Here is a 111,196-nt window from a genome sequence, read left to right as displayed (position 1 = left end):
GTGCGCATAAGCCTCTGTGTACCTGTTAATCGTTACTGAACATCACGTCGTTCTGTGAGCGACGCTGAAAACCAATGTTCGTCATTACGCTTCTTGGCTGCTGCAATGGCTATGGCTGGGCCGTCACAGCATCAACCAATTTCTTTCAAAAAATCATTGTTAGGGGAAATTATGAGGCATTTTTGACGCGCAAAGGCCGAGTTCGGACCGTTATTTCGTCCTTTTCGACCACATTTTGCTCAAATATGTTTTGAATAAGTCGAATTCGCCTCATTTGCGGCGACATGCAAGCGTGACTATGGCGGAGGTAGGTTCAACCTGTGGTGGCGCGCCGGCGGATTCTGGCCCCGTCCCGCCCCCGCCGGGCCTAGCGCCTTGCACGCGCGCGCATTACTTTGATGTTCATGGCCCGTTCTCCCGCGAAACCGACCAAGCCCGTTCACACGCCCAATCCCGGCATGGCCGAGGCGCCGGTCGCCTTCGACCACGGCCGCGCGCCGATGTTCGCGCCCGTGAACGGCCCGCGCCTGACGCCGGAGGAGGCGCCCGCCGCCCCCGCCGACTGGGTCCCCCACCGCCCCGACCGGCCGACCAACAAGAAGCGCATCCCCTTCCGGCTGGAGACCAAGTACCAGCCCGCCGGCGACCAGCCCTCGGCCATCGCCGAGCTTGTGGCTCAGGCCGAGGCGGGCGATCGCGAACAGGTGCTGCTGGGCGTCACCGGCTCGGGCAAGACCTTCACCATGGCCAAGGTGATCGAACAGACCCAACGCCCGGCCCTAATCCTGGCCCACAACAAGACCCTGGCGGCCCAGCTCTATTCCGAGTTCAAGGCCTTCTTCCCCGACAATGCGGTCGAGTATTTCGTCAGCTACTACGACTACTACCAGCCCGAGGCCTACGTCCCGCGCACCGACACCTACATCGAGAAGGACAGCTCGATTAACGAGCAGATCGACCGGATGCGCCACGCCGCCACCCGTGCGATCCTTGAGCGGGACGACGTCATCGTCGTCGCCTCGGTCAGCTGCATCTACGGCATCGGCTCGGTCGAGACCTATACCGCCATGACCTTCAACCTGAAGGTCGGGGACCAGATCGACGAGGCCAAGCTGCGAGCCGACCTGATCGCCCTGCAGTACAAGCGCAACGATGTCCATTTCGAGCGCGGCATGTTCCGCAAGCGCGGCGACACGCTCGAAATCTTCCCCGTCCACCTCGAGGACCGCGCCTGGCGCATCAGCCTGTTCGGCGACGAGATCGAGGCCATCGACGAGTTCGACCCCCTGACCGGCAAGAAGACCAATGCGCTCGACGAAGTCACCGTCTACGCCGCCAGCCACTACGTCACCCCGCGCCCGACGCTGAATCAGGCCGTCAACGGCATCAAGGCCGAGCTGAAGGAGACGCTCGACTGGATGGTCGAGAACGGCAAGCTGCTGGAGGCCCAGCGCCTCGAACAACGCACCCGCTTCGATCTTGAGATGATGGAGGCCACCGGCTCCTGCGCCGGCATCGAGAACTACAGCCGCTGGCTGACCGGCCGCGCGCCCGGCGAGCCGCCGCCGACCTTCTTCGAATACATCCCCGACAACGCCCTGCTGTTCGTCGACGAGAGCCACGTCACCGTCGGCCAGATCGGCGCCATGTTCCGCGGCGACTACCGCCGCAAGTCGACCCTGGCCGAATACGGCTTCCGCCTCCCCTCCGCCATCGACAACCGCCCGCTGAAGTTCGAGGAATGGGACGCCATGCGGCCCCAGACCGTCTTCGTCTCGGCCACCCCCGGCGCCTGGGAGCTGGACAAGACCGGCGGCGTCTTCACCGAACAGGTCATCCGCCCCACCGGCCTGATCGACCCCCCGGTCGAGATCCGCCCCGTCTCCGGCGCGACCCGCAACCAGGTCGACGACGTCATCGACGAGGTGAAGGCCACCGCCCGCGCCGGCTACCGCTCCCTGGTCACCACCCTGACCAAGAAGATGGCCGAAGACCTGACCGAATACATGCATGAGCAAGGGGTGCGCGTCCGCTACATGCACTCCGACGTCGACACCCTGGAGCGGATCGAGATCCTGCGCGACCTGCGCCTCGGTTCATTCGACGTGCTGATCGGCATCAACCTGCTGCGCGAGGGGCTCGACATTCCCGAGTGCGGCCTGGTCGCCATCCTCGACGCGGACAAGGAGGGCTTCCTGCGCTCGGAAACCTCCCTGATCCAGACCATCGGCCGCGCGGCGCGCAACGTCGACGGCCGCGTCATCCTCTACGCCGACCGCATGACCGGCTCGATGGAGCGCGCCATCGCCGAGACCGACCGCCGCCGCGAGAAGCAGCAGGCCTACAACCTCGAACACGGCATCACGCCCGAGACGGTCAAGCGCGACATCAAGGAGATCCTCGAAAGCCCCTATGAGTCCCGCGACCTGGACCGCCTGACCCGCCCCGGCGTCGCCGAAGAGGCCAAGCCCTTCGTCGGCTCCAACTTCCAGGCCGCCCTCAAGGATCTGGAAGGCCGCATGCGCGACGCCGCCGCCAACCTCGAGTTCGAGGAAGCCGCCCGCCTGCGCGACGAGATCAAGAAAATGAAGCTCCTCGACCTCGAATTCGCCAACGAAGCCCTGACGGGCGCGGGGGAAGAGGTCGACAGGTCAGCCCCCAAACGCTGGCGCAAGGAGGCTGCGGCCGAAAAGGCGGAGGCGTTCAGAAAGGGGCGGTAAACCTTCCCTTCTCCCCTTGCGGGAGAAGGTGGCGGCCGAAGGCCGACGGATGAGGGGTCTCGCTGCGGGTGGATTTCGCAACCTTCATCACCGTCCAGAAACCCCTCATCCGACCTCGCTCCGCTCGGCCACCTTCTCCCGCAAGGGGAGAAGGAATAACGTTGTCCTATGAACGACTGGCTGCACTCTCGCGCCAAGGCGATGCGTCGCGAACCCGCCCTCTATGAGCGGCGGCTGTGGGCCATTCTGCGGGACCGGCGGCTGGAGGGTCTGAAATTCCGGCGACAGGTCGTGATCGGGCGCTATGTCGCCGATTTCGTCTGTCTGCGTCATCGCCTGGTCGTCGAGGCCGACGGCCCGCACCACGACGACCGCGCCGAGGACGCCGCCCGCGACAACTTCCTGCGCGGAGAAGGCTTCCGCGTGCTGCGCTTTCCCAACCCGCAGATCGAGAACCGCCCCCACGAGGTGCTGACGGCGATCATCGCCGCGACAAACGCCAAGCTGACGCGCGACTGATCCTTCTCCCCTTGCGGGAGAAGGTGGCCGAGCGGAGCGAGGTCGGATGAGGGGTCGCGCTGTGATTGGCCGATCGCCTTCGTCCTCGGGTGAGAAACCCCTCATCCGTCGGCCTTCGGCCGCCACCTTCTCCCACAAGGGGAGAAGGACGAACCCGCCAACCTCCTCGCCCCAACCCCAGCAATTTCCCGCCCTTCCCCCTCCGCCATCCCCTTTCAGCCCGCCCTGCCTCGCCGCCATGCCACCCTGCCCTCGTTCCGTCGCATGGAGGGCTCGTGAGGCCTGCGACCTTGCGGGCGGCGGGAGCGGATGGAGCGGGGTTCTTGTCGAACCGTGCGGCGTCCGTCGCGGCGGCCGGTCGAGGGCGGGAGCCCAGCGGCGCGTCGGGCGGAGCGCGCCGGGCGGTCCAGGATGCGAAGGGCGGCGACGCGGGCGAACGCCGGCGCCGGCGCCCGGCTTGCCACAACCTGACGGCTGCCGGCTGCTTTCGCGGCCTCAAGCAGCCCGAAGGGCGGTAGGCCAGGCATCAAGACAAGAAGCCGACGGAGCCTGGTGACGGGGCGTTCGACCCGTCCGTCAGAGAGGTTCCGGCCAGGGTCGCGGGGGTTACGCGGACCGTTCCGGGAGGCCTGTCGCAAGCAGGCCCCCGCCCGCCGCGGGTGCCGGGGGTAGCCGATAAGACCGGCGCCTGCCCCGAGCTCGTGGAAGCCCGTCCGCGCGGAGCGTCTGTCGGCGTCGAAACGGTAACACACATCACACTCCGGGCGTCGGCCCGGCGCTCCGCCCAGCCCTCCCACCGCCCGCCGAAAGGCGCGGCGGCCATCCGTGTTCCTTCTCCCGCAAGGGGAGAAGGAAGACCCGCGCCCAGCCCTCAGCAAGGAAAGCCCCCATGACCCGTCCCCGACCGCCGCGCGCCGCTGCGTCTCCGCCTGTTCCCGATGACGACGACCGCCCCCTGCATCCGGCCGAGGAGCGCCGGCTGCGACGCGAGCTGGCCAGCCGCATCGATCACCTGTGGGCCATCGCCGAGCGGCGTCGCGTGCGCTGGGCGACGCCGCCCTTCATCCCCGATTCATGAGGCCCTGTTCATGAGGCTTACAGGCAACATGGCCGCGCGCCGTCGAGCTTGGCCGCAAAATGGGATGCGACCTTGCGGCGAAAATGCGGCATGGTGCGTTCAGGAGAGACTCGATGACCAAGTCCAGCAATGAATCCGACGCCCGCGCCGCCCTGCGCGTGGTCTCCTCGCCGGAAGCCGAGGTCTATGACCTGATGCGCGCGCCCGAAACCACCGCCGAACGGGTCAAGCGCCTGCAGGCCGAAGCCCGCGCCCTGGCGCTCGAACAGGTCGAGGCCCTCGAAGCCGCCCTGTGCAAGGCCGCCGACATGGCCAAGGAGATCGCCGACGGCGGCGACGCCTATCCCGTCGGCGCCCGCGAACTGGCCGCCCGCCTGGTCCAGGATCTGCCCGCCAAGGCCGAGACCATGAAGGCCATCGTGGCGAAGAGTCATCCTTGATCGGCCGCGGTCAGAAGGCTCCGCCTTCTCGACCCGACGCGGCCTGTGCGCTTCGCGCCGCGCCTCCCTTCAACGCCGTCATCCTCGGGCTTGACCCGTGGATCCAGCAGGCGCGCCGCTACGACCCCACCACGTCCTCGTACTCGGGATGGCGCTTCAGCCACGCCACCGCATAGCTGCAATGCGGGATCAGGGTCAGCCCCTCGGCGCGGGCGTGCTCTGCCAGGGCCTGCATGAAGCGGCCCGCCGCCCCCGCGCCGCGCAGGGCCGGGTGCGCCTCGACGTGCAGGATGACGCGGGCGTGGCCGCGCACCGCATACTCGGCCCAGACGGGATGCTCGGTCCCGTCCGCGTCGGCGAACATCTGCTGGAAGCGGCGGTCGGCGGCGTGGTCTTTGAAGGCGGGCACGGCGGCTCCTCCCGAATGGATCAGTTCAGGCCGGCCGGTCGGTCAGCAGGGCCATCAGACCCAGAACGCTTTTCACCGTGAACCAGATCGACACCAGCAGCAAAAGAAGCCCGAACAGCAGAAGGAACGGAATCCCGATCAGCAGAACGGAAGCCACCGCACTGACCGCCACCAGCACCCACAGGACGGCGCTGATCCAGAACACCGACCAGAACAGACTGATCTGGGCCTCGACGTGCTGGGCCGCCAGCCCGGTCGCCGAGCCCCGGTTCATATAGGCCAGCGCCAGGCCGACCAGCACCAGCAGGTTCGCGCTGGGGATCGACAGGATATAGAGAATCCACGCCACCACGGCGCCGTCTCGGCCCGCGACCGGCGCGGCGGTGTTCTGATCGCTCATGACGCAGGGCCTTTCAGTAGAAGAGACGACGCGGCTCGGCGATGGGCCGCCCGGTCAGCAGATCCTTCAGGCCCAGGGCGCCGCGCACGATGGTCCACACCGCCATGACGAACAGGACGAAGACCCCGACGTTGACCAGAATCAGCACCGCCCCGGCGATGATGGCGACCACCGCCGCCAGCAGGGTTCGCTGCTGGAAGATGAAGTGGCTGCGCAGAATCGGATCGGCGGGCGCGGGCCGACGCCACACGCGCAGAAGGCCGATCGCAGCCGCCGCGCCGAAGGTCGGCGCCGCCAGCAGGATCAGGGCGTAACCCGCATAGAGGCCCGTCAGATCGGCCGAGGCCTCGCCGCCGCTGTTGCTGCTGTAGTCGCCGGACTGGACCATCGGAACCTCTTGTCAGGCCGGGATGATGGCGGGACGAACGGCCCCGCGCAACCGGCCTCAGCGCGAATAGGCGACTTCGCAGGCGGCGGCGGCCGCATCGGGAATGGCGCCGGGCTTCTCGACCCGCACGACGACGCTCAGCACCCGCGGATCGGCCAGGCAGGCGACGGCCGCGCGCTCGGCGAAGGTCTCGATCAGGGCGATGTGCGGCCCCGCCGCCAGTTCGCGCACGATGCGGGCCACGCCGTCATAGTCCAGCGTATCGGCCAGCCGCTCGACCGGGGCGGCGCCCAGGCCCAGTTCGACGTCCACCACCAGGGGCTGCAGCCGCCCATGCTCATGATCATAGAAGCCGATGGAGGCCTCGACCTTCAGGGCGCGGACCATGACCTTCAGGCCCAGGCGGCGCGGTTCGACGGACGGCAGGGGGGTGACGACGGCGCTCAAGACCAGGTCTCCGGCGGCAGAAGATCATTGATGCTGAAATCGGCCCGATCGCACCAGGCGCCCAACTCCCAGGCCCGCTCCGCCTCGGTCAGGCCGCGCGTCAGGACGGTGTTGGTCGGCGTCTCCTCGATGGCCAGTTCGGCCAAGCGGAACGGCAGGCCCTCGGCGGCCAGGATGGCTTCCAGCTTGCGCCACAGGGCGATGACCAGGGCCTCGGTCGTCGGATCGCCGTCCACGGTCAGCACCTGGTTCAGGCGGTGCGGCTCGTGCTGCTGGAACCAGGCCAGCAGGGGGTCGGCGCGGTTCAGCTGGAAGGCGTGGTCCAGGCTGCGGTCGACGAAACCGTGCCAGCGCGCCTTCAGCCGCTCGAACGAGGCCGCGTGATTGGAGCCGCCGAAGGCGATCTCGGCCGTCGGCTCCAGCGTCACCGTCACGAACTCATTGTGCCCATGCGGCACGGCGCATTTCGACCCCGCATCGGCGATCAGCCGGTGCGCCATCGAGAAGCGGCGAGTGAAACGGACAGCGGGCATGAAGGTCTCAGGATGAATGGCGGCAGCTAAAGCACCAACCTATCGGCAAATAAAGGTCATGTGACGACGAACGCCTTCAGGCGAATTCCAGATCGCGATCGCGGCGGGTCAGGCCGGCGCCGGCGTCCACCACCAGGTTCTGCCCCGTCAGGCTGCGCGCCGTCAGGATGAAGGTCAGAGCGGCCGCCAGATCCTCGACCGCCACCGGCCGCTTCAGCGGCGTGGCCTCAGCCCCCGCCTGATAGTCGGCCTCGGGCCAGCCGGCCGAGGGCAGGGTCAGACCCGGCGCGATGCCGCAGACGCGGATGCGCGGCGCCAGGGCCAGCGCCAAGGCTCCGGTCATATGGGCGATGCCCACGCGGCTGACGGTATAGGAGAAGAAGTCGGGGTTCGGCGCCGTGACCTTATAGTCCAGCATATTGACCACCACGCCCTCATCCCCGTCAGGCAGGCGCGCGGCGAAGTCCCGGATCAGGGCCAGGGGCGCCAGGACGTTGACCTCGTGGTGAAGACGCAGGTCCGCCTCCTGGAAGGTCTCCAACTGGTCATAGACGAACAGGGACGCGTTGTTGACCAACACCCGTAACGGCCCGAAGGCGGCGGCCTGATCGATCAGGGCGGTCCGCGCCCCGGCGTTCGTCAGCTCGGCCTGGACGGCGACGGCGCGCCGTCCCATGGCCTCGATGGCCTGGACCACGGCCTGCGCGCCTTGCGCGTCCGAGCGATAGTGGACGACGACGTCATGGCCCGCCTGGGCCGCCGCCTTCGCCAACACCGCCCCGATCCGGCGCGAGGCGGCCGTGACCAGCGCCACGCCCCTCGAAGGGGCGTCAGCCGACCTAGGCTCAGTCAACCCGGCCGAACTCGAAGTAGTTGAAGGCGGCGACGACGGCGATGAAGGCGAAGATGGTGGCGATGGCCAGCATGATGGGTCTCCTGTTCCGCCCCCGAATAGGGGCAAGCGCGCCCCTGTTCAAGCCATGGCTCAGTCGTCAACGACCATGCCGGGCGGAGGCGGCGACAAGGTCTGCGGACATTGCGGCTGACTTTCAAAGTGCGCGCGATAGTCGGCGAAGGGGACGGGGAAGGCCATCTCCTCGCGGCGAGTCTCCAAGTCTTCGACACTCTCGATCGGATAGGGCCGCCATTTGCCGTTGTCGCAACGAAACTGCGTCCCATAGCGCTGGGGCCGTCCCTCGGATGTCGCCAAGCGATCAAACATCATGGCGTAGCTCTGACCGTCGATTTCGCCCGTCGCGACCAGCGGCTCCAGTACGGGAAGGAAACGCCGCCACAGACCCTCGTCCGAGTGCTGGATAATGTGGAAAGCGGCCGCAGAGGCTTTGTCGCCATATCGACTTTTCAGAAACCAGCCTTCGGGCGGCGTCATCGCCAGAAGCGCCTGCTGATTTTCCTGGTCCACCGCTTCGATCACTGCTCCCGCAGCTCGAACCGCCGCCATGCGCTCCGTGTCCGGTATGCGCGAGAAATCCAAGCGGGTAATGACCTGCCGTCCCGCCTGATCCAACTCCCCCATCCGCTCCAAGCGCGCCCTGTCGTCAAGCGCCGTCCCAAGGACGGCGTGCCGCGCGCGCACCTCTTCAATCGCCATGCTCACTGGCGCGATGATCTCCTGCGTCTCAGGCGAAAGCGCCTGAAGTTGAAGCCCCAACATGACCGCCGCCAGCAACATCGTCGTCCCCCGTTCCTCTTCACAGCAGCCTACCACAAGCCATGGTGCGCCCTACCATCCGCCATGCCATGCTTGCCGAATGACCACCTGGCGCACTCGCATAGAACCCTTCACCCGGCCGCTGTTCTTCGCCTGGTCGCGGATGAGCCGGGGCATGACGCTGGGCGTGCGCGGCGTCGCGGTCGACGCAGAAGGTCGCGTCCTGCTGGTCAAACACACCTATCTGGCGGGCTGGTGGCTGCCCGGCGGCGGGGTGGACAAGGGCGAGACGACGCATGGCGCCGCCATCCGCGAACTGCGCGAGGAGGCCGGGCTGATCGTCAGGGGCGAGCCGCGCCTCTTGTCGGTTCACTCCAACGAACGCTTCTTTCCCGGGGATCACGTTCTGGTCTTCCGCGTCGACGCTTTCGACCTGACCGAGCGAACCAGCCATGGCGAGATCGCCGAGATCGGCTGGTTTCACCCCGACGCCCTGCCCGAAGACACGACCCGCGCCACCCGCGACCGCCTGGCCGAGGTCTTCGGCGGCGCCGCGCCCGATCCGAACTGGTGAGACCGCCGATGCAGCTTCCCGTCCTCGCCCTGCTGGCCATGATCCTGGGCGGCGCCGCCACCGCCCTGCAGGGACCGACCAATGCGCGGCTGGCCAGCGCCGTCGGCTCGCCGGTCAATGCGGCGCTCGTCTCCTTCTTCGTGGGAACCGTCGCCCTGGCCCTCGTCGCCGTGACGCTGCAGGCGCGGCCAGACGTGCAGGCGATGAAGGCCCTGCCCGCCTGGGCCTGGCTGGGCGGCCTGTACGGCTGCGTCTTCGTGGTGGCCGCCGCCTGGGGCGTGCCCAAGATCGGCGTGGCGCTGACCATCACCCTGATGGTGGCGGGCCAGCTGGCGCTCAGCCTCATACTCGACCACTTCGGCGTCATGGGCGTGCCGCAGCAGCCGATCAGCCTGACCCGCGTCGCCGGGGTGCTGCTGGTGATCGGCGGGGTGCTTCTGGTCCGGCGCGGCTGAGCCTATATCCCGCCTGATGACCGACCCAACGCCCGACATCCCGGAGACGCCCCTCCTTCCCCTTCAGGCCGCCGAACTGATCGCGGACGAGGCCCGGCGCGCGCCCGACAAGCCCGGCGTCTATCGCATGTACGGCGAGGACGGCGCCTGCCTCTACGTCGGCAAGGCCAAGTCGCTGAAGAAGCGCGTGGTCCAATATGCGCAAGGGCGTTTCCACACCCAGCGCATCGGCCTGATGGTGTCGCTGACCCGCTCGATGGAGCTGGTGGTCACGGCGTCCGAAACCGAGGCCCTGCTGCTCGAATCGAACTTCATCAAAAAGCTGAAGCCGCGCTTCAACGTCCTGCTGCGTGACGACAAGTCCTTCGCCGAGCTGATGATCCGCCGCGACCACCGCGCGCCCCAGGTCCGCAAGCATCGCGGCGCCCATACGATTCCCGGCGACTATTTCGGCCCCTTCGCCTCGACCTGGGCGGTCAACCACACGCTGAACACCCTGCAGAAAGCCTTCCTGCTGCGGTCCTGTTCGGACAGCGTCTATGAGACGCGCACCCGCCCCTGCATGCTGCACCAGATCAAGCGCTGCTCGGCGCCCTGCACCGGCCTGATCTCGCTGGAGGACTACGGCGATCTGGTCACGGAGGCGGAACAGTTCCTGCGCGGCAAGTCGCGCGCCGTCATCGGCCGCCTGTCGCAGGAGATGCAGGCCGCGTCCGACGATCTCGATTTCGAGACCGCCGCGCGGGTGCGCGACCGCATCCGCGCCCTGTCGGCCATCGCCATGGAGAACAGCGTCAACGCCGAGGGCGTGGCCGAGGCCGACGTCTTCGCCCTGCACGCCGAGGGCGGTCAGGCCTGCGTTCAGGTCTTCTTCTATCGTGCGGGCCAGAACTGGGGCGGCCGCGCCTATTTCCCGCGCGTGGACAAGACCGACAGCGACCCGGAAATCCTCGCCGCCTTCCTGGGCCAATTCTATGAGGACAAGCCGGTCCCGCGCCTGATCCTGTCCAACGTCCGCCCGCATGAGCTGGAGCTGCTGGAAGAAGCCTTCAGCATGAAGGCCGAGCACAGGGTCGAGATCGCCCGGCCCCAACGCGGCGGCAAGGCCAGTCTGGTCGACCACGCCCTGACCAACGCCCGCGAGGCGCTGGGCCGCAAGCTGGCCGAGAACTCGGCCCAGTCGAAGATTCTGGACGAGGTGTGCGAGGCCTTCGGTCTGGACGCCCGGCCCGAGCGGATCGAGGTCTATGACAACGCCCATATTCAGGGGACCAACGCCGTCGGCGGCATGGTCGTCGCGGGGCCCGAGGGCTTCCGCAAGAACCAGTACCGCAAGTTCAACATCCGCGGCGAAGACCTGACGCCCGGCGACGACTACGGCATGATGCGCCAGGTCATGCGTCGCCGCTTCGGCAAGATGGTCAAGGACGAGGAGGCCGGAGAGGCGGTCGAGCGCCCCGACCTGCTGCTGGTCGACGGCGGAGCGGGCCAGTTGGCCGAGGTGCTGGCCGTCATGGCCGATCTGGGCGTGGACGACATCGCCGTGGTCGGCGTGGCCAAGGGGCCGGACCGCGACGCGGGCAAGGAGCATTTCTTCATGCCCGGCAAGCCGCCCTTCATGCTGCCGCTGAAGAGCCCGGCCCTCTACTACATCCAGAGGCTGCGGGACGAGGCGCACCGCTTCGCCAACGGCGCCCACGCCAAGCGCCGCTCCATGGACATCAAGAAGAACCCGCTGGACGAAATCGAAGGCGTCGGGCCGGGACGCAAGAAGGCCCTGCTGCACGCCTTCGGCTCGGCCAAGGGGGTCAGCCGCGCCTCGGTCGCCGATCTGGTCAAGGTGGACGGCGTCAATCAGTCGCTGGCCGAGCGCATCCACGGCTTCTTTCACAAGTCGTGAAACACATGCATTTGCGGTTGAGCGACCAACCGTCGCGGGTTTAGGAAGCGCCTCATGACCAACGAATTGACCAAGGGCTATCACCGCTTCCGCCAGAATCGGTGGCCGTCCGAACGCGCCGAATACGAAGCCCTGGCCGCCAACGGTCAGAAGCCGCACACCCTGGTCGTGGCCTGTTCCGACAGCCGCGCCGACCCGGCCCTGATCTTCGACACGGCGCCGGGCGAGCTGTTCGTGGTGCGCAACGTCGCCAACCTGGTCCCCCCCTATGAGCCGGACGGCAAGCTGCACGGCGTCTCGGCGGCGCTGGAGTTCGGCGTCAATGTGCTGAAGGTCAAACATGTCGTCGTCATGGGCCACGCCTCGTGCGGCGGGGTGAACGCCATGCTGAACGGCGCCCCCGCCAACTGTCAGGACTTCGTCGCCCCCTGGGTCGAGCAGGCCGCCCCCAGCGTGCGCCGCGCGGTCGAGACCCTGCCCGCCGAACAGGTCGAGTGCGCGGCCGAAGAAGCCGTAGTGCGCCTGTCGCTGGACAATCTGCGCACCTTCCCCTGGATCGCGGAAAAGGAGGCGGCGGGCGAACTGAAGCTCAGCGGCCTGCATTTCGGCATCGCGCTGGGCATCCTGTCCAAGCTGACGGGACCGGGACGGTTCGAGCGGCTGGACTGAGGCGTTCGGTCCGGCGCGGCGCCCTCGCCTCTGGCCGCGAACCGTGGCACACCCGGCGTGTTGCAACGGAAGACGTCATGGCCCCTGCCTACAAAGCCATCCCCAACATCCTGACCAGCCTGCGCCTGGCGGCCGGGATCGTCATGTTCCTGCTGCTGGCGGGCGCGACCAGCGGCTTCCCCTTCGTCTCGGCCTGGCTGAGCCCTGACGACCAGTTCGCCATGTACCGGACGGGCTTCTGGATCTTCGTCATCGCCGCCTCGACGGACTGGATCGACGGCTATCTGGCCCGTCGCTGGAACGCCACGACGCGCTGGGGCGCCATCCTTGACCCGATCGCCGACAAGATCCTGGTCACCGGCGCCGTGCTGGGCGTACTGACCAGCGGCTCGGTGCAGCAGATCATCATCCCCTGCGGCCTGATCCTGTTCCGCGAGTTCGCGGTCTCGGCCCTGCGCGAGACCATGGCGGGGCGCATCAACCTGCCCGTTACCCTGGCCGCCAAGTGGAAGACGACGCTGCAGATGGTGGCGCTGGGCTGCCAGCTGTTCGCCCGCAACTGGGACGGCTGGGGTCTGCCGTTCGACTACCTGCCCGCCTTCCAGCTGTTCTCCGACGCCCTGATCTGGCTGGCCGCCATCGTCACCCTATGGACCGGCTGGCAGTATTTCAGCGCGGCGCAAAAGCAGATGCGCGATCTCTAAAACCTTCTCCCCTTGTGGGAGAAGGTGGTCCGTCAGGACCGGATGAGGGGTGTGAGCGCGACGGCATGAAAAAGGGGCGCAGGCTGCGGAGGCTGAAATCCAACCCGCGCCGCCGACACCCCTCATCCGTCAGGGTCCGCCTGCCACCTTCTCCCACAAGGGGAGAAGGACGTTAGAGCGCCTTCTCGAGCACCACGAACTCCAGCTCACGCGTCTGAGGCAGGCCGAAGCGTTCGTCGTCCAGCGGGAAGGGCCGCGTCTCGCCGGTCAGACGATAGCCGCGCCGCTCGTACCAGGCGATCAGTTCGACGCGTTGGCGGATGACCGTCATCTCCATGCGCGTCGCGCCGAAACGATCGATCGCCTCGGCTTCGGCGGCGGCGATCAGCCAACGACCAAGACCGCCCGCCTGGCGCCGCGGATCAACGGTCAGCAGGCCGAGATAGGCCGGGCCTTCGCCCTGTTTGGCCACCTGGACGCAGCCGGTCAGGACGCCGTCGATCTCGGCCAGCAGCAGCACCCGAGACGCATCGGCCAGGATGTCGCGCAGCTCCGTTTCATCCGTGCGCTGGCCGCCCAGAAGATCGGCTTCATGGGTCCAGCCCGCCTTGGCGCTGTCGCCGCGATAGGCGCTCTCGATCAGACGGTGCAGCGCCGGAACATCGTCCGGCGCGGCGGGACGGAAGGTCGCTTCGCTCACTGGACGCCCAGCTCGCTGAGCAGGTGATCCATGTCGTAGACGTCGCGCAGGGCCGTGGTCACGGCCTGGGTGGTGACGATGACGCTGCGGTTGACGTTGCGGTCATAGCCGTAGGCGTTGCGCTGGGTCAGGACAGTGGAGTCGAAGTTGGCGCCGATGATCTCGCCCTTGGCGTTGACGGCGGGCGAACCCGACGAGCCCCCGATGGTGTCGGACGAAACAGCCATGTTCATCACCGCATTGGGGTCGATGCGGTCCTTGGCGGCCAGCAGTTTGGGCGCGACGTTGAAAGGCTCGGCGCCCGTCGCCCGGTCCCACAGGCCCGCGAAGGTGGTGAAGGCAGGGATACGCTGGCCCGGAACATCCGTGCCCTCGACCCGGCCGTAGGTCAGGCGCAGGGTGCCGGTGGCGTCTGGATAAACCGCGTCGCCGAAGACGGCGAAGCGGGCGGCGGCCAGTTGCGCGGAGGCGCGGTCGGTCGGCGCCTTGACCTTATCATCCCACTCGGTGCGGATGGCGCGGGCGTCGGCGTCGATGGCCAGGACATACTGGATCAGCGGATCGGTCGAAGCCTGGACGGCGGGCAGGCCGCCTTCCCACAGGGCGCGGCGCACGGCGGGGTCAGCTAGCCTGGTGCCCGCGATCAGGCGCGCCGACAGGGCCTCGGGGCTTTCCTTGCCCAACAGGGTGCGGGCGTATGGGCTGTCGACCGTCAGCCATTCGCGGGTCTTGGACAGCCACCACTCCAGACGGATCTGCTCAAGTTCCGGATAGGTCGGGCGCTCGGCGAACAGGCTGGACTGCACGCCCGGCAGACGGCTCTCGGCGAACTCGGGCAGACGCTGGTCCGACGGCTTGGCGCGTTCCTGCGCCCCGCGCACGATGGCCCGCGCCCAGCTGAACAGCGGCGAGCCGCCCGCGACCGAGGTCGTGCCCATGCCCGTGCCGCCTTCCAGCAGGGCCATCGGGGCGTAGAGCTCGCGCGCAATCGGTTGCACCTCGGCCAGCGCCGCCCAGGGATCGCCGACTTCGGCCGACAGGGCTTCATTCTCGGCGACGCGGCGGTGGAAGACGGTCTCCTGACCGGCCAACTGGTCCATGAAGGCCGGGTCGATCAGGGCCGCCATGCGCCCACGGCCGCGCTTGTAGGTGTTCTCCACGCCGACGATGGGGTCCATGGCGATGAAGGCCTGTTCCTCGCCCTCTTCCGAATAGCGGATCAGACGGCCGCGCAGCTCCGAGGCGATCAGCTGATCCAGCGGCAGCACCACGTCGCGGATGGTCATCAGCTGGGCCTGGGTCAGCAGGCGCTGGGTCGAGCCGGGGTTGCCGGTGACGAAGACGGGCTCGCCCTCGGTCGGCTTGTTCGGGTTCCAGGTGAAGTGGGTCGGCGTCGCGGCGGGCTTGCCGTCTTCATACAGACGAATGAAGGCCGCATCGATGGCGAAGCGCGGGAAGGAGAAGTTGTCCAGGTCGCCGCCGAAGGTCGCGGCGCGGTCTTCCGGCGCCCAGGCCAGACGCACGTCGGAGTATTTGCGGAACTTGTAGAGCTTGAACTGACCGCCGCGATACAGGCTGACGACCTGACAGCGGATCTTGGGATCGTTCCCGCAGGCCTCGGTCTCAATACGGCCGGCCTCGGCCTCACGCGCCTGAGTATAAGCCTGGCCGTCCAGGCCCTCGCCGGCCTTCTGCACCCGTGCGGTGACGTCGGTGATGTCGGTCAGGATCTCGGCCGAGCCGCCGGGGCATTTCAGCTCCTCCTCGCGGCTCTTGGGCGTGAAGCCCGTCTCGGCGTATTGCAGCTGAGGCGTGGACAGGTTCGCGACGCAGGTGGCGACGCAGTGGTTGTTGGTCATCACCAGCCCCTCGGCCGAGATGACGCCCGCCGAGCACCCGCCGAACTTCACCGAGGACTGGCGGACGCGGTCCAGCCAGGCCTGGTCGATGCTGGTGCCCAGCGTCTGGTTGGCGCGGGCGATCGGGAAGTTGTCATAGGTCCACATGCCCTCCTCAGCCTGGGCCGACGAAGCGGCGGCGAAGGCCAGGACGGCGGCCGAGGCGAAAAGCGAAAGGGTGTGAGCAGGGCGCATGAAGTATCCTCGGCGTCGCCGCCTCGACCGTCGTCGAGGCCCAGGTTGCGGCTTCTGGAAGCCAGAGCCGTCTTGCGGTCAGTCTGAACAGAACCTGGAGTGAAACCGCAACCCCTGCCGAGCGCATTCACAGGGCGCGTTCGCAGGTCTAGATTCGGCGAATGGCGAAACGAGACAGGGTTGAGGCGATGGCCGACGACTTCCCCCAGGGCGTGGCGCATCTGGTCCCGGACGACATGCGGGCGCGACTGTCCTCCGATCCTGCAAGCCTGGAGCTGTGGCGGAGCCTGACGCCGCTGGGCCGCAATGAATTCATCTGCTGGGTCGAAGACGCCAAACAGGCCGCCACCCGCCAGAAACGGATCGAGCGTGCGGTCGAGGAACTGCACGAAGGCAAGCGCCGCCCCTGCTGCTGGGCGGGCTGCATCCACCGCACCGACAAGGCGCCCAGCCGCTGGCAGCAGGCCGTGCTCATCGAGAAGAAGGGCAAGCCGCAGTAGTCCTGAGCGGACAAAGAAAAAGGGGCGCCCGAAGACGCCCCTCAAATCCCGGACCTGAATCCGACAGGCTTAGCGACGCACGCCCAGTTCGCGCAGCAGGCGCGGCTGGTTGTAGACGGTGCGCAGGGCCTCGGTGACGGCGGCGGTCGAGACCGTCACCGTGCGGTTCAGCTCGCCGTCATAGCCGAACGAGCCGCCCAGGGAGTGGATGTTGCCGTCGAAGGCGGCGCCGATCACTTCACCCTTGGCGTTGATCACCGGCGAGCCGGAGTTGCCGCCGATGATGTCGTTGGTCGAGACGAAGTCGTAAACGACGTCCTTGTTGATCCGGTCCTGCGCCGCGACGAAACGTTCGGAGGCGTTGAACGGCTCGGCGCCCGTGGCGCGCTCGTACAGACCGCCCATGTAGGTGAAGGACGGCACGGTCACGCCGCGATAGGTCCAGCCCTTCACCTGGCCGTAGGACAGGCGCAAGGAGAAGGTCGCGTCGGGGTAGAGGTTGTCGCCATAGACGGCGAAGCGAGCCTGGGCGACCTTTTCCGCGGCGCGGGCGGTCGGGGCGTTGACGCCGGCGTCCCACTGGGTGCGGATCGCTTGCGCCGCATTGTCGTTGGCCAGGACGAAGGCGATCATCGGGTCGCCCGAGGCGGCCAGCTGCTCCGGCGTCATGGCCAGGGCCTCGGCGCGGAAGGCCGGGTCGATCAGGCGGCTCTGCACCAGGCGGGCGGCGATGACTTCGGGGCTTTCGGCGCCCAGCATGGCCTTCACGTCGGCGCTGTCGACCGTCAGATACTCGCGGGTCTTCAGCATCCAGTGCGACAGCTGGATCTCCTCGACGCCCAGCGGGATCGGCGCTTCCGAGGCCAGGCGACGGCCCAGGGCGGCGATGTCGCTGTCGGCGTAGCCGGCGCGGCGCTCAGCTGCGGGCTTGGCGCGCTCCTTCGACGCGCGGACGATCGACCGGGCGTAGGAATAGAGGGTCGAGCCGCCGCCGGCGTTCGCCTCAAGCTGGCGATAGGGCAGGTAGAGGTCGCGGGCCGTGACCTGCACCTTCTCCAGATCGCCCCACGGGTCGCCGATGCGCTCGGCCACGGCCGGGTCGGCGGCGACGCGTTGACGCAGTTCAGCCTCTTCCTGGCGCTTCTTGCCCATGAAAGTCGGGTCCGTCAGGGCGCCCTGCTGGCCGTAGTAGACCTTGAAACTGTTCTCCAGACCGAAGATGGGGTCGAGGGCGACCCGCTTCTCTTCCTCGCCGGTCGTCGAATATTCGACCAGACGGCCGCGCAGTTCGGCGCTCTGGATCAGGGTGATCGGAATCTGCTGGTCGCGCAGACGCTCCAGCTGGCTGATGGTCAGCAGACGCGAGGTCGAGCCGGGGTTGCCCGCGACGAAGGTGACTTCGCCGTCGACCGGGGCGTTGGGATTCCACTTCAGGTGGTTGGGCGAGGCGACCGGCTTGCCGTCCTCATAGGCGCGCAGGAAGGCGGCATCGAGGGCGTAGCGCGGGAAGTTGAAGTTGTCCGGGTCGCCGCCGAAGAAGGCCGCCTGGAACTCCGGCGCGAAGGCCAGACGCACGTCTTCATACTTGCGGAACTGATAGAGGGCGTATTTGCCACCGCGATAGAAGCTGATGACCTGGCAGGTCAGCTTGCGGTCGTCGCCGCAGGCTTCCTTCTGGATGGCGTCGATCTCGGCCGAACGGGCGGCGACGAAGGCGGCGCCTTCCAGACCCGAGCCGGCGCCCAGGACGCGCTCGGTCACGTCGGTGATGTCGGTCAGAACCTCGGCCGTCTGACCGGGGCAGGTCTTCTCTTCCTCACGCGTGGCGGGCATCCAGCCGTTCTTGACGTAGTCGTTCTGGGCCGTCGACAGATCCTGGACGCAGGAGATGACGCAGTGGTGGTTGGTCAGGATCAGGCCTTCGCCCGACACGAACGACGCCGAGCAGCCCTGCAGGCGCACCGCCGCGTTCCGCACGCGATCCAGCCACGACTGGTCGATGCGCGTGCCGTATTTGTCGTTCACCGTCTGGATGGGGAAGTTGTCGAAGGTCCACATGCCCTCGTCGGCGCGAGCAGCCGAAGCGGGGGCGTTGACCACCACGACGGCCATGCCGAGGGCGGCCAGGGAAGCCGTGAACGAAAGAGTGCGGCGAAGCGACATAGGCGTCTCCGAATAGGCGGGACACCACGCCACGCCTTGCTGTTGCGCGTCACTAGCCTTGCCGGGGGCGCTTCCTCAAGCCCCGTGACAAATCCGGCAGAGCCAGCCTTACCCCGATTTAACTTGGCCCGGGGGCGAGGCGCGGTCAGATAACAGCGCAAGTCAGGGGAATGAATACGCGTCATGTCGCTCGCGCTATCCACGCTGCTCTTCGAGTGGCGCCGCTATATGGCCGCCGTCATGGCGCTGGCCCTTTCGGGTCTGCTCGTGCTGGCCATGACCGGTGTCTTCATCGGCATCGGCAAGGGCTTCACCGCCCAGATCGAACGGTCCGGTGCGGACATCATGATCCTTCAACCGGGCGCCAAGAGCCTTATCAACGGGCCGTCGGGCGTGCCGCGTCGCTTCATCCCGCTGGCCTACAACCATCCCGAGGTGGTCGAGGTTCAGCCCCTGGACGGCGCCGGCGGCACCTTCCAGTCGGTCAATGAAGTCGACCCCACCCGCAGCCAAGCCGACAACGCCAAGCAGGGCGCTCCGCGTCTGAAATTCGTCCAGTCCAGCATCATCGACACCACGCCCGGCTCGGTCACCATTCCGACCGACTATTCACGCGAACTGGTCGACGCCCTGCGCCAGCCCTACACCGTCGCGGTCGATGAAACGGCGCTGACGACCCTGGGCGTCAAGCTGGGCGACAAGGCCCTGTACAACGGTCAGACCGTCACGGTCGTCGGCGTCACCCGCGGCTATCCCAACATGATGCAGCCCGGCGTGGTCATGTCGCGCGACACCCTGCGCATGCTGGGTCAGGCCGACACCGGCCCGCGCGTCGGCCCCCTGATGATCAAGATCAAGGATCCTGCCCGCGCCGCGATCGTGGTCGCCCAACTGAACACCATGGGCAACGGCCAGTGGAAGGCCTGGACCCGCCAGGATCTGGCCGACGCCAACGCCGGCGCCATGTTCGAAGAAGGCATCCTGGTCATCATCATCGGCGGCTGCGTGGTGCTGGGCATCATCATCGGCGTGGCCATCACCTGGCAGACCCTGCGCGGCGCCATCATGGCCAACATCAAGGAGTTCGCCTCGCTGCGCGCCCTGGGCGTGGGCATGGGATCCTTGCGCCGCATCGTCATGGAGCTGAGCTTCTGGGTCGGGGTGGTCGGCGTGGCCGCCGCCATCGGCCTGACCTGGCTGCTGTCCCTGTTCGCCATGTCCAAGGCGGTCATCATCGCCCTGCCCCTGCCGCTGCTGATCGTGGTGGGCGGCGGTCTGATCGCCATCGCCATGCTCTCGGGCTTCCTGTCCATGGGCATCCTGAAGAAAAGCCAGCCTGCGGACCTGCTGCGATGAACACTATGGCTTTTGGGCACACGAAAGTTCACGGCAAACATGGCGAGTTCGCCATCGAGGCCAAGGGGCTGATCAAGCGGTTCAAGTCCGGCAAGAACTACGTCGAAGTTCTGAAGGGCGTGGATTTCGACGCCCGCCACGGCGACCTGACCATGGTCATGGGGCCGTCGGGATCAGGCAAGTCGACGCTGATCGCCGCCCTGTCCGGTCTGCTGCGCCCCGAGGAAGGTCGCGTCGACGCGCTGGACGTGGACGACATGTGGAAGCTGTCGTCAGGCCGGATCGACAAGTTCCGTCTGGATCACTGCGGCTTCATCTTCCAGGGCTTCAACCTCTTCCCCTCGCTCAGCGCCCTGCAGCAGGTGACGACGGTGCTGAAGTTCCAAGGCCTGACGTCCGATCAGGCCAGGAAGCGCGCGACCCTGGCGCTGGAGGAGGTCGGCCTCGGCCATCGCCTGCACCAACGTCCGGCCGCCCTGTCCGGCGGCGAGAAGCAGCGCGTCGCTATCGCCCGCGCCCTGGCCAAGGATCCTCAGATCCTGTTCGCCGACGAGCCGACCTCGGCCCTGGACGGCGAGAACGGCCAGGTCGTGATCCGCCTGTTGCGACGGGCGGCGACCGAGCACGGCGCCGCCGTCATCTGCGTGACCCACGACCCGCGCCTCGAGGCCTGGGCCGACCGGGTCATCCACATCGAAGACGGCGTGATCATCGACGATCAGCGCCGCACCCCCAATCCCGACGCCGTTCTGGCCTCGCACTGACACCGATCCTCTGAGGACGCCTCACATGCCCGCTTTCCTGAAAAACAAATGGCTCTGGATCGGCCTCGCGCTGCTGATCGTGCTGCTCGTCGGCTTCACCATGGTCCGCTCCGCCGGCGCCGCCAAGAAGGCGGAAGCCGCCGCCGAGGCCGAGAAGAAGGTCGAAAGCCCCTATGCCGCCATCGCCAACGGCAAGGTCGACGTCGAGGGCGGCATCATCCAGATCGCCGCGCGCCGCGGCGGCGTGGTGCGCGAAGTCCTGGTGCAGGAAGGCGACCGCGTGACCGCCGGCCAGATCCTGGCCCGCCAAGAAGACGACGAGCCGCGCCTGGCGCTGCAGACCGCCGCCGCCAATCTGTCGGAAGCCGAGAGCCAGCTGCGCCTGATCAACGTCGACATCGCCACGGCCCAGCGCGAGTACGACCGCCTGCAGAAGCTGGTCTCGACCAACTTCGTCGCCGCCCAGCGCCTGGACCAGGCCCGCGACGCCATCGCCTCGGCCCAGGCGCGGCTCGGCTCGCAGCAGTCGGCTGTGCAGACCGCCCGCGCCCGCCGCGACGAGGCCGCCTACAACGTCGAGCTGACGGTCATTCGCGCCCCCGCTGACGGCCGCATCGTGCGCCGCTACGCCAACCCCGGCGCCGGCGCCTCGACCCTGAACGTGTCGAACATGTTCGATCTGGAGCCCGACGCCCCCCGCATCGCCCGCGCCGAGATCGTCGAGGCCGACATTCCGAACATCACCGCCGATCAAGCCGTAGAGATCACCCCGGAAGGCGACCCGTCGAAGGTCTATGTCGGCAAGGTTCTGCGCCGCGCCGCCGTCTTCGGCGCCCGCAAGCTGGCGTCGGACGACCCGTCGCAACGCACCGACGAGCGCGTGGTCGAGGTGGTGGTCGCCGTCGACGAGGCCCCGCTGCTGATCGGCCAGCGCGTTCTGGTCAAGTTCATGAAACCGGGCGAGACGGCCGGCGCCAAGCGCGACACCAGCATCGCCGGCGTCCCCGCCAACCGCTCGATGCAGACCCCGGCCCGCCGCTAAGCGGCCCGACGGACTGAAACGGAAAGGGGCCTCGCGAGAGGCCCCTTTTTTTACTGTCCAGTCCTCTCCCGTCCGTCCCGACGGCGAAGGGCCTTAATGGATCATGCGCCCGTAAATTCCCCCGACCTCTTCTCCAGCACCGCCGTCACGCCTTCGATGTGGTCGTCTGTCAGATGGGCAAGGGCCTGCATGGCGGCCGACAATTCCAACATCTGATCGAAATTCATGTCGCGGCCCTGACGCAGCAGGGTCTTGGCCATGCGCAGGGCCTGGGGGGGCTGGGCGGCGATCTGACCGGCCGTCTCCATCGCCTCGTCCATCAGGGTCTCATGCGGAACGACGCGGTTGACCAGCCCCCATTTCTCGGCCGTCTCGGCGTCGATGGAGCGGGCGGTGAACAGCAGTTCGGCGGCGCGGTTGTAGCCGATGTTCCGCGGCAGCAGCCACGAACCGCCGTCGCCGGGAATGATGCCCAGCTTCATGAAGGGCACGCCGAAGCTGGCGCGGTCCGAGGCGATGCGGATGTCGCCCAGCCCGGCGATGTCGCAGCCTAACCCCATGGCCGGGCCGTTGACCGCCGTCACCAGCGGAACCTCAAGCCCGTAGAGGGCGCGCACGATACGGTGAACGACGCGGCGATAGCGTTCGCGGATGGCGGCGCCCGAGCCTTCGAACAGATCGCGGCGGTCCTTCATCGCCTTCAGGTCGCCGCCTGCCGAAAAGGCGCGCCCGGCCCCCGTCATCACCACGCAGCGGATGGAGGGATCGGCGTTGACGGCGGCGCAGGCGGCGGCGAAGGCCTCGCCGTCCTCCAGGTCCGGCAGGGCGTTCAGACGGTCCGGCCGATCCAGGGTCCAGACCATGACCGCGCCTTTGCGCTCTTCGACGATCAGACCCATGCCGCGCTTCCTCTTCTCCAATGGAGCTGTCGGTGTCGGCCAGGGCGTGGCGGGATGGCAAGGGCGGAATTGAAAAACCCCGGTCGTTCTGACCGGGGCTTCTGGTTGGATCATCCAGTCTCGCGACTACGCGCGCGGCCGTTTGATCGTTATGGGCACGAAGTTGGACGGATGGCTGACCACGCGGTCGCCTGCGCCGTTCATCTGCTTCGTGTTCACCAGCATCCCGCCGAATAGGGCGAAGGACAGCATGGCGTGCTGGAGATTGCGCTCTTTGTTTTCGTTCATTTTTGGCGTCTCCTTTCGCTGAACGATGAAAGAAGACACGTCGTGCTTATTGGGACTCTCACCCTGTCAGTCGTTTCGCGTCGACGATGAAGATAGCGAAGCTGTGGAAAAAGTCAAGAATTATAGTCCGTTCTCGGACTCATTGTAGCGATAGCGTCACGAATCATGACCGAAGCCCCCGCCCCTCGCCCGCCGCGCCCCGTCGCCAGCCCATGCGTCATGGTCTGCACCGTCGACGGCGCATCGGGCCTGTGCCTGGGCTGTTTCCGCACGCTTCAGGAGATCGCCACCTGGAGCCGGATGACGGACGAGGCCCGCGCCGCCGTCATGACCGACCTGTCGGCCGCAAGGGGCGGATCGATCCTCGCCTGCTGGGCGAATGAAGACCTTGGGTCGTCAACCTTTCGTTCGCCACGTCGCTTCACCGCATGGGAAGACCAAGCCGGCATAGTCCGCTTCATGATCCGCTTTGACCCGCGCTCCGCTGTCGTTTTCGCCGCCGCCCTGGCGTCGGCGTCGGCGTGCATCGGCGCCCTGATGTGGTGGGAAGGCCCGGCCCAGGCCTATGCCGCCGTGGCCGTGAAGGAGGCGCCGTCGGTGACGCGTGCGGCCGACGGCCACTACTGGGCCGAGGCGACCGTCGAGGGGCGGCCGATGCGGATGCTGGTCGACACCGGCGCCAGCGTGGTGACGCTGAGCCGCGCCGACGCCGAACGGCTGGGCGTGCAGCTGAAACCGCATGACTTCAACCAGACGCTGAACACCGCCTCAGGCCAGGTGCCCGCCGCGCGGGTGCTGCTGACCTCCCTGTCGGTGGCGGGGGTCGAAATGACTTCGGTCGAGGCCCTGATCGTCGATCGCGACATGCCCGCGGCCCTGCTGGGCATGAGCTTCCTAGGCCGGCTGTCGGCCTTCGAGGCGCGGCCCGACGGCCTGATCCTGAGGGGCTGAACGCGCCTCAGCCGCGCCGACCGAAGGGCACGACCTTGTTGTCCCGATCATGGCCGATATCGGCGTCGCCCAGATAGGCGATGCCGGAGCGCACGCACCAGTAACGCACGATCTCCTCCGCCGTCAGACCGAAGTCGGGATCATTCGCCGTCACGTCCGACACCCGGCCCAGACGGATGCCCGCGACACGGCGGATCGAGGCCTGGCCGGTCAGGTGGAACATCATCCGGTCGACTCGATAGAGGGCCTCGGACACCTCTTCCAGCATCAGGACGTGGCCGGTCAGATCCGGCTCGATCGCCGTGCCGACCAGTTCATTGAGGATGGTCAGGTTGAAGCCGACGGCGGGCCGGGCGTCGGTCAACAGGGACGGCTCCAGCGACGCCGCGTCGCCGCTCCGCAGCCAGTTCACCGCCCGCAGGCCCGTGGCGTCATGGCGCGATCCGTCCGAGGCCATCGGCCCGTGCGCGACATGGGGGAAGCCCGCGCGATACAGCGCCGCCAGCAGGCTGCCCGCATCGGAATAGCCGAGGTAACGCTTGGCGTAGGCGTGGGCGGTCAGTTCGGGAATCACCGCCTCGGCGATACGACAGGCGCCGTAACCGCCGCGCGCGAACCAGACGGCGTCGATCTCGGGGTCGTTGGCGGTCTCGACGAAGGCGCGGGCGCGGGTGGCGTCGTCGCCGCCGAAGTGGCCGTGCGCCTCGAACAGGGCCGGATGCAGCACCAGCTCGACCTCGCCGCTCGGCCAGGTCGCCGCCGCCCAGGCTCGGATCGCCTCGCCCCGCGCGGGGTCCAGGCGGGAGCTGGCGTTGACGACGCCGATTCGGAACGGTCTGGTCTGCATGGACGGGGTGGCCTCGGGCGCCTCACGTGCTAGTCAGGCCGCCGGACATTCCCCGGTTTCCAGCCCTGAAATCAAGCCGATGAACAAAGACTATTTCTTCTGCGGCGTCGGCGGCTCCGGCATGCTGCCCCTGGCGATGATCGTTCAGGCGCAAGGCAACCGCATCGCCGGCTCTGACCGCGCCCTGGATCAGGGCCGCACGCCGGACAAGTTCGACTGGCTGCGCGCCCACGGCGTGACCCTGCACCCGCAGGACGGCTCGGGCGTGGTCAGCAAGGATCAGGTGGTCGTCGCCACCGGCGCCGTCGAGGGCACCGTGCCCGACATCGGCGCGGCCAAGCGCGTCGGCGCCCTCATCAAGACCCGTCCCCAGCTGCTCAGCGAACTGTTCAACGCGGCTCCGACCTCGATCGGCGTGGCGGGCACCAGCGGCAAGTCGACCATCACCGGCATGATCGCCTGGATCCTGGATCAGGCGGGCCGCGCGCCGACCGTGGTCAACGGCGCCGTAATGAAGAACTTCGCCGACGCCGACCACCCGTTCGCCAGCGCCCTGATCGGCGAACCCGATCTGTTCGTGGCCGAGGTGGACGAGAGCGACGGCTCCATCGCCCGCTATGAGCCGACGGTGGCGGTCGTCTCCAACATCTCGCTGGACCACAAGTCGATGGAGGAGCTGCGCGACCTGTTCGGCGGCTTCGTCGGCCGGGCGACGACGGCGGTGCTGAACCTCGACAACCCCGAGACGGCGGCGCTGGCGCAAACGCTGGAGACGGGCAAGGCGATCACCTTCGCCCTGGGCGAGGAAGAGGCCGATCTGTCGGCGCACGACCTGCAACCGCTGCCGACCGGCATGACCTTCGAACTGCGCGTGCGCGGCGAGGCGGCGCGGGCCGCGCGGCTGAACGTGCCGGGCGCGCACAATGTCGCCAACGCCCTGGCGGCGCTGGGCGCAGTCAGGGCGCTGGGCGTCGGCATGGATCAGGCGGTCGCGGCGCTGGAGACCTTCAGCGGCATCCGGCGGCGGCTGGAGGTGGTGGGCGCGCGAAACGGCGTCACCGTCATCGACGACTTCGCCCACAACCCGGACAAGATCGCCGCCACCCTGAAGACCCTGCACGCCTTTGACGGGCGGTTGCTGATCCTGTTCCAGCCGCACGGCTTCGGCCCGCTGAAGCTGATGCAGCGCGAGTTCATCGAAGGCTTCGCCGGTCTGATGCGCCGTGACGACGTGCTGCTGATGCCCGAGCCGGTCTACTACGGCGGCACCACCGACCGCAGCGTCGGCAGCGAGGACATCGCGGCCGGCGTGCGCGCGGCAGGTCGTCAGGCGCAGGCCCTGGCCACCCGCGCCGACTGCGGCGACCGCATCGTCGAGATCGCCCAGCCCGGCGACCGGATCGTGGTGATGGGCGCGCGCGACGACAGCCTGTCGACCTTCGCGGCCGAACTGCTGGCGCGCCTCTGATCATCCGCTCTCGGATCATCTGTCAGATTAGCCTTGCAAAACATTCACTTCCGGCAAAGCGCCTGTTAAGCGCCCTGGCCTAACCCTGCTCTCGCAAGAAGCAGGAGACGGCTGGAAATGGCCAGGATCGGAGACTTCGTGGACGCCTCGGCGCCCATGGCGCCGGACGCGCCGGGGGCCGACGCCCTGGCCCGTTTCGAGGCCGAGCCCGAGACCCTGGTCATCGCCGTGGCCGATGCTGACGGGCGGCCCATCGGCTTGATCGAGCGCAACGCCTTCACCCTGAAGCTGGCCGCCGAGTTCGGCCGCGCCCTCTACGCCCGGCGCCCGGTCTCGGCGCTGATGGACCCGGCGCCCATGATCGTCGAGGCCGACGCCTCGGCCGACGTCCTGTTCGCCTCGATGGACACGGCGGGGCTGGGCGCCTTGCTGAAGGGGTTCATCGTCGTCTCGCGCGGCCGCTATGTCGGGGTCGGCGCCGGGCTGCACGTGCTTCAGGCCGGGGTAGCGATCCACAAGCGCCGCGCCGAAGCCATGGCCGAGCTGGCCCAGAACCTGGTCCGCGCCGAGGCCGAGGCGCGCGCCTCCAGCCGGGCCAAGTCCGAATTCCTGGCCGTCATGAGCCATGAGATCCGCACGCCTTTGAACGGGGTGCTGGGGGTGGCCGCCTTGATGGAGCGCCAGCTGACGCAGGAGGATCTGCGCCCCCATGTCCGCACCATCCTGGACTCCGGAAACAGCCTGTTGCGCCTGCTGACCGATGCGCTGGACATGTCCCGCGCCGAAGCCGGGATGCTGACGTTGGAGCCCGCTCCTCTGGACCTTCAGGCGGTGACGGCGGACCTGTCGGCCCTATGGAGCCCCCGCGCCGAAGAGAAGGCGCTGGACCTGCGCGTCCACGGAGATCTGCGCGCCGCGCGCTGGATCATCGGCGACGAGATGCGGCTGAAGCAGCTGCTCAACAATCTGATCGGCAACGCCCTGAAGTTCACGGAAGGCGGCGCCGTCGAGGTGCGCGTGGACACGGCGCTAGAGGACGGACAGGTGTGTCTGTCGGCGACGGTCGACGACAGCGGCCCCGGCGTCAGCGAGGACGCCGCGCGCGCCATCTTTGAACCCTTCAACACCGGCGAAGCGGGCCGCCAGGGCGCGGGCGCGGGGCTGGTCTGGCCATCTGCCGCCAGATCATAGACCGCATGGACGGACGCCTGGCGGTCGAACGATCACCCCAGGGCGGGGCGCGCTTCCGCTTCGAGCTGCGCCTGCCGCTGGCAGAGGCGATGGACGCCGCAACGACGGCGCCATGGCCGATCCCACCGCCCACCCGACCCTGCACGTCCTGGTGGTGGACGACAACGCCGCCAATCGCTTCGTGGCAGGCAAGGTGCTGGAATTGTTCGGCTGCACCCACGAAACGGCCAAGAACGGTCGTCAGGCGGTCGAGTGCGCGACGACGGCGCCCTTCGACCTGATCCTGATGGACGTGAAGATGCCGGTGATGGACGGGGTCGCCGCCACCCGCGCCATCCGCGCCCTGCCCGGCCCCGCGTCCGCCCTGCCGATCCTTGCGCTGACGGCCAACGCCGACCCGCGCGACGAGGCGGACTATCTGGCGGCGGGAATGGACGGGGTGGCGCAGAAGCCGATCCAGCCCGAGGCCCTGCTGAACGCCATCCGCCTGGTCCTGTCGCGCGAACAGACCGCTCAGGCCGCCTGACCGGATCAGCGGCGCCGATAGTCGCAGTTGCAAGTCATTTGCATTTCGTGGCAAGGCCAGGGCGTGACCGACGCCGCCGCCTCTTCTGCAAAGCCCGCCGCCCAGCCGAAGGCCAAGGCCGCACGGCCGCCCGCGCGCGCCTTCTGGTTGAGACAGTTGCAAAGCTGGCACTGGATTTCGGCGGCGGTCAGCATGATCGGCCTGCTGCTGTTCGCCGCGACGGGCGTTACCTTGAACCACGCCGCCCAGATCCCGGCCGAGGCCGTGGTGCGCGAACAGACGGCCGTCCTGCCCGCCCCCCTGCTGGCGCGGCTGGCCGAGTTTCCGCAGGAGACGACCGAACCCGCGCCCGACGCCGTGGCGCGCTGGGCGGACGCGGCCTTCGACGTCCGCATCGCCGGAAAGCCGACCGAGACGACGGCCGAGGAAATCTATGTCGCCCTGCCCATGCCCGGCGGGGACGCCTGGCTGACCATCGACCGGGCGACGGGCGAGGCCCTGCACGAAAAGACCACGCGCGGCTGGGTCGCCTGGCTCAACGACATGCACAAGGGCCGCAACACAGGCGCGGCCTGGTTCTGGTTCATCGACGCCTTCGCCGTCGCCTGCATCGTCTTCACCCTGACGGGGCTGGGCCTGTTGTGGCTGCACGCCTGGCGGCGGCCCCTGACCTGGCCGCTGGTCGGGCTGGGGCTGCTGATCCCCGTCGTGCTCGCCCTGTTCTTCATCCATTGAGGAGCCGCCTCATGCGTCCGCTTCCCCTGATCCTGACCGCTGCGGGTCTTTCAGCGGCCGCCGCGCCCGCCCTGGCCGCCGACCTGTCGGTGTTGATCGAGCTGCCGCGCATCAACAGCGCCGCCTATCACCGCCCCTATGTCGCCGTGTGGATCGAAAAGCCGGATCAGAGCGCGGTCCAGACCCCGGCCGTCTGGTATCACCCCGGCAGCCGCAACAGTCAGGGCGACGGCACAGACTGGCTGAGGGATTTGCGCGCCTGGTGGCGCAAGGGCGGCCGGGCCATGGCCATGCCCGCCGACGGAATCTCCGGCCCGACCAAGGCCCCCGGCCGCCATGTCGTCAACGTGCCCGGCGCGCGCCTGCGGAACCTGCCCGCCGGGCAGTACACGCTGGTCGTCGAGGCGGCGCGCGAGATGGCGGGCGCGAGTCCGTGCGCGTGCCCTTCCACTGGGGCGCGGCCAATACGGCCGCCGGGACCGGGTCGTCCGAACTGCGCGCCGTGCGCGTCGCCGTGACCCGCTGAACGATCCCGGTCATAAGGGGCCTTCGTCTCTTTCAGCCAGACCGTTGCGCCGCCCATGAAACGATCCGCCTTCGCCCCTTCGCCGATCCTGATCGGAGGGCCGGACGACAGCCGACGCGACGACCGCGTTCTGATCCCGCCCATGACCGGCGCGCCCGAACGGCCGCCCAGCGACCTGATCTGGTCCCTGTCGGGCGAGACCATGGGCACGACCTGGTCGGTGCGGCTGGTTCCGCCGCCGGGCGCCGCCCAGGGCGATTTCGCGGCGGCGGTCGAGGAAGAACTGGCCCGCATCGTCGCCGTCTTCAGCCCGTGGGAGGTCGACAGCGAGATCTGCCGTTTCAACGCCGCCCCGGCCGGAACCTGGGCTCTGTCGGACGACTTCTGGGCCCTGTTGACCCAGGCGCTGGATCTGGCCGACGACGTCAACGGCGCGGTCGATCCCAGCCTGGGCGCCCTGGTCGACCTGTGGGGCTTCGGCCCGCCGGGACCGCGCTCGGTCCTGCTGCCCCTGCCGTCCGACGAAGAGGTCGAGGCGGCGCGCGCCGTCTCGGGCTGGCAGAAGCTGCGGCTGCACCGCGAGGCCCAGGCGGCGATCCAGATCGGCGGCATGAAGCTGGACTTCTCGGGCATCGCCAAGGGCCATGCGGTCGATCGCGTCTCGGACCGGCTGAGCGCCCTGGGCGCGACCTCGCACCTGGTTGAGATCGGCGGCGAACTGAAGGGACGCGGCGTCAAGCCCGACGCCCAACCCTGGTGGGTCGAGATCGAGGCCGTCGCCGGATCGCCCGAGCCGCGCACGGTGGCGGCTCTGGTCGACCTGGCCATGGCGACTTCGGGCGACGGGCGCCGCGCCTTCACCCATGGGGGGCGGCTCTATTCGCACACCCTGGACGGCGCGACGGGGCGGCCCGTCGACAACGGCCTGGCGCAGGTCACGGTCTTCGACGCCTCGGCCATGCGCGCCGACGCCCTGGCCACGGCGTTGACCGTGCTGGGCCCGATCGAGGGGCCTGAGATGGCCGAGGCCTTGGGCCTGGCCGCTCATTTCACGGAACGCACGCCCGACGGCCTGATCGAGCGCATGACCCCCGCCTCCGCCGCCATGCTGGACGACGCCTGAAGGAGCGTCAGACCTCCGACCAACGCCGCAGCAGGTTGTGATAGACGCCGGTCAGCTCGATCACCGCCGCGTCCTTCGGTCCCTTGTCCAGATTGACCCGCTGGATCGCCACGTCGAGGCGGAACAGGGTCTCGCGATCGGCGTCGTCGCGGATCAGGCTCTGCAGCCACATGAAGCTGGAGACGCGCGCCCCGCGCGTCACGGGCGTCACCCGGTGCAGGCTCTTGGACGGATAGAGAACCAGATCGCCCGCCGGCAGCTTGACCGACTGGGCGCCGTACATCTCCTCGATGATCAGTTCGCCGCCGTCATAGTCCTCAGGCTCCGACAGGAAGAGGGTGGCCGACAGATCGCTGCGAATGCGATGGCCGTCGCGTTGGCGGATGGCGTTGTCGACGTGGGCGCCGAACTCGCCGCCGCCCTCATAACGATTGAACAGGGGCGGAAAGATCGTGTGCGGCAGGGCCGCCGAGACGAACATCGGATTGGCGTTCAGCGCCTGGACGACCAGAGCCGACACCTCGCGCGCCTGGGCGCTGTCCTCGGGCAGTTGCTGATTGCGCTTGGCCGTCGCCGACTGATGGCCCGAGGTCATGTTGCCGTCAGCCCAGGGTCCGGCGTCCAGCGTCCGACGCAGGGCCTTCACCTCGGCCTTGGTGAAGACTTCGGGGATGTGCAGCAGCATGGCTCTCTCACCGTCTGGAAACGCATCGGCCCCGCCGCTCGAAGGAACGACGGGGCCGACATGATGGCGCGAAACGCGGCCTCTTAGTAGCGGACGTTCAGCGTCAGGATAGCCTGACGCGCCGGGGCCACGTCGGCGTGGTGCACGCCGTTGGTGCGGATGATGTACTCCTCATCCCCGGCGTTCTGGACGTTCAGCTGCACCGAGGCGCGGTCGCTGATGTCGTAGGAGGCGAACAGGTCGACGCGGGTGTATTCCGGCGCATAGACGCGGTTGGCGCCGCCGCCGGCCCCGCCCTGGTTTCCGCCCCAGGACTTGGAGACGTAATAGACGCCACCGCCCAGGCTCAACTTCGGCAGGACGCGATAGGTGGTGAACAGGCTGGCGCTGTGCTCGGGCGTATTGGCCAGCGGATCGCCCAGGTTGACGCTGCTATAGGCGCCGCGCACCAGTTCGGAGTCCATCCAGGTGTAGCCGCCGAAGACCTGCCACTTGTCGGTGATGTTGCCCGACACGCCCAGCTCCACGCCCTGCACCCTGGTCTCGCCCGCCTGCTCGAACAGGCCCGGCTCCACTTCGATGGCCGCGTCCTTGCGCGTCAGGTGAAACAGGGCGCCGCTGAGCGCCAGACGGTCGTCGAACAGATTGGCCTTGGCGCCGATTTCGAAGCTCTCGGTCTGCTCCGGATCCAGCACCGTGCTGGCCAGGTTGCCGCTGCCTACGCCGCCGACGCCGTTCTGATCGCCCGCCGAGATCGTGGGCGGCGTCGAAGCGGTCGAGAAGGAGGCGTAGACGCTGCTGCTCGCCGTCGGCTTGTAGACCAGACCCACCTGATAGTTGACGAAGTCCCAGTCCGCCTCGCGCATGACGGGCTCGACGGCGCCGCGCGGGAGCTCCGTGCCTTCGACGTCATAACGGTCGTAGCGCAGGCCCAGGTTCAGCTTCCACCGCTCGCCCAGGCTGATGGAATCAAAGGCGTAAACTCCCAGCGCATCCGTGTCCGAATAGGTCTCGGTCCCGCGCGTGTTCGTACCCGTCCACGGGTCGTTCGGGTTCGGCGCATAGACCTGGGTGCAGTCCAGGCCCGTCAACGGCGCCGGGCAGGCCGTGCCGGTCAGGGTCGTGACCGTATAGGAGGCGTTGCGGTTCTTCTCGCGCGACAGCTCCAGACCGACGTCGAAGTCATGCTTGATCGAACCGGTCAGGAAGGAGCCGTGCAGGTCGGTGACGTTGGCCAGGGTCTCGGCCGGGTTCCAGCGCGACTTCAGGCCCCGCTTCATCCACCAGACCCCGTCGATCTGCTGGGCCACGCCGCCGTCGCCGGGGTTGGTGACGACATAGTCGTTCAGCGTCTGCGAGTAGCGGGTGACGTTGCGCAGGGCCAGGGTGTCGCTGAAGCGATGCTCGATCTCCAGCGTCAGGCTGTCGACCGTATTGTTCAGATAGTCGCGCGCCTTCAGGCCGTAGAAGCTGTCATAGGGCACATCCAGAATACCCGAGGCGTCCGGACGCGGAGCGTTCGCCCCGCCCAGCTTGGTGTAGAGCGGGATGCCGTAGTCAGGCGTCTGATTGCTGTCGAGGTGGTAGTAGCTGGCCGTCAGCGTCGTCGGCGCGCCCAGACCCACGGCGACCGCAGCCCCGATGCCCCACTTGTCGAAATCGGCTCCGTTGCGGCCCGGCACGTCGCCCTGCGAGGCCATGACGTTCAGGCGCATGGCGGCGGTCGGACCAACCTGCCAGTTGGCGTCCACCGTGCCACGCAGATAGTCGTCCGTGCCGACCCCGGCCGAGCCGTGGACGAAGTTGGTCAGACGCGGCGACTTGGAGCCCAGGTTGATGCTGCCGCCACCCGAACCGCGACCCGAATAGACGGAATCGGCGCCCTTGATGACCTCGACCTGCTCCAGGTTGAAGACCTCGCGCTGCTGGCCGCCGGTGTCGCGGATGCCGTCGACGAAGATGTTGTTGCCCGAGGCCTGACCGCGGATGAAGGGCCGGTCGGCCAGGGGCTGGCCGCCTTCGCCTGCGCCGAAGGTGATGCCCGGCGAAGTGCGCAGGATGTCCTGCAAGGAGGTGGCGGCCGTCTGTTCGATGATCTGCTGCGGGATCACCGTCACGGTGCGCGGCGTATCGACCAGAGGCGTGACGAACTGCGGGTCTTTCGGCTCGCGCTTCACGCGATGGCCGTGCACGTCCACCGTGCCCAGGTTGGTGGCGTCCTGACTGATCACCCCATCGGCGGGCGCGGCCTCGTCAGTCGCCGCGATCGCGGGCGCGGCGCACAGCATCCCGGCGGCGCTGGACGCGAACAGGAGCGCCTTGAGGGCGGCGGAGCGGGTGTCGGACATGAGGAGGAACCGGCCATTGATTGAGACCGGCTCGCATTAGCACCATTTCAGGGTGCGACAATCTGACTCCTGCGACTAAATCGCACTTGCGGATCAGGTGTCACACGCAGGTCACACCTGGGGCTTGGCGACCGCCTTGATCGACACTGTCGGATCGGCCAGCAGGGCGTCGTCCACCGCCATCCCCTTCCCGATCAGCATCCGCCCGCCCATGAAGTCGGCCGGGGCGTTGACCGCCTCCACCGCCACGATCCTGTCGCCGCTCAGGTGGAAAACCGAGAAGGCGCCGCCGGCCGGGTCGCCGCGCACCAGCTGGCGGTCCGCGTCGAAGGGCACGCCCGCGATCTGCAGCTTGACGTCATACTGGTCGGACCAGAACCACGGCACTTCCGGCGCCGGGGCCGCGCGGCCGACGATGGCGCTGGCCGCCTGCTTGGCCTGCTCCAGGGCGTTGGGCACGCTCTCCAGCCGGTGCATGACGCCGCCGTGGACCGGGATCGGCCGCCGCGTCACATCGCCGATGGCGTAGATGTTCGGGTCGCTGGTGCGGGCGGTCTCATCCACCACCACGCCGTTTTCGCACGTCAGTCCCGCCGTCCGCGCCAGGGCCTCGCAGGCGAAGGCGCCGACGCCGACCAGCACCGCGTCCGCCGTGATCAGCGTCCCGTCCGCCAGACGCACGCCCGCATCCTCGAACCCCGCGACCTCGACGCCGGTCAGGATCTCAACTCCATGCTTCCTGTGCAGGTCGGTGAAGAAGGCCGACAGGGGCTGAGACGCCACGCGGGCCAGCACCCGGTCCATGCGCTCGATCACCACCGCCTCCGCGCCCAGGGCGCGGGCCGAGGCCGCCGCCTCCAGACCCACATAGCCGCCGCCGACCACCGCCAACCGCTTGCCGGGGGCGAGAACCGCCTTCAGCCGCTCGGCGTCGTCGAGGGTGCGAAGCTCCAGCAGATCGGGCCGGTCCGCGCCGGGAAGGGCCAGCTTGCGGGCCGTCGAGCCGGTGGCCAGGATCAACACGTCGTAAGGCTCGACCGTTCCGTCGGCGAAGGTCACGGTCCTGGCGGCCGCGTCGATAGCGCTCGCCGTGACGCCGGTGCGCAGCGCGATATTCTGCTCGGCGTAGAAGCTCTCGGGGCGCAGCAGCAGGTCTTCCAGGCCCGCCTCCCCCTTCAGCCAGGCTTTCGACAGGGGCGGCCGCTGATAGGGCGGCGCATCCTCCTGCCCCGCCAGGACGATCTCGCCCTCGAACCCATACTGCCTCAGCAGCGCCGCCGCCGAGCCCCCCGCGTGTCCCGCGCCGATGATCACAACCTTGCTCATGGCGGACAGATAGAGTGGCGACGCTCGACTAGCGAGAGGCGGTCAGATTTTTCCTCCCCATGACCATGGGGAGGGGGACCACGAAGTGGTGGAGGGGTCTCTACCGCCCCGTCGCGTGAAGCAGAATCACCGCCAGAACTCCATCGAGATGATCGCGCACATCCGTGGCCCGGACGCGCAGAACCTCAATCCCCTGCGTTTTCAGCCATACGGTTCGTCGCGCATCATGGACGATCTGTTCTGGGTCGTCGTGCCCCGCGCCGTCGACCTCCACAGCGAGCCGTGCAGCAGGGCAGTAGAAGTCGAGGATGTAGGAACCAACCGGATGCTGGCGGCGGAATTTCAGTCCCTCGAGGCCGCCGCCTTTGATCTGTATCCATAGACGCGCTTCCGGCGGAGTCAGGGTGCGACGCATTCGGGCGGCGCGACGATAAGCGTCGACAGTCGGCGGCATGGCCCCTCCACCACTTCGTGGTCCCCCTCCCCACAGGTGGGGAGGAAAAAAGAAGCGACGTCAACTCACCTCCCTTGACCGTTCCATTGTTACAGCATAATGGAACGCGCAATGAGCACCGACGCCGCCAAGACCGCCCTGCTGGACGCCCTGCTTTCGCTGAAGACGCGAGCGGAGGCGGACGCCTTCCTGGCCGACCTGTGCACCCCGGCCGAGCTGCGCGCCATGGCCGAGCGATGGCAGGTGGCGCGGATGCTGGACGCTGGTGACAAGACCTATCGCGAGATCGCCGCCGAGACCCCGGCCAGCCCGACCACCGTGGTGCGCGTCGCGCGCTCCCTCAAAGACATGCCGCACCAGGGCTATCGGCTGGTGCTGGACAGACTGAAAGCCTGAGTTGAGATCATGAGTACGGTTCAGGGGCGGCTGCGCATCGCCATCCAGAAATCCGGCCGCCTGGCCGAACGCAGCCTCGATCTGGTCCGCGATGCGGGCCTGCGCGTGATCAAGGGCAACAACGATCTGCTGTACCGGATCGAGAACTATCCGATCGACCTGCTGCGGGTGCGCGACGACGACATCCCGACCTTTGTGGCGGACGGGGTCTGTGATCTGGGCATCGTCGGCGAGAACGTGCTGGAAGAGGTGAAGAACGGCGGGCCGAATGCAGAGGTCGTCATGCCGCTGGGCTTCGGCCGCTGCACGCTGAAGATCGCGACGCCGCCGGGGCTGGACTACGCCGGACCGTCGTCGCTGCAGGGGCTGCGGATCGCCACCTCCTACCCCAAGATCCTGCGCCGCTTTCTGGATGAGGCGGGGGTGCAGGCCGACATCGTCACCATGCGCGGCGCGGTCGAGGTGGCCCCCCGGCTGAAGCTGGCCGCCGCAATCTGCGACCTGGTCTCGACGGGCGCCACGCTGGAGGCCAACGGGCTGACGGCGCGCGAGACGGTGCTGGACAGTCAGGCCGTGCTGATCAAGGCGCCGACGCCGCCCGAGGCGGGGCTGCAGCATCTGCTGGACTCCATCGTCGAGCGGATGGCGGGCGTCGTGTCCTCGCAAGGGGCCAAATACGTGATGCTGAATGCGCCGCGCGCGGCGCTGGACCGGATCACCGCCCTGTTGCCCGGCGCCGGATCGCCCACCGTCATGCCCCTGTCGGGGCGCGACGACGCCGTAGCCGTCCACGCCGTCTGTCAGGAGGCGGTCTTCTGGGAGACATTGGAGAAACTGAAGGCGGAAGGGGCGTCGGCCATCCTGGTCCTGCCCATCGAGAAGATGATGTGATGAAGCGTATCGACTGGAACCAACTCGACGCCGCCGGACGCAAAGCCGCCCTGGCCCGCCCGCAGCGCCGCACTGAAGGCTTCGTCTCCAGCGTGGTGCGCGAGATATTCGACGACGTGCGGGCGCGCGGCGGCGAGGCCGTGACCGACTGGGCGACCCGGCTGGACGGCGCCCCGCCGCGCCGCATCGAAGTCACCGAGACGGCCGCCGCCAAGGCCCGCCGCGACCTGCCGCCCGCCGCCGCCCGCGCCCTGCGCGTCGCCGCCGACAATGTGCGCGTCTTCCATCAGGCGACCCGGCCAGAGGACACGCCCTTCATCGAGACGACGCCCGGCGTGAAGTCCAAGCTGGTCTGGCGGCCCATCGGCTCGGCCGGCCTCTATGTTCCGGGCGGAACGGCGCCGCTGTTTTCATCGCTGCTGATGCTGGCCATACCGGCGGACGTGGCCGGGGTCGGACGGCGCGTCGCCGTGACGCCGCCGTCCAAGGACGGCTCGGTCCACCCGGCCATGATCGCCGCCGCCGCCGAGGCGGGGCTGGACGAGCTGTGGCTGCTGGGCGGAGCGCAGGCCATCGCCGCCCTGACCTTCGGCGTAGAACTGGAAGACGGCGTCATCGCGCCCGTCGACAAGCTGTTCGGTCCCGGCAACGCCTATGTGGCCGAGGCGAAGCGCTACGCCTCGTCCCTGCCCGGCGGCCCGGCCTGCGACCTGCCTGCGGGGCCGTCGGAACTGCTGGTCATCGCCGACCGCGACGCTGATTTCGAGATCGTCGCCGCCGACCTGTTAAGCCAGGCCGAGCACGACGCCGATGCGCAGGTGATCCTCGTGTCCGACAGCGGCACGGCCCTGAGCGAGATCATCGCCGAGGTCGAACGTCAGGTCGACAGCCTGCCGCGCGCGGCCATCGCCCGCGCGTCTCTGGCCGAGGCCCGCGCCATCCGCGTGCGCGACAGGACCGGGGCGTGCGAGGTGGCGAACCTCTATGGTCCCGAACACCTGTCGATCCAGACGCAGGAGGCCGAACGGCTGGTCGAGCGCATCAGCGCGGCGGGCGCCGTCTTCGTCGGGCGCTGGGCGGCCGAGACGTTGGGCGACTATGCGGCGGGCCCCAGCCACGTCCTGCCGACCGACGGCGCGGCGCGAACGCTGGGCGGGGTGGCCACCGCCAGCTTCATGACGACCATGTCGGTGCAGACCGTCAGTGAACAGGGCGCCGCCGCCCTGGCTCCCGTCGCCGCAGCCCTGGCCCGGCTGGAGGGGCTGGAAGCCCACGCCAGGGCCGCCGATCTGAGGAGCGCGGGATGACACAGAATCTCTTCCTTCTCCCCTTGTGGGAGAAGGTGGGCGCCGGAGGCGCTCGGATGAGGGGTGTGCTGGCTTCGCCCTCATCCGTCGTATGTGCGGACACAGCCCCCTCATCCGACCTGCTCCGCAGGCCACCTTCTCCCACGAGGGGAGAAGGACAATATGGCGAGGGAGAAGGCTCATGACGCTGCCCGCCCCCTATCCGCCGCTGGTTTCCGGCGGCGACGGTCTGGAGCGCTATCCGGCCGAGCCGGCCGCTCTGGCGGCCCGCATGGCCGCCCTCTACGGCGTCGGCGCCGATCAAGCGCTGCCGACGCGCGGGCTGACGCACGGGCTGGAGCTGGTCTGGCGCCTGGCCGCGCGCGACGGACAGAAGGTGCAGGCGCCGGACGCCGAGCCCTATACGCAACTGGCCGCCCTCTACGCCCGGCCGGCCGACGGTGCCAACACCGCCGCCGTGGTCGTCCGCGCCCTCGGCTCGTCCGAGGCCGTGGCCGAGATGGCCGCGCGTGTCGCCCCCGCCCTGCTGGTCGTGGACGAAGGGCTGGTCGAGTTCGCCGAGGCGCCCTCGGCCGCCGCCGTGGTGAAGGACCACGCCAATCTGATCGTGCTGCGCAGCCTGTCGTTGGCCTATGGGCTGGCCGGGGTCCGGGTCGGGGCGGCGGTGGCGCAAGCGCAGACGCTGGCGCGGCTGGCCGAGGTGCTGGAGCCCTACGCCCTGCCCGAGGTCTCGGTGCGGCTGGCGATGCAGGCGCTGGACCCGTCGCGGATGATGGAGACGGCCGAACGCATCAGCGCCGTGCGCCGCGAGCGCGTCCGCGTAACAGAGGCCCTGTCGCGCATCATGGCGCTGGAGGCCGGGGTCGGGCCGGTGATCATCGCCAGACCCTCGGACCCGGCGGGCGCCGTGGAGGCCCTGCGCCGCTACGGCCTGGCCGCCGATCCGGCGGGCGAGCGGGTGCGCCTGCCCATTTCGCTGAAGCCCGAGGTCAACGACCGCCTGTTGGCCGCGCTCGGCGCCGCCAGCCCCGGCGCGCGCCGCAGCCGCACAGGTCAGGCCATACGCGACACCAAGGAGACACGCATCGTCTGCGCCGTCGATCTGGACAGCCCCGGGCCGATGAAGATCGAAACCGGCGTCGGCTTCTTCGACCACATGATCGAACAGGTGGCGGCGCACGGCGGGTTCTCCATCCGTCTGGCGTGCGAGGGCGACCTGCACATCGACCCGCATCACACGATCGAAGACTGCGCCATTGCTCTGGGTCAGGCGTTGAAACAGGCGCTGGGCGAGCGGCGCGGCATCGGCCGCTACGGCTTCGTCCTGCCGATGGACGAGGCGGAAGCGGCGGTGTCGATCGACCTGTCGGGGCGGCCCTATCCGGTGTTCGAGGGGACGTTCGCGACGCCGATGCTGGGCGACTACCGCACCGATCTGACGGCGCACGTCGTGCGATCGCTGGCCGAAAATCTGGGCGCGGCCGTCCACGTCCGCGTCACCGGCGACGACGACCATCACAAGACCGAGGCCGTGTTCAAGGCGCTGGGCCGCGCCCTGCGACAGGCGATCCGGGTCGAGGGCGATGTCGTGCCCAGCACCAAGGGGGTGCTGTGAACGTCACCCTGATCGGCTACGGCTCGGGCAATGTGGCCTCGGTGCGGTTCGCGCTGGAGCGGCTGGGCGCGCGGGTGCGGATCACCGATGATCCGGCCGATGTGGCCGAGGCCGAGCGGATCATCCTGCCCGGCGTCGGCGCGGCCGGCTACGCCATGCAGAGACTGCAGGCGCTGGACCTGATCGAACCGCTGCGCCGGTTTCCACGCCCGCTGCTGGGCGTCTGCCTCGGCCAGCAGCTGTTGTTCGACGCCAGCGCAGAGGACGGCGGGGCCGACCTGCTGGGGCTGATCCCCGGTCGGGTCGAGGCCATCCTTCCCGCCCCGTCGCGCCCGTCGCCGCATATGGGGTGGAGCCGTCTGACGATCCGCCGCGACGACCCGCTGCTGGACGGGGTGAAAGACGGCGACTGGGCCTATTTCGTCCACGGCTATATCTGCCCCGACGGTCCGGCGACCCTGGCCGCCGCCGACTATGGCGCGCCCGTGCCCGCCGTGGTCAACAGCGCCAACCGCTGGGGCTGCCAGTTCCACCCGGAACGGTCGGCCGCGCTCGGCGCGCGTATTCTGAAGAACTTCCTGGAGTTGCCCGCGTGATCATCTATCCCGCCATTGACCTGATCGAGGGCCATGCGGTTCGCCTGTTGCACGGCGATTTCAATCACGTGACCCGCTACGATTCCCATCCCGCCAACCGGCTGGCGGCCTTTGCCGCCGAGGGGGCCGAGTGGATTCACGTCATCGACCTGGATGGAGCCCAGGCGGGCGAGGCGCGTCAGTATGAACTGATTGGCGACATGGCCAGGGCCGTGGACATCAAGGTCCAGTCCGGCGGCGGCGTCCGTTCGGCAAAGGATATCGAGCACCTGCTGGGCGCAGGGATCAGCCGTGTCGTCATCGGTTCACTGGCCGTCACCGACACGGATCAGGTGCTTAAATGGCTGGAGCAGTTCGGCCCAGACGCCATCGCCCTGGCCCTGGACGTCCGCTATGAGGACGGCCTGCCCGTGCCCGCCCTGAAAGGCTGGACCCAGTCGTCAGGCGTGGATCTGTGGAGCGTGCTGGAGCGCTATCCGGTCGGGATGCTGCGCCACATCCTGATCACGGACGTCGGTCGCGACGGCGCCCTGACCGGCCTGAACCAAGAGCTGCTGTCCGAGGCCATCCGTCGTCGCCCCGAGCTGGAGATTCAAGCCTCGGGCGGGGCCGCCGGTCTGGACGACCTGATCGCCGCCAAGGCCATCGGCTGCGCCGGCGCCATTACCGGCCGCGCCCTCTACGCCGGCCGCTTCACCGTGGCCGAAGCCATCAAGGCTGTGAACATGGCTCCGGTTTCGGCCAATGACCGCTAGGCGCATCATCCCCTGCCTCGACGTGAAGGACGGCCGCGTGGTCAAGGGCGTGCGGTTCGAGGGCCACGTCGACATGGGCGACGCCGCCGAACTGGCCGCGCGCTATCGCGATCAGGGCGCCGACGAACTGGTCTTCTACGACATCACCGCCAGCCCCGAAGGGCGCACGCTGGACTATGGCTGGGTGCAGGACATAGCCCGGCTGCTGGACATCCCCTTCTGCGTCGCGGGCGGCATCCGCAACGTGGAACAAGCGGCGCGGTGCCTCGATCACGGGGCGGACAAGGTGTCGATCAACTCGCCCGCGCTGGAGCGGCCCGAACTGATCGGCGAGATGGCCGCGCGGCTGGGGCGGCAATGCGTCGTCGTCGGCGTCGACAGCGCCTTTCAGGACGGCGAATGGCGGGTGCACCAATACACCGGCGATCCGGACGCGCGGCGCGGCGCCGGGCGGCTGACGATGGAGTGGATCGTCGAGGCGCAGGAGCTGGGCGCCGGCGAGATCGTGCTGAACTGCATCGATCAGGACGGGGTGCGGCGCGGTTATGACAGGGCGCAACTGGCGGAGGCGCGGCGTCTGCTGACCATTCCGCTGGTGGCGTCCGGCGGGGCGGGCGCGGTGGAGCATTTCCGCGATGTATTCGTGGAGGCGGACGTGTCGGGCGCGCTGGCGGCCAGCGTGTTTCACTCAGGCGCGATCGCGATCCCGGAACTCAAGCATTACCTGGATGCGCAAGGCGTGGAGGTGAGGATATGACCCTCGACATCTCTCAGATCGACTTCTCCCAACTGGACTTCGCCAAGGGCGGCGGGCTGATCCCGGCCGTGGTGCAGGACGCCGACACCCTTCAGGTGCTGACGCTTGCCTATATGGACGAGGCGGCGCTGCGCGAGACGCTGGACAGCGGACAGGCCACCTTCTTCTCGCGCTCGCGCGGCGGACGGTGGCGCAAGGGCGAGACCTCGGGCGACTTCCTCAACGTCGTCTCGGTGACGCCCGACTGCGACGGCGACTCCGTGGTGGTGAAGGTGCGCCCGGTCGGAAACGCCTGCCACCTGAACCGCATCAGCTGTTTCGGCGAGGGGGACGCGCCCGGCCTGGGCCGCATCGGGCGGCTGGAGCGCACCGTCCATGTCCGAGCCCAGGCCGACGCCAACGACAGCTGGACCGCCCGCCTCATCGCGCAGGGGCCCAAACGCGCCGCCCAGAAGGTCGGCGAAGAGGGCGTCGAGACGGCTCTGGCCGGGGCGGCGGGAGATAATGCGGAACTCGCCAGCGAGGCGGCGGATTTGATCTATCACCTGCTGGTGCTTCTGCATGCGCGTCACATGGTGTTTCAGGACGTGCTGGACGTCTTGGCCCAGCGGGCGGAACCGGCCAATCACTCTGGCTGACCACGGTCACGCTTGGCGGGCCGATCTTCTGCAAGGGAGGCCTCAAGATGGCGGCTTTAATCCTGTTCGGCGGCGGCGGCGACCTGGCCATGCGGATGCTGTTGCCGTCGCTTTACTTCCTGGATCACGACGGGCTTCTGCCGCCGGAACTGAAGATCATCGGCGCCGCCCGGTCGCAGGAAACCGCCGAGGACTACATCGCCAAGGTGCGTCAGGCGGTGCAGCCCCGCGCCGAGGCCGCCGACGCCTGGGACGAGACGAGTTGGGCGCGCCTGACCCGGCGGCTCGATTACCTGGCGGTGGACGCCACCGACGCCGAAAGCCTGCGCGCGCTGAAGGCGCGGTCGGGCGATGGCCCGGTCACCTCTTTCCTGGCTGTGTCGCCTTCGCTCTACGGCCGCATCGTCACGGCGATGAAGACGGCCGGTCTGGCCGGTCCCGACGACCGCATCGTGCTGGAGAAGCCGGTCGGGCGCGATCTGGAAAGCTTCCGCGCCATCGACGACGCCGTGGCTCACGCCTTTGACGAGAGCCAGGTGTTCCGCATCGACCACTATCTCGGCAAGGAGACGGTGCAGAACCTAATCGCCCTGCGCTTCGGCAACGCCATCTTCGAGCCGTTGTGGAACAATCTGACCATCGACCATGTGCAGATCACGATCGGAGAAACGGTCGGCGTCGGCGACCGCTGGCCCTATTATGACGAATACGGTGCCCTGCGGGACATGGTGCAGAACCATATGCTGCAACTGCTGTGTCTGGTGGCGATGGAGCCGCCCAGCGATCTGGACCCCGACTCTGTGCGCAACGAAAAGGTGAAGGTGCTGCGCTCGCTTCGCCACGTCACCGCCGAGGACGCCGAACGCGTCACCGTGCGCGGCCAGTATGCCGCCGGGAAGGTCGAAGGACGCCCGGTCGAAAGCTATCAGACCGAGCGCGGCCAGCCGTCGGACACCGAGACCTTCGTCGCCATCCGCGCCGACATCGACAACTGGCGCTGGGCGGGCGTGCCCTTCTTCATGCGCACCGGCAAGCGGCTGGCCGAGAAGCGCACCGAGATCGTCATCCAGTTCAAGCCGGTGCCCCACTCCATCTTCGGTCACGGCGAGCGCGGCGACATCTATGACAACCGGCTGGTGATCGAGCTTCAGCCGGACGAGGACATCTCCCTGTCGGTGATGAACAAAAAGCCGGGGCTGGAGCAGCGCATGCAGCTTCAGCCGATCCGGATGAGCCTGTCGTGGGGGCAGGACGGCAAGGAGGCCGCCCCGCCGCGTCGCCGCGTCGCCTATGAGCGGCTGCTGCTGGACGCCCTCAACGGCGACTCCACTCTGTTCGTGCGCCGGGACGAGGCCGAGCAGGCCTGGAAATGGGTCGATGAGCTGGCGGACGCCTGGGCGTGTCGCGAGTGCAAACCGCTGGACTATGCGGCGGGCAGCTGGGGACCGGAGGCGGCCGACCTGCTGCTGTCGCGCACGGGACGGAAGTGGAACGTGAGATGAGAAACGCCAACATTCTTCCTTCTACCCTCGGGGGAGAAGGCGGGCCGCAGCGCGGCTCGGATGAGGGGGCTGTGTCAGCACCCGAGACGGTGAAAAATGAGGCTAGCGGCCCCCTCATCCGTCTCGCTCCGCGAGCCACCTTCTCCCCCCAAGGGAGAAGGGAAGTGTCGGCATGATCCAGAGTCTCCCCACCCGCGATACTTGGGCCGAGGCCGCCGCCGACCGCTTGGCCGGGGCGCTGGCGGAGGCTCTGACCGCCAACGGGCGCGCCCTGTTCGCCGGGTCGGGCGGATCGACGCCCTCGCCCATCTATGCACGGTTGGCGCAGGCCGATCTCGACTGGACCAAGGTCACGGCGACCTTGGTGGATGAACGCTATGTGCCTGAAGCTTCACCCGCCTCGAACGCGGCCCTGTTGAAACAAACCCTGCTGACCGGCCCGGCCGCCGCCGTGCGGTTTATCCCGCTCTACAGCCCCGCCGTGACGGTGGATCGCGCGGCCGCCCTCGCCTCTCAGGCGCTGGCCGCTGAGGGCCGCCCGCTGGACGCCGTCCTGCTGGGCATGGGCGAGGACGGGCATATCTGCTCGATGTTCCCCGGCAGTCCGACGCTGACCACCCTGCTGACGCCCGGCCTGAAACCCGCCGTCTACGGCGTGCCCGCCGGCCGCGACGGCGCCGCGCCGCCGCAGGAGCGGTTGACGCTCAACCTGCCGTGGCTGGTCTCGGCGCGGCGGGTGGTGCTGGCCCTGACGGGGACGAAGAAGCGCGCCGTGTTCGAGCGTGAGGCGGCGAGCGATCCCGACGTCAGCCCCATCGCCGCCCTGATCGCGGCGAACGCTCCCCTTGAAGTGTTCTGGACGGAGGCCGACTGATGGCGCTCAATCCTGTGGTGGCCGAGGTCACCGCCCGCATCGTCGAACGCAGCCGCAAGACCCGCGCCGACTATCTGCGCCGCATGGACGCGGCGACCGGCTCCGGGTCGGGACGGGCCAAGCTGTCCTGCGCCAACTGGGCCCACGCCTTCGCCGGGCAGACGGTGGCGGACAAGCTGACCGCCATGACCGGCGCCCAGCCCAACCTCGGCGTCGTCACCGCCTATAACGACATGCTGTCGGCGCATCAGCCGTTCGAGCGCTTTCCGGAGATAATCCGCAAGGCCGCCCGCGAGGTCGGCGCCACGGCCCAGGTGGCGGGCGGGACACCGGCCATGTGCGACGGCGTCACCCAAGGCCGCCCCGGCATGGAGCTGAGCCTGTTCAGCCGCGACGTCATCGCCATGTCGACAGGGGTGGCCCTGACCCACGACGCCTTCGACGCCGCCCTGATGCTGGGGGTGTGCGACAAGATCGTGCCCGGACTGTTCATGGGGGCGCTGGCGTTCGGCCATCTGCCGGTCGTCTTCGCCCCGGCGGGGCCGATGCCCAGCGGCCTTCCCAACGCCGAGAAGGCCCGCATCCGCGCCGAATACGCCCAAGGCCTGATCGACCGCGCCGAACTGCTGAAAAGCGAGATCGCCTCCTATCACTCGCCCGGCACCTGCACCTTCTACGGCACGGCCAATTCCAATCAGATGATGATGGAGATCGCCGGGCTGCACCTGCCCTCGACCGCTTTCGTTCACCCCGACACCGGCCTGCGCGACGCCCTGACGGCGGCGGCGGCCAAGCGGGCGATCGAGCTGGCGCGCGAGGGGCGCGGACGCATGGCCGACGTCGTGTCGGAAAAGACCATCGTCAACATGATCGTCGCCCTGCTGGCCACCGGCGGCTCGACCAATCACGCCATCCATCTGGTCGCCATGGCGCGCGCGGCGGGGGTGCTGATCGACTGGACCGACATGGACCAGCTGTCGTCGGTCACGCCGCTGCTGGCGCGGGTCTATCCGAACGGATCGGCCGATGTGAACGCCTTTCAGGCGGCGGGCGGGGTCGCCTTCGTCACCCGCGAACTGGCCGATGCGGGCCATCTGCATGCCGATGTGACCACCATTATGGGCCAAGGGCTGGAGCCTTATTTCAAGGAGCCCCGGCTGGAGGACGGCGCACTGGTCTGGCGCGACACGGTGAAGGAGAGTCTGGACCTCAGCATCCTGCGCCCCGCCTCGGACCCGTTCGACCGCGAGGGCGGCCTGCGGCTGGTGCAAGGCGATCTGGGCCGTGCGGTCATCAAGATCTCGGCGGTGAAGCCTGAGAACCGCATCGTCGAGGCCCCCGCCGCCGTGTTCGAAACCCAGGAAGATGCGCTTCAAGCCTTCAAGGACGGAAAGCTGAATCGCGACGTGGTGGTGGTGCTGCGCTTCCAGGGGCCGCGCGCCAACGGCATGCCCGAACTGCACAGCCTGTCGCCTGCTCTATCCGTGCTGCAGGACAAGGGCTTCAAGGTCGCCTTCGTCACCGACGGTCGCATGTCGGGCGCCAGCGGCAAGACGCCCGCCGCCATCCACGTCAGCCCCGAAGCGCTGGCAGGCGGCCCCCTGGCCCACGTGCGCGACGGCGACGTGATCCGGCTAGACCCCGAGGCGGGGGTGCTGACCACCGTCGGCGTCGGCGATCTGGGCGTGCGTCAGGCGGCGACGCGCTCGCGCGCCCATGCCGAGGGCTCCTCCTGGGGCTATGGCCGTGAGCTGTTCGGCGCCTTCCGTCAGGCGGTGTCGACGGCGGAGGAAGGGGCCAGCGTCTGTTTCGTCGCCCCCATCGGCGCGAACGGCCACGACGACGGCCCGCCCGATCCCAACCTGGTCGATCGCGCCGTGGACGCCTGAAGGAGAACCGTATGACCGATCCCCTGCTTCTGGTCGGCGACGTCGGCGGCACAAACGCCCGCTTCGCCCTGGCCCGCATGGTCAACGGTCGCCCCCGGCTGGAGCATTTCGAGAGCTTCCCCGCCGAGACCCACCCGACCTTTCTGGACGGCGTGAAGGCCTATCTTGACGGCTGCCCGGTCAAGCCGACGGGCGGCGTCATCGCCGTGGCCGGGCCGGTGACGGACGGCGCCATCGACCTGACCAACTCCCCCTGGCGCGTGTCGGAGGGCGATCTTCAGACGCTGGGGCTGAACCCGATCCGCCTGATCAACGACTTCGAGGCCCTGGCTTGGGGCGCGCCCGTCGTGCCCGAAGACGAACTGGCGTCTCTGGGCGGCCCGGCCCAGGGCGATCCCCACGCCGCCATCGCCCTGGTCGGGCCGGGAACGGGTTTCGGCGTCTCCGCCCTGGCGCGCGACGCCCACGGCCGCGAGATGGCCCTGCCCAGCGAGGGCGGCCACGCCTGTTTCGCGCCAGGCGACGAAGTCGAGGACGAAGTCCTGCGCATCCTGCGCCGCCGCTACGACCGCGTCTCGATCGAACGGCTGATCTGCGGGCCGGGCCTCCTGAACCTGCACCGCGCCCTGGCCGAGATCGACGGCCGCGAGACCCATATCGACGATCCCGCCCAGATCACCGCCCAGGCGCTGGAGGATCCGACCAGCCCCTGCGGCGCCACCCTGGCCCGTTTCTGCGCCATGCTGGGAGCGGTCGCCGGGGACATCGCACTGACCACCGGCGCGCGCGGCGGGGTCTATATCGCCGGCGGGATCGCGCCGCGCATCCTGCCCTTCATCCAGGCCAGCCCCTTCCGTCGACGGTTCGAGCGCAAGGGTCGGTTCCAGGACTATATGGCCGCCATTCCGACCAAGGTGATCCTGCATAAACACGCCGCCTTGCTGGGCGCAGCGCGCGTGGCCTTCGCCGAGGCCGGCTGAAAATGTGATCACAGGCGCGTGAACCGAATGTGATCCAGCGAGTTTCCAAGGCTCAACCATCTGGAGCACCATCATGCGCAAACTCGTTCTCGCCGCCGTCTCCATCGCCGCCCTGACCGGTCTGGCCGCCTGCCAGAACCCGGCCGAAAAGGAAGCCGACGCCCGCGCCGACGCCGTCGAGGCCCAGGCCGATGTGACGGCGACCCAGCTTGAGAACCAGGCCGACGCCGCCCCGACCGCAGCCCAGGCCGACGCCCTGAACGCTCAGGCGGACGCCGTGGAGCAGAAAGCCGATGAAAAGGCCGACGCCATCAAGGCTGAGGCCGGCAATCGCGACGGCGGCATGACCACCTCGAACACCCCGCCGAAGTCCTAAGCGGGCACCGCACAGAACAAGGGCCCCGTCGCGATCGCGGCGGGGCCCTTTTCATATCGCTTTGAAGGCGGTCAGACCTTGCCCTTCTCGAAGCCGGTCCAGCAGTCGTCGTAGTCCAGCTGCATCAACGGCGTCTGTTCCGCCCAGGCCGTGGTGCGGATCGGCATCCGCGTCTCGAACATGAAGGCCAGGGTGTTCTCGATCTTGTGCGGTTTGAGGTCCGCCTTGGTCGCGCCGTCCCAGCTGCCCTGATCCGGTCCGTGGCCGCTCATACGGTTGTGCAGGCTGGCCCCGCCGGGGGCGAAGCCGCCCGCCTTGGCGTCGTACTCGCCGAAGATCAGCCCCATGAACTCGCTCATGACGTTGCGGTGGAACCACGGCGGACGGAAGGTGTCCTCGGCCACCATCCAGCGCGGCGGGAAGATGACGAAGTCGCAGTTGGCCGTGCCCGGCGTGTCGCTGGGCGAGGTCAGGACGGTGAAGATCGACGGGTCCGGATGGTCGAAGCTGACCGTGCCGATGGTGTTGAACCGCTCCGTATCATAACGATAGGGGGCGTAGTTGCCGTGCCAGGCCACCACGTCCAGCGGACTGTGGTCGAAGGTCGTGGCCCATAGCTGGCCGCCGTATTTCTGGACGCACTCGGTCGGGCGATCCACGTCCTCGAAAGCGGCGACCGGCGTCTCGAAGTCGCGCGGATTGGCCAGGCCGTTGGAGCCGATGGGGCCGAGATCCGGCAGGCGGAAGGGCGCACCGTAGTTCTCGCAGACATAGCCGCGCGCCTCACCGTCGACCTCGACGCGGAAGCGCACGCCGCGCGGGATGACGACGATATGGCCCGGCGCCGCCTCGATCACGCCCATCTCGGTGACGAAGCGCTGCGCCCCCTGCTGCGGCACGATCAGCAGCTCGCCGTCGGCCGAATAGAAGACGCGATCGACCATCGAACGGTTGGCGACATAGAGGTGGACGCCCACGCCCGTCCCGGAATCGGCGTCGCCGTTTCCGCCATAAGTGGTCAGCCCCTCGACCCAGTCGGTCGGCTGGTCCGGCATGGGCAGGGGATCCCAACGCATCCGGTTGGGATTGGGCGGCGTCTCGGTGAAAGGGCCGGAGCGCACGCGGCCTTGCGCGAACGGCTGATACGGCCCGTGCTGGGCCGAGGGCCGCAGGCGATACAGCCAGCTGCGCAGATTGTGGTCGCGCGGAGCGGTGAAGGCCGCGCCCGACAGCTGTTCGGCATAGAGGCCCAGCGCCGGGCGCTGCGGCGAGTTGCGGCCGACCGGCAGGGCGCCGTCCACCGCCTCGGTGGCGAAGTGGTTGGCGAAGCCTGTCTGATAGGCAGGCGCGTTGGATCGCGTCATGTCGTTTCTCCCTTGCCGGGAGGTGTAAGCGATCATCGCCCAACCGTCACCCCGAGCCGCACGGCTTTGCCCCTGGATCAAACGGGAAGCGTCAGAATCCTTGCGCTCTGGCCAGGCGTTCGGCGTGGAAGTGGGCGTCGCCGAGCAGCTCGTTCAGGACGCGGACGCGCTTCATGAACAGGCCGACGTCGAACTCGTCGGTCATGCCGACGCCGCCGTGCATCTGGACCGCCTCCTGCACCGCCAGTTCGGCGACGCGGCCGGCCTTGGCCTTGGCGATCCCCGCGGCCTGTTCGGCGTCGGGGCGGCCCGCGTCGATGGCCTGAAGCGCGGCCAGCGTGGCCGCCTTGGCCAGCTCCAGCTCGGTGAACAGGTGGGCGGCGCGGTGCTGCAGAGCCTGAAACTCGCCGATCAATTTGCCGAACTGCTTGCGGGTTTTCAGGTAGTCCAGCGTCGTCTTGAACGCCTGATCCCCCGCCCCGACCAGGGACGAAGCGGCGCAGGCGCGGCCCAGCGTCAGGGCGGCGTCCAGCGGACCTTGCCCCTCGCCTACAGCGCCGATGACAGCGTCGGCGTCGACCTGAACCTCGCTCAAGGTCACGCGGGCGGCGTTGTGGGCGTCGACCATGACGGTACGCTCGACCGTCACGCCCGGCGTCGCCGGATCGATCAGGAACAGGGTCAGGCCATCATCGGTCTGCGCCGCCACGATCAGGGCGTCGGCGACGTGGCCGTCCAGCACGAAGCCCTTGGCGCCGTTCAGTTTGAAGCCGTTGCCGGACCGTTCGGCGCGCGTGGCGATCTTCGCGGGCGCGTGTTTGGGGCCTTCGTCGACGGCGAGGCTGACGATGGCCTCGCCCGCTGCGATCTTCGCCAGCCAGGCCTTCTGCGCCTCTGATCCCGCCGTCTTCAGCACCGTCGCCGCCAGCACGGACGAGCCCATGAAGGGCGACGGCGTCAGGGTGCGGCCCAGACTTTCGGCGATGACGCCCGCCTCGACGGCGCCGAGGCCCGATCCGCCGTCTTCCTCAGGGATGACGACGCCGGAAAAGCCCATCTCGCCGAACGCCCGCCATAGGTCGCGCGAGACGCCGTCGGGGTCGCGGCTGTCGCGCAACTGGCGCAAGTGGGCGATGGGCGCGTGTTCTTTCAGGAAGCCGTCGGCGGCGTCCTGAAGCAGGGTCTGCTCTTCGGTCAGGATCAGGGGCATGGGCTCAGGCTCCCGGCAGTTGCAGCAGGTGTTTGGCGATGATGTTGAGCTGGACTTCGCTGGTGCCGCCCTCGATGGAGTTAGCCTTGGTGCGCAGCCAGTCGCGGGCGGCCTGGCCGTCGTTCGAGCGGTCGCCTTCCCATTCCAGCGCCTCCGATCCGCCCGCCGCCATGGCCAGTTCGTGGCGGCGCTTGTTCAGCTCCGAGCCGTAGTATTTCAGGATGGAGGCGATGGCCGGATGGGCCTGCTTCGCCTTCATCTGATCGCCCGCCCGCTCCATCGCCAGACGGAAGGCGGCGGCGTCGATGTCGTAATCGGCGATGCGGGCGCGCAGCAGCGGCTCGTCCAGCCGCCCGGCCTCGTCCAGCCCCAGATTATCGGCCGCGACCTGTCCCAGCGGGCGGCCGACGCCAGTGTCGCCCATGGCGCCGATCATGGTCCGCTCATGCGCCAGCAGGGCCTTGGCCACGTCCCAGCCGCGGTTCAGCGCGCCGATCAGGTTCTCCTTCTCGACCCGCACGTCGTCGAAGAAGGTCTCGCAGAAGGGCGACTTGCCGCTGATCAGTGTGATGGGCCGTGTCGTCACGCCCGGCGTCGCCATGTCGAACAGCACGAAGCTGATGCCCAGATGCTTGGGCGCCTCAGGGTCGGTGCGGACCAGGCAGAAGATCCAGTCGGCCTTGTCGGCGTAGGAGGTCCAGATCTTCTGGCCGTTGACGATCCAGTGGTCGCCCTGATCCACGGCGCGGGTCTGGACGGAGGCGAGGTCGGAGCCTGCGCCCGGTTCGGAATAGCCCTGACACCAACGGATCTCGCCGCGCACGATGGGCGGCAGGAAGCGCTGCTTCTGTTCTTCCGTACCGAAGGCCAGCAGGGCCGGCCCCAGCATCCAGACGCCGAAACTGTAGAGCGCCGGATGGGCCTTGATGCGGCGCAGCTCGGCGGCCAGCACCTTGGCCTCTTCGCGGCTCAGCCCGCCGCCGCCGTATTCGCGCGGCCATTCCGGCGCGGTCCAGCCACGTTCGGCCATGCGCTCCAGCCAGACCTTGTGCGCAGGGGTCGGATAGACGGCGTTGCGCCCGCCCCAGACCATATCCGCCTCAAGCGGCGGCGCGCCGCGACACTCCGGCGGGCAGTTCGCCTCCAGCCAGGCGCGCGTCTGCGCGCGGAACGTCTCCAGATCGGCCATGGCCGCCCTCCCTCGCGTTCTTGCTTGGGAAGGACGCTAGCCGGTCCTTTTTGAAAACGGAACCCTACTTCTTCGAGGGCAGGAAGGGCGAGAAGGTGATGACGGTGAAGGTGTCGCGGATGTGCGGGCGCGTCTGGACCTGCTTGGTCACGAAGGTGCCGATGTCGGCGTCCTTGGGCAGCTGGAACTTGGCCAGCAGGTCATGCTGGCCCGACGTCGAATAGACCTCGCTCACATTCTCGACATTATCGACCAGATCGGCCGCAACATCGTTGGCGTAGCCCAACTCGCATTTGATGAAGACGAAAATGGCGGTCATCATGGCCTTCAAGCCTCCCGTTCAAGCGGAGGTCTCTAGCGGATGGAGACGACATGGGTAAGGCTTTGTCGCCCGAGGCGACGCAGATGGAACGGGCCGCGGCCTATGAGGCGGCCTATAATAACCGCGCCCGCGTGCCGGGCCACCCCGCCATTCTGGATCGCTGGCGCAAGGACTCGCTGCGGGTGATCGACGCCCGGCGGCCCGAGACGATCGAATACGGCCCGTCCGAACGGCAGAAGATGGAATGGTTCGACGCGGGCGCGGGCGCGCCCGTCGCCGTCTTCATGCACGGCGGCTACTGGCAGGCGCTGGACCGCGGCTGGTTCGCCTGGGTGGCGCCCGCCCTGCTGGAGCATGGGATCAGCGTCGTCGTCCCCGGCTACGACCTGGCGCCCGCCGTCACGGTCGGCAAGATCATCGGCCAGATGCGCGAGGCGACAGAGTTCGTCCGCGCCCGCACCGGCAAACGGCCGCTGGTGTTCGGCCATTCGGTCGGCGGCCATATGGCCGCGGGCATGCTATCCGAAGGCCGGGCGCGCGCGGCGCTGGCGATCTCGGGCGTGTTCGACCTGGAGCCGTTGGTTCACACCTCGCTGAACGAGGCGCTGAAGCTGGATACGCCGGTCGCGCGCGCCCTGTCGCCGATCCACTGGCCCGCGCCGAACGGCGCGACGCCCGGCGGCACCGCCCTGGACTGCTGGGTGGGTGGAAACGAAAGCCATGAGTTCGTCCGCCAAAGCCGCGAGATGGCCGCCGCCTGGGGCGGCAAGGGCGCCGACACCCATGTCGAGATCGTCGAGGGGGCCGATCACTTCACCGTTTTGGACCCTCTGGCCGATGCGGACAGCGCCATGGTGAAGCGGCTGGTGGAGCTGGCGACCGCCGAATAGCGGCGTTTACCAGGATTGATCCCCGCCGCCCTTGACGCCAAGGGCGGCGACCGTCGATCTGCGGCCGTCAGACTTGCGAAGGAGACCCCATGCGCCACGACCGCCTCAGCGTGCTCACCGCCCTTGAAACCCAGGGCGTGGTGCCGGTCTTCTATCACCCCGATTTCGAGGTCTGCGTCGAGGTGATCCGGGCCTGCGCGCGCGGCGGCGCCAAGGCGATCGAGTTCACCAATCGCGGCGACTTCGCCTGGGAGACCTTCACCGCCCTGTCGACAGAGTTCGCGCGCACCGACCCCGACATCATCATGGGCGTCGGCTCGATCCTGGATGCGCCGACGGCGGCCCTCTACCTGGCGTCGGGCGCGCGCTTCGTCATCAGCCCCTGCCTGGTCCCAGAGGTCGCCCGCGTCTGCAACCGTCGCCAGGTGGCCTATTCGCCCGGCTGCGGCTCGGTGCGCGACATCTCCGAGGCGCAGGAGCTGGGCTGCGAGATCGTCAAGCTGTTCCCCGGCGCATCCGTCGGCGGACCGGACTTCGTCAAGGCGGTGCTGGGCCCCATGCCCTGGAGCAAGATCATGCCGACCGGCGGGGTCGACCCGGACGAAGCCTCCATCGCCAAATGGTTCGGCGCCGGCATCGTGGCGACCGGAATGGGGTCCAAGCTGATCACCGAGGCCGCCATTCAGACGAAGGACTGGGCCGGCATCGAGGCCAAGGTGCGCCAGACCGTCGAGGCGATCGCGGCGTTCCGGGCTAGAACTTGAAACTCAAGCGCTCGTTTAAACCACTAGCCACCTTGCTCTCATGTTTGGCAGTGGCTGGGTGCGGAAGTAAAAATGATTGGAAGGGGTGGATCTATCCGAACCAAAACGATCTCACGACATCCGTAGAGATCGGTAGCTTCAGGTCATTCGAAGCTTGCAGAGCCTCTGCTAATGACAAGCTTGATGCACTTGGAAGATCGGAAACCGGCACATTTGAATGTGGCCGTGGATGTCGAGTTAGCCCCAACTCAGGGCTGAACATCTGTGAAGAAACTCGCGATTAAAAAAGCCCCGCCGGTTCGCCAGCGGGGCCTTTGTTATTCAGATTTCGCCTTGCCTCAGGCGGCGACGTCGCCCTTGGCGGCCAGCTTGGCCTGGTGGGCGGCCATGCCGGCGGCGATCAGCTCGGCGGCCTCGCCAGCGTCGCCCCAGCCCTTGACCGTGACCGACTTGCCCTTCTCCAGATCCTTGTAGCGGGTGAAGAAGTGCTCGATCTGCTCGATCAGGATGGCGGGCAGCTGACGGTAGCTGGAGACCTCGGTGTAATAGGGGTTCAGCTTGTCGACCGGCACGGCCAGGATCTTTTCGTCGCCGCCGGCTTCATCGACCATCTTCAGCACGCCGATCGGACGCGAACGGATGACGCAGCCGGGCACCACCGGCGTCGGGTTCAGCACGATCACGTCGCAGGGATCGCCGTCGTCCGACAGGGTGTGCGGCACGAAGCCGTAGTTGCCCGGATAGTACATGGCGGTGTGCAGGAAGCGGTCGACGAACAGGGCGCCCGATTCCTTGTCCATTTCGTACTTCACCGGCAGGCCGCCCTGCGGGATCTCGATGATGACGTTGATGTCCCACGGCGCGTTGGGGCCGACCGGGATGGCGTCGATGTTCATGATACGCTCTTGTTGCAGGTGCGAACGGGGAGAATTGACGCGCGTGATAAGCTTTGCGCGGCTTTACGGCAAGCGTCGCGGCGATCACGCTTGCCTTGCGGCGGCCGACGTGGCGTCAATCAGGCATGAGTCTGTTTGATTGGATCGCCCTGTTCGTCTTTGTCGTCGCCTGGCTGGGCTACGGCCCGCTGATCCGCCTGGTGGCGCGGCGCAGCGGTTCGCTCAACATGGACATGCTGGCGGTGCGCGACGCCTGGATGCGCGCCATGACCCACCGCGAGATGCGGCTGATCGACAGCCAGCTGATGGGCCATTCGATCAACTCCGGCTCCTTCTTCGCCTCGACCAATCTGCTGTTGATCGCCGCCGTGGCCGGGGTGCTGTTCGGGGGCGAAGCGGCCATACGCGGTTTCGCGGCCGTCGGCGCCGAGCCCGTCACGCCGCGCCTGATGGAGGCCAAGCTGGCCCTGGTGCTGCTGTGCCTGGCGCGCGGCTTCCTCGACTTCATCTGGTCGCTGCGTCAGTTGAACTACACCGTCGCCCTGATCGGCGCCGCGCCGGAAATCCACGAAGAGGCCGACCGCGTCGCCTATGGCCGCGCCGTGGCGCGGGTGCTCAACCCCGCCCTGACCAACTTCAATCAGGGCGTTCGCGGCTATTATTTCGCCCTGGCCGCCGCCGCCTGGCTGTTCGGGCCGCTATGGCTGATGTTGGGAGCGGTGTCGGTGTTCGCCCTCCTGGCCTGGCGGCAGCTGGCCTCGCCCGCCGCCGGCGCCATTCGACAGGCTCGCCGCCTGCTGGAGCGGGGCTGATCATCTCGCAACTGCGAAATCAACGAAGCACGCCCGCATTTCAGGATCATGGGATTGAGCGTCGAACTTCGTAACACCCCGTGATTGTATATGATTGAATCGGGACTTGTGTTTTTGTGCGCTGCAAACTAACTTGGCTTTCGACGCTTTCGAGCGTCTTGCCCTTCCTGGGCGTTTCCTCCCTATAGACTTTCCAAAGCCGCGCCGTTTGGCGCGGCTCTTTTTTCGTCTCGACCGCCGCTCAGGCGCGCTGGTCGGCGCAAAGCTCGGCGATCACCCGCCGCAGGGCCGAGCGGCAGCGCTTCCACCCCGGCGACGGCGCCCAGGCCGCCTCATCCCAGTACAGTCCCCGGCTCAGCTCCACCTGAACCGCCTGAAAGCCCTCGTCCGGCCGCCCCCAGATCTGGGTCGCATAGCCGCCCGCATAGGGCCGGTTCAGCCCCACCGTCAGCCCTTGCGCCTCGAACAAGCGCCGCAGATGTCGCGTCAGCAGCGCCTCGCAACTGGTCCCGTGCCGGTCGCCCAGCACCACGTCCACCGCCCCGTTCGTCGCCCGTGCGGGCATGGAATGCCAGTCGATCAACACCGCCCGCCCGGACCGCGCCCCGCGCCGCCCGCATCATCTCCGCCAGGGCCGCGTGATAGGGGGCGTGCACCCGCGCCACCCGCGCCTCCGCCTCGCTCCGCGTCAGCCGTCGCCCATAAAGAGGCGTCCCGTCGCCCGCCAACCGCGCCAGCACGCCATAGCCGGCCTGGGCCTTGGCGCTGACGCGCGACGCGACCGCATCGACGATCAGGGCCGGATCCCACTCGTCCGGCGCCCGGTTCAGATCGACATAGGCCCGACCGATACGCGCAGCGATCAGGCTCGCCCCCTCCCCCGGCGCGCAGTCGATCAACTGATCCACGGCCGCGTCTTCGGCGCTGCGAACCGCGCGCGCAGAGGCCGTCGCCCCCATGTCGTCGGGATAGAGGTCGCCCGAATGCGGCGAGGCGAACACCAGAGGCGTCGCCCGCCCGGCGTCCGCCGGAACGATCCAGAAGGGCGGCTGAGGCGCATCCATGCCTTCGCCATAGCCTGCTTCGCAACGGAAGGCGCGTCCCGATGCCGCCGCGCCCCCGTTCGTCTTCATCGCCGGTTTACCCGGCTAGGCCTAGGTTGGCCGCCAATTCCCCAACGGTTTCGATACGATCATGGCGCGCATTCTTCTGGCCGAAGACGACAATTCTCTTCGCGGCTTCCTGACCCGCGCCCTAGAGCGGGCCGATCATGAGGTCGTGGCCTGCGAGAACGGCGACGACGCCATCGACGCCCTGGACCAGGGGCCCTACGACCTGCTGCTGACCGACATCGTCATGCCGGGCGCCGACGGGATCGAGGTCGCCCGCGTCGCCGCCGCCCGCCAGCCGGGCCTGCGCATCATGTTCATCACCGGCTTCGCCGCCGTCGCCCTCAGCGCCGCCCAGGCCTCGCCCCAGGCCAAGGTTCTGTCCAAACCCGTCCACCTGCGCGACCTGGTGAACGAGGTCGAACGCATGATCGCGGCCTAAGCGAAAGAAAAGTCGAAGAAAGGCGTCAAAGCCCCTTGCAGGCCCCGCAAACTGCGGGTTATAGACGCCGCCTTCCCGCCCACCGGCTCAACAGCCGAGGGGCCGCAGAACAGGCGGACGCGTAGCTCAGCGGGAGAGCACTACGTTGACATCGTAGGGGTCACAGGTTCAATCCCTGTCGCGTCCACCATTCTCTTTCCTAGGTTTTTTGGAACTGCTCCCCCTCCGGGAGAGCGCGCCGCCCAGGAAACGCCCATGAAACGCTCCCCGCCCAGGTCATCGCCGACCAATCGCTGAGCGCGCTTCCTCCATGTAGTTCGGGCTGTGGTGCCCATAGACCCTGGTGATCAGCCCCTCGCTGGTGCCGGTGAAGCCCGCGACCTGCCAGGTCGGAACCCCCTTCTGAAGCAGCCAGGTGATGCAGGTGTGCTTCAACGTGTGCGGCGTCACGTCCGCCCCCAGACCTGCTCGCTCCTTGGCGCTTTCAAAGCCGCTGCGCTGACGCTGGATGATCTCCCCATCGTATTCGCAGGGGCCGTGGATCGTCAGTCTGCGCCACCGCCGCAGGTGCGGCATCAGCCGATGCGGGATCGGACAGGGCGGCCGACGCTTCCGCGTTTCCCGCTCCGCCGTGCCCCGACGATGGATGGTTTCCGTGGCCAGATCGACCGAACCCGCCGTCGGGTTCCGCATCCAGCGCAGGGACAACACGGCCGAATGGCGCGTCGCCGTATAGAGTGCGATCAGGATGAAGCGGGCCACATGATAGTTGGGCTCAGCGACACGACGCCACGCTTTGACGCCGCCCTGGTCATCAACGCCGACCGCCTCATACCCCAACGCCCCGCGTAGAAGCCGCGCCGCTTCCATCCGCGTAAGCCAGCGCTCATTAGGCTGTCCCGCATCCGGCTTCGCGATCGGGATCGGCCGATCCAGTTTTCCATGGCGATGGAGCAGGTTCAGCGCCGCCGCCAAGGTCTCGAGTTCACGCCGGGCGGTGGCCTCCACCACCGGCCTGCGCCCATGGGCGCCGCCGGTTCTCGCCTTCACGTACTTCCGGCAGGCATCGATGTTGATCGCGTCGCAGGTCAGGTCTCCCAAAACCCTCCAGCAGACGGTCGACATGATAGGGCTCCGGACCGGAATGATCGTCCCGCAGAGATTCCAGATAATAGGTCAGCGCGTCGGCGACGGCGACCTTGGACGGATGGCCATCGCCGAAATCAGGCCGGTGCTTGTCGGCTAGATAGCGGCCGAACGCTTCTTCAGCGCCTCGCTGGTCCGACTCGCCAAAGCCCGTGCCGATTTCACGTCCACGGTCGAGGATGACATAGCGGGCCTCTCGGCCCTTTCGTTCGCGCAGATAGAGGCGCGGGGGTTGGGCGGGACGCGGCACAGTTCCCTCATCGCTTCGATGGCGGCCAGAGTGGTGAAATCCTTGTTGCCGATCCGCTCGATGACCAGGCGCCCCCGGCTGGCCTCCAACCGCAGGGTGCGCACCGAGACGGAGCCGTCAGGAAAGGCGAGACGCGCCGCCACAGTCAGGCGAAGCGGGGGTCGAAGACGTGATGGCGTCAGACCTGCGGTCGTGAAGATAACGCTCTACATGGGGCAAAACAGCGAACTCGATCGTCAAAGACGACAATCGCTAGAGGCGACCGGCGGGATACCGGGACAGACACCCCAACGGGTGTCATTTGTCGTCGCCGCCCATATATACCGAACAGCGTTCCGATCGCAACAAGAAAAATCGCTTATCTTGTTGTTTTTGTTAAGAAATGATATGCGCACATCAACAGATCACGTCCTCTGATCTTTCCGCATCCAGTCCGCAGCGACGAAGGCCTTGTCCAGAAAGACCGCCACCTTCTCCCATTCGGCGCCTGCACGACCGCCTTGCGCAGCCTTCCGGCGCACCTCCGCCAGAAGCTCCTCCCGTTCGATATAGGCCGCGATCTTTTCCAGGTCAGGTCGACGCGGCGGGAGCGCCGACTGAGCGCGCTCCCTGGCCTGCTCCTGCGTACAGGCGCCCTTGAGGCGATTGGCCCGGTCGCTGATAACGCGAACATTCCCGCGCACATAGCCCAGGGCAGGCCTGATGCGGTCCAGCGAAGGCGATCCGCTCGATCGTTGAGAACCTGCCGCCAGCGGCATGCCGAACACAGGGCAAACCGGCGGCACCACCACGTCGCTACGGCGCAGGTTGAACGGAAGGCCTAGACGCGCCGCCCTTTCCCGCGCCCGCTCCAGCAAGGCCGCAACCGGATCGCGGCGACGTCGCTGGCGCATATAGGCGCTCATATAGAGGGCGTTGCAGCGCCGACATTTCGCGCGCTTCAACTGCGCTCCGTGAATGGGACAATTCAATTCGAATTGGTTCTTCATGGACAGATAAGACTCTACGTTGATAATGAGTCCATGAATTCAAAATGAGTCTAAAGAGTCAAATTTAATTATGAAGACACCTCGAGCGCGCTCCCCCAATCATCCGACAGGCGCCCAGCTGCGCGGCGCCCGAGGCCTTCTGAATCTGTCGGTCCTGGACCTGTCGGAGCGCACAGGGCTGGCCGTCAACACCATCAAGCGCGCCGAAGCGACGAACGACTTCGCGCCGATCAACCGCGCAAACGCCAACCTGTTGGTCACAGTGCTTCAAAACTTGGGGGTGGTTTTTTTGCCCGCTGACGACACGATTGGGGCAGGCGTTCGGCTGGAGGCTTCAGACACGCCCGCGTTTGCACGACGTCGAAGTGGGGAGCGAGGCCAACCAAACGCCAGAATCGGTCGTTGTCGATAACCGTATTGAGCCTTGCCTCCCGCTTCGCTTGACTCCCCCAGGGGGTTGGCGCGCATATAGAACAAATGAGGAACATTTGTTCACAGCCTGACGCTTTGACAGCGCTGAAGACGCGCCTGGAGGCCCTGGATCGGGCCGGCGGTCGTCGCGTCGGCGCGGGCGTGCGCGCGGGAAGCGACGACGCCTCTGCCCCGCTGGCCACGGGCGTTCTGCATGATCTCTACGCCTCCGCGCCCGCCGATGCCGTGGCGGTCAACGCCTTCGGGCTGGGCATGGCGCTGCGGGCGGCGGCGGGGCGGCCCATCGTCTGGGGCCTGCATGAGATGATGGCCCAGGAGGCGGGACGGCCGCACGGGCCGGGCTTGCATGAGATGGGCCTGTCGCCGCGCGACCTGCTGCTGGTGCGGACGCGCGACGTGCAGACCCTGCTGGCCGTCGGCGAAGAAGCCCTGCGCAGTCCCGCCGTGGGCGCCGTGCTGTTGAGCGCCTGGGGCGAGGCCAAGGCCTTCACCCTGACGGCCAGCCGGCGACTGGCGCTGGCGGCCGAGACGGGCGGCGCGACCCTGTTCCTGGCCCGGGCGGGGGCCCTGCCCTGTCCCAGCGCGGCCGAGACCCGCTGGTCGGTGGCGTCCTGCGCGTCAGAACCTCTGGAAGGCGGAGCGCCGGGACGGCCGTCTTTTTCGGCGACCCTGCTGCGGCGGCGCGGCGGCGGGGCGATCGGGACCTGGATCATGGAGTGGGATCGTGAACAGCGAACCTTCCGCCCGCCCGCGCCGCTATCTGGCGGTCTGGTTCCCATGGCTGCCCAGCGACCGGCTGCGGCGTCAGGAGCAGCGGGACGACGCGCCGCCTGAGGATGCGCCCCCCGTCGTCCTGGCCGAGAAGATCAAGGGCGCGCTGCGGCTAGCGGCCGTCGATCCAGCGGCGGCGCGGATGGGGCTGACCCCCGGCCTGGCCCTGGCCGACGCGCGGGCGCGGACCCCCGCCTTGCGCGTCGTCGCCCATCGACCGGATCTCGACGACGCTCTGCTGGGGCGGGTGCTGGAGGATTTCGGCCGCTTCACCCCCATGATCGCGCTCGATCCGCCGCACGGCCTGATGCTGGACGTGACCGGCTGCGCCCACCTGTTCGGCGGAGAGACAGGCCTGATGCGGACGGTCCAGGCGCGGGCCGAACGCGCCGGACTCAAAATCCGGTGCGCACTGGCCGGCACGCCCCAGATCGCGCGCGCGCTGGCCCGCTTTGGACCCGGCGGTCGGTTCGAGCCCGGGCAGGACCGCGCCGTCGCGCGCCGCTTGCCGGTCGCCGCCCTGGAGTTATCGGACAAGGAGGACGAGGCCCTGCGCCGTCTGGGCCTGAAACGGCTGGCCGATCTGGACGACCGGCCCCGCGCGCCCCTGGCCGCCCGTTTCGGCGCCGACTTCCCGACCCGACTGGCGCGGGTTCTGGGCGACGAAGACATGCGCATCACCCCGTATCGGCCTCCCGCACCCGTGGTCGTCGATCGCGTCTTCTTCGAGCCAATCTCGGCGCCCGAGGACGTGGAGCGGGTTTTGTCCGACCTGCTGGTCGAGACCATGGACAGGCTGGATCAGACGGGCCTGGGCGGCCGCGCCTTCGAGGCCGCCTTCTATCGCGTGGACGGCGAGACGCGCCGCATCGTCGTCCGCACCGGCCGTCCGACCCGCGACGCCCCTGCGACGCTGCGGCTGTTCCGCGAGCGGATGGCGGCCCTGGCCGCCCCGCTGGACCCCGGCTTCGGCTTCGATCAGATGCGGATGTCCGTGCCCTGGACCCAGGCTTTGGCTCCGACCCAGCAGGGACTGGAACGCGAGACGCCCGGCGAGGAGGCCTTCAGCCACCTGATCGACCGGCTGACCGCGCGTCTGGGACCGGAGGCCGTGCTGCGCTTCGAGCCTTTCGCCTCGCACATTCCCGAACGCGCGGCGCGGCTGGTCCCGGCCGCCGCCCGTCATGGCGACGAGACCTGGACCGATCTCGATCCCGACGATCCGCCCTTGCGGCCCCTGCAGATGTTCGACCCGCCCCAGCCGGTCGAAACCCTGGCGGAGGTGCCCGACGGCTATCCGCTGAAGTTCCGCTGGCGTCGCGTCCTGCACGAGGTGACGCGCGCAGAAGGGCCCGAGCGGATCAGCGGCGAATGGTGGCGCGCGCCGGGCCAGCGCACCCGCGACTACTACCGGGTCGAGGATCGGGACGGCCGTCGCTTCTGGCTGTTCCGCCAGGGCCTCTATGGCGAGACGCCCGAGCCGCGCTGGTTCATCCACGGCCTGTTCGCATGAGGAGGCTCGATCCTTGCGGCGCCTACGCCGAGCTGGCGACGGCCAGCAACTTCTCCTTCCTGCGCGGCGCCTCGCATCCCAAGGACCTGGTGCTGACGGCGATCCTGCGCGGCCACGCCGGACTGGGGCTGGCCGATCGCAACACCGTGGCGGGCGTGGTGAGGGCCTGGAGCGCGCTGAAGGAGATACGCGTCGAGGGCCTGGCCCCGCCGGACAGGATGCGCGACGGCGGCAGCCCCGGCGAGATCGCCTTCATCGAGGACCCGCTGAACGATCCGGCCCTGTCCGAAGAGGTGAAGCGTCGCGCGGCGGACTTTCGCCTGCTGAGCGGGGCGCGGTTGGTTTTCAACGACGGGACGCCGGACGTCATCGCCTATCCGGAGACACGGGCGGGCTGGGGGCGGCTGACGCGCCTGCTGACCCTGGGCAACAGACGGGCGAAGAAGGGGGAGTGCGAGATCGGCCTGCGCGACCTGCTGGTCGATCCTGAGGACCTGCTGCTGATCCTCGTCCCGCCGGATCGGCTGACGGGGCTGGAAGAGGTGTTGGCCCGCATGAACGCGGCGGCGCCGGGCGCAGTCTGGCTGGGCGCCGCCCTGCACAGGCGCGGCGACGACCGGCGCCGGCTGGCCCGGCTCAAGGCCATGGCGGAGCGGGTGGAGGTCCCCTTGCTGGCGCTCAACGATGTCCTCTACGCCGCCCCTGAAGACCGCGATCTGCAGGACGTCCTGACCTGCATCCGCGAAGGCGCGACCATCGAAACCGCCGGCCGTCGGCTGGAGGCCAACGCCGAGCGCTGGCTGAAGCCCGAGGACGAAATGGCCCGCCTGTTCAAAGATGCGCCAGAGGCGGTGAACGAAACGACCGCCTTCCTGTCGCGCGCGACCTTCGATCTGAGCAACCTGAAGTATGAATACCCTGAGGAGCCCGTACCGCCCGGCGAAACACCTCAGGGCTGGCTGGAAGAACTGGTGCGTCGCCGCACCCTCCTCCGTTATCCGGACGGCGCGCCGCCCAAGGTCACGACCCTGCTTGCGAAGGAGCTGGCCTTCATCGCCGAGCGCAGCCTGGCCCCCTATTTCCTGACCATCCACGACATCGTCCGTACGGCCGAGAACAAGGGCATCCTGTGCCAGGGGCGCGGATCGGCCGCCAACTCGGCGGTCTGCTACGTCCTGGGGATCACCAGCGTCGATCCGGCCTGCCACGACCTGTTGTTCGAGCGGTTCCTGTCCTCCAACCGCGACGAGCCGCCCGACATCGACGTCGACTTCGAGCACGAGCGGCGCGAGGAGATCATCCAATACATCTATGAGCGCTATGGCCGGCATCGCGCCGGCATCGCCGCCACCGTCATCCGCTATCGCCCCGCAGCGCCATCCGCGAGGTGGGAAAGGTCCTGGGCCTGACCGAGGACGTCACCGCGCGCCTGGCCTCGACCCAGTGGGGCAATTGGGGCTCCGAGATCAGCGGCCGCCAGATCGAACAGGCCGGTCTGGACGCCGCCAATCCGATGGTCGATCGCGCCGTGCGCATGGCCACGCGCCTGCTCGGCTTTCCGCGCCATCTGTCTCAACACGTCGGCGGCTTCGTCCTGACCCAGGGACGGTTGGACGAAACTGTCCCCATCGGCAACGCCGCCATGGCGGAGCGCACCTTCATCGAATGGGACAAGGACGACATCGACGCCCTGGGCCTGATGAAGGTCGACGTACTGGCCTTGGGGATGCTGACCTGCATCCGTAAGGCCTTCGACCTGATGAAAGCCCATTCAGGCGTCGAGCACGACCTCGCCTCCGTCCCGCCGGAGGAACCCCAGGTCTACGACATGCTGTGCCGGGGCCAGTCCATCGGCGTCTTCCAGGTCGAGAGCCGCGCCCAGATCAACATGCTGCCGCGGCTGAGGCCGCGAGAGTTCTACGATCTGGTGATTCAGGTTGCCATCGTCCGCCCCGGTCCGATCCAGGGGGACATGGTCCATCCCTACCTGCGTCGCCGCAACGGCGTGGAAGAGGTTCACTATCCACCGCCCGGCCGCCTCTATGGTCCGCCTGACGAGTTGAAACAGGTGCTGCACCGGACCCTGGGCGTCCCCCTGTTCCAGGAACAGGCCATGAAGGTCGCCATGGTCGCCGCCCGCTTCACGGACGCCGAGGCCAACGGCCTGCGCAAGGCCATGGGCACGTTCCGAGGTGACGGGACCCTGCACACCTATGAAGACCGCATGGTCGGGCGGATGATCGCGCGCGGCTATGATCCAGACTTCGCGCGGCGCTGCTTCGAACAGATCAAGGGCTTCGGCTCCTACGGCTTTCCCGAAAGCCACGCCGCCAGCTTCGCCCGGCTGGTCTATGTCTCTTCCTGGATCAAGTACCGCCACCCGGCGGCCTTCGCTTGCGCCCTGCTGAACAGCCAGCCCATGGGCTTCTACGCCCCCGCCCAGATCGTGCGCGAGGCGCAGGAAGTCGGCGGGGTCGAGGTGCGCCCCATCGACGTCTCGCACAGCGACTGGGACAACAGCCTGGAAGGGCCTGCGGACGCCCCCGTCCTGCGTCTGGGCCTGCGCCAGATCGACGGCTTCAGGGAGGATTGGGCCAACGCCCTGTCCGCGGCGCGGGCCGTGGCGCCTTTCGTCGATATCGAAACCCTGGCCCGGCGCGCTGAACTGCCCGCCGCCGGCATGCGCAAGCTGGCCGACGCCGACGCCTTCCGCTCCCTGGGACAGGATCGTCGCGAGGCTCTATGGGCGGTGCGCCGCCTGCCCGGCGATGATCCCCTGCCCCTGTTCGCCGCCGCCGAGGCGCGCGAACGCGGCGCTCGCGAACTGGGCGCGGAGCCCGACGCCCATCTACCCCTGATGCCGCTGGGAGAGCATGTCGCCGCCGACTACCAGACCGCGCGCCTGTCGCTGAAGGCCCACCCCATCGCCATCCTGCGCCCCGTCTTCGCCGCTGACCGGGTCCTGACCTGCGCCGAAACCGAAGCCAGGCGCGGCGGCTCCATCGTGCGGGTCGCCGGCGTGGTGCTGGTGCGTCAGCGGCCGGGCAAGGGCAACGCCGTCTTCGTCACCCTGGAGGACGAGACCGGCATCACCAACGTGGTCCTGTGGGCGCGGATGCTGGACCAGTACCGACGCGAGATCATGGGCGCCCGCCTGATGCAGGTCGAAGGCGTCGTCGAGAAAAGTCCCGAAGGCGTGGTCCACGTCGTCGCCCGCCGCGTCATCGACCGCAGCGCCGAGTTGTCCCGCCTGTCAGAGGACCACGAAGCCGACATCCAGCTCGCCCGCGCCGATGTCGTCGCTAATCCGCAACCGCCGCGACGCCCGTCGCACCGGCATCCGCGCGACGTGCGCATCCTGCCGGGGTCGCGGGATTTCCACTAAGCGCCACTTGCAGACGTTGGCATCGGGCCCGAAAGCAGACCTTCAGCAGCTAGACCACTCTAGAAGCGGCCTCTCAATCCGTGTGCACGAGGGCACAAATCGAGGCGGCGGCAGACTTCGGCTTAGACAAGATCTTGCTTTTGGCCCGCCTTTAGTTGCTATTGGCGGTTAAGGCGGGGGATACAAAATTGGGCGAACGGCAGCTTCGGGCGATAGACTTGTACTCCGGCGTTGGGGGGTGGTCGCTCGGACTTCGGCTGGCCGGCATTGACGTCGTCGCATCGTTCGAGCGTTGGGGCGCGGCCAACGAGACCAACTTCAAGAACAATCATCACCAAGCTCAGACGGTCGATATCCGGCGCCTATCGTATGACGACCTTCCGTCAGACATCGACATCGTCGTTGGGAGCCCGCCTTGCACCCAGTTTTCGTTCTCCAACCGAGGCGGAAACGGAGACCTGGACGACGGCCTAAAGGACATCGAGAATTTCCTCAGCATCGTTGATCACCTCCGACCGAAGGTGTGGGCGATGGAGAACGTCCCACGGGTCGCGGGAATCATTGCGTGTGAGCTTGAACCCGGGGGTCGGCTGGAACGGTTCGCACATCTCGGTTTCAAGCCGCATCTCATCAGCATGGACGATTACGGTGTCCCGCAGCGCCGCCGCCGCTGTGTCGCCGGTAACTTCGACTTCGAGCTGTTAAAGGAATATTCGGCCGTCCTCGAACGACCGACTTTAGGGCAGGTCGTTAAAGCCTTGGCGGCCGACCCGGTCAGTGATCCCCTGTTTGGCATCATCATGCCGCGAGCCGATCTCGTTGATCACGTGGCTGAGGAGCCTCTGAGCTTAGAAGAGGTGCGGATCAACCGCGCTAACAAGGCCAATCACACCGTCTACAACGCCATGCCTTTCCCGGACCCTTTGGACCGCAGCGTCCGGACGATCACGGCGACCTGCACACGAGTTTCTCGGGAGAGCATTGTCATCGCAGCTCCCGACACGCCAAACGCGTATCGACGCCTTACGGTTCGAGAGCGGGCGAGCCTGCAAGGCTTTCCCATCACTTTTCAATTCTATGGTCAGAACTACGGTCAGAAGCTGCGGATGGTGGGTAACGCTGTTCCGCCGGCTTTCGCGTACCTTCTCGGCCATGCGCTTAGCGGAACACCAGTGAAAGCATTGCCGCCCCTTGCCAGCCATGCGGCGAGCCTTCGGGCACCTGAACCCGTCTCCAAGGAAACTCCGCCGGATCGGCCTGGCGCTCGCTATCCGGCCACACGACGCTTCAGGTTTGCCATCCCCAGTCTGCAGTTAAAGAGCGGTGTGCGTTTCGAATTTCGCAATCGGTTCGAAAAAGGCGATGGCCGATGGGCGATCGACTTCTATTTTGGGACATCGAAGGAGATCATGTCGGTCCCTCTGGACCGGACACTCCAAGCTCGGTTCGCCTCAACCTTTCCGCAGGGTTGGCCGTCCTCAGTAGCGACAGTTTTGAGCGACCTTTCAGCCTACCTGGCCGATGCCGACCTTCAGAACATGCAGCGGGTCTGGTGCCACCAGGGCTTGGGCCTTACGCGGCCCTTCATGGTGCTGGACGAGCTTGACGCTTTGGGACGACGATTAAGAGAAGCGCTCATGGAGCATCCGCGCCTCGCTCAAGCGATTATCGATCAAGCGATAAGCTTGGTCTTCGATGAGGCCCCGTCACCCCCGCCTGGCCTGGCCAAATTGGCGCGCAACGCCGCGACGATAGCGGCAGGGTTGCTGATCGGCTCCAGCGCCAATGCGATCCTCGAGCGAGGTTTTGAACTTGAGGCAAGGCCGCGGCCTGCCGTCGGATTTGGCTGACGAACCGGAAATCGTTGAACCGAGGTAGGGTTCGCCTGATAGTGGTTATTCTGAAGCTTCGGGCGGGGGGTCTGGTGACATTCAAAGATGGGGAGTTCATCGGCGCATCTGATGCCGAAGGCTCGCGTTACGAGGCGGCCGAACGGTTCGTTCGCTATCTGGAAAACCGTATCCAGCAGGACGCGCGGGGCGATTTGGAGACGGAGTCCCCGGTCGATCCGACTGGCCGCTATTGGCTCGGACGCCTCGGCCCCAAAGACTTCGTCACGCGCCCCGACGACCGAGGTGATCGGTTGGAGCCCTGCGCCATCGGCTTCCGGATCAAACCAAAGCGAGCTGGTCCCTGGACCTTCGCCGTCAAATGTCGGTTCGTCCTGTGGCACCGGCGCCGGTCTGGCGATACCAGCGGCCTAGCCTGGGCTTGGGACAAGACAGAGCCCGTCGAGATTGTCGTGCCCATCACCGCAGAAGCCCACGCGGGGGTGCAGGTTTTTGGCGCGGAGCAGTTCGACATGGCGCTAGCCGCGGCTGGCGCGCCGTCGCTTTCGGCCGATATCCGTGTCCGCGCCACTATTCGAAGCGACGAGACGAGCTCGCTAGAAATCACCTTGGTCAATACGAGCCCGGAAGAGAAGGAGCTTGCAGACGGTCGCTTCTTCGAAGCCGAAGTCGCGATTCGCGGGCTGGAGCACGTCCCGTTCGCCCTTGAGAGCTTGCCTGACAGCTTCCGCTTCAACCGAAACGTCGCGGCTTACGGGATAAACTGCGGCGTCGAAGTACAGGGCGACGTGATCCGGACCATCGATGGGCCGGCCATGACGAGGTCACGGCCAGACTTCTGGCCGTCCAAGGAACCTCAGCCAGATCTGACCTTCGAGTCGCTGGCGAAAGCGCCAGATGCTTCCGCCAATGCGCTGGTCGACATCTTCAATCGATGGGCGGCGGACGTTTGGAGCGCTAAGACCTTGGCGACCAGGGCGGCCTCGGAAGGTTGGTCGACCGGGATGAAGCGCGAAGCGGCAGACGCAAGCGCCGAGTTTCAAGACGAACTTCATCGAGTTCGACGGGGTGCGGAGCTGCTTGCCAGCGACCCCGAGCTCAATACGGCGTTCCGCCTCATGAACCAGGCGATGGGGATATCGGCTCGCGGTCGTTACTCGGCGTGGCGTCCATTCCAGTTCGCGTTCCTGCTCGCCAATCTTCAATGCTTGGTCGATCCCCACGCCGAGTCCGAAATCGTGGACATTGTTTGGTTCGCGACGGGCGGCGGGAAAACCGAGACCTACCTTGGGCTTTTGCTGACAGCGGCATTCCTCGACCGAATGCGGGGCAAGCTGTCCGGGGTGACCGCCTGGTCGCGGTTTCCCTTGCGGATGCTGTCGCTCCAGCAGACCCAGCGCTTCGCCAACGCGCTCGCTGCCGCTGAGCTCGTGCGTCGTGACACCGGCATCGCTGGCGATCAATTCTCGCTGGGTTTCCTTGTCGGGGGTTCAGCCACACCCAACCGCATTAAGAAGGAGAGCCCGCGGCCGAACGAAGACGCCGACAAGATCGAGGAGCGGATGAACCCGTTCAAGCTGCTCGACGTCTGTCCCTTCTGCCGTAGCCGGGACTTGAAGACCGAATTCGACCGCGCGCTTTGGCGCCTGGATCACCTTTGCACGAACACCGAGTGCCCCACGCACAGCGAGCCGCTGCCCATCCATGTCGTCGATGATGAGATTTGGCGCTTCCTGCCCACCGTTGTCATTGGAACCCTCGACAAGGCGGCGAACATCGCGCGTCAGACCGGGATGCGCGGCATGCTCGCCAGCCCCATGGGCCTCTGTACGAAACCAGGGCACGGCTACACCTACGCGACGCGTGGTGACTTTCCGAATGGCTGCATGGTGCCAGACTGCAAGGGCGGAAAGCCGGGGCCATTGCCAATTGCCGCCGAACTTTATCCCGCCAGTTTCAGGCTTCAGGACGAGCTTCATCTCCTTCGCGACAGCCTGGGCGCGGTGGATGCGCACTACGAATGCGCGATGGACGGCATCCAAAGTGAGCTGACTGGCAGCAAGCCGAAAATACTCGCATCCTCAGCCACGCTGTCGGGTTACGCGAAACAGATCGAAGTTTTATATCGCCGCGCCGCCCGCGTTTTTCCGCAGCCACCTCCGGTTGATGGTCAGGGCTTCTGGGCTGCTGATTCCGGCAAGGCTATGCGGCGCTATCTTGCCCTGGCGCCGCGGCGGCTGACGGTTGAATTCGTGGTCGATCGTCTGGTCGTGACGCTGCAAAGCGCGATCCGCCGCTTAGTTGGCGACCCCGCTGCGATTTGCGCTGAGCTACAAATTGATCCCAGCTTCGCGCCCTTCCTAGTGAACCTTTATGGGACGAACGTCGTCTACGGGAACACGCTCCAGGACATCGACGCCGTCGTGCGCTCGTCGGAGACACAATATGCGGAGCTCAATCCACCGCCGAACGTGGCGACGCTGACGGGGCGCACAGATTTCGAGGAGGTGCGGGCTACGCTCGATCGGTTGGAGGCGCCGGAAGCGGACTACGAGAAACGGCTCCACTTGATCGCTGCTTCGTCGATGATGTCGCACGGTGTGGACATCGATCGGCTCAACGTGATGGTGATGCTCGCCTTCCCATTGGGCGTCGCGGAGTTCATTCAAGCCACAGCGCGTGTTGGACGGCGCTGGCCAGGTCTGGTCATCGTCGTTCCAAAGATGACCAGAGAACGCGATGCGAGCGTCTATCGGGCATTCCCCGAGTTCATCTCGCACGGGGATCGTTTCGTCGAACCCATCCCGATAACCCGAAAGAGCCGACGTGTCCTCGAGCGCACGATTTCGGGACTAGAGCTCGCTCGGATCACCCTAATCCATGAGCCGGCGTCGGGCGGCCGGCTGACGACCATCCGCGCGCTAAACGACTATGCCCGCCGCCAACCGAATATGCTGGCTGACGACGAGCGGGCTATCGCCTCCGACCTCGGCGTGACTGGCGACGACGAATTCATGCGCGACCAACTACACCGTTGGTTCCAGCAGTTCGCCCGCAGCCTGCGTGAACCACCGCCGGATTCGCGCTTCCTGTCGGACCTCAGCCCAACTGGCTCTCCCATGACTTCGCTACGGGATGTCGAGGAACAAGCGCCCGTGAAAGGGGACAGCACCCGATGAGAGAGTCCCGGAGCGGTTCGCAAATCCTGTTCGGCCATCTGCCGGAACAGACAATCGACGCCAACGGCGGCATCTGGAAGGTCAAGCGCTGGAATGATCCCAAGATCGAGTCCGCGATCGATACGGGCGCGCTGCGCGAAGAGCTGATCCGCGCCGCCTTCGCCTGGAAGGACAAGAACGAGGACGGCGGCTTTGTCGATGACCTCTACGCGCACCGTACTGTCCGGGTGAAGTCGCTTAACCGCGATGAGGGCATCTACTGCGAGCCCTTCCCGCGGTTATACCTTTGCCAAACCTGCAAGCGCCTGCATGACGAGCCCATCGGCAAGTGCCAATGCGGGTCGTCGAAGCGGCGCGGCCAACTTCCGTTCGTCGGCTATCACGACGTCTGTGGTTCGATTAAAACACCCTACGTCCGCAAATGCCCTGTTCATGGCCAACGGGCGGTCAGGTTTCCCGGGACCGCCTCAGCGGCCGAGCTGATCTTCTATTGTCCGGTCTGTTCGGACACGATTCACCGAGGGTTTGGCGCCGCATGCGACTGTGACCAAGGAGGCGCACTGTCGTTCACCGTCCACCGGTCGGGAACGGTCTTCAAGCCGCGTGGGATCAGCATGATCAATCCGCCACGCCGCGAGGTCTTAGCTCAGATTGAACAAGCAGGCGGCGGTGAGCGGGCGCTGGAGTGGGTGCTAGAGGGGATGACGGGACGCCATCTGACGGAGTCTGGCGCCGCTCAAAATCCGTCGTCGATCCGCAAGCTGCTGGAGGGGCGTGGATTCGACGAGGCGACGATCGACGCCATGATCGCGGCTATGCCCATCAGCACAGAACCGAAGGCAAAAATTCGGGTCTTGCAGACGGACCTCCGCACAGACGCGGAACGCCAGGCCAAGCAAATCGCACTGGCGACGTTCGAGAGCCGCGTGACCGTTTCGAGTCTACTGGACAAGGCGACCCAGCCCGTCTTGCGCGACCTGTACGAGGTTCAATATCCGGATGCGCTGCGCCGGGCCGGATTCGAGCGCGTGGAGCTGATAGATCGCTTCCCGGTCCTGACCGCTCAATTTGGCTACACGAGAGGCGCGCCGACGCCCGGCGACAGCCGGTTGCGCACATATCGGGATCAGAACGGCGACTACACCGTCTATGGCGAGCTGGCACAGACCGAGGCGCTGCTCATCCGACTTGACCCGCGCATGGTGCATCGCTGGCTGGTTATGCGCGGCATGACGCTTGGGACTTTCGAGGATCATCGCGGGGCGTCTGAAGCGATCTTGGCGCAGATGGGCGCCACGGACACGCCGAACGATGTGACCCACCTCGTCACCGAGGTCGTACACTCGATCTCGCACGCTTTCATCAAGCGGGCTGCGGTCTACGCCGGCATCGAGCGCAGCGCCTTGTCCGAGGTCGTGCTTCCCGCCGCCTTTTCATTCTTCGTTTATGCGGCCGCTAGAGGCGACTTCGTGCTTGGCGGGCTCCAGGCGCTCTTTGAATCCGACTTGCATCATCTTCTCAACGGCCTCGTCGATGACGAACATCGATGCGCACTGGACCCCGGCTGCGAGGACACTGGCTCAGCCTGTGCGGTGTGTTTGCATCTCGGCGAGCCGTCGTGCCGGATGTTCAACACGGCCCTTTCTCGGAAGGCCTTGGCTGGCGGTGCTGGCTACTTCGACGTCACGGCAGACGCTCCCCAGTTTAGCGACGCTTGATCCAGCGTCGTACCCACTACCACCAGGATGGAGCGCGCGCGGCTCAGGGCGACATAGGCTTCAGTCCAGATGCCTTCAGGGGCGGCGGAATCGAGCACTACTACTACTGCTTGCGCCTCCAAGCCTTTGAAGCGCGCGATTGACTCGACGGGGACGCCTCGGCTGCCCCAGCGGCCGAATGAAAAGGCACCGATCGACCTTTCGCGAAGCCGATTGGCTAGAGCGGCAGACCCGCAGAGCACGACCAGGTTCGCCGGACCGAAGCCTTCGCCGAGCAGGGCCTCCACAGCCGCCACGACGTCTTTCTCTCGCGGCGGTTCGGTCGTGGTGCGCCACACCGGTGGAGGACCGGCGACACCCTTGTCCTTGCAAACTTGATACACGACGTCCGCCACGCATTTGGCGATAGGTTGGGTGTTCCGCAGATTTTTGGTTAGCTCCCAGGTGAAGGTCTTTCCGACGCTGGCCTCCCAATCCCGTTTCCAAAGATCTTGAAGGGGATCGGCGAAAACGAACAATGGCGCATCCTCGTCCGTCGAGACCAGGCATTGAAGCGCATCCAGCCAAAGCGGCGAGAAATCTTGCCCCTCGTCTATGACAATCGCGTCGTAGATGGTCTCATTAATGGCGCACGCGTCGATCAGGATAGTTGGCGCTTCAGATTCCCACCATGCGGCAGGTTTCGACGCCGGAGTTCGCAGCTTGGCGCGCGCGGCTTCGCGCAGACATAAGCTATGGAATGTACCTGCCGTGAGAAGGGGGCTTTGCGCACGGGCGGCGAGGTCTTCTCCGAGGAGCTCATTATAGCAGATCAATAGTGTTCGGAATCCATCTCGCGCGAGTTGCTGCGCCCGCGCGACTGCCAAAACGGTTTTACCCGTGCCGGCACCGCCAACGATGAGCCCACCGCGATTGGCGCGGAGGCCAGCGAAGACATCGATCTGCTCAGCGGTGAGGACGAGCAACTCAGCTTCGGCGTCGGCGCTTCGGCTCGACAGTTCAGGTCGAACATCAACCGTGGGGGCCAGCAAGGATATGAGCTTGCTGACATCTTTCACCGACAGGTTGGCTTCAAGCTCCCAGTGCTCAATGCAGCCCTTGATCGCTTCGAGCGGGTCGTCGAGGTCGCCCCTGATAAGGCTGATCGCTCGCGGCCCTGCTGGCCCAACGCCCGGCAGCGACTTCATGTCAGGGAACACCACGGCATGCCCGACGCGAAGCCTGTTGGTCAGGTCATGACCCCGCAACCAGCCGAGCAGCGCATGCTTTGAGGCGGTCGCCTGATCAAAGGGGTTCTTGATCTCGTGTCTTTGTCCATGGCGATCGATCGTCGACCAGCGGCCTCGATCAATCTCTATGCCGCCGCCTTTGACCTCAATGACCAACATCCCCTTGCGTGGGTGGACGACAATGAAGTCGGCCTCACCATCGCCTTGGCGGCCGCAGCGTTTGGATTGCCAACTGACGCTGTGGAAGACGATCCACCCATCCGGCAGCGTCTTCAGCGCGACGGCGACCTTACGTTCGGAGGCCTCAGTGGGGTCATCGGCTCCTAGCCCGTAGTAGGTGGCCATCTTATCGATCCAGGAAGCCGCGCAGGTGGCGACTGCGCGTCGGATGCCGCAGCTTGCCGAGCGCTTTGGCTTCAATCTGGCGTATCCGTTCCCGAGTCACGCTGTATTCTTGGCCGACACTCTCCAGTGTGTAGGTGCTGTCGAGTCCGATCCCGAAGCGCATACGCAGGATGCGCTCCTCTCTGGGGGATAATGTGGCGAGCACGTCGCCGAAACGCTCCTCCAGCTCCCTTTGAGATGTCAGATCGAAGGCCGATTCTGCCGTGTCCGGGAGGATTGAAAGAAGAGTCGTGTCCTCACCGATGAAAGCGTCGCCTTCCGCCACTTCCGTGACCTGTACATGCCACATCAACTTCATGAGTCGTTCTGGATCGACACCCAAGGCTTCCGCCAGTTGGTCGGCGGTCGGCGGCTTGCCGTTTACAAAAGTGAGCTTCGCCTGAGCGCGCCGGATGCGGACCATGCGTTCCTGAAGGTGGACCGGCAGACGCACGATCCTATCGCCATCGGCGATGGATCGCCTCATGCGTTGCTCGATCCACCACGTTGCGTAGGTTTTAAACCGAAAACCCCGTTCCGGGTCGTAGAGGTCGGCCGCGCGGAGCAGCCCGATCATGCCTTCCTGGATAAGATCATCAATGGTGAGATGGCGCCGCTCGCCGCGGCGGCGCGCGAGCATTTCTACATAGTGAATGTTCGAGGCAACGAAGGTCGCCTTGGCCCTGTCCGCGTCCCTTCGGACCCGTTCCACATATGCGGAATCCTCATAAGTGTTTTCCGGCAGACGGAGCGCGAGCTGAATTCGTCGGCCCAACTCTTTCTCCTCAACGTCAGTGAGGTATTGCACACGCCTGCGCGCGGTGCCTCCAGCAGGCACTATCTCATCTCTGATGAAGACGTCTTCATCATCCTCAATCAAGCGGAAACCCGCGACCGCAAGCTGGTCTTCAACCTCCATGCATTCCGCGACTGAAAGTTGCCTACGCAGGTAAGTGCGGTTCACATCAGCGCGCTGGAGTTCGCCGTCTCCTCTTTCGGCGTCCGCCGACAGGCTCTTAAAGACTCTCGCGACGACGTCCGGCCGGACAACGGCCGCGACTTCGTCGGCGTTCGACGCCGTCGTGGGAGCACCGTCCGCATCAAGTTCGTCGTCATCGGAGAAGCGAGAATCGTCCTGCGATACCTCGTCTTCGAGACTCTCTTCCATAACGCCCCCGTCGCCGGCGATATGCTCGCCAGCCTAGTGAACCCAGCCGCATTCCCTTGTTCTCTATCGCGCATAAGATGACCATCCTTGGGATATACGCAAGAGTAGAAGCGGGTGAGTGACTGGTGGTCACCTATCGCTTGCGCTCGCCGATCTTGATCATCCGCCGGTGATCAGAATGCTGCTTATGCCTCTCGCGCCCACAACGGACTTTCGGAGCGTCCGCTAAGAGTCAGGACCAGCCAGAATGTCGCGCCGAATGCCTAAGTTTATTTGAGCTCAATCAGAAATTGCTCACCGCTCTCGTTCGAAGAATTGACCTGGTTGGACGCACAGAATCTCAGAGAGGTGGACTAGGAGCCCGATACTCGGGAAACTCTGTCCGCGTTCGATCCTTCCGATTTGGCGCACGTCCAAATGAACTTCGGCGGCCAATCCCTCCTGTGTCATGCCCCGCGCTTGGCGGAACCGTCGCAGATTTCCGCCAATGATCTTTTCCCAGCCCATCTGCGGGAGATGTTAACGATCCGGTCACCACTTCCAGGACATTAGATGTCCTATTGGAAACGGGGGGAGCGTTATGGTCCTGTTGGGTATTTTGACGCTCATCGTTGCGATCGGATGCGGCGTACTGGTCTTACTTCGCAAGCTCTCTGCCACGCAGGCGGATGTTCGTCAGATACGCAGTGAGATCATCAACCTTCACTTTGATGTCGTGCGTCACCATCGACCGCCTTTCGGGCGGCGCGGGAAAACCGAGCCGTAATTTTCGCTACCTTTTACGAACTACTGCGGCATGGTTTTCTTCCATATTGTGACGCCTCAGGGCAGTTGCAGGCGTCGCACGACCACATACGGCGGCGTCTACGACGACCGTGTCCACCCTAGGTGAGACCATGCTGGAAACGACAACCATCACCCTGGCCGATGGCGGCGCCATCCTGACGGAACAGATAGTCATCCCTGACGGCATGATCCGCGACGTGCTGATCGAAGCGCGCTTCGGCGGGTTCCCTCACCAGTTCCCCATTTCCCTGGCCCCGTCGGGCACCAACGCCAGTCGATATCCAGGCTGTGCCCGTCCAGGCCACACAAAACTAATGCGCACCCGCGAGACCTGGCATTGGACCGACGGCCCGCCGCCGTCGCCGACGATCTTCAAGGGCATGCCGGTGATCGAATGGCTCTCGCGACCAAAAGTTGAATGGCGCGGCGACATAAAAATCTGATTTTGCAGGAAAATTCGATGAGTCACGTTTTGAAAAGACTCAAGACTTTCGGCCGAAAACAAAACGTGACTCGTCCGTAAAATATTGAGCGGCCAAGAGAAAATCCCTAGGCCGCTCCCGCGTCACGCTATGGCGCCTGCATCAGAGTTGAATACCGTCGGCTTCGCCAGCCTCACCCCAGAGATCAGACAGCGGAGGCAGAACAAGGCGATGTCGGTGCTGCCCCAGCTTGGCGGCCAACATATGCCCAGGACGTCCTGGGTCCATCGGCGGCGATTGGTAGACGGAAGTCGTTTTCGCCTCCGCGTCCACGCCCGCGAACGGATCATCGTCGACGAAATCATCGGCATCCCCTCCGTCGGCCTGATTCAACTTCATCATCGCCGATGCCGCAAATCCCTCGCGGTCGACCGCGTATCGGGCGATGATTGAGTGAACGCGGGCCAGTTTGTGCCCGGTCACCGAAGCGATTTCCAACAATGACGCGCCGGCCCTCTCCATCCGGCAGACCGCCGAATGGCGAAGAGTGGAGAGCAACATCAGAGGATCGCCATCCGATGTCACCGCGTGGCGTACTTCGTTGAAACGCGCGCCCAGACGCCCCTTGGTGAAACCCGTGCCCGTGTCCGCGTCGTTAAAGAGGTATGGGGAGCCTTCAATTCGCACTGCTTCAATCATGCGGCACAGCGCCTTGGAGACCGGGAATTTCACCAGCGCACCCGTCTTCGACTGTTTCAGTTGGAACCTGCCATACCGGTGTTCGGCGTCAGCGCCTTTGGCACAGATCTGGGGTTGCGGATAATGGAGGGATTGGGTCTCGTCGCAGTGACGTAAGGAACGCAGATGAGACCCAATCCCTCCAGCCCAAAATTGGCTGCCAAGCCCACCAAGAAGCCCGCCGAGGTGGTGGTGAAAGATATTCGCCGTGCCACACGCCGGCATTTCTCGGCCGAGGATAAAATCCGCATCGCGCTCGAAGGCCTGCGCGGCGAGGAGAGCATCGCTGAACTGTGCCGCCGCGAAGGCATCGCCCAGAGCGTGTATTATTCCTGGTCAAAAGAATTCCTTGAGGCTGGCAAACGCCGTCTGGCCGGGGACACGGCCCGTGCCGCCACCAGTGACGAGGTCAAGGATCTGCGCCGTGAAGCACTGGCTCTCAAGGAATGCGTGGCCGACCTGACGCTCGAGAACCGCCTGCTTAAAAAAAGCATGATCGCGGATGGGGGCGACCAAGAATGAGGTATCCCGCCGCAGAAAAGCTCGAGATCATCCGCCTCGTCGAGCAATCCCATCTGCCCACCCGACAGACGCTGGAGAAACTGGGCATCCCACGCCGCACCTTTGCCCGCTGGTATGCCCGCTACCTTGATGGTGGGCCTGAGGCGCTGGAAGACCGCCCCTCGGCGCCAAGCCGGGTATGGAACCGGCTGCCCGAGAATGTGCGCAAACAGATCATCGACATGGCGCTGGAGGAAAGCGAACTCTCGCCCCGCGAGTTGGCCACCAAATTTACCGATGAGAAGCAGTACTTTGTCTGCGAGGCCACGGTTTATCGCCTGCTCAAGGCACAGGATCTGATCGCCAGCCCAGCCTATATCGTCATCAAGGCCCGCGACGAGTTCCACACCAAGACGATGCGACCAAACGAGATGTGGCAGACCGACTTCACCTATTTCAAGCTGATCGGTTGGGGCTGGGTTTACCTCTCAACCGTGCTCGACGACTATTCCCGCTACATCATCTCGTGGAAGCTGTGCACCACCATGACGGCGGGCGATGTCACCGACACGCTGGACTTGGCGCTGGCCGCATCAGGTTGTGACAGCGCCACCGTGCTGCACATGCCGCGCCTGCTCTCGGACAATGGCCCGAGCTATGTCGCGGGCGAACTGGCCGCCTATATCGAGGCCCAGTCCATGAGCCACGTGCGCGGCGCCCCCTTTCACCCCCAGACACAGGGCAAGATCGAGCGCTGGCACCAGACCTTGAAAAACCGCATCCTACTGGAGAATTATTACCTGCCCGGCGATCTCGAAGCCCAGATCGAAGCCTTCATCGAGCACTACAACCACCAGCGCTATCACGAAAGCCTGGGCAATGTGACGCCCGCAGATGCCTACTTTGGCCGCGATCGGCAGATCCACGCCCAGCGCGCCGCCATCAAGAAACAGACCATCGAACATCGCCGCTTGCAGCACCGCAAGCTCGCCGCCTAAAAGCCAACCCCTGACGAGGCCCGCTCTCCGTTAACGCCACGCCAAACCTGCGCCAAATGTTTCGACGACGGACAGTCCGGCGCTTGACCTTCAACCGGGGTTCAAGCCTAGCGTCCCCGGTCCTGTCGCTCAGCCGCTGAAGGACATCGCCGCCCATGGCTGACACCCTGACGGAGGTCGGATTCGCGGGCCGCAAGGTCAAGGTTCCGGCCGGCGGCTATTACGACCGTTTCCGCTCCAATCCCGATCTGGACATGGTGGCGCGCGATCCGGCCGCCGGGAACATCGACTTCTTCCGCCGCATTCCCAAGCAGAAGTTGGACAGTCGCGTCGGTCCCGTCTGGGCGCCGAACTTCTACTACCGGTCCAGCAGCATCCAGTTGCTCTATCTGGCGCCCATCGACCGCCTGCGCGCCATGCTGCCCGAACCGCTTGAGCCCCTGAAGGCCCTGCCGGGCCATGGCCTCGTGGCGCTGACGATCTTCGCCTATTGGGTCTGCGACAACGACCCCTACAATGAGGTGTCGGTGGCCGTGGTGGTGCGCCGTCCCGGCGCGCGAGGATCGCACGCGGCGGAATTGGCGCAGTCGATGAAGCGGCGCAGCTTCTTCGCCCATGTGCTGGCCTTGCCGGTCAATACCGACATCGCCCGCGTGCGCGGCGTCGAGGGCTACCAGCTGCCGAAATGGCTGACCCCAATCGATGTCTCCTTTGGTTCGGAGATCACCGCCTCGGTCGCCGGCCCGGACGGGACGATGGACCTGGCTCTCAGCCTGCCGACGCCGTCGTTCCGCGAGGCGCCGTCCCAATCGCGCATGGGGACCAACACCATGCTCAACCGGATCGACGGGCAGTGGCGGCAGATCCCGGTGCAGTCCAACACCCTGTCCTTCGCGCAGACGATACTTCCGCGCGACGTGAGCCTGCGCCGTGGGGGCGGGCCGCTGACGCAACTGCTGGATGGCCTCGGCGCTTCCAGACTGGTCCAGCTGGATGTCGTTCGCGACGCCCAATTGGTCCTCAACATGCCCATGCCGCTGCAAACGGCCGGGGCGAACTGGCGATGACAGGAGAAGCCTCATGCCCTTCGTGACCACGACCGACGGCGTCGACATCTTCTACAAGGACTGGGGGCCCAAGGACGCCCAACCGATCCATTTCCATCACGGGTGGCCCCTGTCCTCGGATGACTGGGACAACCAGATGCTGTTCTTCCTCCAGCACGGCTACCGCGTCGTCGCCCACGACCGTCGCGGACACGGGCGGTCCGAACAGGTCAGCGACGGCCATGACATGGACCATTACGCCGCCGACGCCTCGGCGGTCGTCGAGCACCTCGACCTCCGGAACGCCATCCATATCGGACATTCGACCGGCGGCGGGCAGGTTGCGCGCTATGTGGCGAAGTTCGGCCAGCCGCAGGGGCGCGTCGCCAAAGCCGTGCTGGTCAGCGCCGTACCGCCGCTCATGGTGAAGACTGAGGACAATCCCGACGGCGTGCCGATCGAGGTGTTCGACGACTTCCGCAAACAACTGGCGGACAACCGGGCGCAGTTCTTCATCGACGTGCCGTCCGGCCCCTTCTACGGCTACAACCGCAAGGGCGCGAAGGCATCCCAAGGCGTGATCGACAACTGGTGGCGTCAGGGCATGATGGGCAGCGCCAAGGCCCATTACGAAGGCATCAAGGCGTTCTCGGAGACCGACCAGACCGAGGACTTGAAGGCGATCACCGTGCCGATGCTGGTGATGCAGGGCGACGACGACCAAGTCGTCCCTTACAAGACCGCGGCCCTCAAGCAGGACAAGCTGCTGCAAGACAGCAAGCTGATCCTCTACAAGGGCTTCTCGCACGGGATGCTGACGGTCAACGCCGACAAGGTGAACGCCGACATTCTGGCCTTCATCCAGGAATGAGGGGCGACAGTTTCCCCGAAGCGCCCAGCTCGGGCGCCGATCTGCTAGACCGTCAGAGGCGCGCCTTCCTTCGGGACGGCGCGCCGGACCTGCGGGCCAGGAAGGCCAACCTTCGTCGTCTCAGAACCGCCGTCCTGGCGCACCACGCCGAGATCGGAGAGGCGGTTAGCGCGGACTTCAGCCATCGTTCGCGGCACGAGACGGAGATCATGGAACTGGTCGCCGTCATCCAGGCGATCGACTACCTGAGCCGGAACCTTCGGCGCTTCATGAAGCCCGAACGCCGCCACGTCGGCATCCACTACCAGTCCGGCCGGGCTTACGTCGCCTTGCAGCCAAAGGGCGTGATCGGGGTGATGGCGCCGTGGAACTACCCGGTCTCCCTGACCCTGGTTCCCCTGGCGACGGCGCTCGCCGCCGGCAATCGCGCCCTTCTCAAGCCGTCGGAATTGACGCCGCGCACCAGCGCGGTGTTGAAACGCCTGCTGGAAGACGCCTTCACGCCTGAGGAGGTCGCGGTCGTTCTGGGCGGGCCGGAGGTCGGCGCCGCCTTCAGCGCCCTGCCGTTCGACCATCTGCTGTTCACCGGCAGCACGCCGGTGGGGCGCAGGGTGATGGCGGCCGCCAGCGAGAACCTTGTGCCCGTGACCCTCGAACTAGGCGGCAAGAGTCCCGCCGTCATCGCGCGGGGCCACGTCAATGCGCGGACCCTCGGCAGTCTCGTCTTCGGCAAGCTGGCGAACGCCGGACAGACCTGCGTGGCGCCCGACTATGCGCTGGTACACGAAGACGATCTGGAAACGTTCGTCGGGGGCTATGACGCCGCCGTGGCGCGCGCCTATCCTGAAGGCCCGACGGGCGCGGACTACACCTCGATCGTCAACGAGCGGCACTTCGAGCGCCTGAAGGGGCTGCTGGGCGACGCTCGGACGAAGGGTGCCCGCGTCATCGAAGTCGGCGTCCATCCGGAGACCGCTGAGACGCGCTCCCGCACCCTCGCGCCGGCCTTGGTGATCGGCGCCGGCGACGACGCGGGGTTGATGCAGGAGGAGATCTTCGGACCAATCCTGCCGGTGCGCACTTATCGCACGATCGACGAGGTGATCGCCCATGTGAGCGACCGCCCCCGGCCCTTGGCGCTGTATTATTTCGGCGACGAGGATGCGGGTTGCGCGCGTATGCTCGGTTCCACCACATCCGGCAACGTCGGGATCAACAACACGCTGATGCATGTCGCTCAGGAAGACTTGCCCTTCGGCGGCGTTGGCGCGAGCGGCATGGGCGCCTATCACGGCATCGAAGGCTTCCGCGCCCTGAGCCACGCCAAGGGCGTCTTCGTTCAGGGCCGCTGGAACCTGACGGGTTTGACCCGCGCGCCATTCGGCACATCGGCCGCAAGAGTGCTGAACGTGGTTCTGCGGAGATAAGGCGATATTGTTTGTCTTGGGCCGGGGGAGGCAGAGCCCCAACGCGCTCTCTGCGCCAGCACCAGCCGATACGAGACTGAAGGCTAAAGTTGCGATCAGTTCTCATATTGAGCCACCCTTAACTGGTTTTGAGCCAGTTCTAAGTGGTCTCGACACAAGAATGGCGACCCCGGGAGGACTCCAACCTCCGACCTCGGCTTTAGGAAAGCCTTGCTCTATGCAGCTGAGCTACGGGGCCACGGCGTCACTGCCTAAAGGAGGTTGCAGCGTCAGGGAAGCCCTTGCGGTCGCCCGTCACGTCACAGCATGCGCGCGGCCGTTCCGCCTTGTGGTTAAAGGCCGTTAAGCTACAATCTCTAGTATGGAACAAAGCCTGAATCGACGGACGTCGCCGATTCGGTCATGATTCGTTTCGCCCGTGTTCCAGCGTACGGTAAGGTTCCGCTTACCATTCGCCCCTGCCCTAGACATTCACGCTCTCCCCTCCCTCCGCGCCGCTTGTGAAAGCCTGCAGGGTTCGCCACCTTGGGCCGGTCATGAGCGACCGTTCCGCAGGCATGGCTCCATCGCGCGTCACGGCGATCCTGGGCCCCACCAACACCGGCAAGACCCATCTGGCGGTCGAACGGATGCTGGGTCACGCCTCGGGCATGATCGGCCTGCCGCTGCGGCTGCTGGCGCGCGAAATTTATGAGCGGATCGTCAAGCGGCGCGGGGCGGCCTCGGTCGCGCTGATCACCGGCGAGGAGAAGATCGTCCCGCCGCGCCCCGCCTATTTCGTCTGCACGGTCGAGGCTATGCCGCTGGAGCGGTCGGTCGATTTTCTGGCGGTGGACGAGATCCAGCTGGTCGCCGATCCCGAGCGCGGCCACGTCTTCACCCAGCGGCTGCTGCACGCGCGCGGACGGTTCGAGACCATGTTCCTGGGCGCCGGGACGACGGCGCCGCTGATGCGGTCGCTGGTTCCGGACGCGGAGATCGTCACCCGCGACCGGCTGTCGACGCTGAGCTACGCCGGGTCGAAGAAGCTGACGCGCCTGCCGCGCCGCAGCGCCGTCGTCGCCTTCTCGACCGAGCAGGTCTACGCCATCGCCGAACTGCTGCGCCGTCAGAGGGGCGGGGCGGCCGTGGTCATGGGCTCGCTCAGCCCCCGCACCCGCAACGCCCAGGTCGAGCTGTTCCAGTCGGGCGAGGTGGACTTCCTGGTCGCCACCGACGCCATCGGCATGGGGCTGAACATGGACGTGGACCATGTGGCGTTCGCGGGGTTGCGGAAGTTCGACGGGCGGCGCACCCGCTGGCTGCACGCCGCCGAGATCGGCCAGATCGCCGGGCGCGCGGGGCGGCACCTGCGCGACGGCACGTTCGGCGTCACCGGCGAGGCGGAAGAGCTGGACGAGGATCTGGTCGAGCAGGTGGTCGAGCACCGCTTCGACCCGATCGAGGCGGCCGAGTGGCGCAGCGGGCGGTTGGATTTCGATACGCTGCCTGACCTGTTGCGGTCGCTGACCGTGACGCCGGACCGGCAGGGGCTGCGGCTGACGGCTCAGGCGCTGGACGAGACCCTGTTGCGGCGCTTTGCGGTCGATGAGGACGTCCGGAAGATCGCCCGTTCGCGCGGCGCCCTGATGCGGCTGTGGGAAACGTGCCAGTTGCCCGACTTCCAGAAGACGACGCTGGACGAGCACGCCCGTCTGTCAAAGGAGGTCTTCACCGCCCTGACCAGCCGCCGCGGGCGGCTGACCGAGGAATGGGTCGCGCCGCGTTTCAACGATCTGGACCGCGACGACGGCCAGATCGACCAGCTGTCGGCGCGGCTGTCGGGGGTGCGGACGCTGAGCTACATCGCCAACCGGCCCGACTGGCTGGCGGGGGCGCAGGAATGGCGCGACCGAACCAAGGCGCTGGAGGAACGGCTCAGCGACGTTCTGCACGAACGGCTGACGGCGCGTTTCGTCGACCGGCGCACAGCGGCCCTCATGCGGGCGCTGAACGTGCGCTCCGACGTGCTGGCGGGCGTGGCCGACGACGGCGAGGTCACGGTCGAGGGCGAAGTGGTCGGCCATCTGGACGGGGTGTGCTTCACAGTCGACGCGGGCGGATCGGCCCTGGCCGACCGGGCGCTGCGGCAGGCGGCGACGCGGGCCGTGGGGCCGGAGGTGGCGCGGCGGCTGGGGCGGCTGGCGGCGGATGAGGACGCGGCCTTTTCCGTCACGCCCGACGGCGGGGTGCTGTGGAACGGCGCCCTGACCGGGCGCATCGTCAACGAAGACCCCTTCTCGCCGCGCGTGCGGCTGCTGGGCGAGCTGGGGCCGCCCCCCGCGCGCGAGCGGGCCGAGCGGCGCATGGAGGCCTGGCTGGCGGCCGAGGCGGGGCGGGCGCTGAAGCCGCTGAAGCGGCTGCGCCATGCGATCGAGAGCGGCGCCCTGACCGGCCTGCCGCGCGGGCTGGCGTTCCGACTGATCGAGGCGAGCGGGCTGATCCCCCGGCGCGAGGTCGAGCGCGATCTGGCGGCTTTGAGCCAGCATGAACGGCGCACGCTGAAGACCTTCGCCATCCGGGTCGGCGCCCATTCGGTCTGGCTGCCCGGCGTGATGAAGCCGCGCGGCGCAGCATTGGCGCAGGCCTTCCTGCCGCGCGAAGCGATCAACGGCCTAGCGGGCGAAGGTCTGTCGGCTCTGCCGGAACCGCCGCCGTCGGCGCGCGCCCTGTCCGCCTTCGGCCGCCGCTCGGTCGGGCGCTGGACCGCGCCGGTCGAAACGCTGGAAGCCTTCGCCGACGCCCAGAAGGCGGCAGGCAAGGCGCCGCTGTCGGATGAAGCCCTGGACAGCCTCGGCTGGACGGCAGATCAGGCCAGGGCCATCCAGGCCGCCCTACGCACGCCGCGCGCCGAGCGAGCCACGTCCTCCGGCAAATCGACGCCCCCGCCCAAGGATTCGCCCTTCGCCGCCCTGGCGCAGCTGACCCAGCCGCCCCGCCCGGCCCCCTCCGCCAAACCCAAGGCGGCGCGCCGATCCCGGCGTCGCCCGCGACGCGCCGCGTCTCAGGGGGCGGGCCAGAACGCCGAATGAGCCTCGAAAGCTGCCGCATCGACGTCTGGCTGTGGCGCGCGCGCTTCGCCAAGACGCGCAACCTGGCCGCGGCCATGGTCGAGCAGGGCGCGATCCGCCTGACGCACAACGGCGCCCAGTCCCGGCTCGACAAGCCCAGCCGCAGCGTCCACCCCGGCGACGAAGTGCTCTTCGCTCAGGGCGGTCGCCTCATCGCCGTGCGCGTGGTGCGGATGGGCGAAAGGCGCGGCCCGCCCGAGGAAGCCCGCGCCCTTTATGAGCCGCTGGACGCGCCGCCCTAGCCCGCCGCCTTAACGAACTCGCCTTCGATGTGCAGCTTCACCTCGTCGCCCAGGGCGGGCAGGCCGAAGTTGATGCCGAAGTCGGAACGCTTTATGGTCGCCTCGCCGTCGAAGCCGGCCTTATAGCCGCCGCGCGTCGGGCCGGCCTGATTGAACTCCACCTCCATGACCACCGGACGGGTCACGCCGCGCAGGGTCAGCTCGCCGTGGACCGTCGCCTCGTCGCGATCATCGGCGTCGACCATGATCCGGGTCGAGCGGAAGATGGCGACCGGATGGTTGGCGGTATCGAAGAAGTCCGCCGTCTGCAGATGGCGGTTCAGCCCGTCCGAGTTCGACGCCACGTCCGTCAGGGGAATGGTCGCGGTCAAGGTGCTGGCGGACGGGTTAGCAGGGTCCAGCTTCAGCTCGGCCTGGACGTTCACGAACTGGCCGACATAGGTGGAGAAGCCCAGATGATCGACGGACCAGGTGATCTTGCCGTGCTCCGGATCCAGCTTGTAGTCGCCGGGCTGGACCTCGGACGGAACCTTGGTCAAGGCGGACTGGGCCACGACCGCGCCGCCGGCCAGAAGGCTCAACGCCAGGCCGGCCGCGCCGATGCGGCCGAGGACGGAACGAGAGATGAAACCTTGATTGAAACGCATGGGGACAGGCCTCCGGGCGGACGATGATCAGGCGTCATGACGGTGAAGCGCGGCCCGGCGCCGTCGGGCCTGAACAGCTTTGCAACAGCGCCTTCGGTTGACAGTTGGTTCCGTCGGGGCCATGTGCGCGCCCTCGACCTCATCGCTGCCACAGGCCCGCCCGAACGCCATGACCTACATCGTCACCGACGCCTGCGTGAAATGTAAGTTCATGGACTGCGTCGAGGTGTGTCCGGTGGACTGCTTCTACGAGGGCGAGAACTTCCTGGTCATCGCGCCCGACGAATGCATCGACTGCGGCGTGTGCGAGCCGGAATGCCCCGTCGACGCCATCGTCCCCGACACCGAGGACGAACCCGACGGCAAGTGGCTGCAGGTCAACGCCGAATACGCCAAGGTCTGGCCGAACATCACAGTCAAGGGCGTGCCCCCGGCGGATCGCGAACAGTATGAACGCGAAACCGGCAAGTTCGAGAAATACTTCAGCCCCAAGCCGGGCAAGGGCTCCTAAGAATTTGCCACAATGCGGTCACAATGCGCCGATCCTCGTCGCGCGCCCTGTGGATGTTTTGAGATTTTCTAATTTTATGATAGGTTCCTCCCTATTCGAAACGGGCGGTTCCGCAACTCTGCGCGCCGCCCGCATTTACGACAGAACCTCGCCGCTAGAGACGAGGTCGGCCAGAGGTTTGGTGATCCGTTTTCGCGTCTGACAGTGCGATCCTCCGCCTCAACCGCCGGGCCCAGCGCTCGGCGGAGGGGCGGTTTTTCACTATCTGCGTGGCGACGATCTCATCCCGACGGTTCGGGAAAGGAATGACATGACGAGCAAGACCGGTCTGGAATTCAAGGTTGGCGATGCGGTGGTCTATCCCGCGCATGGCGTCGGCAAGGTCGCCGCGATCGAGACTCAGGAAGTCGCCGGCATGGCGCTGGAAGTCTATGTCGTGACCTTCGAACACGAGAAGATGACCCTGCGCGTCCCGACCAAGAAAGCCAAGACCGCCGGTCTGCGCACCCTGGCCGCCGACGACACCGTCTCCAAGGCCCTGACGACCCTGAAGGGCCGCGCCCGCGTCAAGCGCACCATGTGGTCGCGCCGCGCCCAGGAGTATGAAGCCAAGATCAACTCGGGCGACCTGATCTCCATCGCCGAGGTGGTCCGCGACCTGCACCGCGCCGAGACGCAGCCGGAACAGTCCTATTCCGAGCGCCAGCTCTATGAATCGGCCCTGGACCGCATGGCCCGCGAAGTCGCCGCCGCCAACAAGATCGACAAGGACGCCGCCATGGCCCTGCTGGGCAAGTCGCTCAGCGCCAAGAAGCCGGTCGCTCCGGCCGCCGAGGCTGAAGCCGAGGCCGCCTGATCTCAGGCGATCCGCAAACGACGCGAAAGGCCCGGCGGCGACGCCGGGCCTTTTTCATGAGCGCCGTCGGCGAGCGCTCGGCGAAACCAAATGGTCTGGCGAAATGGCCATGAATGGACAGGTCTGACCAGCCATTGATCCTCTAGGAGCGCGCGCATCGTCGTCGTTCGCAGAGGCCCTCCCCATGTCCATGCCCGCCCCCTCTCCCCCCTTGCGGTGGAGCGACCTGCTGCACCCCGTCGTCGCCGGACTGATCTCGGTCATCGTCAACTATGGCGGCACCTTCATCCTGGTGTTCCAGGCGGCCAAGGTCGCGGGCCTCAGTCCTGAGCTGACCGCCTCCTGGGTCTGGTCGATCTCCATCGGCGTGGGGACGACGGGCCTATGGCTGAGCTGGCGCTACAAGGCGCCGATCATCACCGCCTGGTCCACGCCCGCGGCGGCCTTCCTGGTCACGGCCCTGGCGGCGACCTCCTACGCCGAGGCGATCGGCGCCTATCTGATCTCGGCGGCGGCCTTCGTCGTCCTGGGGCTGTCCGGCGGGTTCGACAAGGTGATCCGCCTGATCCCGCCCGCCATCGCCGCCGCCCTGCTGGCGGGGATACTGCTGCCCTTCGGGGTTCAGGCCTTCGGCGGCGTCGGCCTCGACCCTGTTCTGGCGGGCCTGCTGATCCTGGCCTACGTCGTGCTCAAGCGGTTCACCGCCCGCTATGCGGTCGTGGGCATCCTCGTGCTGGGGCTGGGCTTCCTGCTGACGCAGGGGCGGGTCGACCTGTCGGGGCTGGAGCTGAAGCTGGCGGCGCCGGTCTTCACCATGCCCGCCTTCTCGTTCAAGGCGCTGCTCAGCCTGGCCATCCCCATGTTCCTGATCACCCTGACGGGCCAGTATATGCCGGGCATGCTGGTGCTGCGGAACGACGGCTATGCGGTCAACGCCAACCCCCTGGTCACGGTGACGGGGCTCGGGTCGCTGCTGACGGCGCCGTTCGGGTCGCACGCCTTCAATGTGGCCGCCATCACCGCCGCCATCTGCACGGGCAAGGAGGCGCATGAAGACCCGTCCAAGCGCTGGATCGCGGGCGTGGCGGCGGGGGTGTTCTACATCTTGATCGGGGTGTTCGGCGTGACCCTGGCGGCGGTCTTCATGGCCCTGCCCTCCGTCTTCATCACCACCCTGGCGGGGCTGGCCTTGCTGGGCGCCATCGGCGGCAGCCTGGCGGGCGCCCTAGTCGAGCCGAAGTCCCGCGAGGCGGCCCTGATCACCTTCCTGGCGGCGGCGGCCAACATCCAGCTGTTCGGAATCGGCGGGGCCTTCTGGGGCCTGGTGATAGGGCTGATCGCCTATGCGGCCCTGAACGGCGGCCTGGCGGCCTTCGCCAAGAGCCTGCTGCCGGCCAGACCCGCGCCCGAGCGTCCGGCGGAATAGGGCGCAAAGGAACAGAGGCCGGGTCTCGCGTCCCGGCCTCTTCCAAAATCAGATCAGAAATACTCGGCCCCGGCCGGGCACTGGGCGGCCAGGCGGCGCGCGGTGATGCTGGCCGGGATATAGGGCGTGCCGCGCGCCAGCTGGGCGCCGCCGTTGAAGCGGAAGGCCTGCTCTTCATAGGTGCCGTTCAGCCGCACATTGATGCGGCGGCCCTTGCGATCCTGACAGCTGCCTTCAAAGCGCGCGCGGCCGTCGCCGACCTGGCGGGTCGGATAGGTGCACCGCCACTTGCGCGTCGACAGACCGCCGAAGAATCGATTGATCTCGCTGGGCCGCACGCACTTCTGCTCAGTGTCGCGGGCGCCCATGACGCTGGTGGTGTACTCCCAGTAGCCGGGCAGAACCTCGGATTGGGCGGCCGACTGGGCCTGAGGCGCGGACGCTGGCGCGGCCAGCATCACGGCGCCGGCGGCCACAGGGGCGACGACAGCCATCAGCCGGGCGAAGGGGAACAAGGTCTTCATGGATTTGCCGTTCATGGGACTCATCATGGGTCTGCTCTATATAGTCACGCCTTGAACGACTGCTGAACGAAGGCGATCCCTCGCCTTCAGAATGACTCTGTCGCGCCGGACGACGACTCCAGCCTTGACGCCCGGCGAGTCCTTCCTCTATACGGCCCCCTCTCGCGCGGGCCTCCTTGCTCGCCGCGTCCCTGTTTCATGCGTCCGCACCGGTATCGCGGATGTGACCTTGAGGATCTTCAGATGTCGCGTCGCTGCGAACTCACCGGTATCGGCCCCATGGTCGGCCATCACGTGAGCCACTCCAACATCAAGACCAAGCGCCGCTTCCTGCCTGCGCTGAAGACGGTCAAGGTTCAGTCGGAAGCTCTGGGCCAGACCTTCTCGCTGCGTATCTCGAACGCCGCCCTGCGCACCCTGGACTTCAAGGGCGGCCTGGACGCCTTCATCGTCAAGGCTCGCGACGAGCAGCTGTCGATCGCCGCCCTGCGCATCAAGCGCCAGGTCCGCGCCAAGCTGGCCGAGCAAGCCGCCGCCTGATCGGCGTCGACTGACGGATTTTGAAGAGGCCGGTGGAGACGCCGGCCTTTTTCTTTTGCGCGCCGCGCGGCTAACCTCAGGGTTCGTCCTGCCGGAGCTTCAGCCTTGCGTCCTCTCGTCGCCCTCTGCCTGACCACGGCCCTGCTGTCGTCGCCCGTTCTGGCGCAGGAGGCGGCGCGCGAAACCACGGCTTTCACCCTGTCCAGCGGCGCGCCGCGCACGGCGGAGCAGTTGGCCCTGCGCTTCGACAAGGCGGACCTGTCCTTCAGGCTGCTGCCGGAGACTCAATCCCTCGAAGGCGTCGCCGTCCTCGACTTCACCGCCACGGCGCGGACTTCGGCGGTCGTGGTCGAGCTGGACGCGGTCTTCGCCATCGCCGCCATCACCGTGGACGGGCAGGCGGTCGCCGACTGGTCCAACCCCGAGGGGCGGCTGACCATTCCCATGCCCCACCCCCTGACGGCGGGCGAAAGCGTTTCCGTCCGCATCGCCTATGCTGGACGCCCGCATCAGGCCAAGCGCGCGCCGTGGGACGGCGGCTTCGTCTGGACCACGACGCCTGACGGCCAGCCCTGGATCGCCAGCGCGGTTCAGGGCGAGGGCTGCGACCTGTTCTGGCCCTGTATCGACCATCCGCAGGGCGAGCCGGAGCAGGTGGATCTGCACATCACCGTCCCCTCAAATCTCAGCGCCCCCGCCAACGGACGCTTCCTCGGTAGGACCGACAACGGCGACGGCACGACCACCTGGAACTGGACCGCGCGCCAGCCTGACACCTACGCCATCAGCCTGAACGTCGGCCCTTATGTGGAGATGGCCGCCGACTATCGCAGCCGGTTCGGCAATGTGATCCCCTTGCGCTTCTGGCGGCTGGCTTCGGCCGATCCGGCCAAGGCGCTGGCGCTGTTCGACGAGTTCCCGCAGATGCTCGACTTCTATGAGGCAAGCATCGGCCCCTTCCCTTTCGGTGACGAGAAGATGGGCGTGGTCGAGACCCCCCACCTGGGCATGGAGCACCAGACCATCAACGCCTACGGCAACGGCTACAAGCTGGACGGCAAGGGCTACGACTGGCTGCTGCAGCACGAACTGGCGCACGAATGGTTCGGCAATCAGCTGACCAACGCCGACTGGGACGACATGTGGCTGCATGAGGGTTTCGGCACCTATATGCAGCCGCTCTACGCCCGCTGGCTGAACGGCGAGCGGGCCATGCAGGCCGAGCTTCAGACCATGCGGCTGGCCCTGGCCAACCGCTTCCCGGTCGTGTCCGGCAAGCCGCAGGACGCGGGGACCGTCTATGACGACAAGACCGGCCCGGCGCTGGATCTCTATTACAAGGGCGCGCTGATCGCCCACACCCTGCGCCTGCACATCGGCGACGACGCCTTTTATGAAAGCCTTCGCCGTCTGGTCTATGGCCGCCCCGACCCGCAGCCGGGGAACTTCCGGCCGCGCTACGCGACGACGCCGGACTATGTGGCCATCGTCAATGAAGTGAGGGGCCGCGACATGGGCTGGTTCTTCGACGCCTACCTCTATCAGGCGGCCTTGCCCGATCTGGTTATGACGCGGCAGGGCGAGCGGGTGACGCTGGAGTGGGAGACCGCAAACGGCCGCCCCTTCCCTCTGCCGGTCGAGGTCGAGGTGGACGGCGTCGTGCGCGCCCTGCCCATGACCGACGGCCGCGCGACGTTCGAAGCGCCGCCGGGCGCGCACATCCTGCTGGACCCCGGCTCAAAGGTCTTGAGACGGCTGGAGTATCTGGAGCGGTGGAAGGCGGCCTCAACCGCCGACTGACGCTCAGGCCGCTTCCAACTGGAGCCGCCCCAGGGCCGCGAACCGGCGCCAGTCGGCGTTGTCGGCCCAGACGGCGGCCAGAGCCTCCAGCAGATGCTCCTCGTCGTCGTCGTTGTGCAGCGGCGTCGGCGTGACGCGCAGCCGCTCGGTCCCGCGCGGCACGGTGGGGAAGTTGACCGGCTGGATATAGACGCCGTGCTCATCCATCAGGGCGTCCGTCACCGCCCGCGCCGTGGCCGCGTCGCCGATCATCACCGGCAGGATATGGCTGGGGCTGGGCAGGACCGGCAGACCCAGCCGCTGCATCCCCGCCTTGATCGAGGCGGCGCGCGCGGCCAGCGTCCGACGCGGCGCGCCGTCGGCTTTCAAATGTCGCAGCGCCGCCCGCACCCCGGCCACGACCGAGGGCGGCAGGGCCGTGCTGAAGATGAAGCCCGGCGCGTGGCTGCGCACGAAGTCCACCGCCGCCGCATCGCCCGCCACATAGCCGCCCATGGCGCCAAACCCCTTGCTGAGGGTGCCCTGAATCATGCTGATGCGGTGCGACTGGCCGTCGCGCTCGGCCACGCCCGCGCCGCGCGCGCCGTACAGGCCCACGGCGTGAACCTCGTCCAGATAAGTGAAAGCGCCGTGCTTTTCGGCCACGTCGCAGATCGCGGCGATGGGGGCGAAATCGCCGTCCATCGAATAGCAGCTCTCGAAACAGACCAGCTTGGGCCGATAGCGGCAGACCCCGCTCATCAGCCGGTCCAGATCGCGCCAGTCGTTGTGGGCGAAAATGTGCTTCTCCACGCCCGAGCGCCGCATGCCCTCGATCATGGAGGCGTGGTTCAGGGCGTCGGAAAAGATCACCGCCCCCGGCAGGCGCGAGGCCAGCGTCGACAGGGCCGCGTCATTGGCCGCATAGCCGGAGGTGAACAGCAGCGCCGCCTCCTTGCCGTGCAGATCGGCCAGATCGCGCTCCAGCAGGACGTGTTCGTGGCTGGTGCCCGAGATGTTGCGCGTGCCGCCCGCGCCTGCGCCATAAGTACGGATCGCGGCTTGCGCCGCCTCGACCACCTCGGGGTGGACGCCCATCGACAGATAGTCGTTCGAGCACCAGATGGTGATGGTCCGCTCGCGCCGATGATCCCAGGCGTAGGGCGCGCCCTTCGACAGCCGCTCCAGATCGGCGAAGACGCGATACCGGCCCTCCTGCTTCAGATCATCCAGATCGCGGCTGAAGAAGTCGGCGAAGTCGAAAGCGCCCATGACATCACATCCCATCACAGGACGGGCGGCGATATTGCCATCCCGCCGGGGGCGTGACACCTAACGCTATATTGGCCGGATCATTCCAGCCACTTTGGAAAGAACCTGCAGACCATTGCTGAAGCGCGCCCAGCTGGAATCCGTCCAGGCCTTCATGGACCACCCGGCCCAGTCCGGCCTGCCCCTGCACGCCCGCATCCAGCGCGCCGTGCGCCAGTTGATCGTCGAGCGGTCGCTGACGGCAGGGCGGCCCCTGCCCTCGTCGCGGACGCTGGCCCGGTCGCTGGGCGTGTCGCGCGACACGGTCGAGACGGCCTATGCTCAGCTTCACGCCGAGGGCTTCATCGAGCGGCGCGTCGGCAGCGGCAGCTTCGTCTGCGAGCTGACCGAACTGGGTCTGAAGCGCGGGGTGCTGCGCCCGGCGGGCCGCCGCCCGGCCCTGCTACCGGCGACGGCGCCGACGCTCAGCAAGCGCGGGCAGGCGATGGCCGACAGCGGAGGTCTGCGCGATCCCTATGCTCCGCTGGCCTTCTCGCCCGGCGTGCCGGAGACGCGGCTGTTTCCCTTCGCCCAGTGGGACCGGCTGCATCGCCTGACCCTGCGCGAGGAGGGCGCCGCCGCCCTGCACCACGGCGACCCGCAGGGCCATCCGCGCCTGCGCCGCGCCATCGCCGGCTATGTGAACCTTGAGCGCGGGGCGCGCGCCGATCCCGACCAGATCCTGATCCTGACCAGTTCGCAGCAGGCCCTGTCCCTGTGCGCGCGGGTGCTGGCCGATCCCGGCGACGGCGTCTTCATCGAAGACCCGGCCTATCAAGGCGCCGCCAAGGCGCTGGACGCGGCGGGGCTGAAACGCCTGCCCGTGGCGGTCGACGCACAGGGGCTGCGCACCGACGACCTGCTGGCCCGACGTGAGGACGGGCGGGCGGTCTTCGTCACCCCCTCGCACCAGTTTCCGACCGGCCGCACCCTGTCGCTGGACCGACGGCTGGCCCTGATCCAGTGGGCGGCCGAGCATGACGCCTGGATTCTGGAAGACGATTACGACAGCGAGTTCCACTACGCCGGGCGGCCGACGGCCTGCGTTCAGGGCTTGGACCCGCACGACCGGACCCTGTATCTGGGCACCTTCACCAAGTCGCTGTTTCCGGGTCTGAGGCTGGCCTATCTGATCCTGCCGCGCCCGCTGGTCGAGCCGATGGTCGCGGCGCGCAGCCTGATGGACGGCTTCACCGCTTCGGTGGCGCAACTGACGCTGGCCCGCTTCATCGAGGACGGCCGGTTCGGCGCCTATGTCCGCACCATGCGCGGCGTCTATGCGGAACGGCTGGATGCTCTGGAGGCGGCGGTGAGGGCGCGCCTGCCCCACGTCGTCACGCCCGACCGACCCGCCGGCGGGCTGCAAATGCCCTGCTTCCTGAAGGACGGGTTCGACGAGGCCGAGACGGTGCGCGCGGCCCGGCGCGTCGGCGTTCACCTGACCGGCCTGACGCCCCTGCACGACGCGGGCGCGGGCCGCCCCGGCTGGCTGATGGGCTTCGCCGCCTCGACCCCAGCCGAGATCGACGCCGCCGTCGATCGGCTGGCGAAAATCTTCCCCGCGTGATCGACGCTTACAAAGCGGTCTGACGATCTGCGCCGACGTGGCGGGGAATGGCCGGGACGCGACGGCCTAGGGTGCGGAGGTCGGCGGTCAGCCGACGCCGTGAAAGCTTCTGTCCCTTGCCTGCCCTCGCCCTGTTTCCGACCGATCAGCCGGGCCGCCGATCCGACCACGGCGGCGGCCGGATTCGCGTTTCCTTACGCGCCGTCGCCGCCAACTATCGCGCCATGTGCGACCAGGTCGCGCCCGCAACCTGCGCCGCCGTGGTCAAGGCCGACGCCTATGGTCTGGGCGCGGCCCGCATCGCGCCCGCCCTCTATGACGCCGGATGCCGGGCCTTCTTCGTCGCCCATCTATTCGAGGCGGTGGACCTGCGCCGCGTCCTGCCCGCCGACGCCGAACTGTTCGTGCTGAACGGTCTGGCGCCGGGCGCCGAATACGCCGCCCTCGCCGCCGGAGCGATCCCGGTGCTGAACAGCCGCGAGCAGATGGAGGGCTGGGCGCGTCTGGGCCGGGCCGTCGGGCGGCCGCTGGCGGCGGCGATCCAGTTCGACACCGGCATGTCGCGGCTGGGCCTGCCGCCCGAGGACGCCGCCTTCGCCTTCGACCCGGACGGCCCGATCCGCTGGATCGAACCGCGCCTGATACTCAGCCACCTGGCCGTCGCCGACACGCCCGGCCACGCGGGCAATGCGCGCCAGCGTCAGGCCTTCGAGCGCATACTGGCCCACGCGCCGCCGGGCGTTGCGCGTTCGCTGGCCAACTCGGCCGGGTGCTGGCTGGGCCAAGACTATCACTATGACCTGTGCCGGGTCGGGGCGGCCCTGTTCGGTCTGCACGCCTCGCCCTCGGCCAAGGCCATGCAGCCGGTGGTCGAGGTGACGGGCCGCGTTATCCAGACCCGCGCCGTGCCCGCGGGCGCGGGCGTCGGCTACGGCTGGGCCGTCACGGCGGCGAAGGGAATGCGTCTGGCGACCATCAGCGTGGGCTATGCCGACGGCTGGCCGCGTCAGTTGTCGGCGAGCGGCGCCGCCGCATTCGAGGGGCGGTTGCTGCCTTTCGTCGGGCGCATCTCGATGGACAGTCTGGTCGTGGATATCAGCGCCCTGCCGCCCGATGCGCTGAAGGCTGGCGATCAGGTGGAACTTCTGGGCCCGAACCGCCCGCCGGAGCAACTGGCGCTGGAAGGCGCGACCATCGACTATGAAGTCATCGCGCGGCTGGGCCGTCGCCTGTGTCGGGAGTATGTTTCGTGACCCTTTCGCCTGAAAACCTCGAACGCTTCGGGTCTGATCCGCGCGAGCGGTTCGCCGCCAATCTGGCGCTGGTCCATCGCCGCATCGCCGCCGCCTGCGAACAAGTCGGGCGGCCGATCGACAGCGTGCGTCTGCTGCCCATCACCAAGACGGTTCCGGCCGAGATTCTTCGTCTGGCCTGGGCCGCGGGCGTCACCGACTTCGGCGAGAACAAGCTGCAGGAGGCCCGCGACAAGGCCCAGGCCATGGCCGACCTGTCGATGCGCTGGCACGTCGTCGGCCACCTGCAATCGAACAAGGTCAAATACCTGACCCGTCTGGCCGACGAGTTTCATGCGCTGGACAGCCTCAAGCTGGCCGAGGTTCTGAACAAGCGGCTGGAGACCGACGGGCGCGACATGAAGGTCTATGTCCAGGTCAACACCTCGGGCGAGGAGAGCAAGTTCGGCCTGCATCCCGACGACGCGCTGGACTTCATCGAACGGCTGGAAGCCTTCCCCCGGCTGAAGCCGCAGGGGCTGATGACGCTGGCGGTGTTCAGCGACGATACCGACCGGGTGCGGCCCTGCTTCACCCTGTTGCGGTCCCTGCGCGACAGGGCCGAGCGCATCGATGCGCGCATCACCGGCCTGTCGATGGGCATGACCGGCGACTACGAACTGGCCGTGCGCGAAGGCGCGACCGTGGTGCGGGTCGGACAGGCCATCTTCGGCCCGCGCCCGACGCCGAACGCCCACTACTGGCCCGGTCTGGCCTAATTTTCCTCCCCTCCCCGGAGTAACCGCGTGTCCATTCCCTTCATCGATCTTCTCAGCCAGCGCCGCCGCATCGGCGCGACCATCGACGCCGCCCTGATGGAGATTGCGGCCAGCGGCCAGTACATCATGGGTCCGGCGGTCGGCGCCTTTGAACAGGCCCTGTGCGACTTCGGCCAGGCGCCGCACGCCCTGTCCTGCTCCAACGGGACGGATGCGCTGGTGCTGTTGATGATGGCGTGGGGCGTGGGGCCGGGCGACGCCGTCTTCTGCCCCGCCTTCACCTTCGCCGCCACGGCCGAGGTGGTGGCGCTGGCGGGCGCCACGCCCGTCTTCGTCGACATCCGCCCCGACACCTGGACAATCGACCCCGACCACCTGCGCGCCGCCGTCGAGGCGGTCGAGCGCGAAGGCGTGCTGACGCCCCGCGCCGTCATCGCCGTGGACCTGTTCGGCCAGCCCGCCGACTATCCCGTCCTGTCGGACATCGCGCAGAAACACGGGCTGAAGCTGATCGCGGATTCGGCGCAGGGGTTCGGCTGCACCCTGAACGGTCGGCACCCGATCCATTGGGCCGACGCCACGACGTTGAGCTTTTTCCCGGCCAAGCCTCTGGGTGCCTATGGCGACGGCGGGGCGGTGCTGATGAAGGACGACGCGCTGATGGATCACCTCGTGTCCTTACGCGTCCACGGTCAGGCGACGGCGGCGGATGCGGCGGCGCAGGGCTTCAATCACGACCCCAAATATCTAAACCCGCGCCTGGGCATGAACGGGCGGCTGGACACGCTGCAGGCCGCCGTCCTGCTGGAGAAGCTGAAGATCTTCCCGGACGAGATCGAGCGCCGCAACCGCATTGCCGACCGCTATGTGCAGGGGCTGGCCGGTCATGTGGCGGCGACGCCGGCGGTCATTCCCGGCGGCCGTTCGGTCTGGGCCCAGTTCACCGTCGAGCATGACGACCGCGACGCCCTGGCCGCCCATCTGAAGGCTGAGGGCGTGCCGACCGCCGTCTATTATCCGATCCCCCTGCACCGCCAGCCCGCCTATCGCCAGCACCCGGTCGGCCCCGGCGGTCTGGCCGTGACCGAGGCCAAGGCGGAACGGGTCATCAGCCTGCCGATGAGCGCCTATCTGGACGAGACCGTGCAGGACCGGGTGATCGCCGCCGTCGCCGGCTTCGGCTGAGGGCTTTCAGCTCTCGGTCAGGCGCATCTCGAAGGCGCCCGCCGCCTGGGTCCGCAGCAGAACGGTCTGGACCCCGGCGGTGGCGCGAGCGGCGGCCTCGGCCAGTCCTTCGCCGCGCATCAGCCAGCCGGTCAGATAGGCGGTGAACAGGTCGCCCGTGCCGCTGGGCCGGATCGGGATGCGGGGGATGGAGGTGCGATGGGCGACGCCGCCCTCGATCGCCACCGTCTCGACCTCGCCCGCCGCCGTGTCGGTCAGGACGCAGCCCGTCACCACCGTTCGCCCCGTGCCGCGCGCGTTCAAGATGCGCGCCGCCTCGATCACGCCCTCGACCGTATCGGGCCGTTCGCCGACCAGTCGGCCCATTTCGAACTGGTTGGGGGTGATGATGTCGGCCATCGGCGTCAGTTCATCGCGGAACTGTTCGATCAGGCCATCCGCGACGAAGACGCCCAGATCATCGTCGCCGATCACCGGGTCGCAGATGTGCAGCAGGGCCGGGTTCCTCGCCTTCCAGCGCCGCAGGAAACCCGCCGTCGCCGCCGCATTGGCGGCCGAGCCCATATAGCCCGTGACCACCGCCCCGGCCGTCATCGGCAGGTCGCGCTCCTCGACCCCCAGCAGCAGGTCAGCGACCAGTGCCGTCTCCAGAATCCGGCCGCGCATGGTGGGATAGTGCGGGTGGTTGGACAGCAGGGTGGTCGGCACCGCCGCCACCTCCAGCCCCATGGCCTGCATCGGCTGGACCGCCGCGCTGTTGCCGACGTGGCCGTAGACGACCTGGCTTTGAATCGAGATGACCCGCACGCGCGTTCGGAACCTCCTTAAGCGGGCGTCAGCGCCGGTCCGGCGATCGGATAGGCCCGCGTCAGTTCTCTTCCCTGCGCCTTCACCGCCGCGCTGTCGAGATCGCCGTCGCGCAGACCCTTGAGGATGGTCAGGATCATGCCGCCGACCGTGCGGAACGCCTCGGCGTCGAACCCGCGCGAGGTCGAGGACGGCGAGCCCAGCCGCAGCCCCGACGTCACCATGGGCGAGGCCGTGTCATAGGGGACCGAGTTCTTGTTGGCGATCAGGCCGTGATCCTCCAGCGCCTCGACCGCCGCCTTGCCGGTCAGGCCGAAGGGACGCAGGTCGACCAACACCAAGTGGCAGTCCGTCCCGCCCGACACGAGGCGCAGGCCACCGTCCGCCAGCGTCTGGCCCAGCACGCGGGCGTTCTCGATCACCGTCTTGGAGTATTCGACAAAGTCCGGTTGCAGCGCCTCGTGGAAGGCCGCCGCCTTGCCCGCGATGACGTGCATCAGCGGCCCGCCCTGGGTGCCGGGGAAGACCGCCTTGTCGATGCGCCGCGCCAGCTCAGGATCGTTGCACAGGATCAGGCCGCCGCGCGGTCCGCGCAGGGTCTTGTGCGTGGTCGAGGTGGTGACATGGGCGTGCGGCGTCGGATTGGGATAGAGGCCCGCCGCAATCAGCCCGGCGTAGTGGGCCACGTCGGCCACCAGATAGGCGCCGACCTTATCCGCGATCTGGCGCATCCGGGCGAAGTCGATGCGGCGTGGATAGGCCGAGCCGCCCGCATAGATCAGGCGCGGCCGGTCCTGAAGGACGCGCTGCTCCATGTCGTCATAGTCGATCAGGTCGTCGTCTTCGCGCACCCGATAGGCGCTGACCTCGAACCACTGGCCCGACAGGCTGACCGGCGAGCCGTGCGTCAGGTGGCCGCCGCAGGCCAGATCCAGCCCCATGATGCGGTCGCCCGGTTTGATGAGGGCGAACAGCACGGCCAGGTTGGCGTTGACGCCCGAGTGCGGCTGGACGTTGGCGTAGGCCGTGTCGAACAGGGTGCAGGCGCGCTCGATGGCCAGCTTCTCGGCGATGTCGACCGCCTCGCACCCGCCGTAGTAGCGGCGGCCGGGATAGCCCTCGGCGTATTTGTTGGTCAGGACGGAGCCCTGCGCCTGGCGCACGGCGGCGCTGACGATGTTCTCGGACGCGATCAGCTCGATGCTGTCCTGCTGGCGCTGGCGCTCCAGCATCAGGGCTTGGGCCAGTTGCGGGTCCAGAACCCGCGTCGCCAGGTCGGAAGTCATGCTGTCTCCGTCAGACAAGAAAAAGCGGCGGGTCGGCCGGTGAGGAGGGATCGCCGACCCGCCAAGCAATCCGGCTTCGGGGGACAGAAGCCGGATCGAACAGCATCAACGCAGGGCGGAAAGGTCCGCGCCATGGTTGATGTGATAGACGGCGTCGCCGAGGACGATGGCCGGAACGGACTTCACGCCCGCCGCCTCGGCCTCGTCCAGACGCTGAGGCGTCTCGCCCAGATGAACGACCTCGACCTCATAGGCCGCAGGATTCAGCGCGCCGGCGAAGCGCTGCTCGGCGTCGACGCAGACGGTGCAGCCTGCGTGATAGAAAACGGCTTTCTCGGCCATGACCCTATCCCTTGTTTCTGTTCCCGCAGCGGTGTTGCTGCCTGGGAATGCGCGTGGGATACCCGGCCTATCGGCCCTGTCATAAGAGCCGCTTTCCTGAAACCTGGTAGGCCGGATCATGGGACGCAGCGCCGTCGTCATTGAACTGATCGAAGACCCCGCCCGGCCCCTGTTCATCAATCTGGCGGGGTCGGTGATCCGTGAGATCGAGCGCGGTCGGCTGAAGCCCGGCGACCGCCTGCCCGGCACCCGCGCCCTGGCCAGCGCCCTGGGCATCCATCGCAACACCGTCGACGCCGCCTATCAGGAGTTGGTGCTGCAGGGCTGGCTGACCGCCGAGGCGTCGCGCGGCACCTTCGTCGCCCGCGACCTGCCCGATCTGGGCACGCAGAACTGGGGCGTCCGGCCCGCCGCCGCGCGCCTCGCTTCGCCCCTGCCGCAGACCCGGCCCGCGCCGCCGCCGATGCAGTTCTCGGACGGGGCCCCCGATGCGCGCCTGATGCCGGGGCTGGAGCTGGCCAGGGCCTTCCGCCGCTCGCTGACCGGCGCCGAACTGAAGTCGCTGCCCGGATACGGCGACCCGCGCGGCGCGCCCTCGCTGCGAACGGCGTTGGCCCGCTATCTGTCGACCGAGCGCGGCCTGACGATCGGCGCAGACGACATCCTGGTCACGCGCGGCAGCCAGATGGCCCTGTTTCTGGCGGCCGCCGTCCTGAATCCTGGCGACGCCGTCGCCGTTGAAGATCCCGGCTATCCGCTGGCGTGGAAGGCGTTTCGCGCGGCCGGCGCCAGGGTGGTCAGCGCCCCGGTCGATGCTCAAGGCCTGGACGTCGAGCGTCTGGAGGCGCTGCTCGCCCGCGACCCGACCATCCGCGCCGTTTATGTCACGCCCCATCATCAGTTCCCGACCACCGTCACCCTGGGCGCCGGACGACGTCTGCGCCTGCTGGAGATGGCGCGTCGCCACGGCCTGATCCTGATCGAGGACGACTATGACCATGAATACCGCTTCGAGGGCCGCCCGGTCCTGCCCCTGGCCGCCCGCGCCCTAGGCAGGAGCCAGGGCCAGGACGGGAACCGCATCATCCATATCGGTTCGGTGTCCAAGCTGCTCTCGCCCGTGGTCCGCATCGGCTATGCGACAGGCGCGCCGGACCTGATCCAGGCCATGACCGCGCGACGCGAGGCCATCGACCGTCAGGGCGACCTGCCGCTGGAACGGGCGCTGGCGCGGCTGATCGACGACGGAGAGTTGGGCCGCCACGCCCGCAAGGCGCGCAAGATCTATGAACAGCGCCGCGATCTATTGTGCGCCGAGATCGCCGCCCGGCTGGGCGATGCGGTCGCCTTCGACAAGCCGGCGGGCGGGCTGGCGCTGTGGCTGCGCGTGAACCCGGACATCGACGCCGCCGCCTGGGCCGCCGAGGCCGAGCGATCCGGCCTGATCCTGACGCACGGCGGCCAGCTTCAACTCCAGCCCGGCCTAGGCCGCAACGCCTTCCGCATCGGTTTCGCCAGCCTGGACGAAGCCGAACTGGTCCGCGCCGTGACAAGGCTGAAAGCGGCCGTCCCAAACTAGGCTATCGAGAACGACTTGCACCTGACCGCGCACCAGCGCATGAACCGACCTCGATAGAGCCGCCCAAGAGGTCATCCGTGTCCGACGTCGACAAAACCGCCGCCACCCTGCCCGAGGGCCAGCCCGTCGGCCGCGTCATCGCCATGCCCGCCGACACCAATCCGGAAGGCGACATCTTCGGCGGCTGGCTGCTGGCGCAGATGGACCTGGCCGGGGCGACCCCGGCGTTCGAGCGCGCGGGCGGCCGCTGCGCCACCGTGGCCCTCGACGGCATGGTCTTCCACCAGCCGGTGTCGGTCGGCGACGAAGTCTCCATCTACGCCAAGATCATCCGCACGGGCCGCACGTCGATCCGCGTCCATGTCGAGGCGTGGAAGCGCGCCCGCGGCCAGGCCGAGGCCCAATCGGTCCGCGTGACCGAGGGCGTCTTCACCTATGTGGCCATCGACCAGGAGCGCAAGCCGCGCGAAGTGCCGCCCGCCTGAAGCCGGCCGAGAAGTCCGAGCGCTACGGTCGGTAATTCTTGACGTTCGGGGGCGGCGGCCCTACCTCCCCCGCATGGCCATTCGTCGTATCCTGACTATCGATAACGCCGCCGATCTGGCGATCCTGAAGACCGTCGCCGCGCCCGTCGAGGGCGGCGTCAGCGACGCCGTGCGCGCCCTCATGGATGACATGCTGGAGACGATGTACGACGCGCCGGGCATCGGCCTGGCCGCGCCCCAGATCGGCGAGTTGACCCGCGTGGTCGTCATGGACCTGGGCGACAAGCCGGTCGAGGGCAAGGCGGACGAGCCCGAAACCGAGGAAGAGGCGCTGGAGCGCCGCAACCCGCGCTTCTTCGTCAACCCGGAAATCCTGTGGTCGTCCGAAGAGATGTTCTCCTACGAGGAAGGCTGCCTGTCGGTGCCGACCTATTACGACTCGGTCGAGCGCCCCGCCCGCGTGCGCGTGCGCTACATGAACTATCAGGGCGAGACGATCGAGGAAGAGATCGAGGGCCTGTACGCCGTCTGCTTCCAGCACGAGCTGGACCACCTGAACGGCGTCCTGTTCATCGACCACCTGTCGCGCCTGCGTCGCGACCGGGCGGTCTCCAAGGTCAAGAAACACGCGAGGATGGCCGCCTGATGGCTCGCAAGACCCGCATCATCGACCAGCGCGGCCGTCGCCGCCTGACCCGCAACGAAAAGGTCGGCGTCGCCAGCGTCGCGACCTTGCTGGCCGTCGCCGCCGTCGGCGTGGTGGCCGGTCTGGTCATCGATCGTCTGCTCGATTTCGACGACGCCCTGGACGCGGGCGGCGAGTGGGACGAAGGCGGCGGCGTCTATACCCGCTGGATGTAATCGGCCCCACGGTCTAAAGGCCTGCCCATGCGCCTAGCCTTCATGGGAACCCCCGACTTCGCCGTGCCGTCCCTGGCCGAGCTGATCGCCTCGGGGCACGAGATCGTCGCCGTCTATTCGCAACCGCCGCGCCCCAAGGGCCGGGGCCAGAAGCTGACGCCGTCGCCCGTTCACGCCTTCGCCGAGGCCATGGGCCTGCCGGTCTTCACGCCCGACAGCATGAAGTCGCCGGAAGCCATCGACGTCTTCAAGAGCCTTGACCTCGACGCCGCCTGCGTCGTCGCCTACGGCCAGATCCTGAAGCCTGAAGTGCTGGAGGCGCCGCGTCTGGGCTGCTTCAACCTGCACGGCTCGCTGCTGCCCCGCTGGCGCGGGGCCGCCCCGATCCAGCGCGCCATCATGGCCGGGGACCGCCAGACCGGCGCCCAGATCATGCGGATGAGCGAGGGGTTGGACGAAGGCGCCATCATCCTGTCCGAACTGATGGACATCCACGCCGACGACACGGCCGCCTCTCTGGGCGACCGCATGGCCCATGTCGGCGCCGCCCTGTGGCCCCGCGCCCTGGCCGCCATCGAGCGCGGCGGCTTCACCGAGACGCAGCAGGCGGGCGAGCCGACCTACGCCAAGAAGATCACTTCGGCTGAGGCGCGTATCGACTGGACCCGCCCGGCCGCAGAGGTGGACGCCCACATCCGCGGCCTGTCGCCCTTCCCCGGCGCCTGGTTCGAGATCGAGGTCGACGGCGAGTCCGTCCGCATCAAGGCCCTGATGTCGGTTCTGGCTGAAGGACAGGGGACGCCCGGTCAGGTGCTGGACGACGCCCTGACGATCGCCTGCGGAACCGGCGCCGTGCGCCTGACCCGCGTGCAGCGCCCCGGCAAGGCGGCGCAACCGGCCGACGAGATGCTGCGGGGCTTTCCGGTTCCAGCCGGCGCCATGCTGGACGGGCCGCGTCGGGTCGAGAAGGCGGAGCCTTCTGATCGCGGCCCCCAAGGCTAATGCCCCGGTATCGTTTCACGGTTGAATACGACGGCTCGGCCTACAACGGCTTTCAGGCCCAGCTCGGCCAGCCGACCGTGCAGGGCGCCATCGAGACGGCGATCACCGCCTTCAGCGGCCAGGCCGTGCGGATCGCCGCCGCCGGGCGCACCGACACAGGCGTCCACGCCACGGGCCAGACCTGCCATGTCGATCTGGAGCGCGACTGGCCGGCGCAGACGGTGATGAACGCCCTGAACGCCCATCTGGTGAAGGAGGCCGTGGCGGTGCTGGACTGCACGCCGGTCAGCGACGACTGGCACGCCCGCTTCACCGCCAATGGGCGCAAATACCTGTATCGCATCCTGAACCGGCCCGGCCGTCCGGCGCTGGATCGAGGCCGGGTCTGGCACGTCAGGAAGCCGCTGGACGCGGAGGCCATGCACGCCGCCGCGCAGCACCTGATCGGCCTGCACGACTTCACCACCTTCCGCGACGCCGCCTGTCAGTCGGCCAGTCCGATCAAGACGCTGGACGTGGCCCGCGTCTCCCGCGTCGGCGAAGAGGTGCATCTGGTGTTCGAGGCGCGCAGCTTCCTGCATCGGCAGGTGCGCTCGATGGCGGGCAGCATCGCCGAGGTCGGCCTGGGTCGCTGGCGCCCTGCCGACCTGGCCGATGCGCTCGAAGCCAGGGACCGCGCGCGGTGCGGCCCGGTGGCGCCGTCAGACGGGCTTTATCTGACGGGCGTCACCTATGAGGCCGAAGCCTAGCGCCAAGCCTTAGCGCTTGAACAGGCCGCCCAGCGCGCCGCCGAGGCCGCCCGGCAGGTTGTCGAGCAGGCCGCCCAGCATGTCGTCGGCGCCGTCGACGGAGCCGCCCGGCGTCAGGCGATCGACCGCTTCCGGCAGCAGGCCCGCCAGGGTCTCGCTGGCCTGTTCCGGCGAAATGCCCAGCTTCTGTGCGAAGTCGGCGATCGGGCCCGAGCCGATGACGGCGGCGATCTGTTCCGGCGAGATCGCGGCGTTGCCGCCCTTGCCGATCCACGAGGCCGCCACGTCGCCCAGGCCGTTCTGACCGAACTTTTCGGCCAGGCCCGCCACGCCGCCCTGCCCCTTCAGCAGGTCGGCCAGGCCGCCGGCGGCGTCATCGCCGAGGCCGCCCAGGATATTGTCCAGAAGTCCCATCTCAATTCCTCCGATTGCGCCGTCAGAATGACGGACTTCGTCTGCGGATTTGTGGCGAAAAGGCAAAACAAGGCAACGCCTCGCGCCTTCGCCTGACGTCAGCTCTTGGCGCGCTCCGAGCCCGAGGTGACGGCCTGACCGGCGGCGGACAAGTCGCGGCCGATGCCCGACACCGTGTTGCAGGCGGCGGTGGTCAGGGCGGCGGCGATGACGCCGAGAACGATGAGCTTGCGCATGATGACATCCCCATGAATCGATTTGGCGCTTCAACGTGAAGCTTGACCATAAGGTTGCATGGCCAATTCATCCTTCAATCTGCTAACGGCGAAAGCATGACGCAAGCTTCCGGAACCGCCGCCCGCCGTTTGGTCGAAACCCTGGTGATGAACGGGGTCGACAAGGTCTTCTGCGTGCCGGGCGAGAGCTATCTCGCCGTGCTCGACGCCCTGGCCGACGTGCGAGACCAGATCGAGGTCATCGTCTGCCGCCACGAGGCGGGCGCCGCCAACATGGCCGAAGCCTACGGCAAGCTGACCGGACGCCCCGGCGTCTGCATGGTCACGCGCGGACCGGGCGCCACCCACGCCTCGATCGGCGTGCACACGGCGCACCAGGATTCGACGCCGATGATCCTGTTCGTCGGCCAGATCGCCCTGACCGACCGCGGCCGCGGCGCCTTTCAGGAAGTCGACTACCGCGAAGTGTTCGGCGGTCTGGCCAAGTGGGCGACCGAGATCGAGAGTCCGGAGCGCACGGTGGAAGTGGTCGAGCGCGCCTTCGCCACGGCCCAGCAAGGCCGCATGGGCCCGGTGGTCGTCGCCCTGCCCGAGAATATCCTGCACGAGGACGGCGGCCCCTCGCCCATCCGCCCCGTCGTCCCGGCCAGGGCGGCCCTGGACCCGGCCTTCGTCGAACAGGTGCGCGAGCGCCTGTCGCGCGCCGAACGCCCGATGCTGATCTTGGGCGGCTCCGGCTGGAGCGATGAGGCGACGGACGCGATCTCCGGCTGGGCCGAACGCCTGGGCCTGCCGGTCGCCCTGTCCTTCCGCCGCAAGGATCTGATCCGCAACGACCACCCCGGCTATGCCGGCGACCTCGGCCTGGGGCCCAACCCCAAGCTGGTGGCGCGGGTCAAGGACGCCGACCTGCTGCTGGTGATCGGCGCGCGCATGGGCGAGAACCCGACCCAGGGCTACACCCTGCTGGACCGGACGAAGACGGCCGAAACCCTGATCCACATCCATCCGGGCCCCGAAGAGCTGGGCCGCGTCTGGGCGCCCGCCCTGTCGGCGGCGGCGGACAATTCGCTGGCGGCCCTGGCGCTGTCGACCGTCGAGCCGGGCCGCGTCTGGACCGAACAGGGCGCGACGGCCCATGCCGACTTCCTCGCCTTCTCCTCGCCCATCGAGGTCAAGAGCGCGGTCAATATGAGCGAGGTCATCGCCCATCTGGCGCAGGCCCTGCCCGAGGACGCCATCCTGACCAACGGCGCGGGGAACTTCGCCGCCTGGCTGCACCGCTTCCACCGCCACCAGGCCCGCCGCACCCAGCTGGCCCCGACCTCTGGCGCCATGGGCTATGGCTACCCCGCCGCGCTGGGGGCCAAGGCGGTCCATCCGTCGCGCGAAGTGGTCTGTATCGCCGGCGACGGCGACTTCATGATGAGCGCCAATGAGATGGCGACCGCCGCCCAGTACGGGCTGGGCGTCATTGTCGTGGTCGTGGACAACGGAACCTTCGGCACCATCCGCATGCACCAGGAGCGGGAATACCCGACCCGCGTCATCGCCACGGAGCTGAAGAACCCCGACTTCGTGAAGTTCGCCGAGGCCTTCGGCGCCTTCGCCGTGCGCTGCGAGACGACCGGCGGCTTCCCGGCGGCCCTGGCGGCGGCGCGCGAGGCGGCGGCGAGCGGTCGTCCCGCCCTGGTCCACCTGATCACCGACGCCGAACAGATCGCGCCGGGCCGCACGATCACCGACCTGCGCGGCGCCTGATCGCAACAGAACCCTGGCCGCCGCGGCTTGCCTGCGGCGGCGCTTCGGGGAACAGTGCCGCCCTTGTTGTACCGAGGGGGGTCTTTCTCATGCGTCGTCTTCTGATTTCATCCGCCGCCGTCCTGGCGCTCTGCGCCGCCGCGCCCGCCGCCATGGCAGAGGGGGCCGCGCCGGCCTCGACAACCGCCCAGGCCCAAAGCGAGGACGCCCGGCTCAACGCCTTCTTCGAACAGGCCTTCGAGGCGCGCGTGGCGCTGAGCCCCCAGCGCATGACCTCGCTGGGCCGCAAGACCGACTATGACAAGCTGGACGACGTCTCCGACGCCGCCGCCGAACGCTCCCTGGCCCTGCAGGAAGCCCAGCTGGCGCAGATGAAGGCCGAGTTCGACCCGACGAAGCTGAGCGAGCAGAGCCGCCTGTCCTGGCGCCTGTTTGAACACGGGGTGCAGCAGGCGCGCCTGTCGAACCAGTGGCGCGACTGGGGCTTCCAGTTCGCCGCCAACGGCAACCCGACCACCAGCCTGCCGGTCTTCCTGATCAACAACCACCGCATCTCAAGCGTTGCGGACGCCGAGGCCTATGTCGCCCGTCTGAACGCCGCCGAACGCTATATGGGCCAGGTGGCCGACACCCTGACGGCGCGCGCCGGCAAGGGCGTGGTCTCGCCGCGCTTCGTCTTCGAGCCCTCGATCGATAACACCCGCGCGGTGATCGCCGGCGCCCCGTTCGACGGCGCCGCCGACAACCCGGTCTGGGCCGACTTCCAGAAGAAGATCGCCGCCTTGGACGCCGATCAAGCGACCAAGGACCGCCTGCTGGCCTCGGCCCGCACGGCCCTGACCGGCCCCTACAAGCGCGGCTTCGACACGGTTCTGGCGGCGCTCGGCCAGGTGCAGACCCAGGCCGACAGCGACGCGGGCGTCTGGCGCCTGCCGCAGGGCGAGGCCTATTACAACGCGCGCCTGCAGCTCTCGACCACCACCGACCTGACCGCCGACCAGATTCACCAAATCGGCCTGGACGAGGTCGCCCGCATCCAGCGCGACATGGAGACGATCAAGACCCAGGTCGGCTTCACCGGCTCGCTGCAGGACTTCTTCGCCTTCCTGAAAACCGATCCGCAGTTCCAGTATCCGAACACGCCGGAAGGCAAGGAAGCCTATCTGACCGACGCCCGCGCCTTTGTGGCCCAGGTCATGGCCGTAGCGCCGCAGTGGTTCTCCAACCTGCCCAAGGCCCCGCTGGAGGTCCGCGCGGTCGAGCCGTTCCGTGAGGCGACGGCCTCCATCGCCTTCTACAACTCGCCTGCACCGGACGGCTCGCGCCCCGGCATCTACTACGTCAACCTGTCGGACATGACCCAGGTGCTGAAGCCCCAGATCGAGGGCATCAGCTATCACGAGGGCGCGCCGGGCCACCACTTCCAGATCGCCTATGCGCAGGAGATGGAGCACCTGCCCAGCTTCCGCCGCTTCGGCGGTTACGGCGCCTATTCCGAAGGCTGGGGTCTGTATTCCGAGCGCCTGGGCAAGGAGATGGGCTTCTATCAGGATCCCTATTCCGACTTCGGCCGTCTCTCGACCGAGCTGTGGCGCGCGGTGCGTCTGGTGACCGACACCGGCCTGCACGCCAAGCGCTGGAGCCGTGAGCAGGCGATGGACTACTTCCGCCACAACTCCCTGCTGTCCGAGCGCGACATCCAGAAGGAGGTCGAGCGCTACATCACCAACCCCGGCCAGGCGACCAGCTACAAGATCGGCGAGCTGAAGATCGAGGAACTGCGCGCCAAGGCGCAAGGCGCGCTGGGCGACCGCTTCGACATCAAGGACTTCCACACCGTGGTCCTGGGATCGGGCGCCGTGCCGCTAGACGTTCTGGGCGACCTGGTCGACGCCTGGATCGCCAAGGGCGGCGGCGCGCCCAACTAAGTCTTCCTTCTCCCCTCCGGGGGATAAGGCGGGCGCCGGAGGCGCTCGGATGAGGGGGAGGTTTCAGCGCACGCGCGGCTGACGTCTCGCCTTCATCCGCCCGCCCCCTCATCCGTCATGCTGACGCATGACACCTTCTCCCCCGAGGGGAGAAGGGCTAGGAGGCTGCCCATGCCCTTTACCGCCACCGTCCTGACCATGTTCCCCGAGGCCTTTCCCGGACCGCTGGGGGTGTCGCTGATCGGCACCGCCTGGCGCGAGAAGGGGTTGTGGGACTTGCAGACGCTGGACATTCGCGCGTTTTCCGAAGATAAGCGCGGCTTCCTGGACGACACCCCTGCGGGCGGCGGTCCCGGTCAAGTGCTGAAAGCGGACGTGGTGGCCAGGGCTCTCGACAGCCTGGAAGGCCCGCCTAGGCCGCTTTTGTACATGAGCGCACGCGGTCGACCCCTGACGCAGGCGCGAGTGACGGAATGGGCCAAGGCCGACGGCATCGTCGTGCTGTGCGGCCGTTTCGAGGGGGTGGACCAACGGGTGCTCGACGCCCGGGGGTTCGAGGAGGTCTCCGTCGGGGACGCGGTGCTCGCCGGCGGCGAGGCGGCGGCCATGGTGGCGATCGAGGCGTGCGTCCGGTTGGTTCCGGGGGTTCTGGGTGCGGCGGAAAGCCTGTCCACCGAGAGCTTCGAGGACGACCTGCTTGAGCATCCGCAGTACACGCGACCGCGGACATTCGAGGGCCACGACATCCCCGAGATCCTGTTGTCAGGCGATCACAAGAAGATCGCCAAATGGCGCCAGGAGCAAAGGGAAAAGACCACGCGGGAGCGGCGCCCGGATCTCTGGGAGCGGCATCTCGCCAACTTACAGCTAAAGAGCAAATAAGCTCCGGAGAGACACTATGAACATCGTCCAGCAGCTCGCTGCCGAAGAAAAAGCCCGCCTGCTCGAAGGCAAGACCATCCCCGAATTCCAGCCGGGCGACACCCTGCGCGTCAACGTGCGCATCAAGGAAGGCGAGCGCGAACGCATCCAGGCGTTCGAAGGCGTCTGCATCGCCCGTGACGGCGGCGGCATCAACGAGACCTTCACGGTCCGCAAGATTTCCTTCGGTGAAGGCGTGGAGCGTCGCTTCCCGATCCTGTCGCCGAACGTCGACTCCATCGAAGTGAAGCGTCGCGGCGTCGTCCGTCGCGCCAAGCTGTACTACCTGCGCGACCGTCGCGGTAAGTCGGCCCGTATCGCCGAGCGCCAGACGGCCCGCAAGGTCGCCGTCCCGGCCACCGGCACGGCCGAGAAGGCCGGCGACGAGGCCTGATTTCAGGCTTCGGCTTCGCGCTGAAGATCAAGAGCCCCGGCGGAGACGCCGGGGCTTTTTAGTATCTGACCTCTAGTGCGCAAACACTCGCCGCGCGGCGGCTCGCTGCTTGAGCGCCTCTAGCCCGCCAGTCCCTGTTTCAGGGCGCTCAGTTGGCCGCGCCCCGCCCGGACCTCGTCATAGGCGCGGCGGATGGTCTCCTTGGTCGTCGCCGACAGGGCGTCATCCGACAGCGCGCGCTCAAAGCGCATCTTCAGCTGATCCTCGCCGCTTTCGACCATACCGAGCACTGAGGCGTCGTTGCGCAGCAGGGCGTGCTTCACATCCATGAAGGCCCGCTGGGCCTTGGCCAGAATGGAGCCGTCTTCCTCAGGCGATCCGCCGCGTTCGCGCACCGCCGCCTTGAACCCCTCGGCTAGGCGACGCCGCTCGGCCGCCCGCGCCTCGAACCAGGTGCGATAAGCGTCGTCCGCCGCCTCCACGGCCGCCTGATGATAGCCGTCGGCGCTGTCGACCAGCCCCTCGACCAAACCGTTGAGGGTCTTGATGTCGTGGCTATTGCCGCTCATCGGAAACCTCCGTTGCTGCTCAAGAGAGAAACCCCTGCCAGCGGCGAAGGTTTCCAGCGTCACAGCTTGGTGCGCAGCGACCACAGCTCGGGGAAGCAGCGGCGCTTCAGCGTCTCGACCAGATAGCCGACGCCGTCGGTGCCGCCCGTGCCCTGGCGACGGCCGATGATGCGCTCGACCGTAACCACATGCTTGTGCCGCCACGTCAGCAGGGCGTCGTCCAGATCGACCAGCTTTTCGGCCAGTTGGTACAGCGGCCACCAGCGCTCGGTGTCGCGATAGACCTCCAGCCAGGCGGCCTCGACGCCCTCGTTCGCCTCATAGGACTGGCTGACGTCGCGGTTGAGCACGGCCTCCGGCACCGGCAGGCCCGCCTTGGCCAGCTGGAGCAGGGCGTCGTCGTAGAGGCTGGGCGCCTCCAGCGCCGCCTGCAGCGCCGCATGGGCGTCCGGGCGTTCGGCGTGGAAGCGCAGGAAGCGCGGATCCTTCAGGCCCAGCATGGTCTCCAGGCGACGGAACTGGTCGCTCTGGAAGCCCGAACTGGCGCCCAGGTCGCCGCGGAACTTCAGGTAGTCGGCGGGCGTCATGGTGGCCAGGATGTCCCAGCTCTGGGTCATCACCGACTGGATGCGGCTGACGCGGGCCAGGCTCTTGTAGGCGGGCACAAGATCGCCCGCGCGCACCAGCGTCTGCGCCAGCGCCACCTCGTGCAGGATCTGCTTGAGCCACAGTTCCTTGGTCTGGTGGATGATGACGAACAGCATTTCGTCATGCTGGTCGGAGCGCGGCTTCTGGGCGGACAGGATGTCGTCGAGCGCCAGATAGCCGGCGTAGGTCACGCCCTGCGGCTCATGCTTGGCCGTCTCGATCGCGTGTCCGCGGA

107 protein-coding genes, 2 tRNA genes and 4 pseudogenes (2 of these 113 only partly in view) are annotated in these 111,196 nt (G+C 67.3%); 70 read left to right on the top strand and 43 right to left on the bottom strand.

What is annotated here, in order from left to right:
• On the bottom strand, window positions 1–8 hold the start of the coding sequence (locus FGL25_RS01930) for a TonB-dependent receptor plug domain-containing protein (protein ID WP_088410443.1). It extends 2,950 nt beyond the left edge of the window; only the first 8 of its 2,958 coding nucleotides appear in the window; its start codon is at window positions 6–8; its stop codon lies beyond the left edge, outside the window.
• A gap of 396 nt (window positions 9–404) precedes the next feature.
• Here FGL25_RS01930 and uvrB point away from each other — a divergent pair, with 396 nt between their 5' ends.
• The 4 genes from uvrB (at window position 405) to FGL25_RS01910 (ending at window position 4,757) form a co-directional block, all read left to right on the top strand.
• Window positions 405–2,720, top strand: coding sequence for an excinuclease ABC subunit UvrB (uvrB, locus tag FGL25_RS01925; RefSeq protein WP_252969959.1), 2,316 nt, complete (start codon window positions 405–407; stop codon window positions 2,718–2,720).
• 168 nt (window positions 2,721–2,888) lie between these two features.
• Window positions 2,889–3,239 (top strand): endonuclease domain-containing protein, encoded by a 351-nt coding sequence (locus tag FGL25_RS01920; protein WP_138140805.1) that lies wholly within the window; start codon window positions 2,889–2,891, stop codon window positions 3,237–3,239.
• Window positions 3,240–4,128: 889 nt separating this feature from the next.
• Window positions 4,129–4,317: a hypothetical protein gene (locus FGL25_RS01915; protein WP_003166104.1), complete on the top strand. Its 189-nt coding sequence runs from the start codon at window positions 4,129–4,131 to the stop codon at window positions 4,315–4,317.
• 113 nt (window positions 4,318–4,430) lie between these two features.
• Complete coding sequence (locus FGL25_RS01910) at window positions 4,431–4,757, top strand: hypothetical protein (protein ID WP_003166105.1); 327 nt, start codon at window positions 4,431–4,433, stop codon at window positions 4,755–4,757.
• Window positions 4,758–4,875: 118 nt separating this feature from the next.
• Here FGL25_RS01910 and FGL25_RS01905 read toward each other — a convergent pair whose 3' ends face one another.
• The 8 genes from FGL25_RS01905 to FGL25_RS01875 all read right to left on the bottom strand — a co-directional run bounded on the left by FGL25_RS01905 (window position 4,876) and on the right by FGL25_RS01875 (window position 8,627).
• Window positions 4,876–5,166, bottom strand: a complete 291-nt coding sequence (locus FGL25_RS01905) for a GNAT family N-acetyltransferase (RefSeq protein ID WP_083674022.1) — start codon at window positions 5,164–5,166, stop codon at window positions 4,876–4,878.
• 25 nt (window positions 5,167–5,191) lie between these two features.
• Window positions 5,192–5,566: a membrane protein gene (locus tag FGL25_RS01900; RefSeq protein WP_046652234.1), complete on the bottom strand. Its 375-nt coding sequence runs from the start codon at window positions 5,564–5,566 to the stop codon at window positions 5,192–5,194.
• Window positions 5,567–5,579: 13 nt separating this feature from the next.
• Entirely contained in the window at window positions 5,580–5,954 is a 375-nt protein-coding gene (locus FGL25_RS01895; protein WP_003166108.1) for a hypothetical protein, read from the bottom strand.
• A 57-nt stretch (window positions 5,955–6,011) separates the two neighbouring features.
• On the bottom strand, window positions 6,012–6,401 hold the full coding sequence (gene folB, locus FGL25_RS01890; RefSeq protein ID WP_138140804.1) for a dihydroneopterin aldolase: 390 nt from the start codon (window positions 6,399–6,401) through the stop codon (window positions 6,012–6,014).
• Window positions 6,398–6,934, bottom strand: a complete 537-nt coding sequence (locus FGL25_RS01885; protein ID WP_138140802.1) for a 6-pyruvoyl trahydropterin synthase family protein — start codon at window positions 6,932–6,934, stop codon at window positions 6,398–6,400. Before FGL25_RS01885 ends, folB begins: the two co-directional genes overlap by 4 nt.
• A gap of 76 nt (window positions 6,935–7,010) precedes the next feature.
• Window positions 7,011–7,748 (bottom strand): SDR family oxidoreductase, encoded by a 738-nt coding sequence (locus tag FGL25_RS01880; RefSeq protein ID WP_138140801.1) that lies wholly within the window; start codon window positions 7,746–7,748, stop codon window positions 7,011–7,013.
• Between the two features lie 31 nt (window positions 7,749–7,779).
• On the bottom strand, window positions 7,780–7,911 hold the full coding sequence (locus FGL25_RS17770; protein WP_003166112.1) for a hypothetical protein: 132 nt from the start codon (window positions 7,909–7,911) through the stop codon (window positions 7,780–7,782).
• An 8-nt stretch (window positions 7,912–7,919) separates the two neighbouring features.
• Window positions 7,920–8,627, bottom strand: coding sequence for a DUF6624 domain-containing protein (locus FGL25_RS01875; RefSeq protein ID WP_252969958.1), 708 nt, complete (start codon window positions 8,625–8,627; stop codon window positions 7,920–7,922).
• 79 nt (window positions 8,628–8,706) lie between these two features.
• Here FGL25_RS01875 and FGL25_RS01870 point away from each other — a divergent pair, with 79 nt between their 5' ends.
• From FGL25_RS01870 to pgsA, 5 genes are all read left to right on the top strand, one after another.
• Window positions 8,707–9,180, top strand: coding sequence for an NUDIX domain-containing protein (locus FGL25_RS01870; RefSeq protein WP_138140799.1), 474 nt, complete (start codon window positions 8,707–8,709; stop codon window positions 9,178–9,180).
• A gap of 8 nt (window positions 9,181–9,188) precedes the next feature.
• On the top strand, window positions 9,189–9,635 hold the full coding sequence (locus tag FGL25_RS01865) for a DMT family transporter (RefSeq protein ID WP_128115044.1): 447 nt from the start codon (window positions 9,189–9,191) through the stop codon (window positions 9,633–9,635).
• 16 nt (window positions 9,636–9,651) lie between these two features.
• Window positions 9,652–11,535, top strand: coding sequence for an excinuclease ABC subunit UvrC (gene uvrC, locus FGL25_RS01860; protein WP_138140798.1), 1,884 nt, complete (start codon window positions 9,652–9,654; stop codon window positions 11,533–11,535).
• 54 nt (window positions 11,536–11,589) lie between these two features.
• The gene (locus FGL25_RS01855) at window positions 11,590–12,204 is read left to right on the top strand and encodes a carbonic anhydrase (protein WP_046652243.1); all 615 of its coding nucleotides are present in this window, start codon (window positions 11,590–11,592) and stop codon (window positions 12,202–12,204) included.
• A gap of 77 nt (window positions 12,205–12,281) precedes the next feature.
• Window positions 12,282–12,908, top strand: a complete 627-nt coding sequence (pgsA, locus tag FGL25_RS01850; protein ID WP_003166118.1) for a CDP-diacylglycerol--glycerol-3-phosphate 3-phosphatidyltransferase — start codon at window positions 12,282–12,284, stop codon at window positions 12,906–12,908.
• A 172-nt stretch (window positions 12,909–13,080) separates the two neighbouring features.
• Here pgsA and FGL25_RS01845 read toward each other — a convergent pair whose 3' ends face one another.
• Together FGL25_RS01845 and FGL25_RS01840 are read right to left on the bottom strand one after the other, a co-directional pair.
• On the bottom strand, window positions 13,081–13,608 hold the full coding sequence (locus FGL25_RS01845; RefSeq protein ID WP_138140797.1) for a GNAT family N-acetyltransferase: 528 nt from the start codon (window positions 13,606–13,608) through the stop codon (window positions 13,081–13,083).
• Window positions 13,605–15,701 (bottom strand): S46 family peptidase, encoded by a 2,097-nt coding sequence (locus FGL25_RS01840; RefSeq protein WP_138140796.1) that lies wholly within the window; start codon window positions 15,699–15,701, stop codon window positions 13,605–13,607. The genes FGL25_RS01845 and FGL25_RS01840 overlap by 4 nt, the downstream gene beginning before the upstream one ends.
• Before the next feature lie 188 nt (window positions 15,702–15,889).
• Here FGL25_RS01840 and FGL25_RS01835 point away from each other — a divergent pair, with 188 nt between their 5' ends.
• The gene (locus tag FGL25_RS01835; RefSeq protein WP_003166120.1) at window positions 15,890–16,201 is read left to right on the top strand and encodes a YdeI/OmpD-associated family protein; all 312 of its coding nucleotides are present in this window, start codon (window positions 15,890–15,892) and stop codon (window positions 16,199–16,201) included.
• 69 nt (window positions 16,202–16,270) lie between these two features.
• Here FGL25_RS01835 and FGL25_RS01830 read toward each other — a convergent pair whose 3' ends face one another.
• Window positions 16,271–18,364: a S46 family peptidase gene (locus FGL25_RS01830; protein WP_003166121.1), complete on the bottom strand. Its 2,094-nt coding sequence runs from the start codon at window positions 18,362–18,364 to the stop codon at window positions 16,271–16,273.
• Window positions 18,365–18,547: 183 nt separating this feature from the next.
• Between FGL25_RS01830 and FGL25_RS01825 the strand changes: the two genes are divergently transcribed.
• From FGL25_RS01825 to FGL25_RS01815, 3 genes are read left to right on the top strand one after another with little or no spacing between them, the layout of a single operon-like run.
• The gene (locus tag FGL25_RS01825) at window positions 18,548–19,720 is read left to right on the top strand and encodes an ABC transporter permease (protein ID WP_040346171.1); all 1,173 of its coding nucleotides are present in this window, start codon (window positions 18,548–18,550) and stop codon (window positions 19,718–19,720) included.
• 5 nt (window positions 19,721–19,725) lie between these two features.
• The gene (locus tag FGL25_RS01820) at window positions 19,726–20,484 is read left to right on the top strand and encodes an ABC transporter ATP-binding protein (protein WP_003166124.1); all 759 of its coding nucleotides are present in this window, start codon (window positions 19,726–19,728) and stop codon (window positions 20,482–20,484) included.
• Window positions 20,485–20,509: 25 nt separating this feature from the next.
• Window positions 20,510–21,526 carry an HlyD family secretion protein gene (locus tag FGL25_RS01815; RefSeq protein ID WP_003166125.1) on the top strand — a complete coding sequence of 339 codons (1,017 nt, stop codon included), beginning with the start codon at window positions 20,510–20,512 and terminating at the stop codon, window positions 21,524–21,526.
• Between the two features lie 101 nt (window positions 21,527–21,627).
• On the opposite strand, the gene FGL25_RS01810 is transcribed toward FGL25_RS01815, so the two are convergent.
• Window positions 21,628–22,425, bottom strand: a complete 798-nt coding sequence (locus tag FGL25_RS01810) for a crotonase/enoyl-CoA hydratase family protein (protein WP_138140795.1) — start codon at window positions 22,423–22,425, stop codon at window positions 21,628–21,630.
• Between the two features lie 126 nt (window positions 22,426–22,551).
• On the bottom strand, window positions 22,552–22,713 hold the full coding sequence (locus FGL25_RS16765; protein WP_162938831.1) for a hypothetical protein: 162 nt from the start codon (window positions 22,711–22,713) through the stop codon (window positions 22,552–22,554).
• Window positions 22,714–22,878: 165 nt separating this feature from the next.
• Here FGL25_RS16765 and FGL25_RS18075 point away from each other — a divergent pair, with 165 nt between their 5' ends.
• Window positions 22,879–23,664, top strand: coding sequence for a TIGR02281 family clan AA aspartic protease (locus tag FGL25_RS18075; protein WP_436835246.1), 786 nt, complete (start codon window positions 22,879–22,881; stop codon window positions 23,662–23,664).
• Between the two features lie 7 nt (window positions 23,665–23,671).
• Here the strand turns inward: FGL25_RS18075 and FGL25_RS01795 are convergent, their stop codons facing one another.
• The gene (locus tag FGL25_RS01795) at window positions 23,672–24,511 is read right to left on the bottom strand and encodes an LD-carboxypeptidase (RefSeq protein WP_138140793.1); all 840 of its coding nucleotides are present in this window, start codon (window positions 24,509–24,511) and stop codon (window positions 23,672–23,674) included.
• Between the two features lie 79 nt (window positions 24,512–24,590).
• On the opposite strand from FGL25_RS01795, the gene FGL25_RS01790 reads away from it, so the two are divergent.
• The 6 genes and pseudogenes from FGL25_RS01790 (at window position 24,591) to FGL25_RS01770 (ending at window position 30,080) form a co-directional block, all read left to right on the top strand.
• Window positions 24,591–25,979: a UDP-N-acetylmuramate--L-alanine ligase gene (locus FGL25_RS01790; protein WP_138140792.1), complete on the top strand. Its 1,389-nt coding sequence runs from the start codon at window positions 24,591–24,593 to the stop codon at window positions 25,977–25,979.
• 117 nt (window positions 25,980–26,096) lie between these two features.
• Window positions 26,097–27,187, top strand: a pseudogene (locus FGL25_RS01785) (sensor histidine kinase); the annotation flags it as partial.
• Window positions 27,188–27,282: 95 nt separating this feature from the next.
• Window positions 27,283–27,696: a response regulator gene (locus FGL25_RS17155; RefSeq protein ID WP_252969956.1), complete on the top strand. Its 414-nt coding sequence runs from the start codon at window positions 27,283–27,285 to the stop codon at window positions 27,694–27,696.
• A 63-nt stretch (window positions 27,697–27,759) separates the two neighbouring features.
• On the top strand, window positions 27,760–28,431 hold the full coding sequence (locus FGL25_RS01780) for a PepSY-associated TM helix domain-containing protein (protein ID WP_138140790.1): 672 nt from the start codon (window positions 27,760–27,762) through the stop codon (window positions 28,429–28,431).
• Window positions 28,432–28,442: 11 nt separating this feature from the next.
• Window positions 28,443–28,957 (top strand): annotated as a pseudogene (locus tag FGL25_RS01775) (DUF2271 domain-containing protein).
• Between the two features lie 55 nt (window positions 28,958–29,012).
• On the top strand, window positions 29,013–30,080 hold the full coding sequence (locus FGL25_RS01770) for an FAD:protein FMN transferase (RefSeq protein WP_138140789.1): 1,068 nt from the start codon (window positions 29,013–29,015) through the stop codon (window positions 30,078–30,080).
• 7 nt (window positions 30,081–30,087) lie between these two features.
• Here FGL25_RS01770 and FGL25_RS01765 read toward each other — a convergent pair whose 3' ends face one another.
• The 4 genes from FGL25_RS01765 to FGL25_RS01750 form a co-directional block, all read right to left on the bottom strand.
• The gene (locus FGL25_RS01765; protein WP_138140788.1) at window positions 30,088–30,765 is read right to left on the bottom strand and encodes a Fe2+-dependent dioxygenase; all 678 of its coding nucleotides are present in this window, start codon (window positions 30,763–30,765) and stop codon (window positions 30,088–30,090) included.
• A gap of 83 nt (window positions 30,766–30,848) precedes the next feature.
• Window positions 30,849–33,113 carry a TonB-dependent receptor gene (locus tag FGL25_RS01760; protein ID WP_138140787.1) on the bottom strand — a complete coding sequence of 755 codons (2,265 nt, stop codon included), beginning with the start codon at window positions 33,111–33,113 and terminating at the stop codon, window positions 30,849–30,851.
• A gap of 111 nt (window positions 33,114–33,224) precedes the next feature.
• Window positions 33,225–34,439, bottom strand: a complete 1,215-nt coding sequence (locus FGL25_RS01755; protein WP_138140786.1) for an NAD(P)/FAD-dependent oxidoreductase — start codon at window positions 34,437–34,439, stop codon at window positions 33,225–33,227.
• 100 nt (window positions 34,440–34,539) lie between these two features.
• Entirely contained in the window at window positions 34,540–34,893 is a 354-nt protein-coding gene (locus tag FGL25_RS01750; protein WP_138140785.1) for an endonuclease domain-containing protein, read from the bottom strand.
• 99 nt (window positions 34,894–34,992) lie between these two features.
• Between FGL25_RS01750 and FGL25_RS01745 the strand changes: the two genes are divergently transcribed.
• The 13 genes from FGL25_RS01745 (at window position 34,993) to FGL25_RS01685 (ending at window position 47,469) form a co-directional block, all read left to right on the top strand.
• Window positions 34,993–35,289, top strand: coding sequence for a YerC/YecD family TrpR-related protein (locus FGL25_RS01745; RefSeq protein ID WP_138140784.1), 297 nt, complete (start codon window positions 34,993–34,995; stop codon window positions 35,287–35,289).
• Window positions 35,290–35,298: 9 nt separating this feature from the next.
• The gene (gene hisG / locus FGL25_RS01740) at window positions 35,299–36,180 is read left to right on the top strand and encodes an ATP phosphoribosyltransferase (RefSeq protein ID WP_138140783.1); all 882 of its coding nucleotides are present in this window, start codon (window positions 35,299–35,301) and stop codon (window positions 36,178–36,180) included.
• Window positions 36,180–37,487 (top strand): histidinol dehydrogenase, encoded by a 1,308-nt coding sequence (hisD, locus tag FGL25_RS01735; protein WP_138140782.1) that lies wholly within the window; start codon window positions 36,180–36,182, stop codon window positions 37,485–37,487. Before hisG ends, hisD begins: the two co-directional genes overlap by 1 nt.
• A gap of 181 nt (window positions 37,488–37,668) precedes the next feature.
• Window positions 37,669–39,102, top strand: coding sequence for an imidazoleglycerol-phosphate dehydratase HisB (gene hisB, locus FGL25_RS01730; RefSeq protein WP_138140781.1), 1,434 nt, complete (start codon window positions 37,669–37,671; stop codon window positions 39,100–39,102).
• The gene (gene hisH, locus FGL25_RS01725) at window positions 39,099–39,698 is read left to right on the top strand and encodes an imidazole glycerol phosphate synthase subunit HisH (RefSeq protein ID WP_138140780.1); all 600 of its coding nucleotides are present in this window, start codon (window positions 39,099–39,101) and stop codon (window positions 39,696–39,698) included. Before hisB ends, hisH begins: the two co-directional genes overlap by 4 nt.
• Window positions 39,695–40,453, top strand: a complete 759-nt coding sequence (gene hisA / locus FGL25_RS01720) for a 1-(5-phosphoribosyl)-5-[(5-phosphoribosylamino)methylideneamino]imidazole-4-carboxamide isomerase (RefSeq protein ID WP_128718785.1) — start codon at window positions 39,695–39,697, stop codon at window positions 40,451–40,453. The genes hisH and hisA overlap by 4 nt, the downstream gene beginning before the upstream one ends.
• Window positions 40,443–41,210, top strand: a complete 768-nt coding sequence (hisF, locus tag FGL25_RS01715; RefSeq protein WP_138140779.1) for an imidazole glycerol phosphate synthase subunit HisF — start codon at window positions 40,443–40,445, stop codon at window positions 41,208–41,210. Before hisA ends, hisF begins: the two co-directional genes overlap by 11 nt.
• The gene (hisIE, locus tag FGL25_RS01710) at window positions 41,207–41,848 is read left to right on the top strand and encodes a bifunctional phosphoribosyl-AMP cyclohydrolase/phosphoribosyl-ATP diphosphatase HisIE (RefSeq protein WP_138140778.1); all 642 of its coding nucleotides are present in this window, start codon (window positions 41,207–41,209) and stop codon (window positions 41,846–41,848) included. The genes hisF and hisIE overlap by 4 nt, the downstream gene beginning before the upstream one ends.
• Before the next feature lie 47 nt (window positions 41,849–41,895).
• On the top strand, window positions 41,896–43,350 hold the full coding sequence (gene zwf / locus FGL25_RS01705) for a glucose-6-phosphate dehydrogenase (RefSeq protein ID WP_003166152.1): 1,455 nt from the start codon (window positions 41,896–41,898) through the stop codon (window positions 43,348–43,350).
• A gap of 172 nt (window positions 43,351–43,522) precedes the next feature.
• On the top strand, window positions 43,523–44,224 hold the full coding sequence (pgl, locus tag FGL25_RS01700) for a 6-phosphogluconolactonase (protein WP_088410477.1): 702 nt from the start codon (window positions 43,523–43,525) through the stop codon (window positions 44,222–44,224).
• Window positions 44,224–46,113 (top strand): phosphogluconate dehydratase, encoded by a 1,890-nt coding sequence (gene edd / locus FGL25_RS01695; RefSeq protein ID WP_138140777.1) that lies wholly within the window; start codon window positions 44,224–44,226, stop codon window positions 46,111–46,113. The genes pgl and edd overlap by 1 nt, the downstream gene beginning before the upstream one ends.
• Before the next feature lie 11 nt (window positions 46,114–46,124).
• Window positions 46,125–47,093 carry a glucokinase gene (gene glk / locus FGL25_RS01690; RefSeq protein ID WP_138140776.1) on the top strand — a complete coding sequence of 323 codons (969 nt, stop codon included), beginning with the start codon at window positions 46,125–46,127 and terminating at the stop codon, window positions 47,091–47,093.
• Between the two features lie 73 nt (window positions 47,094–47,166).
• The gene (locus FGL25_RS01685; RefSeq protein ID WP_138140775.1) at window positions 47,167–47,469 is read left to right on the top strand and encodes a hypothetical protein; all 303 of its coding nucleotides are present in this window, start codon (window positions 47,167–47,169) and stop codon (window positions 47,467–47,469) included.
• 71 nt (window positions 47,470–47,540) lie between these two features.
• Here FGL25_RS01685 and hmgA read toward each other — a convergent pair whose 3' ends face one another.
• From hmgA to FGL25_RS01665, 4 genes are all read right to left on the bottom strand, one after another.
• On the bottom strand, window positions 47,541–48,833 hold the full coding sequence (gene hmgA / locus FGL25_RS01680; RefSeq protein ID WP_138140774.1) for a homogentisate 1,2-dioxygenase: 1,293 nt from the start codon (window positions 48,831–48,833) through the stop codon (window positions 47,541–47,543).
• A gap of 91 nt (window positions 48,834–48,924) precedes the next feature.
• A complete protein-coding gene (locus FGL25_RS01675) occupies window positions 48,925–50,043 on the bottom strand; it encodes an acyl-CoA dehydrogenase family protein (RefSeq protein ID WP_138140773.1) in 1,119 nt (372 codons plus the stop codon).
• Window positions 50,044–50,047: 4 nt separating this feature from the next.
• Window positions 50,048–51,232, bottom strand: a complete 1,185-nt coding sequence (locus tag FGL25_RS01670) for an acyl-CoA dehydrogenase family protein (RefSeq protein WP_138140772.1) — start codon at window positions 51,230–51,232, stop codon at window positions 50,048–50,050.
• Window positions 51,233–51,296: 64 nt separating this feature from the next.
• On the bottom strand, window positions 51,297–51,554 hold the full coding sequence (locus tag FGL25_RS01665) for an Lrp/AsnC ligand binding domain-containing protein (protein ID WP_040347054.1): 258 nt from the start codon (window positions 51,552–51,554) through the stop codon (window positions 51,297–51,299).
• A gap of 50 nt (window positions 51,555–51,604) precedes the next feature.
• On the opposite strand from FGL25_RS01665, the gene FGL25_RS01660 reads away from it, so the two are divergent.
• Window positions 51,605–52,444: an alpha/beta hydrolase gene (locus FGL25_RS01660; RefSeq protein WP_138140771.1), complete on the top strand. Its 840-nt coding sequence runs from the start codon at window positions 51,605–51,607 to the stop codon at window positions 52,442–52,444.
• Window positions 52,445–52,533: 89 nt separating this feature from the next.
• Entirely contained in the window at window positions 52,534–53,208 is a 675-nt protein-coding gene (locus tag FGL25_RS01655; protein ID WP_138140770.1) for a bifunctional 4-hydroxy-2-oxoglutarate aldolase/2-dehydro-3-deoxy-phosphogluconate aldolase, read from the top strand.
• 338 nt (window positions 53,209–53,546) lie between these two features.
• Here FGL25_RS01655 and ppa read toward each other — a convergent pair whose 3' ends face one another.
• Window positions 53,547–54,104 carry an inorganic diphosphatase gene (gene ppa, locus FGL25_RS01650; protein WP_003166163.1) on the bottom strand — a complete coding sequence of 186 codons (558 nt, stop codon included), beginning with the start codon at window positions 54,102–54,104 and terminating at the stop codon, window positions 53,547–53,549.
• Window positions 54,105–54,229: 125 nt separating this feature from the next.
• Between ppa and FGL25_RS01645 the strand changes: the two genes are divergently transcribed.
• Complete coding sequence (locus FGL25_RS01645; RefSeq protein WP_003166164.1) at window positions 54,230–54,916, top strand: DUF599 domain-containing protein; 687 nt, start codon at window positions 54,230–54,232, stop codon at window positions 54,914–54,916.
• A gap of 241 nt (window positions 54,917–55,157) precedes the next feature.
• Here the strand turns inward: FGL25_RS01645 and FGL25_RS17150 are convergent, their stop codons facing one another.
• On the bottom strand, window positions 55,158–55,499 hold the full coding sequence (locus FGL25_RS17150; RefSeq protein ID WP_252969954.1) for an N-formylglutamate amidohydrolase: 342 nt from the start codon (window positions 55,497–55,499) through the stop codon (window positions 55,158–55,160).
• A 91-nt stretch (window positions 55,500–55,590) separates the two neighbouring features.
• Window positions 55,591–55,875 (bottom strand): annotated as a pseudogene (locus FGL25_RS17145) (N-formylglutamate amidohydrolase); the annotation flags it as partial.
• Between the two features lie 235 nt (window positions 55,876–56,110).
• On the opposite strand from FGL25_RS17145, the gene cpdR reads away from it, so the two are divergent.
• Together cpdR and FGL25_RS01630 are read left to right on the top strand one after the other, a co-directional pair.
• Window positions 56,111–56,467 carry a cell cycle two-component system response regulator CpdR gene (gene cpdR / locus FGL25_RS01635; protein WP_003166166.1) on the top strand — a complete coding sequence of 119 codons (357 nt, stop codon included), beginning with the start codon at window positions 56,111–56,113 and terminating at the stop codon, window positions 56,465–56,467.
• 115 nt (window positions 56,468–56,582) lie between these two features.
• Window positions 56,583–56,657 (top strand) — tRNA-Val (locus tag FGL25_RS01630).
• A gap of 86 nt (window positions 56,658–56,743) precedes the next feature.
• On the opposite strand, the gene FGL25_RS01625 is transcribed toward FGL25_RS01630, so the two are convergent.
• Both FGL25_RS01625 and FGL25_RS01615 read right to left on the bottom strand, forming a co-directional pair.
• The gene (locus tag FGL25_RS01625) at window positions 56,744–57,592 is read right to left on the bottom strand and encodes a site-specific integrase (protein ID WP_197733792.1); all 849 of its coding nucleotides are present in this window, start codon (window positions 57,590–57,592) and stop codon (window positions 56,744–56,746) included.
• Window positions 57,593–58,267: 675 nt separating this feature from the next.
• A complete protein-coding gene (locus FGL25_RS01615) occupies window positions 58,268–58,807 on the bottom strand; it encodes a hypothetical protein (protein ID WP_252969953.1) in 540 nt (179 codons plus the stop codon).
• 552 nt (window positions 58,808–59,359) lie between these two features.
• Here FGL25_RS01615 and FGL25_RS01605 point away from each other — a divergent pair.
• The 6 genes and pseudogenes from FGL25_RS01605 (at window position 59,360) to FGL25_RS01575 (ending at window position 71,700) form a co-directional block, all read left to right on the top strand.
• Window positions 59,360–60,118, top strand: a complete 759-nt coding sequence (locus FGL25_RS01605; RefSeq protein ID WP_252969952.1) for an ImuA family protein — start codon at window positions 59,360–59,362, stop codon at window positions 60,116–60,118.
• Window positions 60,009–61,568: a Y-family DNA polymerase gene (locus tag FGL25_RS01600; protein WP_252969951.1), complete on the top strand. Its 1,560-nt coding sequence runs from the start codon at window positions 60,009–60,011 to the stop codon at window positions 61,566–61,568. The genes FGL25_RS01605 and FGL25_RS01600 overlap by 110 nt, the downstream gene beginning before the upstream one ends.
• Window positions 61,565–64,953 (top strand): annotated as a pseudogene (locus tag FGL25_RS18070) (error-prone DNA polymerase). The gene FGL25_RS01600 and the pseudogene FGL25_RS18070 overlap by 4 nt, the downstream one beginning before the upstream one ends.
• Window positions 64,954–65,141: 188 nt before the next feature.
• Window positions 65,142–66,803 (top strand): DNA cytosine methyltransferase, encoded by a 1,662-nt coding sequence (locus FGL25_RS01590; protein WP_167493273.1) that lies wholly within the window; start codon window positions 65,142–65,144, stop codon window positions 66,801–66,803.
• 74 nt (window positions 66,804–66,877) lie between these two features.
• Window positions 66,878–69,982 (top strand): helicase C-terminal domain-containing protein, encoded by a 3,105-nt coding sequence (locus tag FGL25_RS01585; RefSeq protein WP_197733791.1) that lies wholly within the window; start codon window positions 66,878–66,880, stop codon window positions 69,980–69,982.
• On the top strand, window positions 69,979–71,700 hold the full coding sequence (locus FGL25_RS01575; protein ID WP_197733790.1) for a hypothetical protein: 1,722 nt from the start codon (window positions 69,979–69,981) through the stop codon (window positions 71,698–71,700). Before FGL25_RS01585 ends, FGL25_RS01575 begins: the two co-directional genes overlap by 4 nt.
• Here FGL25_RS01575 and FGL25_RS01570 read toward each other — a convergent pair.
• From FGL25_RS01570 to FGL25_RS01560, 3 genes are all read right to left on the bottom strand, one after another.
• A complete protein-coding gene (locus FGL25_RS01570) occupies window positions 71,655–73,274 on the bottom strand; it encodes an NERD domain-containing protein (protein ID WP_138140765.1) in 1,620 nt (539 codons plus the stop codon). The two genes, FGL25_RS01575 and FGL25_RS01570, sit on opposite strands and share 46 nt — an antisense overlap.
• A 1-nt stretch (window position 73,275) precedes the next feature.
• On the bottom strand, window positions 73,276–74,481 hold the full coding sequence (locus FGL25_RS01565) for a sigma-70 family RNA polymerase sigma factor (protein ID WP_138140764.1): 1,206 nt from the start codon (window positions 74,479–74,481) through the stop codon (window positions 73,276–73,278).
• Window positions 74,482–74,775: 294 nt separating this feature from the next.
• Entirely contained in the window at window positions 74,776–74,988 is a 213-nt protein-coding gene (locus FGL25_RS01560) for a helix-turn-helix domain-containing protein (RefSeq protein WP_138140763.1), read from the bottom strand.
• 389 nt (window positions 74,989–75,377) lie between these two features.
• Here FGL25_RS01560 and FGL25_RS01555 point away from each other — a divergent pair, with 389 nt between their 5' ends.
• Window positions 75,378–75,710: a hypothetical protein gene (locus FGL25_RS01555; RefSeq protein WP_138140762.1), complete on the top strand. Its 333-nt coding sequence runs from the start codon at window positions 75,378–75,380 to the stop codon at window positions 75,708–75,710.
• A gap of 141 nt (window positions 75,711–75,851) precedes the next feature.
• Here FGL25_RS01555 and FGL25_RS01550 read toward each other — a convergent pair whose 3' ends face one another.
• Window positions 75,852–76,421, bottom strand: coding sequence for a hypothetical protein (locus tag FGL25_RS01550; RefSeq protein WP_138140761.1), 570 nt, complete (start codon window positions 76,419–76,421; stop codon window positions 75,852–75,854).
• A gap of 132 nt (window positions 76,422–76,553) precedes the next feature.
• Between FGL25_RS01550 and FGL25_RS01545 the strand changes: the two genes are divergently transcribed.
• From FGL25_RS01545 to FGL25_RS01530, 4 genes are all read left to right on the top strand, one after another.
• Window positions 76,554–77,926 (top strand): IS3 family transposase gene (locus FGL25_RS01545; protein WP_138140760.1). Its coding sequence is split into 2 segments (ribosomal slippage): window positions 76,554–76,911 and window positions 76,911–77,926, totalling 1,374 coding nucleotides; the frame shifts between segments, so codons are not numbered across the junction.
• 155 nt (window positions 77,927–78,081) lie between these two features.
• A complete protein-coding gene (locus FGL25_RS01540; RefSeq protein ID WP_138140759.1) occupies window positions 78,082–78,993 on the top strand; it encodes an acetoacetate decarboxylase family protein in 912 nt (303 codons plus the stop codon).
• A gap of 13 nt (window positions 78,994–79,006) precedes the next feature.
• On the top strand, window positions 79,007–79,843 hold the full coding sequence (locus FGL25_RS01535) for an alpha/beta fold hydrolase (RefSeq protein WP_138140758.1): 837 nt from the start codon (window positions 79,007–79,009) through the stop codon (window positions 79,841–79,843).
• Window positions 79,840–81,270, top strand: a complete 1,431-nt coding sequence (locus tag FGL25_RS01530) for a coniferyl aldehyde dehydrogenase (protein WP_138140757.1) — start codon at window positions 79,840–79,842, stop codon at window positions 81,268–81,270. The genes FGL25_RS01535 and FGL25_RS01530 overlap by 4 nt, the downstream gene beginning before the upstream one ends.
• A 161-nt stretch (window positions 81,271–81,431) precedes the next feature.
• Here FGL25_RS01530 and FGL25_RS01525 read toward each other — a convergent pair.
• Window positions 81,432–81,508, bottom strand: a tRNA-Arg gene (locus tag FGL25_RS01525).
• Window positions 81,509–81,806: 298 nt separating this feature from the next.
• Here FGL25_RS01525 and FGL25_RS01520 point away from each other — a divergent pair.
• Window positions 81,807–84,341, top strand: coding sequence for a helicase-related protein (locus FGL25_RS01520; RefSeq protein WP_138140756.1), 2,535 nt, complete (start codon window positions 81,807–81,809; stop codon window positions 84,339–84,341).
• Window positions 84,338–84,622 (top strand): RNA-binding S4 domain-containing protein, encoded by a 285-nt coding sequence (locus FGL25_RS01515; protein WP_138140755.1) that lies wholly within the window; start codon window positions 84,338–84,340, stop codon window positions 84,620–84,622. Before FGL25_RS01520 ends, FGL25_RS01515 begins: the two co-directional genes overlap by 4 nt.
• Here FGL25_RS01515 and FGL25_RS01510 read toward each other — a convergent pair.
• Window positions 84,619–85,269 (bottom strand): YceI family protein, encoded by a 651-nt coding sequence (locus tag FGL25_RS01510; protein WP_138140754.1) that lies wholly within the window; start codon window positions 85,267–85,269, stop codon window positions 84,619–84,621. The two genes, FGL25_RS01515 and FGL25_RS01510, sit on opposite strands and share 4 nt — an antisense overlap.
• A 169-nt stretch (window positions 85,270–85,438) precedes the next feature.
• Here FGL25_RS01510 and fdxA point away from each other — a divergent pair, with 169 nt between their 5' ends.
• From fdxA to FGL25_RS01495, 3 genes are all read left to right on the top strand, one after another.
• Entirely contained in the window at window positions 85,439–85,780 is a 342-nt protein-coding gene (fdxA, locus tag FGL25_RS01505; protein ID WP_003166185.1) for a ferredoxin FdxA, read from the top strand.
• Between the two features lie 310 nt (window positions 85,781–86,090).
• The gene (locus FGL25_RS01500; RefSeq protein WP_046652322.1) at window positions 86,091–86,636 is read left to right on the top strand and encodes a CarD family transcriptional regulator; all 546 of its coding nucleotides are present in this window, start codon (window positions 86,091–86,093) and stop codon (window positions 86,634–86,636) included.
• 184 nt (window positions 86,637–86,820) lie between these two features.
• Entirely contained in the window at window positions 86,821–88,062 is a 1,242-nt protein-coding gene (locus FGL25_RS01495; protein ID WP_138140753.1) for a benzoate/H(+) symporter BenE family transporter, read from the top strand.
• Window positions 88,063–88,115: 53 nt separating this feature from the next.
• Here the strand turns inward: FGL25_RS01495 and FGL25_RS01490 are convergent, their stop codons facing one another.
• A complete protein-coding gene (locus FGL25_RS01490; protein WP_232464085.1) occupies window positions 88,116–88,601 on the bottom strand; it encodes a DUF3617 domain-containing protein in 486 nt (161 codons plus the stop codon).
• Between the two features lie 228 nt (window positions 88,602–88,829).
• Here FGL25_RS01490 and rpmB point away from each other — a divergent pair, with 228 nt between their 5' ends.
• Both rpmB and FGL25_RS01480 read left to right on the top strand, forming a co-directional pair.
• A complete protein-coding gene (gene rpmB, locus FGL25_RS01485; RefSeq protein ID WP_040346215.1) occupies window positions 88,830–89,126 on the top strand; it encodes a 50S ribosomal protein L28 in 297 nt (98 codons plus the stop codon).
• Between the two features lie 105 nt (window positions 89,127–89,231).
• The gene (locus FGL25_RS01480; RefSeq protein ID WP_138140752.1) at window positions 89,232–90,926 is read left to right on the top strand and encodes a M1 family metallopeptidase; all 1,695 of its coding nucleotides are present in this window, start codon (window positions 89,232–89,234) and stop codon (window positions 90,924–90,926) included.
• Window positions 90,927–90,929: 3 nt separating this feature from the next.
• On the opposite strand, the gene hemA is transcribed toward FGL25_RS01480, so the two are convergent.
• A complete protein-coding gene (hemA, locus tag FGL25_RS01475; RefSeq protein ID WP_138140751.1) occupies window positions 90,930–92,177 on the bottom strand; it encodes a 5-aminolevulinate synthase in 1,248 nt (415 codons plus the stop codon).
• A 115-nt stretch (window positions 92,178–92,292) separates the two neighbouring features.
• Here hemA and pdxR (FGL25_RS01470) point away from each other — a divergent pair, with 115 nt between their 5' ends.
• The 4 genes from pdxR (FGL25_RS01470) (at window position 92,293) to FGL25_RS01455 (ending at window position 96,979) form a co-directional block, all read left to right on the top strand.
• Window positions 92,293–93,783: a MocR-like pyridoxine biosynthesis transcription factor PdxR gene (pdxR, locus tag FGL25_RS01470; RefSeq protein ID WP_138140750.1), complete on the top strand. Its 1,491-nt coding sequence runs from the start codon at window positions 92,293–92,295 to the stop codon at window positions 93,781–93,783.
• Window positions 93,784–93,899: 116 nt separating this feature from the next.
• Window positions 93,900–95,036 carry an alanine racemase gene (alr, locus tag FGL25_RS01465; RefSeq protein ID WP_252969948.1) on the top strand — a complete coding sequence of 379 codons (1,137 nt, stop codon included), beginning with the start codon at window positions 93,900–93,902 and terminating at the stop codon, window positions 95,034–95,036.
• Window positions 95,033–95,794: a YggS family pyridoxal phosphate-dependent enzyme gene (locus FGL25_RS01460; protein WP_138140748.1), complete on the top strand. Its 762-nt coding sequence runs from the start codon at window positions 95,033–95,035 to the stop codon at window positions 95,792–95,794. Before alr ends, FGL25_RS01460 begins: the two co-directional genes overlap by 4 nt.
• A gap of 27 nt (window positions 95,795–95,821) precedes the next feature.
• Window positions 95,822–96,979 carry a DegT/DnrJ/EryC1/StrS family aminotransferase gene (locus FGL25_RS01455; RefSeq protein WP_138140747.1) on the top strand — a complete coding sequence of 386 codons (1,158 nt, stop codon included), beginning with the start codon at window positions 95,822–95,824 and terminating at the stop codon, window positions 96,977–96,979.
• 6 nt (window positions 96,980–96,985) lie between these two features.
• Here the strand turns inward: FGL25_RS01455 and pdxY are convergent, their stop codons facing one another.
• The 3 genes from pdxY to FGL25_RS01440 all read right to left on the bottom strand — a co-directional run bounded on the left by pdxY (window position 96,986) and on the right by FGL25_RS01440 (window position 99,414).
• Window positions 96,986–97,786: a pyridoxal kinase gene (pdxY, locus tag FGL25_RS01450; protein WP_138140746.1), complete on the bottom strand. Its 801-nt coding sequence runs from the start codon at window positions 97,784–97,786 to the stop codon at window positions 96,986–96,988.
• 17 nt (window positions 97,787–97,803) lie between these two features.
• The gene (gene glyA / locus FGL25_RS01445) at window positions 97,804–99,072 is read right to left on the bottom strand and encodes a serine hydroxymethyltransferase (RefSeq protein ID WP_138140745.1); all 1,269 of its coding nucleotides are present in this window, start codon (window positions 99,070–99,072) and stop codon (window positions 97,804–97,806) included.
• Between the two features lie 105 nt (window positions 99,073–99,177).
• Window positions 99,178–99,414, bottom strand: coding sequence for a hypothetical protein (locus FGL25_RS01440; RefSeq protein WP_003166197.1), 237 nt, complete (start codon window positions 99,412–99,414; stop codon window positions 99,178–99,180).
• Window positions 99,415–99,532: 118 nt separating this feature from the next.
• On the opposite strand from FGL25_RS01440, the gene pdxR (FGL25_RS01435) reads away from it, so the two are divergent.
• The 6 genes from pdxR (FGL25_RS01435) (at window position 99,533) to truA (ending at window position 104,090) form a co-directional block, all read left to right on the top strand.
• On the top strand, window positions 99,533–100,993 hold the full coding sequence (gene pdxR / locus FGL25_RS01435) for a MocR-like pyridoxine biosynthesis transcription factor PdxR (RefSeq protein ID WP_138140744.1): 1,461 nt from the start codon (window positions 99,533–99,535) through the stop codon (window positions 100,991–100,993).
• Between the two features lie 77 nt (window positions 100,994–101,070).
• The gene (locus FGL25_RS01430) at window positions 101,071–101,478 is read left to right on the top strand and encodes an acyl-CoA thioesterase (protein ID WP_003166199.1); all 408 of its coding nucleotides are present in this window, start codon (window positions 101,071–101,073) and stop codon (window positions 101,476–101,478) included.
• A 73-nt stretch (window positions 101,479–101,551) separates the two neighbouring features.
• The gene (gene def, locus FGL25_RS01425; RefSeq protein WP_128718891.1) at window positions 101,552–102,124 is read left to right on the top strand and encodes a peptide deformylase; all 573 of its coding nucleotides are present in this window, start codon (window positions 101,552–101,554) and stop codon (window positions 102,122–102,124) included.
• Window positions 102,124–102,339 (top strand): hypothetical protein, encoded by a 216-nt coding sequence (locus tag FGL25_RS01420; RefSeq protein ID WP_003166203.1) that lies wholly within the window; start codon window positions 102,124–102,126, stop codon window positions 102,337–102,339. The genes def and FGL25_RS01420 overlap by 1 nt, the downstream gene beginning before the upstream one ends.
• 27 nt (window positions 102,340–102,366) lie before the next feature.
• Window positions 102,367–103,341 (top strand): methionyl-tRNA formyltransferase, encoded by a 975-nt coding sequence (gene fmt / locus FGL25_RS01415; protein WP_138140743.1) that lies wholly within the window; start codon window positions 102,367–102,369, stop codon window positions 103,339–103,341.
• Window positions 103,341–104,090 (top strand): tRNA pseudouridine(38-40) synthase TruA, encoded by a 750-nt coding sequence (gene truA, locus FGL25_RS01410; RefSeq protein WP_138140742.1) that lies wholly within the window; start codon window positions 103,341–103,343, stop codon window positions 104,088–104,090. The genes fmt and truA overlap by 1 nt, the downstream gene beginning before the upstream one ends.
• Window positions 104,091–104,099: 9 nt before the next feature.
• Here truA and FGL25_RS01405 read toward each other — a convergent pair whose 3' ends face one another.
• Window positions 104,100–104,570 carry a YidB family protein gene (locus tag FGL25_RS01405; RefSeq protein WP_223850615.1) on the bottom strand — a complete coding sequence of 157 codons (471 nt, stop codon included), beginning with the start codon at window positions 104,568–104,570 and terminating at the stop codon, window positions 104,100–104,102.
• A 32-nt stretch (window positions 104,571–104,602) separates the two neighbouring features.
• Window positions 104,603–104,740, bottom strand: a complete 138-nt coding sequence (locus FGL25_RS01400) for an entericidin A/B family lipoprotein (RefSeq protein ID WP_003166208.1) — start codon at window positions 104,738–104,740, stop codon at window positions 104,603–104,605.
• A 96-nt stretch (window positions 104,741–104,836) separates the two neighbouring features.
• Between FGL25_RS01400 and FGL25_RS01395 the strand changes: the two genes are divergently transcribed.
• The 4 genes from FGL25_RS01395 to rplS all read left to right on the top strand — a co-directional run bounded on the left by FGL25_RS01395 (window position 104,837) and on the right by rplS (window position 109,744).
• Entirely contained in the window at window positions 104,837–106,501 is a 1,665-nt protein-coding gene (locus FGL25_RS01395; protein WP_138140741.1) for a thiamine pyrophosphate-binding protein, read from the top strand.
• Between the two features lie 89 nt (window positions 106,502–106,590).
• Window positions 106,591–108,429, top strand: a complete 1,839-nt coding sequence (locus FGL25_RS01390) for a DUF885 domain-containing protein (RefSeq protein ID WP_138140740.1) — start codon at window positions 106,591–106,593, stop codon at window positions 108,427–108,429.
• Between the two features lie 171 nt (window positions 108,430–108,600).
• Entirely contained in the window at window positions 108,601–109,311 is a 711-nt protein-coding gene (gene trmD, locus FGL25_RS01385) for a tRNA (guanosine(37)-N1)-methyltransferase TrmD (protein ID WP_138140739.1), read from the top strand.
• Between the two features lie 16 nt (window positions 109,312–109,327).
• On the top strand, window positions 109,328–109,744 hold the full coding sequence (gene rplS, locus FGL25_RS01380; protein ID WP_003166211.1) for a 50S ribosomal protein L19: 417 nt from the start codon (window positions 109,328–109,330) through the stop codon (window positions 109,742–109,744).
• 119 nt (window positions 109,745–109,863) lie between these two features.
• Here rplS and FGL25_RS01375 read toward each other — a convergent pair whose 3' ends face one another.
• Both FGL25_RS01375 and FGL25_RS01370 read right to left on the bottom strand, forming a co-directional pair.
• Window positions 109,864–110,313: a PA2169 family four-helix-bundle protein gene (locus FGL25_RS01375; protein WP_046652346.1), complete on the bottom strand. Its 450-nt coding sequence runs from the start codon at window positions 110,311–110,313 to the stop codon at window positions 109,864–109,866.
• Between the two features lie 59 nt (window positions 110,314–110,372).
• Window positions 110,373–111,196, bottom strand: the 3' portion of a protein-coding gene (locus FGL25_RS01370; RefSeq protein WP_252969947.1) for a tryptophan 2,3-dioxygenase. Its footprint extends 19 nt past the window's final position; only the last 824 of its 843 coding nucleotides appear in the window; its start codon lies off the right edge, out of view; it ends in the stop codon at window positions 110,373–110,375.

It is taken from the genome of Brevundimonas vancanneytii (assembly GCF_901421975.1).
GTDB lineage: Bacteria > Pseudomonadota > Alphaproteobacteria > Caulobacterales > Caulobacteraceae > Brevundimonas > Brevundimonas diminuta.
The sequence above is the reverse complement of the archived record's forward strand: the minus strand, read 5'-3'. Positions and strand labels throughout refer to the sequence as shown.

What these genes read in the sequence shown, in the direction of transcription:
- uvrB (WP_252969959.1), top strand. Translation starts at nt 405, where the DNA reads ATGGCCCGTTCTCCCGCGAAACCGACCAAGCCCGTTCACACGCCCAAT.
- FGL25_RS01920 (WP_138140805.1), top strand. Translation starts at nt 2,889, where the DNA reads ATGAACGACTGGCTGCACTCTCGCGCCAAGGCGATGCGTCGCGAACCC.
- FGL25_RS01915 (WP_003166104.1), top strand. Translation starts at nt 4,129, where the DNA reads ATGACCCGTCCCCGACCGCCGCGCGCCGCTGCGTCTCCGCCTGTTCCC.
- FGL25_RS01910 (WP_003166105.1), top strand. Translation starts at nt 4,431, where the DNA reads ATGACCAAGTCCAGCAATGAATCCGACGCCCGCGCCGCCCTGCGCGTG.
- FGL25_RS01900 (WP_046652234.1), bottom strand. Translation starts at nt 5,566, where the DNA reads ATGAGCGATCAGAACACCGCCGCGCCGGTCGCGGGCCGAGACGGCGCC.
- FGL25_RS01895 (WP_003166108.1), bottom strand. Translation starts at nt 5,954, where the DNA reads ATGGTCCAGTCCGGCGACTACAGCAGCAACAGCGGCGGCGAGGCCTCG.
- FGL25_RS01885 (WP_138140802.1), bottom strand. Translation starts at nt 6,934, where the DNA reads ATGCCCGCTGTCCGTTTCACTCGCCGCTTCTCGATGGCGCACCGGCTG.
- FGL25_RS01875 (WP_252969958.1), bottom strand. Translation starts at nt 8,627, where the DNA reads ATGTTGCTGGCGGCGGTCATGTTGGGGCTTCAACTTCAGGCGCTTTCG.
- FGL25_RS01870 (WP_138140799.1), top strand. Translation starts at nt 8,707, where the DNA reads ATGACCACCTGGCGCACTCGCATAGAACCCTTCACCCGGCCGCTGTTC.
- FGL25_RS01865 (WP_128115044.1), top strand. Translation starts at nt 9,189, where the DNA reads ATGCAGCTTCCCGTCCTCGCCCTGCTGGCCATGATCCTGGGCGGCGCC.
- uvrC (WP_138140798.1), top strand. Translation starts at nt 9,652, where the DNA reads ATGACCGACCCAACGCCCGACATCCCGGAGACGCCCCTCCTTCCCCTT.
- FGL25_RS01855 (WP_046652243.1), top strand. Translation starts at nt 11,590, where the DNA reads ATGACCAACGAATTGACCAAGGGCTATCACCGCTTCCGCCAGAATCGG.
- pgsA (WP_003166118.1), top strand. Translation starts at nt 12,282, where the DNA reads ATGGCCCCTGCCTACAAAGCCATCCCCAACATCCTGACCAGCCTGCGC.
- FGL25_RS01840 (WP_138140796.1), bottom strand. Translation starts at nt 15,701, where the DNA reads ATGCGCCCTGCTCACACCCTTTCGCTTTTCGCCTCGGCCGCCGTCCTG.
- FGL25_RS01835 (WP_003166120.1), top strand. Translation starts at nt 15,890, where the DNA reads ATGGCCGACGACTTCCCCCAGGGCGTGGCGCATCTGGTCCCGGACGAC.
- FGL25_RS01830 (WP_003166121.1), bottom strand. Translation starts at nt 18,364, where the DNA reads ATGTCGCTTCGCCGCACTCTTTCGTTCACGGCTTCCCTGGCCGCCCTC.
- FGL25_RS01825 (WP_040346171.1), top strand. Translation starts at nt 18,548, where the DNA reads ATGTCGCTCGCGCTATCCACGCTGCTCTTCGAGTGGCGCCGCTATATG.
- FGL25_RS01820 (WP_003166124.1), top strand. Translation starts at nt 19,726, where the DNA reads ATGGCTTTTGGGCACACGAAAGTTCACGGCAAACATGGCGAGTTCGCC.
- FGL25_RS01815 (WP_003166125.1), top strand. Translation starts at nt 20,510, where the DNA reads ATGCCCGCTTTCCTGAAAAACAAATGGCTCTGGATCGGCCTCGCGCTG.
- FGL25_RS01810 (WP_138140795.1), bottom strand. Translation starts at nt 22,425, where the DNA reads ATGGGTCTGATCGTCGAAGAGCGCAAAGGCGCGGTCATGGTCTGGACC.
- FGL25_RS16765 (WP_162938831.1), bottom strand. Translation starts at nt 22,713, where the DNA reads ATGAACGAAAACAAAGAGCGCAATCTCCAGCACGCCATGCTGTCCTTC.
- FGL25_RS18075 (WP_436835246.1), top strand. Translation starts at nt 22,879, where the DNA reads ATGACCGAAGCCCCCGCCCCTCGCCCGCCGCGCCCCGTCGCCAGCCCA.
- FGL25_RS01795 (WP_138140793.1), bottom strand. Translation starts at nt 24,511, where the DNA reads ATGCAGACCAGACCGTTCCGAATCGGCGTCGTCAACGCCAGCTCCCGC.
- FGL25_RS01790 (WP_138140792.1), top strand. Translation starts at nt 24,591, where the DNA reads ATGAACAAAGACTATTTCTTCTGCGGCGTCGGCGGCTCCGGCATGCTG.
- FGL25_RS17155 (WP_252969956.1), top strand. Translation starts at nt 27,283, where the DNA reads ATGGCCGATCCCACCGCCCACCCGACCCTGCACGTCCTGGTGGTGGAC.
- FGL25_RS01770 (WP_138140789.1), top strand. Translation starts at nt 29,013, where the DNA reads ATGAAACGATCCGCCTTCGCCCCTTCGCCGATCCTGATCGGAGGGCCG.
- FGL25_RS01765 (WP_138140788.1), bottom strand. Translation starts at nt 30,765, where the DNA reads ATGCTGCTGCACATCCCCGAAGTCTTCACCAAGGCCGAGGTGAAGGCC.
- FGL25_RS01760 (WP_138140787.1), bottom strand. Translation starts at nt 33,113, where the DNA reads ATGTCCGACACCCGCTCCGCCGCCCTCAAGGCGCTCCTGTTCGCGTCC.
- FGL25_RS01755 (WP_138140786.1), bottom strand. Translation starts at nt 34,439, where the DNA reads ATGAGCAAGGTTGTGATCATCGGCGCGGGACACGCGGGGGGCTCGGCG.
- FGL25_RS01750 (WP_138140785.1), bottom strand. Translation starts at nt 34,893, where the DNA reads ATGCCGCCGACTGTCGACGCTTATCGTCGCGCCGCCCGAATGCGTCGC.
- FGL25_RS01745 (WP_138140784.1), top strand. Translation starts at nt 34,993, where the DNA reads ATGGAACGCGCAATGAGCACCGACGCCGCCAAGACCGCCCTGCTGGAC.
- hisG (WP_138140783.1), top strand. Translation starts at nt 35,299, where the DNA reads ATGAGTACGGTTCAGGGGCGGCTGCGCATCGCCATCCAGAAATCCGGC.
- hisD (WP_138140782.1), top strand. Translation starts at nt 36,180, where the DNA reads ATGAAGCGTATCGACTGGAACCAACTCGACGCCGCCGGACGCAAAGCC.
- hisB (WP_138140781.1), top strand. Translation starts at nt 37,669, where the DNA reads ATGACGCTGCCCGCCCCCTATCCGCCGCTGGTTTCCGGCGGCGACGGT.
- hisF (WP_138140779.1), top strand. Translation starts at nt 40,443, where the DNA reads ATGACCGCTAGGCGCATCATCCCCTGCCTCGACGTGAAGGACGGCCGC.
- hisIE (WP_138140778.1), top strand. Translation starts at nt 41,207, where the DNA reads ATGACCCTCGACATCTCTCAGATCGACTTCTCCCAACTGGACTTCGCC.
- zwf (WP_003166152.1), top strand. Translation starts at nt 41,896, where the DNA reads ATGGCGGCTTTAATCCTGTTCGGCGGCGGCGGCGACCTGGCCATGCGG.
- pgl (WP_088410477.1), top strand. Translation starts at nt 43,523, where the DNA reads ATGATCCAGAGTCTCCCCACCCGCGATACTTGGGCCGAGGCCGCCGCC.
- edd (WP_138140777.1), top strand. Translation starts at nt 44,224, where the DNA reads ATGGCGCTCAATCCTGTGGTGGCCGAGGTCACCGCCCGCATCGTCGAA.
- glk (WP_138140776.1), top strand. Translation starts at nt 46,125, where the DNA reads ATGACCGATCCCCTGCTTCTGGTCGGCGACGTCGGCGGCACAAACGCC.
- FGL25_RS01685 (WP_138140775.1), top strand. Translation starts at nt 47,167, where the DNA reads ATGCGCAAACTCGTTCTCGCCGCCGTCTCCATCGCCGCCCTGACCGGT.
- hmgA (WP_138140774.1), bottom strand. Translation starts at nt 48,833, where the DNA reads ATGACGCGATCCAACGCGCCTGCCTATCAGACAGGCTTCGCCAACCAC.
- FGL25_RS01675 (WP_138140773.1), bottom strand. Translation starts at nt 50,043, where the DNA reads ATGCCCCTGATCCTGACCGAAGAGCAGACCCTGCTTCAGGACGCCGCC.
- FGL25_RS01670 (WP_138140772.1), bottom strand. Translation starts at nt 51,232, where the DNA reads ATGGCCGATCTGGAGACGTTCCGCGCGCAGACGCGCGCCTGGCTGGAG.
- FGL25_RS01665 (WP_040347054.1), bottom strand. Translation starts at nt 51,554, where the DNA reads ATGATGACCGCCATTTTCGTCTTCATCAAATGCGAGTTGGGCTACGCC.
- FGL25_RS01660 (WP_138140771.1), top strand. Translation starts at nt 51,605, where the DNA reads ATGGGTAAGGCTTTGTCGCCCGAGGCGACGCAGATGGAACGGGCCGCG.
- FGL25_RS01655 (WP_138140770.1), top strand. Translation starts at nt 52,534, where the DNA reads ATGCGCCACGACCGCCTCAGCGTGCTCACCGCCCTTGAAACCCAGGGC.
- ppa (WP_003166163.1), bottom strand. Translation starts at nt 54,104, where the DNA reads ATGAACATCGACGCCATCCCGGTCGGCCCCAACGCGCCGTGGGACATC.
- FGL25_RS01645 (WP_003166164.1), top strand. Translation starts at nt 54,230, where the DNA reads ATGAGTCTGTTTGATTGGATCGCCCTGTTCGTCTTTGTCGTCGCCTGG.
- cpdR (WP_003166166.1), top strand. Translation starts at nt 56,111, where the DNA reads ATGGCGCGCATTCTTCTGGCCGAAGACGACAATTCTCTTCGCGGCTTC.
- FGL25_RS01625 (WP_197733792.1), bottom strand. Translation starts at nt 57,592, where the DNA reads ATGTCGACCGTCTGCTGGAGGGTTTTGGGAGACCTGACCTGCGACGCG.
- FGL25_RS01575 (WP_197733790.1), top strand. Translation starts at nt 69,979, where the DNA reads ATGAGAGAGTCCCGGAGCGGTTCGCAAATCCTGTTCGGCCATCTGCCG.
- FGL25_RS01570 (WP_138140765.1), bottom strand. Translation starts at nt 73,274, where the DNA reads ATGGCCACCTACTACGGGCTAGGAGCCGATGACCCCACTGAGGCCTCC.
- FGL25_RS01565 (WP_138140764.1), bottom strand. Translation starts at nt 74,481, where the DNA reads ATGGAAGAGAGTCTCGAAGACGAGGTATCGCAGGACGATTCTCGCTTC.
- FGL25_RS01560 (WP_138140763.1), bottom strand. Translation starts at nt 74,988, where the DNA reads ATGGGCTGGGAAAAGATCATTGGCGGAAATCTGCGACGGTTCCGCCAA.
- FGL25_RS01555 (WP_138140762.1), top strand. Translation starts at nt 75,378, where the DNA reads ATGCTGGAAACGACAACCATCACCCTGGCCGATGGCGGCGCCATCCTG.
- FGL25_RS01540 (WP_138140759.1), top strand. Translation starts at nt 78,082, where the DNA reads ATGGCTGACACCCTGACGGAGGTCGGATTCGCGGGCCGCAAGGTCAAG.
- FGL25_RS01535 (WP_138140758.1), top strand. Translation starts at nt 79,007, where the DNA reads ATGCCCTTCGTGACCACGACCGACGGCGTCGACATCTTCTACAAGGAC.
- FGL25_RS01530 (WP_138140757.1), top strand. Translation starts at nt 79,840, where the DNA reads ATGAGGGGCGACAGTTTCCCCGAAGCGCCCAGCTCGGGCGCCGATCTG.
- FGL25_RS01520 (WP_138140756.1), top strand. Translation starts at nt 81,807, where the DNA reads ATGAGCGACCGTTCCGCAGGCATGGCTCCATCGCGCGTCACGGCGATC.
- FGL25_RS01515 (WP_138140755.1), top strand. Translation starts at nt 84,338, where the DNA reads ATGAGCCTCGAAAGCTGCCGCATCGACGTCTGGCTGTGGCGCGCGCGC.
- FGL25_RS01510 (WP_138140754.1), bottom strand. Translation starts at nt 85,269, where the DNA reads ATGCGTTTCAATCAAGGTTTCATCTCTCGTTCCGTCCTCGGCCGCATC.
- fdxA (WP_003166185.1), top strand. Translation starts at nt 85,439, where the DNA reads ATGACCTACATCGTCACCGACGCCTGCGTGAAATGTAAGTTCATGGAC.
- FGL25_RS01500 (WP_046652322.1), top strand. Translation starts at nt 86,091, where the DNA reads ATGACGAGCAAGACCGGTCTGGAATTCAAGGTTGGCGATGCGGTGGTC.
- FGL25_RS01495 (WP_138140753.1), top strand. Translation starts at nt 86,821, where the DNA reads ATGTCCATGCCCGCCCCCTCTCCCCCCTTGCGGTGGAGCGACCTGCTG.
- FGL25_RS01490 (WP_232464085.1), bottom strand. Translation starts at nt 88,601, where the DNA reads ATGAACGGCAAATCCATGAAGACCTTGTTCCCCTTCGCCCGGCTGATG.
- rpmB (WP_040346215.1), top strand. Translation starts at nt 88,830, where the DNA reads ATGTCGCGTCGCTGCGAACTCACCGGTATCGGCCCCATGGTCGGCCAT.
- hemA (WP_138140751.1), bottom strand. Translation starts at nt 92,177, where the DNA reads ATGGGCGCTTTCGACTTCGCCGACTTCTTCAGCCGCGATCTGGATGAT.
- glyA (WP_138140745.1), bottom strand. Translation starts at nt 99,072, where the DNA reads ATGACTTCCGACCTGGCGACGCGGGTTCTGGACCCGCAACTGGCCCAA.
- FGL25_RS01440 (WP_003166197.1), bottom strand. Translation starts at nt 99,414, where the DNA reads ATGGCCGAGAAAGCCGTTTTCTATCACGCAGGCTGCACCGTCTGCGTC.
- pdxR (WP_138140744.1), top strand. Translation starts at nt 99,533, where the DNA reads ATGGGACGCAGCGCCGTCGTCATTGAACTGATCGAAGACCCCGCCCGG.
- def (WP_128718891.1), top strand. Translation starts at nt 101,552, where the DNA reads ATGGCCATTCGTCGTATCCTGACTATCGATAACGCCGCCGATCTGGCG.
- FGL25_RS01420 (WP_003166203.1), top strand. Translation starts at nt 102,124, where the DNA reads ATGGCTCGCAAGACCCGCATCATCGACCAGCGCGGCCGTCGCCGCCTG.
- fmt (WP_138140743.1), top strand. Translation starts at nt 102,367, where the DNA reads ATGCGCCTAGCCTTCATGGGAACCCCCGACTTCGCCGTGCCGTCCCTG.
- truA (WP_138140742.1), top strand. Translation starts at nt 103,341, where the DNA reads ATGCCCCGGTATCGTTTCACGGTTGAATACGACGGCTCGGCCTACAAC.
- FGL25_RS01400 (WP_003166208.1), bottom strand. Translation starts at nt 104,740, where the DNA reads ATGCGCAAGCTCATCGTTCTCGGCGTCATCGCCGCCGCCCTGACCACC.
- FGL25_RS01395 (WP_138140741.1), top strand. Translation starts at nt 104,837, where the DNA reads ATGACGCAAGCTTCCGGAACCGCCGCCCGCCGTTTGGTCGAAACCCTG.
- FGL25_RS01390 (WP_138140740.1), top strand. Translation starts at nt 106,591, where the DNA reads ATGCGTCGTCTTCTGATTTCATCCGCCGCCGTCCTGGCGCTCTGCGCC.
- trmD (WP_138140739.1), top strand. Translation starts at nt 108,601, where the DNA reads ATGCCCTTTACCGCCACCGTCCTGACCATGTTCCCCGAGGCCTTTCCC.
- rplS (WP_003166211.1), top strand. Translation starts at nt 109,328, where the DNA reads ATGAACATCGTCCAGCAGCTCGCTGCCGAAGAAAAAGCCCGCCTGCTC.
- FGL25_RS01375 (WP_046652346.1), bottom strand. Translation starts at nt 110,313, where the DNA reads ATGAGCGGCAATAGCCACGACATCAAGACCCTCAACGGTTTGGTCGAG.